General features: G+C 34.0%; 83 protein-coding genes and 5 pseudogenes (2 of these 88 running past the window's edge). 21 read left to right on the top strand and 67 right to left on the bottom strand.

The window, feature by feature from the left end; all coding sequences use genetic code 11:
• The 7 genes and pseudogenes from ACU8YW_RS12155 to ACU8YW_RS12125 form a co-directional block, all read right to left on the bottom strand.
• Nucleotides 1-1,319 carry the 5' portion of an IS4 family transposase gene (locus ACU8YW_RS12155; RefSeq protein WP_446894068.1) on the bottom strand. The gene continues 112 nt to the left of window position 1, outside the view, so only the first 1,319 of its 1,431 coding nucleotides appear in the window; the start codon lies at nt 1,317-1,319; its stop codon lies beyond the left edge, outside the window.
• A 196-nt stretch (nt 1,320-1,515) separates the two neighbouring features.
• Nucleotides 1,516-2,160, bottom strand: a complete 645-nt coding sequence (locus ACU8YW_RS12150; RefSeq protein ID WP_088063403.1) for an HXXEE domain-containing protein — start codon at nt 2,158-2,160, stop codon at nt 1,516-1,518.
• An 8-nt stretch (nt 2,161-2,168) separates the two neighbouring features.
• Nucleotides 2,169-2,750 (bottom strand): TetR/AcrR family transcriptional regulator, encoded by a 582-nt coding sequence (locus ACU8YW_RS12145; protein ID WP_088063432.1) that lies wholly within the window; start codon nt 2,748-2,750, stop codon nt 2,169-2,171.
• Nucleotides 2,751-2,789: 39 nt separating this feature from the next.
• Complete coding sequence (locus ACU8YW_RS12140) at nt 2,790-3,992, bottom strand: MFS transporter (protein ID WP_060488895.1); 1,203 nt, start codon at nt 3,990-3,992, stop codon at nt 2,790-2,792.
• Between the two features lie 74 nt (nt 3,993-4,066).
• Nucleotides 4,067-5,116 (bottom strand): Gfo/Idh/MocA family protein, encoded by a 1,050-nt coding sequence (locus ACU8YW_RS12135; protein WP_088063402.1) that lies wholly within the window; start codon nt 5,114-5,116, stop codon nt 4,067-4,069.
• 17 nt (nt 5,117-5,133) lie between these two features.
• Nucleotides 5,134-5,994 (bottom strand): HAD-IIB family hydrolase, encoded by an 861-nt coding sequence (locus ACU8YW_RS12130; protein WP_088063401.1) that lies wholly within the window; start codon nt 5,992-5,994, stop codon nt 5,134-5,136.
• Nucleotides 5,981-7,305: pseudogene (locus ACU8YW_RS12125) on the bottom strand (DegT/DnrJ/EryC1/StrS aminotransferase family protein). Before ACU8YW_RS12125 ends, ACU8YW_RS12130 begins: the two are co-directional and overlap by 14 nt.
• Nucleotides 7,306-7,403: 98 nt before the next feature.
• Between ACU8YW_RS12125 and ACU8YW_RS12120 the strand changes: the two are divergent.
• Nucleotides 7,404-8,393 (top strand): LacI family DNA-binding transcriptional regulator, encoded by a 990-nt coding sequence (locus ACU8YW_RS12120; protein ID WP_088063399.1) that lies wholly within the window; start codon nt 7,404-7,406, stop codon nt 8,391-8,393.
• A 174-nt stretch (nt 8,394-8,567) separates the two neighbouring features.
• Here the strand turns inward: ACU8YW_RS12120 and bla are convergent, their stop codons facing one another.
• Nucleotides 8,568-9,515, bottom strand: a complete 948-nt coding sequence (gene bla / locus ACU8YW_RS12115) for a class A beta-lactamase Bla1 (RefSeq protein ID WP_370513124.1) — start codon at nt 9,513-9,515, stop codon at nt 8,568-8,570.
• Between the two features lie 207 nt (nt 9,516-9,722).
• On the bottom strand, nt 9,723-11,858 hold the full coding sequence (locus tag ACU8YW_RS12110; protein WP_088609771.1) for a peptidoglycan D,D-transpeptidase FtsI family protein: 2,136 nt from the start codon (nt 11,856-11,858) through the stop codon (nt 9,723-9,725).
• 349 nt (nt 11,859-12,207) lie between these two features.
• Here ACU8YW_RS12110 and ACU8YW_RS12105 point away from each other — a divergent pair, with 349 nt between their 5' ends.
• Nucleotides 12,208-13,929 (top strand): peptidoglycan D,D-transpeptidase FtsI family protein, encoded by a 1,722-nt coding sequence (locus ACU8YW_RS12105; RefSeq protein ID WP_088063396.1) that lies wholly within the window; start codon nt 12,208-12,210, stop codon nt 13,927-13,929.
• A 46-nt stretch (nt 13,930-13,975) separates the two neighbouring features.
• Here the strand turns inward: ACU8YW_RS12105 and ACU8YW_RS12100 are convergent, their stop codons facing one another.
• The 13 genes from ACU8YW_RS12100 to ACU8YW_RS12040 all read right to left on the bottom strand — a co-directional run bounded on the left by ACU8YW_RS12100 (nt 13,976) and on the right by ACU8YW_RS12040 (nt 53,535).
• Nucleotides 13,976-14,803 carry an anti-sigma factor gene (locus tag ACU8YW_RS12100; protein ID WP_088063395.1) on the bottom strand — a complete coding sequence of 276 codons (828 nt, stop codon included), beginning with the start codon at nt 14,801-14,803 and terminating at the stop codon, nt 13,976-13,978.
• The gene (locus ACU8YW_RS12095) at nt 14,793-15,326 is read right to left on the bottom strand and encodes an RNA polymerase sigma factor (RefSeq protein ID WP_060488847.1); all 534 of its coding nucleotides are present in this window, start codon (nt 15,324-15,326) and stop codon (nt 14,793-14,795) included. The genes ACU8YW_RS12100 and ACU8YW_RS12095 overlap by 11 nt, the downstream gene beginning before the upstream one ends.
• Before the next feature lie 601 nt (nt 15,327-15,927).
• Nucleotides 15,928-17,895, bottom strand: coding sequence for a penicillin-binding transpeptidase domain-containing protein (locus ACU8YW_RS12090; protein ID WP_088609772.1), 1,968 nt, complete (start codon nt 17,893-17,895; stop codon nt 15,928-15,930).
• A gap of 655 nt (nt 17,896-18,550) precedes the next feature.
• A complete protein-coding gene (locus ACU8YW_RS12085; protein WP_426934576.1) occupies nt 18,551-19,273 on the bottom strand; it encodes a thioesterase II family protein in 723 nt (240 codons plus the stop codon).
• Entirely contained in the window at nt 19,260-19,964 is a 705-nt protein-coding gene (locus tag ACU8YW_RS12080) for a 4'-phosphopantetheinyl transferase family protein (RefSeq protein ID WP_088609773.1), read from the bottom strand. Before ACU8YW_RS12080 ends, ACU8YW_RS12085 begins: the two co-directional genes overlap by 14 nt.
• A gap of 362 nt (nt 19,965-20,326) precedes the next feature.
• A complete protein-coding gene (locus ACU8YW_RS12075; protein ID WP_426934577.1) occupies nt 20,327-35,209 on the bottom strand; it encodes a non-ribosomal peptide synthetase in 14,883 nt (4,960 codons plus the stop codon).
• On the bottom strand, nt 35,206-41,676 hold the full coding sequence (locus tag ACU8YW_RS12070; protein ID WP_088063390.1) for a non-ribosomal peptide synthetase: 6,471 nt from the start codon (nt 41,674-41,676) through the stop codon (nt 35,206-35,208). The genes ACU8YW_RS12075 and ACU8YW_RS12070 overlap by 4 nt, the downstream gene beginning before the upstream one ends.
• Before the next feature lie 2 nt (nt 41,677-41,678).
• Nucleotides 41,679-46,235 (bottom strand): non-ribosomal peptide synthetase, encoded by a 4,557-nt coding sequence (locus ACU8YW_RS12065; protein WP_426934578.1) that lies wholly within the window; start codon nt 46,233-46,235, stop codon nt 41,679-41,681.
• A gap of 13 nt (nt 46,236-46,248) precedes the next feature.
• Nucleotides 46,249-47,502, bottom strand: a complete 1,254-nt coding sequence (locus ACU8YW_RS12060) for an MFS transporter (RefSeq protein ID WP_000848289.1) — start codon at nt 47,500-47,502, stop codon at nt 46,249-46,251.
• Nucleotides 47,503-48,587: 1,085 nt separating this feature from the next.
• The gene (locus ACU8YW_RS12055; RefSeq protein ID WP_088063388.1) at nt 48,588-49,178 is read right to left on the bottom strand and encodes an SGNH/GDSL hydrolase family protein; all 591 of its coding nucleotides are present in this window, start codon (nt 49,176-49,178) and stop codon (nt 48,588-48,590) included.
• 355 nt (nt 49,179-49,533) lie between these two features.
• A complete protein-coding gene (locus ACU8YW_RS12050; protein ID WP_088063387.1) occupies nt 49,534-50,682 on the bottom strand; it encodes an acyltransferase family protein in 1,149 nt (382 codons plus the stop codon).
• Between the two features lie 552 nt (nt 50,683-51,234).
• Nucleotides 51,235-52,548, bottom strand: a complete 1,314-nt coding sequence (locus tag ACU8YW_RS12045; protein ID WP_098134232.1) for a D-alanyl-D-alanine carboxypeptidase family protein — start codon at nt 52,546-52,548, stop codon at nt 51,235-51,237.
• 327 nt (nt 52,549-52,875) lie between these two features.
• Nucleotides 52,876-53,535 (bottom strand): CatB-related O-acetyltransferase, encoded by a 660-nt coding sequence (locus tag ACU8YW_RS12040; RefSeq protein WP_088063385.1) that lies wholly within the window; start codon nt 53,533-53,535, stop codon nt 52,876-52,878.
• Between the two features lie 453 nt (nt 53,536-53,988).
• Between ACU8YW_RS12040 and ACU8YW_RS12035 the strand changes: the two genes are divergently transcribed.
• A complete protein-coding gene (locus ACU8YW_RS12035) occupies nt 53,989-54,459 on the top strand; it encodes a DUF5065 family protein (protein ID WP_088063384.1) in 471 nt (156 codons plus the stop codon).
• Between the two features lie 589 nt (nt 54,460-55,048).
• On the opposite strand, the gene pepD is transcribed toward ACU8YW_RS12035, so the two are convergent.
• Nucleotides 55,049-56,518 carry a beta-Ala-His dipeptidase gene (gene pepD, locus ACU8YW_RS12030; RefSeq protein ID WP_426934579.1) on the bottom strand — a complete coding sequence of 490 codons (1,470 nt, stop codon included), beginning with the start codon at nt 56,516-56,518 and terminating at the stop codon, nt 55,049-55,051.
• A gap of 216 nt (nt 56,519-56,734) precedes the next feature.
• Between pepD and ACU8YW_RS12025 the strand changes: the two genes are divergently transcribed.
• Entirely contained in the window at nt 56,735-57,124 is a 390-nt protein-coding gene (locus ACU8YW_RS12025; protein ID WP_060488821.1) for a YxeA family protein, read from the top strand.
• A gap of 18 nt (nt 57,125-57,142) precedes the next feature.
• Here the strand turns inward: ACU8YW_RS12025 and spoIISB (ACU8YW_RS12020) are convergent, their stop codons facing one another.
• On the bottom strand, nt 57,143-57,319 hold the full coding sequence (spoIISB, locus tag ACU8YW_RS12020) for a stage II sporulation protein SB (RefSeq protein WP_046959435.1): 177 nt from the start codon (nt 57,317-57,319) through the stop codon (nt 57,143-57,145).
• Nucleotides 57,320-57,650: 331 nt separating this feature from the next.
• Here spoIISB (ACU8YW_RS12020) and ACU8YW_RS12015 point away from each other — a divergent pair, with 331 nt between their 5' ends.
• The 3 genes from ACU8YW_RS12015 to ACU8YW_RS12005 are packed head-to-tail and all read left to right on the top strand — an operon-like array spanning nt 57,651 to nt 59,788.
• The gene (locus tag ACU8YW_RS12015) at nt 57,651-58,631 is read left to right on the top strand and encodes a WXG100 family type VII secretion target (RefSeq protein WP_327961386.1); all 981 of its coding nucleotides are present in this window, start codon (nt 57,651-57,653) and stop codon (nt 58,629-58,631) included.
• Between the two features lie 60 nt (nt 58,632-58,691).
• Nucleotides 58,692-59,486 carry a hypothetical protein gene (locus tag ACU8YW_RS12010; RefSeq protein WP_162937119.1) on the top strand — a complete coding sequence of 265 codons (795 nt, stop codon included), beginning with the start codon at nt 58,692-58,694 and terminating at the stop codon, nt 59,484-59,486.
• Between the two features lie 26 nt (nt 59,487-59,512).
• On the top strand, nt 59,513-59,788 hold the full coding sequence (locus tag ACU8YW_RS12005; protein ID WP_001041557.1) for a hypothetical protein: 276 nt from the start codon (nt 59,513-59,515) through the stop codon (nt 59,786-59,788).
• A 44-nt stretch (nt 59,789-59,832) separates the two neighbouring features.
• Here ACU8YW_RS12005 and spoIISB (ACU8YW_RS12000) read toward each other — a convergent pair whose 3' ends face one another.
• The 5 genes from spoIISB (ACU8YW_RS12000) to ACU8YW_RS11980 all read right to left on the bottom strand — a co-directional run bounded on the left by spoIISB (ACU8YW_RS12000) (nt 59,833) and on the right by ACU8YW_RS11980 (nt 62,621).
• The gene (gene spoIISB / locus ACU8YW_RS12000) at nt 59,833-59,994 is read right to left on the bottom strand and encodes a stage II sporulation protein SB (RefSeq protein WP_000852624.1); all 162 of its coding nucleotides are present in this window, start codon (nt 59,992-59,994) and stop codon (nt 59,833-59,835) included.
• Between the two features lie 75 nt (nt 59,995-60,069).
• Entirely contained in the window at nt 60,070-60,195 is a 126-nt protein-coding gene (locus tag ACU8YW_RS11995; RefSeq protein ID WP_000588712.1) for a hypothetical protein, read from the bottom strand.
• A 112-nt stretch (nt 60,196-60,307) separates the two neighbouring features.
• A complete protein-coding gene (locus ACU8YW_RS11990) occupies nt 60,308-61,045 on the bottom strand; it encodes a type II toxin-antitoxin system SpoIISA family toxin (protein ID WP_142291738.1) in 738 nt (245 codons plus the stop codon).
• A 188-nt stretch (nt 61,046-61,233) separates the two neighbouring features.
• Nucleotides 61,234-61,971, bottom strand: coding sequence for a 2,3-diphosphoglycerate-dependent phosphoglycerate mutase (gene gpmA, locus ACU8YW_RS11985; protein ID WP_088063381.1), 738 nt, complete (start codon nt 61,969-61,971; stop codon nt 61,234-61,236).
• Between the two features lie 167 nt (nt 61,972-62,138).
• Nucleotides 62,139-62,621: a MarR family winged helix-turn-helix transcriptional regulator gene (locus ACU8YW_RS11980; RefSeq protein WP_088063380.1), complete on the bottom strand. Its 483-nt coding sequence runs from the start codon at nt 62,619-62,621 to the stop codon at nt 62,139-62,141.
• Nucleotides 62,622-62,728: 107 nt separating this feature from the next.
• Between ACU8YW_RS11980 and ACU8YW_RS11975 the strand changes: the two genes are divergently transcribed.
• Nucleotides 62,729-64,414, top strand: coding sequence for an alpha-keto acid decarboxylase family protein (locus ACU8YW_RS11975; RefSeq protein ID WP_088063379.1), 1,686 nt, complete (start codon nt 62,729-62,731; stop codon nt 64,412-64,414).
• Between the two features lie 176 nt (nt 64,415-64,590).
• Here ACU8YW_RS11975 and ACU8YW_RS11970 read toward each other — a convergent pair whose 3' ends face one another.
• The 7 genes from ACU8YW_RS11970 to ACU8YW_RS11940 all read right to left on the bottom strand — a co-directional run bounded on the left by ACU8YW_RS11970 (nt 64,591) and on the right by ACU8YW_RS11940 (nt 72,078).
• Nucleotides 64,591-65,373 carry a class I SAM-dependent methyltransferase gene (locus tag ACU8YW_RS11970; protein ID WP_088063378.1) on the bottom strand — a complete coding sequence of 261 codons (783 nt, stop codon included), beginning with the start codon at nt 65,371-65,373 and terminating at the stop codon, nt 64,591-64,593.
• 302 nt (nt 65,374-65,675) lie between these two features.
• Nucleotides 65,676-66,083: a VOC family protein gene (locus tag ACU8YW_RS11965; RefSeq protein WP_088063377.1), complete on the bottom strand. Its 408-nt coding sequence runs from the start codon at nt 66,081-66,083 to the stop codon at nt 65,676-65,678.
• Nucleotides 66,084-66,203: 120 nt separating this feature from the next.
• Nucleotides 66,204-66,914 (bottom strand): class I SAM-dependent methyltransferase, encoded by a 711-nt coding sequence (locus ACU8YW_RS11960; RefSeq protein ID WP_088063376.1) that lies wholly within the window; start codon nt 66,912-66,914, stop codon nt 66,204-66,206.
• Nucleotides 66,915-67,014: 100 nt separating this feature from the next.
• A complete protein-coding gene (locus ACU8YW_RS11955) occupies nt 67,015-67,776 on the bottom strand; it encodes an ABC transporter ATP-binding protein (RefSeq protein WP_142291731.1) in 762 nt (253 codons plus the stop codon).
• An 11-nt stretch (nt 67,777-67,787) separates the two neighbouring features.
• Nucleotides 67,788-70,127 (bottom strand): ABC transporter permease, encoded by a 2,340-nt coding sequence (locus ACU8YW_RS11950; RefSeq protein ID WP_088063374.1) that lies wholly within the window; start codon nt 70,125-70,127, stop codon nt 67,788-67,790.
• A gap of 6 nt (nt 70,128-70,133) precedes the next feature.
• On the bottom strand, nt 70,134-71,381 hold the full coding sequence (locus tag ACU8YW_RS11945; protein WP_088063373.1) for an MFS transporter: 1,248 nt from the start codon (nt 71,379-71,381) through the stop codon (nt 70,134-70,136).
• 61 nt (nt 71,382-71,442) lie between these two features.
• Complete coding sequence (locus tag ACU8YW_RS11940) at nt 71,443-72,078, bottom strand: TetR/AcrR family transcriptional regulator (protein WP_088063372.1); 636 nt, start codon at nt 72,076-72,078, stop codon at nt 71,443-71,445.
• A gap of 482 nt (nt 72,079-72,560) precedes the next feature.
• Between ACU8YW_RS11940 and ACU8YW_RS11935 the strand changes: the two genes are divergently transcribed.
• The gene (locus tag ACU8YW_RS11935) at nt 72,561-72,758 is read left to right on the top strand and encodes a hypothetical protein (protein WP_088063371.1); all 198 of its coding nucleotides are present in this window, start codon (nt 72,561-72,563) and stop codon (nt 72,756-72,758) included.
• Nucleotides 72,759-73,348: 590 nt separating this feature from the next.
• Nucleotides 73,349-73,852 (top strand): annotated as a pseudogene (gene exsF, locus ACU8YW_RS11930) (exosporium protein ExsF).
• A gap of 1,252 nt (nt 73,853-75,104) precedes the next feature.
• On the opposite strand, the gene ACU8YW_RS11925 reads toward exsF, so the two are convergent.
• The 3 genes from ACU8YW_RS11925 to ACU8YW_RS11915 all read right to left on the bottom strand — a co-directional run bounded on the left by ACU8YW_RS11925 (nt 75,105) and on the right by ACU8YW_RS11915 (nt 77,351).
• The gene (locus tag ACU8YW_RS11925) at nt 75,105-75,491 is read right to left on the bottom strand and encodes a hypothetical protein (protein WP_176551468.1); all 387 of its coding nucleotides are present in this window, start codon (nt 75,489-75,491) and stop codon (nt 75,105-75,107) included.
• A gap of 164 nt (nt 75,492-75,655) precedes the next feature.
• Nucleotides 75,656-77,008 (bottom strand): DEAD/DEAH box helicase, encoded by a 1,353-nt coding sequence (locus ACU8YW_RS11920; protein ID WP_088063370.1) that lies wholly within the window; start codon nt 77,006-77,008, stop codon nt 75,656-75,658.
• 73 nt (nt 77,009-77,081) lie between these two features.
• On the bottom strand, nt 77,082-77,351 hold the full coding sequence (locus ACU8YW_RS11915; protein WP_088063369.1) for a hypothetical protein: 270 nt from the start codon (nt 77,349-77,351) through the stop codon (nt 77,082-77,084).
• A 50-nt stretch (nt 77,352-77,401) separates the two neighbouring features.
• On the opposite strand from ACU8YW_RS11915, the pseudogene ACU8YW_RS11910 reads away from it, so the two are divergent.
• A pseudogene (locus tag ACU8YW_RS11910) lies at nt 77,402-78,173 on the top strand (hypothetical protein).
• A gap of 45 nt (nt 78,174-78,218) precedes the next feature.
• On the opposite strand, the gene ACU8YW_RS11905 reads toward ACU8YW_RS11910, so the two are convergent.
• On the bottom strand, nt 78,219-78,905 hold the full coding sequence (locus ACU8YW_RS11905) for an MBL fold metallo-hydrolase (protein WP_097906631.1): 687 nt from the start codon (nt 78,903-78,905) through the stop codon (nt 78,219-78,221).
• Between the two features lie 241 nt (nt 78,906-79,146).
• Between ACU8YW_RS11905 and ACU8YW_RS11900 the strand changes: the two genes are divergently transcribed.
• Nucleotides 79,147-79,476, top strand: a complete 330-nt coding sequence (locus ACU8YW_RS11900; RefSeq protein ID WP_088063366.1) for a YkvA family protein — start codon at nt 79,147-79,149, stop codon at nt 79,474-79,476.
• 273 nt (nt 79,477-79,749) lie between these two features.
• Here ACU8YW_RS11900 and ACU8YW_RS11895 read toward each other — a convergent pair whose 3' ends face one another.
• The 10 genes and pseudogenes from ACU8YW_RS11895 to ACU8YW_RS11850 all read right to left on the bottom strand — a co-directional run bounded on the left by ACU8YW_RS11895 (nt 79,750) and on the right by ACU8YW_RS11850 (nt 89,363).
• The gene (locus ACU8YW_RS11895; protein WP_426934580.1) at nt 79,750-80,985 is read right to left on the bottom strand and encodes an MFS transporter; all 1,236 of its coding nucleotides are present in this window, start codon (nt 80,983-80,985) and stop codon (nt 79,750-79,752) included.
• 208 nt (nt 80,986-81,193) lie between these two features.
• Complete coding sequence (locus tag ACU8YW_RS11890) at nt 81,194-81,664, bottom strand: MarR family transcriptional regulator (RefSeq protein WP_088063364.1); 471 nt, start codon at nt 81,662-81,664, stop codon at nt 81,194-81,196.
• A 241-nt stretch (nt 81,665-81,905) separates the two neighbouring features.
• Nucleotides 81,906-82,907 carry a bifunctional threonine ammonia-lyase/L-serine ammonia-lyase TdcB gene (gene tdcB, locus ACU8YW_RS11885; RefSeq protein ID WP_088063363.1) on the bottom strand — a complete coding sequence of 334 codons (1,002 nt, stop codon included), beginning with the start codon at nt 82,905-82,907 and terminating at the stop codon, nt 81,906-81,908.
• Between the two features lie 86 nt (nt 82,908-82,993).
• Nucleotides 82,994-84,576: pseudogene (locus ACU8YW_RS11880) on the bottom strand (aminotransferase class V-fold PLP-dependent enzyme).
• A 69-nt stretch (nt 84,577-84,645) separates the two neighbouring features.
• Nucleotides 84,646-85,194 carry a glycerol-3-phosphate 1-O-acyltransferase PlsY gene (plsY, locus tag ACU8YW_RS11875; protein ID WP_088063361.1) on the bottom strand — a complete coding sequence of 183 codons (549 nt, stop codon included), beginning with the start codon at nt 85,192-85,194 and terminating at the stop codon, nt 84,646-84,648.
• 134 nt (nt 85,195-85,328) lie between these two features.
• On the bottom strand, nt 85,329-86,228 hold the full coding sequence (locus tag ACU8YW_RS11870; protein ID WP_060488788.1) for a BadF/BadG/BcrA/BcrD ATPase family protein: 900 nt from the start codon (nt 86,226-86,228) through the stop codon (nt 85,329-85,331).
• 18 nt (nt 86,229-86,246) lie between these two features.
• The gene (anmK, locus tag ACU8YW_RS11865) at nt 86,247-87,395 is read right to left on the bottom strand and encodes an anhydro-N-acetylmuramic acid kinase AnmK (RefSeq protein WP_088063360.1); all 1,149 of its coding nucleotides are present in this window, start codon (nt 87,393-87,395) and stop codon (nt 86,247-86,249) included.
• 22 nt (nt 87,396-87,417) lie between these two features.
• The gene (locus ACU8YW_RS11860; protein WP_060488784.1) at nt 87,418-87,684 is read right to left on the bottom strand and encodes a hypothetical protein; all 267 of its coding nucleotides are present in this window, start codon (nt 87,682-87,684) and stop codon (nt 87,418-87,420) included.
• A 78-nt stretch (nt 87,685-87,762) separates the two neighbouring features.
• On the bottom strand, nt 87,763-89,046 hold the full coding sequence (locus ACU8YW_RS11855; RefSeq protein WP_426934581.1) for a PTS sugar transporter subunit IIC: 1,284 nt from the start codon (nt 89,044-89,046) through the stop codon (nt 87,763-87,765).
• An 11-nt stretch (nt 89,047-89,057) separates the two neighbouring features.
• Complete coding sequence (locus ACU8YW_RS11850; RefSeq protein WP_000865895.1) at nt 89,058-89,363, bottom strand: PTS sugar transporter subunit IIB; 306 nt, start codon at nt 89,361-89,363, stop codon at nt 89,058-89,060.
• Nucleotides 89,364-89,589: 226 nt separating this feature from the next.
• Here ACU8YW_RS11850 and ACU8YW_RS11845 point away from each other — a divergent pair, with 226 nt between their 5' ends.
• Complete coding sequence (locus ACU8YW_RS11845) at nt 89,590-91,149, top strand: glycoside hydrolase family 10-like protein (RefSeq protein ID WP_088063359.1); 1,560 nt, start codon at nt 89,590-89,592, stop codon at nt 91,147-91,149.
• Between the two features lie 61 nt (nt 91,150-91,210).
• Here ACU8YW_RS11845 and ACU8YW_RS11840 read toward each other — a convergent pair whose 3' ends face one another.
• From ACU8YW_RS11840 to ACU8YW_RS11830, 3 genes are all read right to left on the bottom strand, one after another.
• Complete coding sequence (locus tag ACU8YW_RS11840; RefSeq protein WP_000008384.1) at nt 91,211-92,044, bottom strand: DUF3974 domain-containing protein; 834 nt, start codon at nt 92,042-92,044, stop codon at nt 91,211-91,213.
• Between the two features lie 24 nt (nt 92,045-92,068).
• Complete coding sequence (locus ACU8YW_RS11835; protein WP_000137411.1) at nt 92,069-93,181, bottom strand: toxic anion resistance protein; 1,113 nt, start codon at nt 93,179-93,181, stop codon at nt 92,069-92,071.
• Between the two features lie 314 nt (nt 93,182-93,495).
• The gene (locus tag ACU8YW_RS11830) at nt 93,496-94,089 is read right to left on the bottom strand and encodes an O-methyltransferase (RefSeq protein WP_088063428.1); all 594 of its coding nucleotides are present in this window, start codon (nt 94,087-94,089) and stop codon (nt 93,496-93,498) included.
• Nucleotides 94,090-94,391: 302 nt separating this feature from the next.
• On the opposite strand from ACU8YW_RS11830, the gene ACU8YW_RS11825 reads away from it, so the two are divergent.
• Nucleotides 94,392-94,550 carry a hypothetical protein gene (locus ACU8YW_RS11825; RefSeq protein WP_001100983.1) on the top strand — a complete coding sequence of 53 codons (159 nt, stop codon included), beginning with the start codon at nt 94,392-94,394 and terminating at the stop codon, nt 94,548-94,550.
• A gap of 35 nt (nt 94,551-94,585) precedes the next feature.
• On the opposite strand, the gene ACU8YW_RS11820 is transcribed toward ACU8YW_RS11825, so the two are convergent.
• The 3 genes from ACU8YW_RS11820 to ACU8YW_RS11810 form a co-directional block, all read right to left on the bottom strand.
• On the bottom strand, nt 94,586-95,455 hold the full coding sequence (locus ACU8YW_RS11820) for a sigma-70 family RNA polymerase sigma factor (protein WP_426934582.1): 870 nt from the start codon (nt 95,453-95,455) through the stop codon (nt 94,586-94,588).
• The gene (locus ACU8YW_RS11815) at nt 95,433-96,743 is read right to left on the bottom strand and encodes a phytoene desaturase family protein (protein WP_088063356.1); all 1,311 of its coding nucleotides are present in this window, start codon (nt 96,741-96,743) and stop codon (nt 95,433-95,435) included. Before ACU8YW_RS11815 ends, ACU8YW_RS11820 begins: the two co-directional genes overlap by 23 nt.
• Nucleotides 96,744-96,908: 165 nt before the next feature.
• Nucleotides 96,909-98,441 (bottom strand): SMI1/KNR4 family protein, encoded by a 1,533-nt coding sequence (locus tag ACU8YW_RS11810; RefSeq protein WP_088063355.1) that lies wholly within the window; start codon nt 98,439-98,441, stop codon nt 96,909-96,911.
• A 225-nt stretch (nt 98,442-98,666) separates the two neighbouring features.
• Here ACU8YW_RS11810 and ACU8YW_RS11805 point away from each other — a divergent pair, with 225 nt between their 5' ends.
• Entirely contained in the window at nt 98,667-99,299 is a 633-nt protein-coding gene (locus ACU8YW_RS11805; RefSeq protein WP_046955871.1) for a cupin domain-containing protein, read from the top strand.
• Nucleotides 99,300-99,941: 642 nt separating this feature from the next.
• On the opposite strand, the gene exsJ is transcribed toward ACU8YW_RS11805, so the two are convergent.
• Nucleotides 99,942-101,234: an exosporium protein ExsJ gene (gene exsJ, locus ACU8YW_RS11800; RefSeq protein ID WP_426934584.1), complete on the bottom strand. Its 1,293-nt coding sequence runs from the start codon at nt 101,232-101,234 to the stop codon at nt 99,942-99,944.
• A 478-nt stretch (nt 101,235-101,712) separates the two neighbouring features.
• On the opposite strand from exsJ, the gene ACU8YW_RS11795 reads away from it, so the two are divergent.
• A complete protein-coding gene (locus ACU8YW_RS11795) occupies nt 101,713-101,997 on the top strand; it encodes a DUF4183 domain-containing protein (RefSeq protein ID WP_088063353.1) in 285 nt (94 codons plus the stop codon).
• A gap of 60 nt (nt 101,998-102,057) precedes the next feature.
• On the opposite strand, the gene ACU8YW_RS11790 is transcribed toward ACU8YW_RS11795, so the two are convergent.
• Nucleotides 102,058-103,275, bottom strand: a complete 1,218-nt coding sequence (locus ACU8YW_RS11790; protein ID WP_446894067.1) for a DUF4183 domain-containing protein — start codon at nt 103,273-103,275, stop codon at nt 102,058-102,060.
• A gap of 239 nt (nt 103,276-103,514) precedes the next feature.
• Between ACU8YW_RS11790 and ACU8YW_RS11785 the strand changes: the two genes are divergently transcribed.
• Nucleotides 103,515-104,036 (top strand): BclA C-terminal domain-containing protein, encoded by a 522-nt coding sequence (locus ACU8YW_RS11785; RefSeq protein ID WP_426933674.1) that lies wholly within the window; start codon nt 103,515-103,517, stop codon nt 104,034-104,036.
• A gap of 407 nt (nt 104,037-104,443) precedes the next feature.
• On the opposite strand, the gene ACU8YW_RS11780 is transcribed toward ACU8YW_RS11785, so the two are convergent.
• Nucleotides 104,444-105,058 (bottom strand): helix-turn-helix domain-containing protein, encoded by a 615-nt coding sequence (locus tag ACU8YW_RS11780; RefSeq protein ID WP_097908792.1) that lies wholly within the window; start codon nt 105,056-105,058, stop codon nt 104,444-104,446.
• Between the two features lie 58 nt (nt 105,059-105,116).
• Here ACU8YW_RS11780 and ACU8YW_RS11775 point away from each other — a divergent pair, with 58 nt between their 5' ends.
• Nucleotides 105,117-105,701, top strand: a complete 585-nt coding sequence (locus tag ACU8YW_RS11775; protein ID WP_088063349.1) for a LysE family transporter — start codon at nt 105,117-105,119, stop codon at nt 105,699-105,701.
• Between the two features lie 228 nt (nt 105,702-105,929).
• On the opposite strand, the gene ACU8YW_RS11770 is transcribed toward ACU8YW_RS11775, so the two are convergent.
• Nucleotides 105,930-106,667 (bottom strand): N-acetylmuramoyl-L-alanine amidase, encoded by a 738-nt coding sequence (locus tag ACU8YW_RS11770; RefSeq protein ID WP_426933675.1) that lies wholly within the window; start codon nt 106,665-106,667, stop codon nt 105,930-105,932.
• A 283-nt stretch (nt 106,668-106,950) separates the two neighbouring features.
• On the opposite strand from ACU8YW_RS11770, the pseudogene ACU8YW_RS11765 reads away from it, so the two are divergent.
• A pseudogene (locus tag ACU8YW_RS11765) lies at nt 106,951-107,207 on the top strand (hypothetical protein).
• A 305-nt stretch (nt 107,208-107,512) separates the two neighbouring features.
• On the opposite strand, the gene ACU8YW_RS11760 reads toward ACU8YW_RS11765, so the two are convergent.
• Both ACU8YW_RS11760 and ACU8YW_RS11755 read right to left on the bottom strand, forming a co-directional pair.
• Nucleotides 107,513-107,638: a hypothetical protein gene (locus ACU8YW_RS11760; protein WP_255294011.1), complete on the bottom strand. Its 126-nt coding sequence runs from the start codon at nt 107,636-107,638 to the stop codon at nt 107,513-107,515.
• Nucleotides 107,639-107,679: 41 nt separating this feature from the next.
• On the bottom strand, nt 107,680-107,853 hold the full coding sequence (locus ACU8YW_RS11755) for a hypothetical protein (protein WP_262719999.1): 174 nt from the start codon (nt 107,851-107,853) through the stop codon (nt 107,680-107,682).
• A gap of 145 nt (nt 107,854-107,998) precedes the next feature.
• Here ACU8YW_RS11755 and ACU8YW_RS11750 point away from each other — a divergent pair, with 145 nt between their 5' ends.
• Both ACU8YW_RS11750 and ACU8YW_RS11745 read left to right on the top strand, forming a co-directional pair.
• Nucleotides 107,999-108,214 carry a spore germination protein gene (locus tag ACU8YW_RS11750; RefSeq protein WP_088063347.1) on the top strand — a complete coding sequence of 72 codons (216 nt, stop codon included), beginning with the start codon at nt 107,999-108,001 and terminating at the stop codon, nt 108,212-108,214.
• 456 nt (nt 108,215-108,670) lie between these two features.
• On the top strand, nt 108,671-109,456 hold the full coding sequence (locus ACU8YW_RS11745; RefSeq protein WP_262720000.1) for a sulfotransferase family 2 domain-containing protein: 786 nt from the start codon (nt 108,671-108,673) through the stop codon (nt 109,454-109,456).
• A gap of 324 nt (nt 109,457-109,780) precedes the next feature.
• On the opposite strand, the gene ACU8YW_RS11740 is transcribed toward ACU8YW_RS11745, so the two are convergent.
• The 5 genes from ACU8YW_RS11740 to ACU8YW_RS11720 all read right to left on the bottom strand — a co-directional run.
• Nucleotides 109,781-111,577 carry an ABC transporter ATP-binding protein gene (locus ACU8YW_RS11740; protein WP_088063345.1) on the bottom strand — a complete coding sequence of 599 codons (1,797 nt, stop codon included), beginning with the start codon at nt 111,575-111,577 and terminating at the stop codon, nt 109,781-109,783.
• Nucleotides 111,570-113,324 (bottom strand): ABC transporter ATP-binding protein, encoded by a 1,755-nt coding sequence (locus ACU8YW_RS11735; protein WP_097906923.1) that lies wholly within the window; start codon nt 113,322-113,324, stop codon nt 111,570-111,572. The genes ACU8YW_RS11740 and ACU8YW_RS11735 overlap by 8 nt, the downstream gene beginning before the upstream one ends.
• Before the next feature lie 222 nt (nt 113,325-113,546).
• Entirely contained in the window at nt 113,547-114,143 is a 597-nt protein-coding gene (locus ACU8YW_RS11730; protein ID WP_001027689.1) for a DUF1349 domain-containing protein, read from the bottom strand.
• A gap of 33 nt (nt 114,144-114,176) precedes the next feature.
• Nucleotides 114,177-115,061, bottom strand: coding sequence for a GNAT family N-acetyltransferase (locus tag ACU8YW_RS11725; RefSeq protein WP_088063343.1), 885 nt, complete (start codon nt 115,059-115,061; stop codon nt 114,177-114,179).
• Between the two features lie 261 nt (nt 115,062-115,322).
• Nucleotides 115,323-115,343: the 3' portion of an MOSC domain-containing protein gene (locus ACU8YW_RS11720; protein ID WP_001045580.1), read on the bottom strand. Its footprint extends 666 nt past the window's final position; only the last 21 of its 687 coding nucleotides appear in the window; its start codon lies off the right edge, out of view; its stop codon occupies nt 115,323-115,325.

The following is a 115,343-nucleotide window of genomic DNA, read 5'->3' as shown; positions in this document are numbered from 1 at the left end:
AACAGGCGAAGTAACACCTTTGATAGCTCTTGGGTGTTTTTTTGTATAGTTTGGAATAGAAGAAGAAAATGGTCTTTAATCATATACATGGCTTTATACTCACTAAGCTCTCGTTTTTTCTTCATGAGGAGCAATTGTCGCATTTGAAACATGATAGAAGAACAGAGTAGAATGGCAATCAATTGACCATATAAATGGCACTCCAATCGTTCTGGTTTTATCCTTTTACAATGATGAATTTGAAAGAATGACTTCCACGTTTTAAATAAAATTTCGATTTGCCAACGCAAAGAATACCAGTCATGTACCTGTCCCATCGGGACAATATCTGTAGGGGTGTTTGTCATATATACATTGATACCACTGAGTCGTTTACTACGAGGAGAATACTTCATTCCTTTCTTTTTTTCTCTTACAGCTTGATCTTGTAATCGTTTTTGTTGCTGTTGTTTTGTTAATCGATGAACAATTACACGAGCTGGCACTTTATCAATCATTCCTACATAAGCATCAGCTATTTCACATGTTTGTCCTGGTTGAAGGGAGTTCATTAACGTCTCCATATCTATCTGTATATACTCTGTACCTTTCTTAATTCTTCCATCTTGAAAATAATCAGGGCTAGGATTTTTTTGATACATACGTGTATTCGACTTGATACGAGAGATATAGTAGGCCTCTTTATCTTGTATATATTGAAGGTCTTTTAAATGAAAATAACCTAAATCTCGGATACATAAATCATTCGCTGTCACAGTTGGGGCACACAGAGAGCCGTAAGTGCGATCATGTTGTTTACCTGGACCTGTATGAATATGTAGGAACTGTCCACTTAACAAATCATACTCAAGTTGAATTTTTATCCCAGCTGTATGGCTGCATCCTCCTGCACCTGGATAAACCGATGAAAATACATCCGGGAGTTGAAATGCAGTTGAATCTAAAATACGAATACGCTTGAAAACAGAAGTGTATGGAGAAGAAATCGGCATAGATGCGGCCAATTTTTTGCTTAGTAGTTCGGCTAGTAGGTGTTGTAAAAGTTGGACGGCCGCCTTATTAAACCGTTGATTCAGTCCTTCAGGACTGATGAGTACTTCCGTTGATGCTTCTAAACAGCTAGATAACTGAGTTAAAGAAGTCATAGCTACATTTTGGCTCACCCATACACATAAAGCGACTAAATCTTTTGCTTGGTACTTACTAGTTCGTTGTACAAAACCAACATCTCTAGCAAGATCCCGTAAGGTATTTGGAGATAAAAAACTTTGAATCTCTTGAGCAAATAGTTGTAATTCATCAGACACAGAAACAGACATAAAAAACGCCACCCTTTCCTATGATTCTACAGAAAGAATAGCGTATTTTTTCATTTTAGGGGGGATTTTGTTTTATTAGCTTGATAGTGATGTGGCGCTAACCCAAAACACAAAAATCTCTATCAAAAAAAGAAAGGCGACTAAGCACCTTTCTTTTGTAATTCACTTGTACTCTCTTCAGCATCCAAAATCTGAATCACTTTAACGTAGCATTGTACGGACCTAATTGCTTTTTAGAAAAATAATGAATTGTCTCCTTATTTTTCAGTAACATATTTCCTTTTATAATTAAAAAATAGGTAGCTACTAGAAAATAGATTATCCCTAATATCCAATCCAAATTTGTAGCTAAATTGTGTAAAAGAACATATCTCATATATGCATAACCAATCGGAACATGTAGTAATACAACAGCACCTAATCCTGGGTTGTATATTGTTTTAGCTTTTATATTCGCAAAAATACCATGCCATATGAATTGAAAAAATCCCATTAAAATAGGTGCCAACCCAAGCCATATAATATTTGGAAAGAAAACCGGAAGTAAATAAAAAACATACGCAATCAAAATATTTATTACCATAGCAGATTGCGTATTTAATGGATAGCGATCTGGTATATCACTTTTAAATATAACTACATTAAATAGACCAGCGAAATAACCTGGCCAACGATACTCTTCAAATTGATGCACTAAAATGGCTACAAAGCTTAACGCTAACAGTACCTTTATTTCACTCATTTTCCCAAAATTCGCGACTAAATAACCTAAGACAACAATAGCCATAACTAACCCTACATCACACCAGTGCTTTCTAAAGAAACTAATCATCTCTATCACCCACTCTCTCAATTTTTATAAAAATAGCGTTCAAATAGAAAATCAATTTGCTTTTCTACAGGCTGTATTCTTATATCTGCCCCTGATTCAAGAATTGGCATCATTAATGCTGGAAGAAAAATGGATCCGAATATTTGCACCGTCATCATCATTAAAATTTCCTGATCCGTTTCATTTGTTATTTCACTCAAAATATTCTTCACTTTACTAAAACCGAGCCTCTTCAAAAAATCTCCATATTCGTATTGAGATGTAAATACCGTAGTTCCCATTGCAATAATTTTCCTAACTAACTCAGGGTATTGCCGAATTACCAGTACATAATCAAGTAAAAATATTTTTAATCTTTCTTTTGCTGGCACTTTAATATCATCTAAAATAGAAAAGGTGTCTTGAAAGCTAATTAATAAGATTTTAATTGTTTCACTAATCAATTTTTCTTTTGAGCCAAAATGGTAATTTACAAGCGCAATATTTGTATCCGACAATGCCACAATTTTTCTTATTGTTACACTTTCGAAGCCTTCGTCTTTAATGAACTCCAATGTTGTATTTACAGAATTTTTAACTTCATCAATCTTTTTGGAAATTCCAAATATAATTATCTTTTTCACATTTTAAAAATTTTTCTATAAATTTTTCATATTTTCTACTTTTTTGGCACTTTCATTACTGTAAGTGGAAATTTTTCTCATTTTTAAAATAATACAACCTAAACTAAATGCGAAAAGTGAAAATATCCCAAAAGTAACCTTTATAGTATTTAAGGACAGACTCCAGCTAATTAGAAAAGATACTAGTGCCCCCCCTAAACTGGCCGATGCAATAAATAAACTAGTCACTTCATCAATATTATTTTCCATAATACGGGAAGCTAAGATTAATGTTATTGGAAAAACACCCGCTATAACTAAACCAATAATGAAGATGATAAACAAATACATACCTGTACCTTGAACAAAGGGGAATAGAAATAATAGAATCACTAATGTAAAGCAACTAGATGTAATGTATGTCCAATAATTAAATTTATGAGCAAACTTACCTACAAGTATTCTTCCTATAACTATGGCTAGCCAAAAACAAGATATACTTACTGAACTGATTAATTCATTATTGGTAAGAATCATTATTGTAGATAAAAAATTTGCAAGATTGGTTTCTATGCCTGCATATAAGAATGCAAAAAGTGAAATAAATACTATAACTTTCATCTTTTCACTTTTAAATTTAAGAGTGAATGAGGAAAGGGATGCTCCTCCCTTTTCATTTTTTTGAGGAGAAAAATTTAGAAATTTTGTACGTCCAAGCATGTACCAAACAAATAGTGTAAAAATAAAGAATAGTAATATCCCATAAAGAATAAAATACCATTCATAAAATTTTGTAATATAATTAACTAGTAACGGAAATCCTAGCGCCCCAACCCCAAACCATACTTCGAGAATACTAAATTTAGCAGCACTATTCCTTTCTGCTGAAATAATAAAGGAACCCACCGTAGTTTCTAACAAACCTGCTCCATAGCCTAATACAAAGCAAATAACGGCTAAATATGCCCATTCTTTAATATATATAAAACCTCCTAGGACGATGGACATTACTAAAACACCTAATGTTATTGTTTTAAAATAATGATACTTTCTTACTAGTATGGGTGAACTTAGAACACCAAATAAAAAACCCGTAAATTGAAAAAATATTAAAACACCTAATTGATCAGGAGTTCTTCCATAATATTGTATTAATGAAGGAATTAAACTACCTATGCAAACATGTATTATTCCTACAATAAAATAAAACAAGCAACCATAATAAAATATTAACCGCACCTTTTCTCAACTCCAATCCAAAATAAAAACAGGGATTTAAGTAAAAGTTTTAAACCCCTGTTTTTACCATGAAACTAAATAGTTGCTACAGATCGTTCTTTATTACTACTGCTTTTATCAAAAAACATATCCAATATTACTTGTGAACGAAATCCATCTTCAAATGTTGCTACAGACTTATTTTGCCCACCTTCCGCAGCCTTAGCCCATTCTATAATTTCACTTCTAAAAGAATCAGACCATTCAAAAATCTCGTTTTCTGGATCGACTAGTAAAGGTAATGGTAACGGGATTTCATGTTTTTCCAATCCATCAAAGAGTATATATTTATTTGGCTCTTTAGAAGAATACTTATATTCTTTCTTCGTACCTATTACCTCTATACTAAAACCACAATCGTCAAGAAATGAACTTTTAGATGTTGTAATATTAACAAAAACCTTATTTTTCAATTGGCCATAAACCTCAGCATAGTCATCAACAAAAACTGGTTTACTTTCTTTTTCCTTAACATTTGTTTTAATTTTAGTTCGAACAGTATCCTCTCTGAAATCACTCTCAAATAAAAACCATAATAAATCTATTAGATGAATTCCTAAATCTCCCAAGGCCCCGCTAGTTCTATTACTTTGAAAATCATCTCGCCAAGTAAACGAAGTTCTCCTAAAAGCGCTATTCTTTTTAAAATGCAATCTTACCACTACTATTTCCCCTAATTCTTCATTTTGAATTAATTGTTTTAAAGCCTTAACATAAGAAAGGTGGCGATAGTTAAACCCCATTGAAGCGACTAAATTAGTATTTTTTGCTATTGTCATCATGTATTTTGCTTCTTCACAAGAAATTGCCATTGGCTTTTCACATAACACATGTTTGTTTTTTAATAACGCTTGAACAGCTTGAGATCTATGACAAAAATTCGGTGAAGATATTATTACCCCATCAACTACTTCAAGTAACTCTTCATAGCTATTAAAAACCTTCCCACCAAAATTCCCTACCAACTTTTGGGCATTCTCATTATTAACATCATACACTCCAACTAATTTACAACTATCAACAGTTGATAATGCTCTAGAATGAGCTCTTGCAATACTTCCTGCACCTATAATCCCAATATTCATTATATGAACATCCCCTTTTAATTAATAATGTGCTTTAGAGTATTTAAAATTCCAATCGAGTATTCACCTTCAGCTAACATTGAGTGTGTGTTTTTGGCTTCTTCTGTTGCATTTTCTACTAAATAACCATGTCTTACAGCTTGTAGCATTCTTAAATCATTCCCACTATCTCCAAAAGCAATGGCATTTGTTTTATCTAGTTCGTACTTGTCTAAAATAAACTTCACTATCTCATCTTTACCTGTTCCAAGTGGAATAAAATCTACATCATAGCAATTTTCTGGATCACCAGCTAGTGGATTACATTTGTTAATATTAACTCCCACTTGGAATATTTCTCCGATTTCTTCTATCTTTTCTAAATTCTTTGCATCAATAAATTCATTTTGCTCTTCATAATAAAAATTAAATTTGTACTTAGAACTTCCTAATTGTGTCTGAGGTCTTAAAAAAATTTCATATTTTGATTCTAGCAATTTAAGAATTCTTTCAATCTTTGAAGAATCAAAACCACCCCCTATAATTCTCTCCTCCCAAATTTGATCATCTATAGTAGTCCCATTACTATCAAAGTACGTTATTTCTGTACCTAACCCACTCGCCACAAAATGAGGGAAATACTGAATACCACCCTTTTTCATTTTTTCAACAATTGATTCTAAACTACTTCCCGTTACCCAACCAATTACTAGATCCCCTTTACTTCCTTGTTCATACAAATACTTTTCTAACAATTTCATATTGCTTCTTTTAGAATCATCCATGTTATGAGGATAATAAGTTTCATCAAAATCACAGAACACTACATATTTAGGCTTTTTAACCTGTGGTAGTCTTTCAAAATTTAAAGACTTTAAAACTTCATTACTTATTGACATTGAATAATCCCTCCAAAACGAAATTTTGCTCTTCTAACATCATATTTGGGTGTAAAGGTAAATGTAATATTCCTTTATGAACTTGCTCTGTATTTAATATATTGTTTTGCAAATCATTTTCCTTTATCCACTTAGTATTTTGTTTATGAGATAATACCGGATAATAAATATCTGTTTCAATGTTATACATTTGGTACAATTTATTTTTCAACTCGTCTCTTCTTCCATTTTCAACTCTAATCGGAAAAAGGTGCCAGACATTATCTTCTGTCATCATAGGTAGCTTAATTAATTCTCTATCCTCTAATTCCTTTAAATCACGTATATATCGTTGAGCTAAATACGCTCTTTTTAAATTGTTATATGATAAGTACTTAATTCTTTCCAAACCAATAGCTGCTTGCAAATTATCAATTTTAGAATTGAATCCAAAGTCTAATACCTTTTTATTTTTTTATCAATCTCAAATCCATGATAACTATATTGATTGCAACGAATTGCAAGAGTTTCATTATTAGTAACTATTGCACCTGCCTTACCACATACACCAAAATTCTTATATGGATTAAAACTAAGGACAATTATATCTCCATATTCTCCAAGATTTGAAGAACCAATAGCTTGACATGCATCTTCAATAACTGTTAATTGATATAGATCCGCAATTTCACGAATTTTTTTCATTTCACATTGTTTACCATACAAATGTACAGGTAAAATGCATTTAGTTTTTTTGGTTATAGCTTCTTCTATTTTAGATGGATCAATACAATAACTCTGCTGATCTATATCTACAAATATAGGTTTTGCTCCGACTGCTAACACGGCATTTTCAGTAGCAGCAAAACTATTAGCTGGCATAATTACTTCATCTCCCGGCTGAATACCAATAGATAACAATGACACCATAAGGGCATCTGTACCACTACTTGTTGCAATTACAAACTTTTTATTTAAATAATTTCCGATTACTTCTTCTAGCTTTTTTGAAAATGGTCCACTTGTAAATTGACCTGTCGGTAAGACATCTTTTAAAACTCCTATAATTTTTTCAACCTCATCTTGAGAAATCAACCGATTAACTGGCATAAATTCTATTTTCTGTATATTTTTTCTGCTATAATTGAAAATATCTTTTTCTATATCAATATCTATTTTCAATTTATTTTCCCTAAATAATTTCTCTTTCATCTTGTGATTCGGCAATATATTACTAATTTCAAATTCTTTTTCTTTTGTTTCCCCCTGTAGGCACTTTAATAAAGCTAAATTGTCTTTACTATATCCAGAAATTGTAGTAAGAGTTTTCACGTTAAATCACCTCTAAGAAATTATTTTGAAAATCATGAGTAGACTATATTTTATGTTATCGATTACATGTCAACATTTTTTTTACGGAGGGTTTCTCTATGGTAACAATTAACGAAATAGCTAAATTATGTAATGTATCAAATGCTACGGTTTCAAGAGTTCTAAATAATCATCCATATGTAAATTCAGAAAAACGTGAGAAAATAATAAAAGTAATGCAAGAATTCAACTATACTCCTAGTTCTATTGCTAGGAATCTTAGGATAAATAAGACACAAACCATTGCTCTATCAATTCCAAATATAGATCATCCTTTTTTCGGAAAATTAGCTAGAGAAATTTCTAAAGAATTATTAAAACACAATTACAAATTGCTAATTTATCAGACTTTTTATGAGAAAAAAATAGAGCTAGAATTACTTTCATTACTAAAGAATAAAGCTGTAGATGGTGTAATTCTCGCATCCCTAGAAAATAGTTGGGAAAATATAGAGCATTATTTAGCATATGGGCCCATATTACTTTGTAATGAGTATGAGGAAAATGCACCTATTCCAATAATTTGTTACGATGAATTTGAGGCTGGATACAAAGCTGTTAAACATTTAATAAACAAAGATCATAAAAAAATTGGCTTTTGTTTTGATTCTCTTAATAGTCAAGCACAATTAAAACGCCAACAAGGATATTTGCATGCCTTAAAAGAAAAGCAATTACCATTCAATAAAAATTGGCTGTTTGGAGATGCAATTACTATTGAAGATGGATTTAGAATTTTTGAGAAATTAGATAAATTAAAAGATAGACCTACTGCATTATTTACTGGAAATGATCAAGTTGCTGCTGGAGTCATTAAAGGAGCTACTATAAAAGGATATTCTATTCCAACTGACTTAGCTGTTTGTGGTTATGATAATCAATTAATTTGTACAGTTACAACTCCAACAATTAGTACCATCGATATTCCAATTGTTGAACTGAGTAAACGTACCGTTAACGAGATTCTACTATATATAAATACAGATGAATCTATTAAACGTAAAATTATTGAATATCCTACAAACTTAATTATCCGTGAATCGACATAATTAAAACAAAAGTTTCTGCTTAAACTTATCTAATAAATAAAAATAAAAAGAGGACGTAAATAATAATGCGTCCTCTTTTTATATCAAATTAAATTAATCCATCAAAATGCTTTTCACATTAAAAAGAATCACTTTCCAAGTTCATATTTTATTACATAATGAATTGAGAGATTATCACTTAAGAGCCTTAACTATAACTTCAGTTGCCTCTGCAATGAGTTGATTATCATAAGTAGCTTCTTTCTCATCTTTACTAGATAAAATTGCGATAATAATTGGTGCTCTATTTGGCGGGCAAACGATAGCAATATCATTTCGTGTCCCATAACTTCCAGCACCGGATTTATCTGCAACTATCCAGTCAGTTGGTACGCCTGCACGAATAAGTTTGTCTCCTGTAGCATTTCCTTTCATCCACCCTGTAAAAATGTTACGTTTATGAACCGGAAGCACATTTCCGACCGTAAAGGCTTTCAGATTCGTAGCAATTGCTTTCGCTGTACTAGTATCACGAATGTCTCCTGGAATAGCCTCGTTTAATTCTGTTTCAAAGCGATCAGACATAGTAACCCGATCACCCATCTGTCTAAGCGCTTTTTCATATCCTTTTGGTCCGCCTATTTTGTTAAATAAAATGTTCCCTGCAGTATTATCACTGTTACGAACAGCAGCCTCAGCAATTTCTCCTAGTTTCATTCCAGTATCTACATGTTTCTCGGTAACAGGTGAATAATCCACTAAGTCTTCTTTCGTATAAGTAATAACTTCATTTAATTTCTCAGTAGAGTTTTGCTGTAGTAATACCCCTGCCGCTAACGCCTTGTAGGTTGATGCAAAGGCAAACCTTTCGTTAGGTCGATAAGAGATTGTTTGATTTGTACCAGTATCAATCGCATATACACCTAATCGTGCATCGAATTTTTTCTCAAGTTGAGAGAACTCTTTATACGTCGCCTGATGTTTATGCTTCACTTGTCCTGTCTTTTCTTTCGCCTCAACTTGCAATGGCCCTCCTTTAAAAGCTTCTAAGCTTGTAAGACTTAAACCTAATATACCAACGCATATACCTATTTTTAGCATCCTCTTGTTTTTCAAGATCATCATTCCTTTCAAATTCTTAATACCTTTTTATACGTACACATAATAGACAATCACCGAAACAAATCTGTTCCATAAACTTAAAAAACTTTATAACTAGTATCAGAGGTATTAACAAAATAAGTGATAGCAACTATGATCGCCACTATCGCTTATTTCACATCTCATCTTTTTACTTATTAGTGCCTTTATATATACAAGGGCTCTTCACCTGAGAAAAGTGCACAAATTTTACTCGTTTTGATTCGAAGCATCTATACCAGCAACTTCACCATTTATACGCTGCTGTTTCAAATCAAAGTATACATCTAAAACTTCTTTTCCAATTATAGAATTAATTCCACTTTTATCGTTATGAAGCCATGGAACTACTACAGAAAATGCTACTTCTGGATTATCATATGGAGCATATCCAACTAACGTTAAGTTGTAGCATTCCATACGTTCTCCTTTTGCATTTCTACCAATTGGATCATCTCCACCATATACAGTTTGAGCTGTCCCTGTCTTTCCTGCTGGTTTATATGGCGCGTTTTTGAAATACTTCACGCCAGTTCCATCACCTTCTTGGAATACCCATCTAAACCCTTCTTTTATCCGATCAATATGTTCTGTCTTCATATCAATTCGATTTAATACGACAGGCTCTATAGAGCGTATAACTTTGCCAACCTCTTCTTCTTTTATTGATTGCTCTCGTATTTCTTGTACAATTTGAGGTTGCATTCTATACCCCCCATTAGCAATCGTTGAAATATATTGCGCCAATTGCAACGGTGTATACGTATCATACTGCCCGATAGAAAAATCTAGTAAAAAACCAGGCTGACTATCTACTTTTCTAGTTTGTCCAATTATTTCATTCGGTAAATCAATACCTGTTGGAACTCCTAATCCAAATTGTTTAAAATAATAGCGCATCGTATCAAATGCTCCTTGTTTTATATCCAACGAACCATTTGGTACGTAATTAACTCCCGCAATTTTTAAAGCTGTCTGGAACATGTATACATTCGAAGATACTTGTAGCGCTCGTAAATCATTAATATTACCAAATCCGGATACATTCCACGATTTCTTAGCTTGTGTACCTTTAAATTTCATGGGTGCATCATAAAATTGATCTCCTGGCTGTATTGCCCCTGTCTCATATCCAGTTAATAAAGTTGCACCTTTTACAGCTGACCCTAGCTCATACGAAGTTGTCATGTTACCTAATGCCAAATCCTCAATCTCTAATTTCCCTTCTTTTTCTACAATCTTTTTGCCTGCCATAGATAGAATCTGTCCGTTATTTGGATTCGTCATGACGACAAAAGCTCGGTCCAACAGTGGCTCTGAACTCTTAAACGCTCTCAAATTTTTCTCTATACTTTCTTCCACTTTCTTTTGTAATTCCATATCAATCGTTAATGTTAAACTATTACCACTTTTTCCTTTAGAGATTATTTCTGTGTTTATAATGTTTCCTGATTTATCAGTAATGTTTTTCACTTCTTCTTTTGCACCGTGCAAGACATCTTCATATCGTTGTTCAATATAACTTTTTCCTACACGATCATTTCGGTTATATCCACGTACCAAATAAGAATCTAAGTTTTCTTTCGGTAATCCTTCTTCACTACTCGTAATATTACCTAACACGGAACGAAATAAATTACCATTTACATAATTACGTTCCCAATCAACTGTTGCATCTACTCCTGGAAACTCAGCAAGGTTTTCACTTATTCGCGCATACTCTTGATCTGTTACATCTTTTTTTATAATTTGTGGTGTTAGTTGATAACCTGAACTCATTTTGCTTTTAATAGCTAACACCTTTAAATCTTGTGCTGTTAATTCTGCCAATTCTAATTCTGTAACACGACTTCGTCTTAAGTCTTCTATTTTTTTATCTAACTCTTTTCCCTCTATTCCCTTATCTTTTAACTTTTTTATATCTTTTTTAGTAATCATTGTCTCCGCACGTTTCGTATTCAACTGCATCCAAAAATCTTTTTTATCGATATCTGTTAATTTATTTATATCTTGTTCAGACATTTCAAGCACTTTCGCTAAGTCTGTTGCTGTTTTTAAAATATCTTCATTAGTAATTCCCTTTACCCTTGTATACGTAATTGTGCGAAGAGATTTATTATTAACAACTGTTTTCCCTTCTCGATCTAGTATTTGTCCACGTGGAACTGGAATGCTAGTTGTTGCATTTTGACTGCTTTCTATTTGATTCTTATAAGCCTCTCCCTCTACGATTTGCACCTTTCCTAGCTGAACAATAATAGCTGAGAATAGTAAAAATATGCAAAGGAACATTATATTTAATCGAATAGATATATACGTCTTGTTCTTTCCTTTTTGATTCCCCATAAATCCTCCATTTAATTCCTTATATGTTACATACCGATGGCCGGTTATAAATATCGTTTCGACTTTTTTGCTAAATCCTTGTTAGCATTCATACCTTTTCGTTTAGCTACGTAATTCATAACTCTCCTTTCCTATTTTCTCTCTATTTTTTGTCGCTAGCATTAGAAATGCTAAACTATATACTGGCCCATATAAAACTTACACATAGATTTGCTAAAAACTTTTCATACTGATTATTCCTTTCTTCATGCTGTAATACTTAATAGACAATCTAAATAATAAAGTTGTTCCACATTTACAAAAAAAATAATTAACTATAAGATGAAATAAGCTAAAAAGGGAGGGTTTTATGTTACATACAAAAATAAAAAGATGGAGATTTATAGCGATTCTTTCTATTGTAGGTTTGATATTAATAATTTTGTTAAAAAGCCATTTCTTTTCAATTACTATCGAAACTTCTTCGGCCGAAAGAGGACAAATACTTGATCGAAATGGTGTAATACTAGCTACAAATAAGAAAGTTAAGTCTTTATATTGCACTTTTAATGATGAGAAGCTATCGAAACAAGATACAGCAAACACATTAGCTTTTTTCAATCAATTTTCAAGCGAATTTCAACATGACATTTCTACAGAGGACATAAAATCTCAATTACAACAATCTTGTAAAAAGCAGACTATGAATGATATACCGTTATACTCTGACATAACTGAGAATGAACTTGCATTCATAAACAAAAACAAACCCAATAATGTAATAATCAAAGATGAAGTGATTCGATATTATCCTAAACGTGAAATTGGTTCACAGGTAATTGGGTATGTAGAAAATGACCTTAATGTACCCGTTGGAAAAAGCGGGATTGAGCTGCAATATGAAAATGATTTAAAAGGAAAACCCGGAAAAACTCTTATTTTTAAAATGAATAATAAAAAGTTCTTATGGAACATTCAAAAAGTACAAAAAGGAAAAGATATCTGGCTAGCTTTAGACTCTAAGTTGCAGCAAAAAACAGAGGAAGCATTAAGATCTCAAATCAAGAAAATAACTGATGTTAATGCTGGTTATGTTGTGGTAACCGATGTGAAAACTGGCGCAATTTTAACTATGGCCAACTCAACAGTGTTTGATCCAAATACATTATATGAACAAGTATCATCTAAAAAAGAAAACATCAAATCACTTTCGCAAAATAAAGCAATTCAAAAATTAAAGTATGGTGAATCTTATGTAAATATGGCCTCAACTATAAAGCCACTTACTATTTTAATTGGATTAAACGAAAAGCTTTTTCAACCTGAAGATACTTATTTAGATAAAGGTACTTTTCAATATGATAATCAAAATAACATTACGAATGCACCTGGAACGCCAACAGGTGAGATTACACCGAGGCAGGCTATCATTAATTCATCTAACACATTTATGACAGCAAAAGTAGCTCTACCCTTATTCAACCAAAATAATGGGAATATAGAAAAAGTTGCACATATATGGACAGAGTATTTAAAGCAATTCGGCCTTCGTTCTAAAACTGGGATTGATTTACCTTTTGAAGAAGACGGACAATATGAATTTCATCCAACAAACAAGTTTGAAAATGGTATCTCCGCCTTATTAAATGCCTCTTGGGGAGGAAATGAAGTACACACTCCTCTTCAACTTGCTCAATATGCAGCAACTTTAGCAAGTAAAGGTGATAAATATAAACCTCAAATCGTAAGTGCTATTATTGATCAAAATGGTAAGGAAACAAAAAAGTTTAAACCAATTTTAGAAAGTTCAAATTGTTACCCGGTGAAATTTTGGAGTGTCGTGCAAGGTGGGATGAGCCAAAATATAGAGGAAATTAAAAACTTACCCTTTCATGTCGCAGGTAAAACAGGCATAACAGGTGCTCCGAATGAGCAAGAAAGAATGATAAACCATTCTCTTTTCATTGCATATGCTCCTACCGAAGATCCACAAATTGCCGTTTCTGTCGTTATTCCTGGTAGTAATTCAGAAAAAAACATTGCTGCTCTCGTTACATCAGAAATTTTAGAGTACTGGAATACTCTTCAATAAGAGAATAAAAACATAGAGGAAGGTTCATTAAAGTGAACCTTCCTCTTTACCATATAGAATCTATATTCGTTATTTTCCATTTACCTTCATGATCCCTTTCGAACATGAAAGAATATTTAATATCAGTTAAAACATACTCTTTTTGTACATATCCAGTATTACCGCTAATTGTCGATACTTTTATATATCCATTATTCTGCACTTTTTCTGGAATCCAAGCTTTTACCATTTCATTAGATACTTCATATAAAACTTGTGATTCTCGCTTTGGTTCAGCTAAAATTTTCGTTTTATTTCCAGTAACAGTTGCATATACATAATGCGCTTGCTTTGGTTCGTTACTTTCTGTCAATCCACTTGGTACTTTGTATGCTTGCTTTGAATCATTTGTAAATTCTCCCCCCATGGTAAGAGCAACTTGCAACTCATGAAAAATATCTTCATCAAATTTCAATTCATCCTTCTTATAACTCTTCCCTTTAAATAGAACTTCATCATTTAACGCTCTATACAAGTCATTTTCATTTTTTGAATTTGTACTTTGATATAATTCATTCATAAATTGTTTTAATGTTGGATCTTGAGCAGACTCATCTTTAGTTTTAGGCTTAATTTGTGTACTACTTTGGACCGGTGATTTATTATCATCAAGCCATGGTTGTTGAACGATAACAAATAACATTGTACAAACAAAAACAACTATAATTGGCAGAGCTTTTTTACGAAACGGTCTTTTATGTTTTACAGAATTCACTTCATTATTTTCATATATAGACTGCTTTATTTTAAAAATAAATTCTTCTTCATCTTTACGATTCTCCATTGGACCTTTTTTTAATTTACTATACCAGTCAGGATTTTTTTTATTGTTCATCACTACTACCCTCCCCTATTAATTTTGAAACCTTACTTCTCGCTCGGCTTAATCTAGATTTAACAGTTCCAATGGATACTCCCAGTGTTTCAGCCATTTCTTCATAAGATAATTCATATTTCGCGTCTAAAATTATTATTTCACGGTGTTTTTTAGGTAGTTTTAAGACAACATCCCACACTTCATTCATTTCCTCTTGCTTGAAAAACTCTCGTTCTGCCGATGGAGATTGCTTATCGTCACTAAAAAAACCTACTAATGATATCCTTTTAAAATAGGAGGATTTCAAATAGTTTATTGCTGTATTTCTTGTAATTTTTAATATCCACGTTTTAATAGATGACTCCTTTCGAAATGAATTCCAATTTTTAAATACCTTTATAAACACATCTTGCGTGATATCATCTGATAAGTGTGGATCTTTCGTAATAATAAATGAATAATTCCATACATCTTGCCAATAGTCTTTTATAACATAGTCAAGCTCATCATGAATACACTTTTCAATAAACGTCTCTTCCATTTCCACACCTCGAACTTATTTGAATAAAGATAAAACTACCCTCACTTTTATTATGGTTTCAATATATAGACAAGATACAAGTTTCATTTGTTCCATTGTTTATCTTTTTTTGATAGAAAAATCCTCCTAAAAATGTAAAGGTGTGCGATTACTTTCATAAAATAATCATCTATACATTCTTTTACATGACAGGCTCCTAAAAACAAGTAAAGCATACAATGTTAAAAATACACTCATAAAAAATCTGATTATTATTTGTGCATTTCACGCAACACTCCACTTGTATCACCTTTTTTCTTAGAGCATACTTATTTGTGTGCTCTATTTATGCTTTACTAAATAACCGTTTTGTTAAAGTTTAAAATCCCCCTCACTTGTCCCTTTCAATTTGTTTTACTCTTCTATTTACTATTAGCAATACCAACCTTTCAAAAATGAAAACAAAGATAAGTTATCATCTTTATTCAGCCACAACAAAAAAGCATTCTCGATTAAGGAGAATGCTTTTTCGAAACTTAATTGTTCTTTGTATTGCTCAATTTATACGCTCGTGTGAAGCAAACAATGAATGTAGTAAAAGATTTTACCTTATAGTTACTTATTATTTCTGAAAAACATGTTTTACTTTTTCGCCTGGAACGTTACTCCCCCCTCTTCCTTTTACATCTTCGATCATCATGGTAACGATCATGTCGGACGCATTTGCATCAAAAGCTGCAAACCATCCAAGTTCTTTTCCGTCTGCTTCCTTCGACTCCTTCAGTTCTGCTGTACCGGTTTTACCAGCAAGAGTTATACCATCAACCTTAGCAATTCTCCCCGCGCCATCAGGGTCATTAATGACTTTTATTAATGCGCTCTTTAATATCTCTTGATTCTTTTTAGAAACCACATTTTCTTTCCAATTCCCCGCTACTTTTGCTTCTTTTAAAAGATGAGGCGACGGAATATTCCCTTCATTCACAATCGGTGCATATGTTAATGCTAAATGAAGTGGTGTCATTAATACTTGACCTTGTCCATATCCCGTGTCTGCTAGTTGAATATCATTTTTTATCCCATCTCTTGCAATGATTGAAATAGGAAATTCGTATTCGATTGGTAATTTTTCATGAAATCCGTATTTCTTAAATTCATTTACATACTGATCTTTTCCCATTTTCAAAGCTTGTTGAGCAAAATAAATATTATCAGAGTACTTCATTGCCTTATCAAAATCAATTGGACTAGCTTCCTTCACACGTGTTACATAATAATTTCCCCAAGATGAATCTTTTGCCCACTTTAATCCTTGAATTTTAAATTCTTCCTTCGGGTTTATAGTGTTTGTTTCCAAACCAATTGCACCAGTAATCGTTTTAAATACGGAACCTGGTACAAATGCTTGTGTGAAACGATTCATCATTGGTAGTTTCGAGTCGTTATTCCATGCTTCTCGTTGGGCTTTTGATGCTCCTCTAACTATTGTATTTGGATTATAAGCAGGGCTACTTACAAGTGCAATAGTTTCACCTGTTTTAGGATTGACCGCTGCACTAGATCCTGCTTCATTTTTCATCTCATTAAAGATTTTTTCTTGAATTGCAGCATCAATTGTTAACGTAACGTTTTCCCCTTCTTTTGCTTCTTTTTTTGCTACATTTTTAATCTCTTTTCCATTCTCATCTTCTATAAATACGCGTCCACCTTTTTCGCCACGCAATTTATTCTCTAATACTTTCTCTAAACCTGTCTTACCTACTAAATCATCTGCTTGATACCCTTTTTTTTGAAGCGATTTTAACTCCTCTGCATTCACCTTTCCTATATAACCAGTTAAGTGTGCCGCCGCTTCTCCTAATGGATACGTCCGAATATTTACTGGGCGAGATGCAACTCCTTCTAATTCAATATAATCATTCTGTCTAGTTCCCTCTTTTAAAATACCAATTGGTACAAAGGAGTCTGGTTTTATCCATTTCGCTGTAAGCTTCTGATCGACCTCTTCTATAGACATATCAAGTAATTGTGCTACTATTTCTTTTGTTTGCGCTGCCGTTTCGCCTAGTTTCTCTGGAATAATTCCAACCTCAGTCGCTTTACCATTCGTTGCAAGAGCTTTCCCATTTCGATCATATATTTCTCCGCGTTTTCCTTGTTCTATTTGCATACGTACTTTGTAATCTTTTTTCATAGCTGGAAAAATGAAATCTGGTGTCCAATCTATTTTCCAAGATTCCTTTTCTCTCACGAGTTTTGCTTCATGGATAAATGAAACTGTTCCTCCATCCGTATCCATCTTAACTTCAAAAAGAAAAAGCTCTTTATCTTTAGCATTCTCTCCTTTCGTTTTAATTTTTAAATTCTTAACTCCAATTCCCTCATAGATTTTTTGATATTTCTCTGTGAAATCCTTTTTAGAAATCGTTTTTTTGGCACGCTCTGATAAATGATCATACATATTTGCAAATTTTTTATCATTCCATAAATTGATATATTCTTCAAATGTTTGTTTTGGCGGTTCGTTTTTATTACACCCTACCAACATAACTGCAAAACAAAAGAAAACCAGCATCCATAATTTTTTCAATTCAATCTTCTCCCTTTGTTAAAAATATTTATTCCTTTCTTGATATATTAAATAAAAAATGTTGTAACGCTTAATAGACAGTGTAAGTAATGAGATTGTTCCACATTTACAAAAAATTTCATTTACGCTTAAGTTGCATTGGAAGAGGAAAGTTTGTAAGCTTCTTGCAAACATAAGGAGCGAATATATTTAGCGAACGTTATAAGTATTAGTGTTGTTTTAAAAAATTCATTTAAAATACCTTTTAATTCGTTTTCGTCGATATTATCTTTATAGATTTTTGATACAAAAAATAGAATCCTTATAGTAAGGATTCTACAGTAGAAAATGATAGATTTATTTTTCTTAGCCTGATGATTTGGGCTTTTAAAGTACATAGTACTTACAATTAGCATTATAAGCAAGATCCGCTACTTGCATCGATTAACTCATCAGTTATCCAATGACTGTCTGATGAAGAAAGAAAACTTCACCTTCAGGTAAAGTCAACTTAAACTAAAGTTACTTCATATATTTCACTTAAAATTCCATCAACACCTACCTTTAAATAGTTCGTTTAAACTGCCCTGCCTTTGTTCAAAGATATTTCAGCAATGCCTGTATTTTTCATCTTTAATATTTTTGTTTCTTAGCCATGAGTATAGTTAGAAAATCTCTAAAAACTATTTGATAATCTTTTAGAATCTAACTTTCTTATAATACTATTTGCTATTTCTTCAATATTTTCATTTAGAAAGAAATGATTACCTTCAAAAGAATGAAAAGTACACGTTTTACTTGTGTATTGCTTCCATTTTATTACTTGATCATATGTAGTAAACTCATCCTTTTCCGCATTAAATATAAGAAAATCAATATCACATGGTTGTGTATTATTGTCATGAATATATGTCTCGACAATTTTAAAATCTGCTCTTAGAATAGGTAGAAAAATCTCTATTAATTCTTCTGATTCAAGTACCTCAGATGGTGTACCTCCCATTGCAATAACTTCTCTTTTAAATTGTTCATTAGAAAGATTATGTCGAATATTTTTTATTTTACTATTTGGATGATTTCTACCGGACAAAACAAGAAATTTAGGCAACACATTTTTAGAATCTTGTATTTTTCTAGCTACTTCATAGGCAATCAAACTTCCCATACTATGCCCAAATAAAATATATGGCGAATCATCTATCTGCATAACGATATTATTATAGACATCATTCACCACCTCTTCCATACTTTGGTGCAAACTTTCTTCAATTCTATATCCTCTACCAGCTAACTCTATCGGGACTACCTCAATATATGGATTAAAGTAATTTTTCCATTTTGCGTAACTAAACGCAGATCCCCCAGCATGTGGAAAGCAAAAAAGTTTAGTCTTTTGCATTGATTTTCTCCTTACTTTCAAATTTGTATATATTTTGGCAAATTGTATAAATGTCTTTAATTATTATCTCTTGCGGAAATTCATTCCTTGTTGCACAAGCAGATATCTTATAATTTGGATCAATGTTATATTGTTTAAAGTAAAAGTTTTTAGGTATATTCTTGTATGTAATTAAAGTTCGTGACTCTTTTTTTATAGAGAATGAATTTAACGGGGTATAAAGCCCTTTTCCAATCGTTTTTATATAACTTTCTTTTAATGTCCATAAATCATAAAAATAATTAATTTGTTCATCAGAATTCATATTAGATATTTCATAAAATTCTTCCTCTGAAAAAAATTCATGTGCTAATTTAAAAGCCTCTATTTCTGAAACTTTTTCTATATCAATACCCACATGAAAATTAGCAGTAGTACAAACCACCCATTCTCCTGAATGTGACAAATTAAAATGAAAGTCAGAAAAATTTTCAACAAAAGGTTTTCCATACTCATTATATATAAATCTAATTTCTTCATTATTAATTTTATACTTTTGGCAGATTAGAGATCGGATTAGTAAATCTCCTATCAGGGTCCTATTAATGTCGCATGAATTTAATAAACGCTTCATTCGTTCTTTCTTCTCATTTGAAACTAAGTTACTAAGTTGCTTAAACAAATGACTTTCAATATTCTTTGGTATTTTCACAGCTTGAATTTGTATGATAAATCACTTCCTTTTTTTAAGAATTACTTCATATATGAACGTTACAGAAATTCAAATTCACTTTATTAAATTGCATATACAATAGGAAAGGTGCATATTTACATATCAATGAAAATATGCACCTTTCCTCAGTAATATCATCAGGTATTCGCTTCTATTACAAAGATTTCAGAGCATTTACATCTTACTATGGGTAACTCATTAAGATTTCTATGTCTCTACCAATTTCTTTTTACATTATCCCCTTAAAAAGTAATGCTCTTAATATATTCATTATTCCCTACACTTGATATGCAGGTATTGGGCTGCCCTTTTCGTTCATAGCCTTGCATCTTTTGTACTCTCTAATTTTCCGTTAATAAAATGGATCTCTCTTTTATTCCTTCAAATTCCTTTAATAGATACATAGCTATTTTTTCAACTGCAGGGGAACCCACTATTTCTTCATGTAATCCAGGGACTGAATATCTATTTACTCTTCCTTTTAATAAAGGTCCCCAATCTGTAAACAACTCTTTTCCTTCCTCAGCACTAAAGTAGAGAAGTTCTCCAGAGTATGGTATTAAATCATGCTCTGCCATTATGTTCAGGCATTTCCTATGTGCATTGATAACTTGCTTCAAATTGATAAGATCTGCATCAGGCGGGAGTACTCCTTCCATAATTAATTGCTCCACAAGCATATCTTGTTTATGGACAAGGTCTCCTTCCTGCTCAGTAAGATCTCTAGGAATGAAATGCTCATATATATATGAGAGCATATCCTCACTCGTTTTATAGTCCTGCTTTGAAGGTACTTTTGTATCCATGAGTACCAACAACTCAACTTCCTCACCTTGATTCTTTAGTACAGTTGCGATTTCATAAGCAATTGCACCGCCTAAAGACCATCCTCCAAGACGATATGGGCCTTCTGGCTGAACATGTTTTATTTCTTCAATGTAAAGTTGAATTAGTTCCGGCAAGGTCAACTCGTCAATTTCTCCCTTTTCTATAAGAGGATTCTGTAAACCGTAAAATGAACAATGGTTCTTAAGTAATCTTGCTAGTTGAATGTAACAGAATACATTCCCCATAAACGGATGAACGCAGAAGAAAGGTCTTTTTTCTGATTCTTGTAGTGGAACTAGCGCTGCTACTGATTTCGTCATATCATGCTTATCACGAATAAGGCATGCGATTCCTTCCACTGTTGGATTCTTAATCAATGTAGACACCTTAATTTCTTTTCCAAACTTCTCCCTAATTTTTGAAACTAATTTAATTACAAGGAGAGAGTGTCCTCCTCTATTAAAGAAATCATCATTTACATAGACATCTTCTATCTGTAAGACATCCTGCCAGATTTTAATCAACTGATATTCAATTTCATCCCTTGGAATGATTGGTGTAGAGAAGTTATTTTCTCTTTGAATAGTTAAATTGTTCAATGCCTTTCGATCAACTTTGCCATTCGTTGTAAGAGGAATCTCGTCTACCTTAATAAAGTGTGCGGGAACCATATAATTCGGTACTTGTGTCTTGAGATATTCACGCCAATCATGCATACTACCATCTCCAACTACATAAGCAACCAATCTCTGCTCTCCTAATTTATCCTCTGTTACCAAAACTACTGCTTCTTTTACCAATGGATGCCTCTTTAGATTCGCTTCAATCTCTTCAAGTTCAATACGAAAGCCCCTAATTTTCACTTGATTATCAATTCTTCTCAAGTAATCTAAATTACCATCAGGTAAATAACGAACCAAATCTCCCGTACGATATAAACGCTCTTCTTCATTAAATGGATGACGGATGAATCGCTCTGCTGTTAATTCTGGGCGATTCAAGTATCCTCTCGCTATACCTGCACCACCAATATATAGCTCACCTGTTACACCAACTGGAACAGGTAACAAATTTTTATCCAATACATAAGTTTGAACGTTCGGCAACGGACGTCCAATTGTAACTCTCTTACTATCTGTTTGAATATGATAACACGTTGCATCAACTGTACATTCTGTAGGACCGTATACGTTATAAAAATCAATTTTTCCGGTCTCTACTAGCTGTTCCCATAATGACGGCATGATTGCTTCACCACCGACTAATATCTTACTTGGTACATGAACATCAGCACTTATTTCTAGCAATCCTCCATCTATAAGTAATTGAAGTAATGAAGGTGTCATATCAAACATTTCCAATTTATTCTCCCTAATATAGGACACAAATTGTTCCGGATTAGTGCGAACTTCACTTGGGATAATATATAAACTTGAACCATAAAGCAACATTTGTAATTGCTGAATAGATACATCAAAGGCAATTGACGCATTCAAACCGACGCGCATATTACTAGGTATCTCATGTGAGAAAACTTCTTTTTGTAAACCATATGATAGGTTTATTACAGAATGGTGCTGTACTAAAGCCCCCTTTGGATTCCCTGTCGAACCAGAAGTATAGATAACATACGCTAAGTTTTCCCCTGTTACCTCACATATTGGTGAAAGTTTGCTTTCTTGAGAAAGCATTGCTTGGTCCCTATCTAGGCAAACTGTCTTGATTTCTTTAGGTATCCATCCTAGTAATACCTCATTCGTAACTAACACTTTAATTCCTGTGTCTTCTAAAATATATTGCAGGCGGCTTTCCGGATTCGATGGATCCAACGGAACATAGGCTGCTCCAGCCTTCCAAATTCCCATGAGACCAACAACCATCTCAACTGATCGATCAAAGCAGAGGCCAACTAATGACTCTGTCCTAATTCCACATTTCTGTAAATGATGGGCTAATTGATTAGCTCTTTCATTCAGCTCTCGATACGTTAGTTGCTGTTTTTCATCTACCACTGCCAACGCGTCAGGTGTACGATTTACTTGCTCTTCGAATAGTTGATGAATTACATTCTCACGTGGATAGGATATAGCATTATTATTCCATTCTTCCAATAGCTTTCTTTGTTCAGCTTCCGTAATATATACTAGCTCCGATAGATTTTGATCAATGTTTTTGAGCATTTGCATTAACACTTGTTGTAAATGACCCAGCATTCGTTCAATGGTTACTCTATTAAACTTACTACGGTCATACATTAACTTTAACGATAACTGGATTCCTGGAACTACAGCCAACCCTAATGGGTAGTGGGTTTGTTCTACTCCTTCCAATTCACCAATTTCCAGATTTTCTGAAGCCTCTTCTTTCACTGGATAATTTTCAAACACATATAAACTATTGAACAGAGGTGTTCCTCTAGGAACTTCACTCCACCCCTGAATTTCTGTCAAAGAAGCATACTCATATTGTCTTCTTTCTATCTCTTCCTCTTGTATCTTCTGCAACCAATCCATTACTTTTATATCATCCATCAATTGAATTCGCGTCGGTGACGTTGTAATAAAAGGACCTACGATGTTTTCAACATCAATAATCTCCGTAGAACGCCCTGAGCTTGTTACACCAAAGACAATGTCATTTTCTCCACTATATCGGCTCATGAGATATGCCCATGCACCTTGAATTACTGTGCTCAAAGTAAGTTTATTGCGTTTCGCCCAACCTTGTAACGCTTGAGTCTGCTCTTCTGATAAATACGTAACCTTCTCTGTGTAACCTTTTTCTTCCTCTTTACTTTCTAAGCCCAGCAAAGTTGGTGCAGTAAAACCTTTTAGCTTCTCCCTCCAGAATTGTTCCGCCTGCTCCTTATCTTGCTCTCTTAACCATTGGATATATTTCTTATATGGTGAAGACTTAGGTAACTTCACAGCTTCTCCATTCATTCTCTTCTGATAAACTGTAAGTAATTCATTAAATACTAATGGTAAACTCCATCCATCCAGTAAAATATGGTGATGGGTCCAAACAATCCGATATTCTTCCTCACCTTCTTGAATGACTGTTACCCGCATCAATGGCGCTTCATCAAATTGGAAGGCTTGTTTTCGATCTAATGCCAAAAAGACTTTTCTTTTTCCCTCTATCTCTTCACTTGTCATTGTACGCCAGTCTTCTTTGTTCACTTTAAATGGGATATTTTCATACACCACTTGTACAGGTTCTTCAATTTCGTCCCATACAAATGCTGTACGAAAAATTTCATGTCGCTGAATTACAGATTTCCACGCCTGCTCAAAAGTAGGAATATTCATTTTTCCTCGAATCATAAAACTCAATTGCACTATATACGGTGCAACATGTTCATCCCCTTGGTCATGCAATGTGTGGAAAATCATACCTTCTTGCAAAGGTGATAGTGGATATAAATCAGTAATCTGATTGTTCTTTCCGCGATGCATTTTGTTTAGTACATTTATCAAACCTTCTTGGCTAAGATTAGTCATTGCAAAATCCGAAATGGTCAATGCAGATTCTCTATCTGAAGATTGAATCAATGTACTCAGTTGATAAAGCATATTCTGTGCAATACTTTGAATCGTTGATTTGGCAAATTGCCCAACATTGTATACCCAAGTGAACTGAAGTTTTCCATCCGTTACAACCCCAATTACATCAATTACATGCGAGCGCTTGGAACCGGCAGCATGATCTAAACGCTTAAATTTGTTCTCTGGAATAAACATTGCATCGCTAGAAAACATTTGATCAAATTGTCCAAGATAGTTAAAACTAATAGACGGTGTATATTGCGAGCTTAATTGCTCACACATTGTTGCGTTCATGTAACGCAACACCCCATAATCAACACCCTTATTAGGAATTTTGCGAATTTGTTCTTTAACTGCTTTTAATGCTGCAATTGGCGTATGAGCACTAGTAATATTTAAATGAACTGGGTAAATGCTTGTAAACCATCCCACGGTTCTCGATAAATCAACATCTTCAATAATCTCTTCTCGACCATGTCCCTCTAAATCTACGCTCAATATCGGCTGCCCCGTACATGCTGCCGTAGCTTGTACCAATGCTGCTAATAATACTTCATTGATTTGGACACGGTGAGTGCTTAAAGTCTCTTGCAATAACATACGGGTTTCATTCTCATTTAACACCACAGTAATTTCCTCAGTTACTGCGCTTACTGGATTACTTATAGTACCATCTACCGGCAGTATAACTACGTCTTGTTCCGCCTGCTCCTCCCAGTAATGCAGCACTTCTTGTGATATTCCAGATTCAGCGTAATGATGTAATCTCTCCGACCACTCTTTAAAGGATGTACTTTTCATAGGTAATTGAATTTTCTGCCCTTGGACTGCTTGTGTATACGCTGTTTGCAAATCTTCCAATAAAATTCGCCAAGAAACACCATCAACGGCTAAATGATGAATTGTCCAAAATAATCGGCCAGCGTGCTCACCTTCATCAAAATACACCATTCTCATTAACGGACCATCATGTAAATTCAAACTTTCTTGTGCAATATTAATCTCTTTTTGAATAACCTGATGCCAATCAGCTTCCGGCACTTCGTCTAATGAAATGACAGTAAGCATCAATTGCTCTTCTATTCCTTCATTCCACTGTTTCCAAACCCCATTAGGTAAACGTTCATATCTTAAACGCAGGGCATCATGATGAAGTAGAAGGTTACCCGCTGCCTTTTCAAGTGATCCTATGTCCAATTTCTCTTTCGTTCTAAAGAACATGGATTGATTCCAATGATGTGGGTTAGGATGATTTTGTGCAAAAAACCTTTGCTGAATAGGTGTAAGTATCGTCTCTCCAGTTATAATTCCCTGTTCAGCTTGTACACCTTGTTCTTCTTTGACTACTTGCGCCAACTCAGCAATCGTTTGGTGTTCAAATATTTGTTTTGGTGTCAATTGTAAACCAACTTGCTTCGCACGAGAGACAATCTGAATGCTAAGAATTGAATCTCCACCAATTTCAAAGAAGTTATCATTCATACCAATACGTTTTGAACCCAGCACACGTTCCCAAATGATAGAAAGCTTACGTTCATGTTCATTTCTTGGGGCCACGTATCCTTCTTGTGTTCCTTGATAATCTGATATAGGTAACGATTTCCGATCAATCTTTCCATTTATGGTTAGCGGTAATTCTTTCATTTCGACAAAGTAGGAAGGTATCATATGGATTGGCAGTTTTGTTTTAAGATACTCTCGCCATTCTTCTAAACTGCCTTCGCCCACTACATAAGCTACCAGCCTCTTATCTCCCGACTGATTTTCCCTAACTATTACAACTGCCTCTTTTACCAAGTAATGCTCCTGTAAGGTGGACTCAATCTCTCCAAGTTCAATTCGAAATCCTCTAATCTTCACTTGGTTATCTATTCTTCCTAAATAGTCTATATTACCGTCAGGAAGATATCTCACGAGGTCTCCTGTTCTATATAACCTCTCGCCTTCTTTGAATGGATTTGAAATAAATCGCTCGGACGTTAATTCTGGACGATTCAAGTATCCCCTTGCTAGACCTGCTCCTCCGATATAAAGTTCCCCCATCACACCAACTGGAACTGGCAACCTATTTCTATCTAATACATAAGTTTGGACGTTAGGCAATGGACGCCCAATTGTTACTCTCTTGCTATCTTTTTTGATATGATAGCATGTTGCATCAACCGTACATTCTGTAGGACCATATACATTATAAAACTGTATTTTATCAGTCTCTACTAGCTGTTCCCATAATGACGGCATAATCGCTTCACCACCAACCAGTACCTTACTTGGAACATGAACGCCATCGCACGTTTCTAACAATCCGACATCTATAAGTAATTGAAGCAATGAAGGTGTTATATCAAAGATTTCTAACTTGTTCTCCCTAATATAAGCTACAAACTGCTCCGGATCACTTCGTACTTCATTCGGAATAATATACAAACTTGAACCATAAAGCAGCATTTGTAATTGCTGAATAGATGCATCAAAGGCAATTGACGCATTTAAACCGACATGCATGTTAGATGGTATCTCATGTTCGAAAACCTCTTTTTGTAAACCATGCGACAAGTTTAGTACAGAATGATGCTGTATCAAGACACCCTTTGGATTCCCCGTTGATCCTGAAGTATAGATAACATACGCTAAGTTTTCTCCTGTTACTTCACATTTTGGTGAAAGAATGCTTTCTTGTGAAATCATTGCTTGATCCCGATCTAGACAAACTATCTTGATTTCTTTAGGTATCCAGTCTTCCGATGACTCGTTCGTAACTAATACTTGAATTCCAGTGTCCTCCAAAATATATCGTAGGCGACTTTCTGGATATGATGGGTCTAATGGAACATAGGCTGCTCCAGCCTTCCAAGCTCCCATAATACTAACAATCATCTCAACTGAACGCTCAAAGCAAAGTCCAACCAATGATTCATTCCCAATTCCGCATTGCTGAAGATAGTGGGCCAATTGATTAGCTTTTTCATTCAGCTCTCGATACGTTAACTGCTGTTTTTCATCTACCACTGCTACCGCATCAGGTGTACGATTTACTTGCTCTTCAAACAGCTGATGAATCGTACTTTCCTGTAGATATGCTACAGCATCATTATTCCACTCTTCCAACTGTTTTTGCTGTAATCCTGATAATATAGGCAATTTAGCTAATGATTTATCCGGATTTTTCACGATTACATTCAACCAGTTTCCAAAATGTTCGGCCATAGATTCAATAGTTAAACTGTCAAATAAATCAGTCCTATAAACAAAAGTAAGTAATAAACCCTCTCCCACTTCTGCAGCAGTTAAACTTAAATCAAACTTAGCGATTGGAGCGTTACTTTCCATTACTTCTATATTTCTTCCATGTAGTTCTGGTAGCTCTTGTCCCATATTTTGCAAAGTAAACATAGTTTGGAAAATTGGAGAATAGCTTGTATTTCGTTCAGGTTGGATAACCTCTACAATTTTCTCAAACGGAACATCTTGATACTCATACGCCTTCAATGCTTTTATTCGCACTTGGGACAACAACTCTTGAAATGCCGGTGCATTACTTAAATCAGCTCGATAAACCAAGGTGTTGACAAAGAAACCAATCAGCCCCTCAATTTCTCGATAATTTCGATTTGCAATTGGGCTGCCAACAATAATATCCGTTTGTCCCGTATAACGAGCAAGGAAACTTTGATACGATGCCAATAAGGTCATGAAAAGTGTGGCCCCTTCTTGACGACTTAGTTCGTTTAATTTATCCAGTAATGAGCGTGACAACAAAACACTATGAGTTAATCCATGGTGGGTTTGCACTGGCGGACGCGGACGATCCATTGGCAACATTAAGACTGGTAACTCACCAGATAATTCTTCCTTCCAATATGCAAGCTGTTGATTTAGTACTTCATCTTTCAACCCTTCTCTTTGCCACTGAGCAAAATCAGCATATTGAACTGGTAGTGGTTCCAGCTCTGCTTGTTTCTCACCAATCGCATTCTCATAAAATACCATCCATTCTTGAAGCAAGATTTCCATCGACCATCCATCCGAGATAATATGATGCATATTACACAGAAGAACCCATTCTTCTTCTGAAATTCTTATGAGTTTCCCACGGAATAACGGCCCTTGTTCTAAATCAAATGGAGATTCTACTTCAGTTTGAATCCATTGCTCCAACCTTCTTTCTCGCTCCTCTAATGAAAGCTTAGTTAAGTCCATTTGCAGAAGCGGACGGAAAATATACGGTTGAATCTGCTGCACAGGATGGCCATCCTCTTCATAAAATACAGTCCGCAAAGATTCATGACGCTCTATCAACTGATTCCATCCCAACTCCAATGCCTCAGGTAACCAACTCCCTGTAAGGCGGCATGCCATTGGCATATTATAAAGTGCACTATTAGGCGCAAATTGATCAATAAACCATAAGCGCTGTTGGGCATAAGATAGTGGAATATTATTTCCTCGTTCCATCGGCACCAGTGGTGGAATTTCTCGTTTTTCGCTCCCCTTACGTAACTGATCGATTCGTTTCGATAATGCCTCGACCGTTGAATATTCGAACAGTTCACGTACTGGCAATTTGATTTGAAAGACTTCCTGTAAGCGTGAGACCACTTGTGTAGCAAGTAGAGAGTGACCACCAAGCTCAAAGAAAGAATCCTGAACACCAATGTCTCCTATTCCTAGCACCTGACTCCACACTGAAGCGATAAGTTCTTCCAGCGGAGTTCGTGGATAGACAGTATTTTTGGCAGATTGTTCACTAAGTATAGGCAATGCCTTCAAATCAAGTTTCCCATTCGGTGTAAGTGGTAAAAATTCCATTTCAATAAAGTTAGTTGGAACCATGTAATTAGGTAAATGTGTTTGTAGATATTCTCGCCATTCACGGACACTACCTTCACCAACTACATAAGCTACTAATCTCTTATCACCTTGATAATCCTCTCGTACCAATACAACTGCTTCTTTCACAGAAGAATGCGCCTGCAAAACAGCTTCTATTTCTCCCAATTCAATTCGGAAACCACGAATTTTCACTTGGTCATCTATACGTCCATGGAACTGGAGATTACCATCAGAAAGATAACTTGCTTTGTCTCCTGTGTAATAGAGACGTTCTCCTGACTTGAAAGGATGTGGAATAAATTTTTCCTTTGTAAGATCCGGACGATTAGCATATCCACGTGCAAGACTCTTCCCTCCAATATAGAGATCTCCAATTACACCAATTGGTACTAGCTGAAGATGAGAATCTAATACATAAACTTCTGTATTCGCAATCGGTCGACCAATCGATGGCGTACCTGTTGTCACTCCTACAGGTACATAACAATCTGTGGTAACGACTGTATTTTCCGATGGACCATACTGATTAATTACCGCAAAAGGAATATCGTTAGATGGATACTGCGTTAATTGATCCCCACCAGTAATGATAAAACGAAGATCCGTTTTATCTGGCCAAGATAATTTCAAGAGTCTTTCCAGAATAGGCGTAGGTGCAAAGCTAGCTGTTATTCGTGAATCAATGAGCCAGTCCCTTAGTGCTTCTGGATTAATTCTCAGTTCCTCTGTTGACAAGTAGAGTGCTGCACCAGCAGTTAGATACGGCCAAATCTCCTGAACAGCCGAATCAAAAGCAACACCTGCAATCTGAGTCGCACGATCCTCTGCTGAAATACGATAAACTTCTTGATGCCAAGAAACCATATTTATTAATGAGCGATGTTCAACCATGACACCCTTCGGTTTTCCTGTAGAACCAGAGGTATAGACAATATAGGCTAAGTTCTCTGGATTTATTTGACGTGTAGGTGCGATTACGCTTTCCACCGTTAATTCTTCTAACCTCACCATTTCGACGTGTGCAAAATGTCCTTCTTGTCCATCCGCCGTCACTACAAATTGAATTCCTGCATCTTCAATCATGTATTCTAACCTTGATTTTGGATACAACGGATCTAAAACAACATAAGCTCCACCAGCTTTTAAAATGCCTAGTAAACTTGCCATTAGCTCAGCTGACCTCGGAAGATAAACTCCCACCACTGACTCTGGGGCTACTCCCTTTCGCTGTAAAACATTTGCCAACTGATTTGCTTGTGTATCCAGCTCACCATAAGTCCACTGTTTTGTTTGATCGACTACCGCAATCGCATCAGGACGCCTCGCTACTTGCTCCTCAAATCTGTCGCAAATAAGACCCTGATGAGACATTTCCATTACAGTGTCATTCCATGTTTCTAATAACAATGTACGTTCGTGTTCCGATAGCATGCTCAGGCCATGCAACGGATTTTGTGGGCGATGAGAAACTTCATGTAGCCATTTCTCAAAGTGTCCTGCCATCCGTTCAATAGTAGTAGCATTGAATAAATCCTTATTATACTCAAAAGTAAAAAGTAATCCCTCTTCTGTCTCAACTGCCATCACACTTAAATCAAACTTTGCAATTGGACTATGGCTTTCTATCATTTCAATACTTCTACTAGATAACACCGGAAACTCTTGTTTCATATTTTGCAAGATGAACATAGTCTGGAAGATTGGCGAATGACTTGTACTTCGCTCCGGTTGCACAACTTCTACAATTTTTTCAAATGGGATATCTTGATATTCATACGCCTTCAATGCCTTTTGACGAACCTGATACAGTACATCTTGAAATGTCGGTCCACCACTCAAATTAGCTCGATAAACTAGCGTGTTAACAAAGAAACCAATTAGTCCTTCAATTTCTCTATAATTCCGATTCGCAATTGGGCTTCCGACCAAAATATCTTCTTGTCCCGTATAACGAGATAGAAAACTTTGATATGCAGCCAACAGCGTCATGAAGAGTGTAGCCCCTTCTTTTCGGCTAAGTTCATTCAATTTATCATGTAGCGTGCTTGGCAGAACCAGAGTGTATGTCGACCCGTGATGAGTTTGTATTGCAGGACGCGGGCGATCCATAGGAAGTTGGAGTACAGGAAGCTCCCCAGACAATTCTTCCCTCCAATATTGGAGTTGTTGATCAAGCACTTCCTCCTTTAGCCATCCTTTTTGCCACTGAGCGAAGTCGGCGTATTGAACCGGTAATGGTTCAAGTTCCGCTACCTTTCCATCCGTTGCTTCCTCATAAAATGCCATCCATTCTTCAAGTAGGATTCCCATTGACCATCCATCTGAAATGATATGATGTAAAGTACAAAGGAGTATCCATTCTTCCTCTCCCACGTGCAAAATACTTGTCCTGATTAACGGCCCCTCTGTTAAATCAAATGGCACTTCTGTTTCTTGTTGAATGAAACGTTTAACCTCTTCTTCTCGGTCTTCAGAAGAAAGCATAGTTAAATCCGTTTTCGGAATTGATTGAAAAGCATACGGTTTAATTTGCTGTACGGGTTGACCGTTCACTTCGTGAAAGACCGTCCGCAGTGATTCATGACGTTCTATTAGTTGATTCCATCCCATTTCCAATGCTTCAAGTAGCCAATTCCCTGTAAGGCGACATACCATTGGCATATTGTAAAGGGCACTATTAGGTGTAAATTGATCAATAAACCATAAGCGTTGTTGAGCATAAGATAGTGGAATAGTTTCTCCTCGTTCCATCGGTATTAGTGGCGGAATCTCTCGTTTTCTATCTCCTTTACGTAACTGATCTACTCGCTTTGCCAGTGACTCCACCGTCGTACATTCAAATAGTTCACGTACTGGTAATTCGATTTGAAAGATTTCCTGTAAACGTGAAACTACTTGAGTAGCTAATAGTGAGTGACCACCGATTTCAAAAAAGGAATCCTGTACACTAATATTTTTTATTCCTAACACTTGGCTCCATACGGAAACGATGAGCTCCTCCACTGGTGTTCGTGATGAAGTAATATCTTCACTTATGAACTGTTCTTCCAATTCCAATAAGGCTTTCCGATTCACTTTACCATTTGGAGTGAGTGGCATCCCTTCAATTTTGAAGAAGTATGCTGGAACCATATAATGTGGCAATTGCTTCTTGAGATATTTACGCCACTCTCCAGTATCTCCTTCACCCACTACATACGCTACTAACTGCTTATCTCCTGGTCGATCTTCCCTCACCAACACAACAGCCTCTTTTACAGATGGGTGATCATGTAAAGCTGCTTCAATTTCCCCCAATTCAATTCGGAATCCTCTAATTTTGACTTGATTATCTATTCTTCCAATATATTCTAAGTTACGATCATTCATATATCTCACCAGGTCACCCGTTCGATATAATCGTTCCCCATTCTTAAAGGGGTGCGAAATAAAACGTTCAGTAGTTAAATCTGGTCGATTGAAGTAGCCACGTGCCAATCCTACTCCCCCAAGGTAAAGTTCCCCTGCCACACCAATCGGGACCACTTGTTGATATTGATCTAACACATACAACTCTGTATTATCAATCGGACGACCAATCGGAATAAGCATTGGTTCTTTTTCTAAATCACAATCATAATAAGTCACATCCACAGTCGCTTCAGTAGGACCATACAAGTTAATTAACTTTGTTTGTTGAACATTGTAAAAGATCCCCTTAAATCGTCGAACCTGCTCAGTGTTTAACGCTTCTCCACTAGTAAAAACTTGAATTAAAGACGATAGATCCCTTTTCGAATTATATAGTTTCATATAATCTAAGAAAGTAGATAACATCGACGGAACAAAGTGCATGGTGGACACACGATATCGTTCAATGTATTCCTCAATCACCGCAGGATCTTTCTCTCCTCCTGGTGGAAGCAAACAAACCTGCGCCCCTACAAATGACCACCAAAACAATTCCCAGACAGAAACATCAAACGAAAACGGTGTCTTTTGTAGGATTGTATCCTCCTCGGATAATGGATATTTTTTCTGCATCCACTGTAAGCGGTTTATAACGGAATGATGTTCAATCATTACTCCCTTTGGATTTCCCGTCGAACCCGAAGTGTATATGATATAAGCTAAGTTATTTGCTGTCACTCCACTCACTGGAGCTAAATTACTCTCTTTAGAAATCATTACTCGATCCCGGTCTAAACAAATTGCTTGAATACCTTTAGGTAACCAGTCCTGTAGTGCCTCTTTTGTTAACAGCACTTGAATTTGTGAATTCTCCAAAATGTATCTCAGGCGGTTTTCGGGGTAACTTGGGTCCAGTGGGACATAAGCCCCACCTGCTTTCAAAATCCCAAAGAGACCAATAATCATATCAGGAGAACGTTCAATACATATACCGACTAATGATTCAGGTCCGATACCTCGTTTTTGTAGAAAATGTGCCAATTGGTTCGATTTTTCATCGAGTTCTTGATACGTTAGCTTTCCACCCTCATAAACTACCGCCACTGCATCAGGTGTCCGTGAAACTTGCTGCTCAAATAGCTCATGAATCATACAATCATGACCATAAACTACGTCCGTATCATTCCATTCTTCTAGGAGTTGTTTTTGCTCAGTGTCCGATAACATTGACAGCTTTGTATATGATTCATCTGGATGATACGTGATTTCATTTAGCCAGTTCTCAAAATGGCCTGCCATACGTGCAATGGTACTACTATCAAATAAATCCGTATTGTATTCAAATGAGACAAATAGACCTTCTTCCACTTCATAGGCAGTTAAGCTCAAATCAAATTTAGCAATAGACATATTACTTTCTACCATTTCAATACTTTTACCAGACAAATCTAGTCGTTCTTGTTTTATATTCTGTAGCGTAAACATGGTCTGAAAGATAGGCGAATGACTCATGCTTCGTTCAGGTTGCACAGCTTCTACCACTTTTTCAAATGGTATATCTTGATATTCGTAAGCTTTTAACGCCTTTTTCTTTGTTTGGCTCAAAATCTCCCGAAAAGTAGGGGTGCCACTCAAATCTGATCGGTAAACCAACGTATTAACAAAGAAACCAATTAATCCTTCTACTCCCTTGTGGTTCCGATTTGCAATCGGACTACCAACTAGAATATCTTTTTGTCCCGTATAACGAGCAAGAAAGCTCTGGTATGCAGCCATTAAAGTCATAAATAAAGTAGATCCTTCTTGTCGGCTTATATCCTTCAATTGACTAAGCAATTTATAAGGGAAAATTACGTGATGCGTAGCCCCAGAGTAAGTCTGCTTAACCGGTCGAGGTCGATCCACTGGCAGTTGTAAGATAGGAAGCTCACCAGACAATTCTTCCTGCCAATACGTAAGCTGACGATTTAGCACATCACCTTGCAACCACTCCTTTTGCCACTTCGCAAAGTCTGCATATTGAATGGATAATGAGCTTAATTTAGCAGGATTTCCGCCCGTTTCTTCTTCATAGAAAGCAAGTAATTCATTCATGAATATACCAATGGACCAAGCATCAGAAATAATATGATGCATCGTACACAGTAATAACCATTCATCCTTCTCTAATTGAACAAGCTGATTACGAATTAAAGGACCATTCATTAAATCAAATGGTTCTTGCGCTTCTCTCGCAATTAAACTATCTACCTCTTTTTCTTTTACTTCTAGAGGAAGTTGAGAGTAATCTCTTACAGGTAATGCTCTAGGAAGGAATTCGACAATTTGTTGCACAGGTTGTTCTCCTACTTCTTTAAAAACAGTTCGTAATGATTCATGGCGTTCAATGAGTCGATTGAATCCCTTTTCTAATGCTTCAGGTATCCAATTTCCTTTTAGATGCCATACCGTTGGAATATTATATAAAGAACTGTTTGGATTAAATCTGTCCATAAACCACAAACGTTGTTGCGCATAAGACAACGGGAATGCTTCTTTATTCTCCTTTTTTTGCATTTGCTTCTGAAGCCATGCTCTCTTCTCAGGAGAAAGTGAACTCAGCTTTGCAAGTAAATCACTTCTCATTTTTTTACCCCTTCCTCAATCAAATTACTCTCGAATATCCCTTGTGCTTCTTCCTCTGATAACTCTTCTAATTGCTTAAGCAGTTCCAGTAATTCTTCATCATTACTCACTTCTGCTTCTTTTTGAATATAGTCTTGAAGACTTACATTCTCCTTACTATCATTCTGCATTTCTTGATTTTTGTTATCGAGCAATTGATCAATCTGTTCTGCCAATTGCTGCACCGTATGAAACATAAATAAATCATGCAATGGTATCTCGATTCCAAAAGCCTCTTTAAGATTAGAAACGGCTTGCGTAGCAAGTAATGAATGTCCACCAATTTCAAAAAACGAATCCTGAATTCCGATGTTTTCCATACCTAAAACTTCATGCCATATCGAAACAATTGTTTTTTCCGTAGACGTACGAGGAGCAATATAACCACTTGCTATCTCCTGTTTCTCTGGTGTTGGTAAAACCTTCCTATCAATTTTCCCATTAGGAGTGAGTGGAAATGCATTTAATCCAACAAAATAGGATGGAATCATATAATTTGGTAGTTGGTCCTTGAGATAATCACGCCACTTTTGAGCATCCCCGTCTCCTACAACATAGGCAATCAAATGTGGATCGCCAGGATAATCTTCCCGCACCATCACAATAGCTTCGTTAACTAATGTATGCTTTTGTAATACCGCTTCAATTTCTCCTAGTTCAATCCGGAACCCACGAATTTTCACCTGATGATCAATTCGTCCAACATACTCCAAATTTCCATCTGGCAAATACCTTACTAGATCTCCAGTCCGGTATACTCGCTCGTTTTCTTTAAACGGATGCGGTATAAATCGATTTTTCGTTAAGTCAGGGCGTTTTAAATATCCACGTGCTAACCCTGATCCACCAATGTACAGCTCACCAACTACACCAATTGGAACCATTTTTTGTTCAGCACTCAGTACATATACTTCTGTATTGAAGATTGGTTTACCAATTGGTGGTACCCTATGCATGACACCCTTTTCTAATTCCATATACGTGGAATACGTAGTATCTTCAGACGGTCCATATAAGTTGTATACCTTCTCAATCGTACTTCTCTCGTATAAATCTTGAACAAGCGGATATGGTAACGGTTCTCCAGCCAAATTCATTACCTTTACTGAAGAAGGAATTGTCTTTGCTCGAACCAGTTCCTTTGCTGCCGATGGCACAGTATTAACCAAAGTCACACCTTTGGTAGACAACTTGTCTAGATGTAGAGCATTTTCAGCGACAATCACCTTCCCCCCCATCGTTAAGGGAACAAATACTTCAAAAACGGATAAATCAAAAGATAGTGAAGTTGAAGCTAATACTCCCGCTAATGCCTTTCGGGAATACGTGTGATGCGCCCAATGAATCATTGTTACTGTATTCCTGTGCTCAATCATTACTCCCTTTGGATTTCCAGTGGAACCTGAAGTATAGATAATATAGGCTAAGTTATCGCCCGTCACTTCACTCGTGCATACCGTAGTAACTTCTTGTTCTATTTCTGATCGATTACGATCAATACAAATGACGTTGACGAATGTAGGTATAACCATTTTTTGTTGTAACTTTTCCTGTGTCACCAGTACCTTTATTTGAGCATCTTCTAAAATGTACTGCAGTCGACTTTCCGGATATGCTGGATCAATTGGGACATATGCTCCTCCTGCCTTCATAATTCCTAAGAGACCGACAATCATCTCGGATGAACGTGTAACACAAATCCCAACTAATGATTCGCATGTAACACCATTTTTTTGTAAATAATGTGCCAACTGATTCGAGCGTTCGTCCAACTCTCGATATGTTAGTTCTTCATCTTCGCACACTACTGCAATTGCTTCTGGTGTTTTTTCCACTTGTTCTTCAAACATTGTATGAATCATGCTATCTTCTATATCAATAACAGCTAATTCATTCCATTCCTCTAGTAGTTGCTTATATTCTATTTTCGATAACATATTCAATTCTGATAATAAACATTTTGGATAAGAGGCAATTTGATTTAGCCAATGTTCAAAATGACTTACCATACGTTCAATGGTTGTATCATTAAACAAATCAGTATTATATTCAAAGGTTAGTGATAATCCTTCTTCCGTCTCAGAAGCAAATAAACTCAAATCAAATTTTGCAACAGAAACATGGCTTTCCATGAGTTCCATTTGTCTTTCAGATAGCTGAAGAAACTCTTGTTTCGTATTCTGTAAAGTAAACATGGTTTGGAATATTGGTGAATGACTTGTATTCCGTTCCGGCTTTACGGATTCTACCACTTTCTCAAATGGAATATCCTGATACTCGTATGCTTTTAGTGCTTTTTTTCTTACCTGCGACAAAAGTTCTTGGAACGTCGGGTTTTCACTGAAATCAGCTCGATAAACTAACGTATTTGCAAAGAGACCTATTAATCCCTCAATCTCTTTCACATTTCGATTAGCAATCGGGCTTCCAACTATGATGTCGTCCTGTCCTGTATAACGAGAAAGGAAGCTTTGATACGCTGCCATCAATGTCATAAATAAAGTGCATCCTTCTTGCAGACTTAAATCTTTGAGCTTTTCCTGTAGGGAATTCACCACTATTAAAGACTGACTTGCACCACGATGGGTTTGAACTGCAGGTCGAGGACGATCCATCGGTAATTGTAAAACCGGTAGTTCCCCAGACAATTCTTCCTTCCAATATTGAAGGTGCTGATTCAAATTCTCTTCTTTTTGCCATTCCTTCTGCCACATGACAAAATCTGCATATTGGATAGATAACTCCTTCAATTCCACCGGTTTGCCGCTTAATGCTCCTTCATAAAAAGCCATCCATTCTTCAAGTAAGATTCCCATTGACCATCCATCTGAAATAATATGATGCATCGTACAAATGAGAATCCACTCTTCACTGTCCACTTTCAATATGCGTGTTCGAATTAGAGGACCTTGTCCAAAATAAAATGGTTCCTCAGCTTCGTTTTGAATGAGCCGTTTCATTTCTCTTTCCCTATCTTCCAAAGAGAGATCTGTTAGATTCGTTTGAGGGATATGCCCGAATACATGAGATTGAACCTGTTGAAAAGGTTCACCCTCTTGTTCTAGAATTATCGTTCGTAATGATTCATGACGCTCCAACAATTGATTCCATCCGGCCTCCAATGCTTCAATTGACCATTTACCTGTTAAGCGACACGCTGCATGAATATTGTACATAGCACTATTTGGCATTAATTGATCAATAAACCATAGACGTTTCTGCGCATAGGAAAGTGGAATAGCTTCTTCCCGTTTCATAGGTACAAGAGGGGCAATCTCTCGTTTTTTATCTTCTTTTCGTAACTGATCTACTCGTTTCGCCAACGCTGCCACTGTATCGTGCTTGAAAAGTTCACGTAAGGGAATTTTGATTTGGAACAATTCTTGCAATCGAGAGACAATTTGAGTAGCAAGTAGTGAGTGTCCACCACGTTCAAAAAAGGAATCCTGAATACCAATATTCCCCACCCCTAACACTTGACCCCAAACCGAGGCAATAAGCTCTTCCGATGGCGTCCGAGGTAGAACATTTAAATCTCCAATAGCTTGATCATCAGGTGCTGGCAAGGCCTTTCGATCAATTTTCCCATTCGGAGTAAGCGGGAAGTGTTCTAGCTCTACAAAGTGTGCTGGAATCATATGATTTGGTAATTGGTTTTGTAAATACTCTCTCCACTCCTCGGTATTTCCATCGCTTATTACATATGCAACCAATCGTTGATCACCTGGACGATCTTCTCTAACTAATACAACAGCCTCTTTAATAAACGAACATTTTTCTAAAGTCGCTTCAATTTCTCCTAATTCAATCCTAAAACCACGCATTTTGACTTGATGGTCCATTCGACCTATAAATTCTATATTTCCATCAGTTAAATATCTTACTGAATCTCCTGTTCGATATAGTCGTTCCCCCAATCGAAATGGATGTGAAACGAATTTTTCAGCAGTAAGATTCGGACGATTTAAGTATCCACGCGCTAAACCAGCACCACCAATATATAACTCACCCTCAATTCCTATTGATTGCAGGCGTTGATTTTGGTCTAATACATATAATTGCGTGTTCTGTATTGGCCGCCCAATAGAAACAAATTCTTGATTAGGCTGAATATCAAATGCATTCACATAAATAGTGGCTTCAGTTGGTCCATAAAAGTTGGTTAATTTCACTTGTCCACTATAATTCCATTTTTGCTGAAATCGTCTAACTAACCCTGAACTTAGTTCTTCCCCACCAGAAAATACATGGCGTATGGACGAACAATTCATGTTCAATTCGATACGATTGAAGTGATCTAAGAAAACTGATAACATCGAAGGTACAAATTGAACTATAGTAACCTGATGTTTTTTAATCACTTCAGCTATAATAGAAGGATCTTTTTCTCCACCTGGAGGTAGGAAAGATACACTTGCACCAACGTGAATACCCCAAAACAACTCCCAAACAGAGACATCAAATGAGAATGGCGTTTTCTGCAAGACCACATCCTTTTCAGAAAGTGGATATTTATGTTGCATCCATTCTAGATAATTGATTACTGAATGGTGCTCAATCATTACTCCCTTTGGATTCCCTGTAGATCCTGAAGTATACATAACATACGCTAAACTTTCTCCTGTTACACCACTTATACATGGGGTTGATTTTTCTTTTTCAATTGCAGTGTAATCTTTATTCATACAAATCGTTTCAATATTTTCAGATATAAACGAATTTTTAGAATCATCTTCCATCACTAGTACTTCGATCCCAGCATCCTCTAATATATATCGAAGCCGACTCTCTGGATAAGTAGGGTCAAGTGGAACATACGCTGCTCCTGATTTTAGAATCCCTAATAACGCTATCATCATTTGTAATGAACGTTCCATATATACCCCAACTAGAGACTCTGGGCCTACACCATGCTTTTGTAAATAATGAGCTAGTTGATTCGCACGCTTCTCTAACTCTTTATAGGTAATTTGTTCATTTTCGTAAATAGCCGCGATTGCTTCCGGTGTTTTTTTTACTTGCGCCTCAAATATCGTATGAATCATGCCTTCAGCCGAATAATTTACTTGAGTATGATTCCATTCCTCTAGTAACAGTATCTGTTCTTCCGCTGTTAAATGAATAATTTCAAAGAGTTTTGAATCTAGGTTCTTCGTCATCTGAATTAGTATTTGCAATAAGTGATTCTGAATCCGATTTATTGTTCCTTCATTAAAATAGCTTCGATCATACATTAACTTTAAAGTAATTTTCTTACCGGGCATTACAATGAGTGTTAAAGGATAATTGGTTTGTTCCGCGCTTTTAATATCTAATAATCTTAAATCTTCATTTCTCTCACCTTGAATTGGATAATTTTCAAACACATACAAGGTATGAAACAAGGAACTATTTCGTGGAACCTCACTCCATCCTTGAATATCTATCAACGAATTATACTCATATTGTCTTCGTTCCATTTCTTTCATTTGTATTTTACGAAGCCAATCTACTACTGATGTATTATCCGTTAATCGAATTCTAGTAGGTAAGGTGTTAATAAATAACCCCACCATATTCTCTGCTCCCATTAAATCAGTAGGACGTCCAGAGCTAGTTACGCCAAATACGATGTCACTTTCACCGCTATACCTACTCATCAAATAAGCCCATGCACCTTGTACTAACGTATTCAACGTTAATCGACTATTTCGTACCCACTCTTGTAAATTCTCAGTAAGTTCCTCAGATACTTGATAAACACACTCTCCATAGCCCTTCTCTTGTCCTTGGTTCTTTCTTTCCATTGCTAATGGCGTAGGTGCATAGAACCCTTTTAATTCTTCTTTCCAAAATTCCTCTGCTTGACTTTGATCTTGTTTATTTATCCACTGGATATATTTTTTATAAGGAAGAGATTTAGGAAGATTCAATAATTCTCCCCTTATCATCTTGAGATAAACTTCCATCACTTCACTAAAGACCAATGACACACTCCATCCATCTAGCAAAATATGATGATGTGTCCAAATAATCCTCGTTTCCTCATTTGCCTCTTTAATCGCAGTGACTCTCATCAATGGTGCTTCATCTAATAAAAATCCTTTTCTACGATCTGCATTTAAAAACTGTTGTAATTTCTTCGCCCTTTCCTTGTGTGAATGGGCGCTCCAATCCTCTTGATGAATAGTAAAAGGAAGACGTTGGTAAACCGCTTGTAGTGGTTTTTCTACTTCCTCCCACACAAATACTGAACGTAAAACCTCATGTCGATGAATAACATATTCCCAGGCCTTTTCAAAAGTAGCAATATCCAATTGCCCCCCGAGCAAGAAACCTACTTGTACAATATAGGAAAATGAATGTTCATCATCTTGATCGTATAAAGTATGAAACAGTATTCCTTTTTGCAAAGGTGATAAACCATATATATCAATAACGTCTCCCATTTTTACACCCTCTTCTTTGTTAATTTAAGTAATACTTTGCTCAAGCTTTCTTCCGTAAGATCCTCTGCATCAGCAAAATCTGATACCGTAAAAGCAGACTCTGTTGTTGGTTTATTTATAAGTTGACGAAGATGCCTCAACATACCATCTGCTATCAATTGAATTTTTAATTTAGAAAACTGTTCTCTACTATACATCCAAACAAAATGTAACTTTTCATCTTTCACCATTCCGATAACATCAATTAGATGAGATGGTTTGGAATCTGGATCATGATCTAAAAATGTAAATCCTGTCTCTTGCATAAACAAAGATTCCCTTGAGAAAACCTGATCAAATTGGCCCAAATAGTTAAAACTTATTGAAGGCTTTTGCTGATAAAACGGAAGTAATCCTTTATTCAAGTAACGTAAAATACCATAGTCAACTCCACGATTCGGAATTCGACGCAATTGTTCTTTGACAGCCTTTAACCCTTCAATAGGTGTTTGAGTTCCTTGAAAATTGAGATGAACGGGATAAATACTCGTGAACCAGCCCACTGTCCTTGATAAATCAATACCTTCAATTACCTCTTCTCTTCCGTGTCCTTCTAGATGAATAGAAACCGTTTGCTGATTTGTACAATCGACGATAGCTTGTCCTAATGCCGTTAATAGTACCTCATCAATCCTTGTCTTATGAGTTACTGGGACTTCGTGTAACAATTCATATGTTTCTTCTATTCCTAAAGTCCCTGTCACTTGATCAATCGATTCTTCTGTTGTTTCTTGTATTGGATAGTCCATTGGAATTTTCATCGTTTCTTTTTCTACTTGTTCATTCCAATAATCTTGTACTTCTTTCGAAATACCCGAATCACTGTACGTCTGGAGTCGTTCAGACCAATCTTTAAAAGATGTACTTTTCGCAGGTAAGCGAACTTCTTGACCTTGTTTCATCTGGTTATATACCGTCTGTAAATCTTCCAATAGAATCCTCCATGATACTCCATCTACTACTAAATGATGAATCACCCAGAATATTCGATCATTTCCAGTCAAGTTATCCTCAAAGTACACTATCCTCATTAACGGACCAGTAACTAGATTGAAACTAGCTTGATTAATGTTCATCTCTTCTTGTATTATTGTATTCCACTCTTTTTCATTAACTTGATTCCGTTTTACAACATGGAGTACTGACAGCTCATCAGTCCCTTCATTTCTCTGCCTCCACGTTCCGTTTGGTAACTGTTTGTACCGGAAACGTAAAGCATCATGATGTTTGAGTAAAGTTACTATCGCTCCCTCTAGTAACTTCACATCGAATCTTTCTTTTACTCTTAATAGCATTGATTGATTCCAATGCTCCAGATGTGGATGTTCTTGCTCGAAGAACCAACACTGAATTGGAGTAAGAGACACATCACCTATCACAATTCCCTGCTCCGCTTGTACTCCCTGCGTTTTTATAGCCACTTGTGCCAGCTCAGCGATAGTTGGGCATTCAAACATTTGCTTTGGAGTAAGTTTTAACCCCACTTGACTTGCTTGAGATATGATTTGAATACTGAGAATCGAGTCGCCACCAATTTCAAAGAAATTATCATAGATTCCCACCTTTTTAACACCTAATACTTGCTTCCAAATGGTAGTCAGTATCTGTTCGTTACTATTCCGAGGGCCAACAGATTCACTATTAATCTGCTTTTCCTCCGGCATAGGTAAGGCCTCACGATCAACTTTACCGTTAGCTGTAAGTGGAATAGCTTCCATCACCACAAATCCCGAAGGAACCATATAACTTGGTAGTTTCGCTTTAAGATACTCTCTCCACGCATCTACATTTCCATCTCCTACAACATATGCTACTAATCTTTTATCGCCTGGCTGATCTTCTCTTACAATTACAACTGCCTCTTTTACAGATGCATATGTATGTAAAGTAGACTCAATCTCCCCAATCTCAATTCGGAAACCACGTATTTTAACCTGATGATCAATTCTTCCACGATAATCCAGATTTCCATCTGGCAAATACCTCGCTAAGTCTCCTGTCCGGTATAATCTCGCTTTCGGATCACTACTAAATGGATGAGATATAAAACGCTCTGCTGTTAATTCAGGTCTCTTTAAATACCCACGTGCCAGTCCTGCCCCACCAATATAAAGTTCACCATCAACACCTATAGGAACAGGTTGTTGATAAGCGTCCAGTATATACACTTCTAAATCGGGAATCCGCTTGCCAATATTACTTCTTGAAGCATGCTGCACATCTTCTAGAGTAATTGGATAATATGTAACATGAACGGTAGTTTCTGTAATTCCATACATATTAATTAACTGTGGTTTTTTCTCCCCATACATTTGAAACCACGGTAACAAGCTAGTAGGTTCTAACGCTTCTCCGCCAAATATGACATAACGCAGTTGCAAATTTTTATTCATATCTTCTTGTTCACACACTTGTATTAATTGTCGAAATGCGGAAGGTGTCTGATTTAGAACTGTGACTTCTTCCTCCACCAATAATTGATAAAAATCCTTAGGTGATCGACTAATCCAGTACGGAACAACAACTAATTTCCCACCATATAATAATGCTCCCCAAATTTCCCATACTGAGAAATCAAATGCATAAGAATGAAAAAGCGTCCAAGTATCTTTTTCATTAAACTGATACCAACAATCCGTTGATTTAAATAACCGAATGACATTGTGATGCTCTATCATAACACCCTTTGGATTCCCCGTTGATCCCGAAGTATAGATCACGTATGCTAAATTTTGGGAACTGACATCAGAAACCGGTAAAGTCTTACTTTCTTTCCCAATCTCATCTTGATCACGATCCAGGCAAATCGACTCAACATTTTCTGGTAAACATTTCAATTCTTTTAAACTTTCTTGCGTTACGAATAACTGAATGCTAGCATCTTCTAAAATATATTGAAGTCGCTGCTCTGGATATGTTGAATCAAGTGGAACATAAGCCCCACCAGCCTTCAAAATCCCTAAAATACCTACAATCATTTCGAGGGAACGTTCAACGCACAGTCCCACTAAAGTATCAGGTCTTACTCCCTTTTTCTGCAAATAATGAGCTAACTGATTTGCGCGTTCATTAAGCTCTCTATAAGTAACTTTTTCTTTTCCATACGTAACTGCAATATCGCGTGGATAGTTCAACGCTTGCTGTTCGAACAATTCATGAATAGTTACTTGAGATGGGAAATCCAGCTTAGGATTGTTGAACTCAACTAAACTTCTTCTTTTATCTTCATCAGAAATGATTTCGATTTCAGCTACCTTCTGCTTTGGTTTTTCAAAAGTGTTTTCCATTATCGCTAACATCACGTTAAAAAAACGTTTTATCTCTTCCTTAGAAAATAGCTCCTCACGATAATCAATATGTACATGTAAAGAGTCAATATCAATTAGATTTTCAATATGCACTGCAAAATCTTGCACCTCTTCATGGTTTGGAATCCATAGTGAGTCACCACTTTCATCACGATCCCTATAATCAATCGTAGTTCCGAAAAGTCTCACATTACTATTATTCTCTTTATTAATCTGCTTTAATAACAAATCAAATGGATATTTCTGGTGTCTCAATAATTTGCTTTGTTTTCTGGATACCCTACTAATAAATGAAAGTACTTCTTCTTCCGGATCAATATCCATTCTTAAAGGAACTGTACTCACCATCATTCCAATCAATTTTCGCTCCATTTTAGTCATACGATTGCCGTAAGCCATTCCTAAACCAATATCAAGCGATGAGGTCCACCGATACATGGATAACGAGAAAGCAGCAACAAAAAAAGTGTATAAACTAATTTTGTAATCTTCAGAAAATTTTCCTATCTTTCTCTTCAAATACTCCGTTAATATAAATGTCTCACGTGATGCTTTGGTACTAACTTGGTACGTATTATAGGGCTTCAATCCGGTCACAGATGGCAGTGTTTTAAATTCCTCTAACCAGAATTTTTGATCTTTTTGAAAGCGACTACTATTCAAGTATGTTTGTTCATTAGTCAGAAATTGAACATATGAATTTTCACTTTCGCCTTCCTCATTCTCGTTATACATTTCATAATAATATTTTGCAATCTGCTCAGTAAATATTTGAATTGATAAACCATCCATAATAATATGATGAACATTTCCAAAGACTGCACATTCATTATCGTTTAATTTTATTAAAGCGAAATAGTATAAATTTGAATTAAATAATGTAAACGTTTCTTTTGTTTTCTGCTCAATCCATTCCTCAAGCAAATTTGTATTCTCCACATTACTGAAATCAAAAAACTCAAATTCTTGTTCTTCATGTTTAATAAAATATTGTTTCGGTTCCTGATGCCCATTTTCTTTTAACCTAATGCACAGACCGTCATTTTCACTAATGACGCGATTCACAACTTGGTTTAATTTTGAATAATTCATTTTTCGATGAAGTTTAAATAAAAATCTTAAATTACATATTCCTTTATCAGAATGAATAACTTCTGTATACCATATTCTTCGCTGCGGATGGCTTAATGGATAACATTCCTCATTGGTCATAAAAATCTTCCCTTCAAAAATTATTTGCTCTTATAGGTTCGTGTTTATGTTTAGCCCATAAATATTTCTGCAGTGAAACTCCAATTACTCCAATGATAACAAGCCCAATCCCTCCATAAACATAAAGTTGAGTTACTCCGAACAAATGCACTAATGGGCCACTCATAGCAGGAGAAATAATTAAAACTGCGTTTGTTAAACTGCTTTGAATACCAAATACTCTTCCTACTTGATCTTGATCCGATTCTATTTGTAAAATGACTTGATTAGATACAAGCATCAGCCCACTTCCAATACCAGCGATAAAACTAATTAAATAGGCCAAAACGAAGACCGTACCGGGCGTTATCAAACCAATCCCCCCAAAACCAATTCCCATTAAAACCATACCTCCACATACTACCCAGCCATATTGAAATTGTTTTAATTTCTGAGTTAGTAATGCACCAAGTATTCCGCCAAGACCAATAATAGAAATGATATATCCCATTTTACTTTTATCATGTGGGAATAAGCTCTTAAATAAAGTTGGGAATTGTGAGTCTACTAATTGTAATACTGCCATGGCTATTGTAACAAAAATCATAGTTGATAATATTATCCGATTAGATAACACATAACCCCACCCTTGTACCCAAGCGGTCCAGGTACTTTGTTTTTGCTTTTCAACAAATTCTTTCGATATAGTTTCTTTAAATTTTATTGTGGGTATCAGAACTAAGGTAGCTAATAAGCAACTTATAGCTCTTATAATGAGGCAGAACTCTGGTTGAAACCAGCTCAGCAACATGCCCCCTATAAGTGGGCCTACTATCTTGGTACCCTGCTCTACTATTCCGTTGATACTTACTGCTTTAGTAAGCAAATCCGGGGAGACAATCTGTCTTGTTAGTGTTTGCTGTGCAGGATAATAGAAAACAATAAAAATGGAACGAATCATTAATGCCACTAAGAGCCAGTGGATATCTTGTACAAATAAAAGAGCAATCGTTATTAGACCAACCATTAGATTACAGAACATCATAATTGGAATTTTTCTAAAACGATCTGCAATAACACCCGCCCATGAGCCAAAAATAATTCCTGGAAGTGCATATGCAACAGGAATCAATCCAATCATAGTAGGATCTACTTCCCATTCAAACCCAACTATAGTCATAATCGCTAACATATCAATAAAAACACCAAGCATAAGCAATGAATAGGCAGAGAAAACTTGTAAATAAACCCTATTTCCTAATAGGCCTTTTGAATCAATAGTTTTCATAAAAGCAAGCTCCTTAGGTTACTAATATAAACGCTTTTGCGTATAAGTTACCCCTTTATTAAACCTAATTAATCATTATAAAGATTTCACCTAGAATTTAACTTCGTCAAAACCTAGACTAATCTCAAGGTTCAGCGTATTTTAAATAGTCAGATAAATTTGAGTACACCTATTTCTTTGTCTTTATATCAACTGTTACAAAATAGACCTTTACCTTACACTAAAAACAGTTAAACATTAACTTAATATAACCATTTACAGTTGTTGCACATTCAATTCACATCCTTTTTAAAATTGGCTTTTTTCTATCTCAAATACTATCACACAAATATTTCACCTACTATATTCATAAAGTTGAAATATTTGAATCAGAAAATTCGGATAAAAAACCAAATCCACAAATCATAACAAACTATTATTTAGTTATATTTTCATTTTATAGATAGCTTTAACCATAAGAATATTAAGAATTAAGTTTTTTAATTTTATTAACATAATAGTTTATAGAGACTATAAATCCTACTAAATAAAAAGGTACATATACAATAAAGTAAATGTACCTTTCCCTATCCTACATATTTTCTATTCAAATTAATTCCAATAACTAAAATAGATATTAAAAATATAATACTAACAATTACTAATGCACTCATAACAAAGATTGAATAATATATAGTATTGATTTTTTTACATTTACTACCTACTTAACTTATTGGACATTACTGCTTCAAAAAAATTACACATTATACGCAATCGGGATAAATCCCCAAAATATGATTTGACTATGTTATTATATAATATTGTTATGAATATATTTTAAGGTAATGTAACATCAGTTTTTCTATAAAAGAACTTAATTTTTATGTAGTACGAATTTATTTAGTAATATAATATATTAATTTAGGTATAAGAATGTTTAAAGATCACCTATTTCCGTAGGTGATCTTTTCTTGTGATACTGTATTTGTGCACTACTGTAGAAATATATCGTAGATACACTTTATTTGCTAAATTTTTAGTTCTTTCCATTTATTAAAAAACATAGCTTAATACAATTAATATCATATTTGTTAAATTGCAAACTATTATTTTGTCTTCTGTACAGGCAAACTACTAAAAATCAATTCAGCAACTTTTACATATCCTTTTGAGTTTGGATGAATTAAATCCTTAGACCAAAGCGTATTGTCATTAACTAAATGATGATTCCAAAAATCAACATGATGAAGCTTATACTCTCTGCTCAGTGAATGTATAACTTCATTTGCCTCTAATAATTGTTCTTTTATTACTTGTTTTTTTTCAGAAGCAAAAGGAAGCCTAACTGTAAAATCGGGAAGGTTTGCTATAATAATATCCGCCCCTGCTTTACTTAATGTATCTATCATAAATTCCATATCGTTCTTATATGCATCATGATTCCAACGTCCTTTTAAAACATCGTTTGCCCCTGCAATGAGACTAACCAAATCTGGATTAAAAGTTAATGCCTTTTCCAATTGCTGCGAGCGAATTTCTTTAGTTACTAACCCACGCTTTGCAAAATTGGCATATTCTATATCTTTTTCACACAGTTGAACCAAATGATCTACCCAGCTTTTTAATGCAATTCCCTCAACTTCATCCCCTATCCCCTCTGTAAAACTATCACCAATCGAGACAAATCGCTTCCACATATCTATTCCCCCTTTTTATTATTCATATCTATACTATACATTAGCTCACAATGTAATTGTTCTTTCTAAATGTTTTTGATTTCAATTATATTCCACTTTATTATATTTACATTTAGAATCCAAAATTGACCGATTCCTAAGTATACTTAGGAATCGGTCATATTCATATATTTACTAAAGAAATGAAGTTAAACTTTAATCAGTAGAGGTTTTCTTCATCCCTCACTGATTATTAGTTGAACCAATTGGGCTTTTACGGACAGTTAATTTCCCACCTAACTTCTTTGCTCTCGCTGAATTTTGAAGTGAGGGATCTTACTGTCCGGCAAATAGCGGGATATAATCCCTCTAGGTATTATACTTTTTTCAATAAATTTGTTGTTCTTTGTTTTGCCCAGTTGATACATTTCTTTTCGATTAAATGATACGAAACTATAGAAAAAAGTAGTGTCATTGTAATGCACAAAGTAAGAAGGAAAAAGATAGGTATCTTTGTATACAAAAGTTTAAATAGTACCATCATGATTGGAAAATGACACAAATAGATACTGTATGAAATTTCTCCTAAGTATACAAACACACTCTTATTTAAAAGTATTTTTACTTTTAGGTTACTCATAGCCATTATAATAAATATACTAACCCCCATTACGACACCCCAATCTTTTAATAAGAAAGTAGTATCATTACGGGAAAAACCATAAATTAAAATGGAATATAAATATAGAATAATTCCTAAGGCAATAAGAAATCCTTTTTTAAATTTTTTCATATTCCTATATGAGTAGATAAGTTTTTCCTGATGCTTAAAAAGTAACATTCCAACCATAAACATAGATGTAAAATGCAGTGTATCGGCATAACCATTATAAAATCCTTCAGCTTTCCCAATATGCAACATATTAAGAAAAACACTAATTAAAGAAAAGCTCAAAGCAAATAGTATCGTTTTCTTCCAATTCAGTTTATAAAAAAGAAGGAATAACAAAGGAAACACAATAGATATACGCATTTCTTGAGCCAATGACCAAATAACTGGATTATAATTTTCCGTAAAAAAGTTATTAAGAAGCACAAAGTGGTTTATAATATCTAATTTTGTTATAGACCCTTGCCACCTATCATAGAACCAATCCCGTAGTCCTACCACTTCATATGGCGAAAATAAAATAAATAAAACAAAGGTAACGATTATCCAAAAATAATAAGGAATATAGATTCTTACAAATCTCTTAATTAAATATCCCCAATAATTTGTTTTTGAATAATAAAGTGCCATAGATAACACAAAACCACTTAGTACATAAAAAACGATAACAGCTTCCCCACCCGCCCATAAAAACCTAAGCGGGGAAAATTTAATAGAATTAGGCAACGATGGTAGCATTAAACAAAAATGTCCAAATACCACAGTAAGTGCCGCTAACCCTCGTATGGAATCTAATTCTTTTATTCTCTTACTCATAAAATGTTCTCCTTGTAAATTGTAGATTTTGCTTTTCATAAAGGCCACTATGCAAATGTAGTGGGAGAATTGTACATATTGTTTCTTTAAATTCCTAATATAAGCAGTACAAAGTTAATTTGACCTCCATTTCTTTATATACATAATTTAAAACAAAATATTTAATACAAAGAAAAGATTTTATTAAATTTTTATAAAGTGAAACTTTAATCAGTGGGGGTCTTACTGCCCGTTAATGCGGGATAAAATCTAATTACAGAAATACTTACCGGATATTATTTTTTTATTGTCATTTGATGGAATAATGGGTGGTTTTTCATCATGTAACTTTATTAAACTAACCTTGCACCAGAATCCTTCAAATCGAAAGATTCATAATAAACGCCATCCTTTCTGTATATTTCTACAAAAAGAATAGCGTTTTTGGGGTATATGGATACAAATTTATTTTAGCTTGATAGAAATACAAAAAGTTCCGAAGGACCAAATTTGAAATGTAATACAATCTTTCATTCCAAACTATCCACATAAGAATCTATAATACTTTGAAACGTTTTGTTTCAGACTAATATTTAGTTGTATCCTATAAAATTAGCTTTTTACTATATCAACCGTACTATCCCACATACCGCTAAAAAAAGATCCTGTTTTACGTATAAAACGTGTAAACCAATTTGCTTGTTCCACATCAGATTTTGTTACAAGGTCTATTTGTAATGATTTACCTGATAAGAACCCAGAATCTGTATTATCTTTAGGAGAGATAATCATTTTACTAATAGTTACACCTTCTTTAATAGGCGCTTCTTGTTCCGTATTCAATACTTTAAATTCTTTTTTATAAATGTCTTTGTTGCCCTTCGGCATTGGAAGTGAAACAGCTTGCTTCGTTTGAACTACTACATCTTTGTCTTTTGCATTTGCCACTCGAACTGTTTCATGTCCTTTTACTACTGAATCTTTTCCATAGACATTCTTCACTTCAAAATTCGCAAATCCATAATCGTATAATTTCTTTGTTTCATCAAAACGTGCCGTATGAGATTTTGCTTTTATCACTACAGAAATTAGGCGCATACCGTTTCTTTCTACTGTACCAGTGAAACAATCTCCCGCTTCTGGAGTCGTTCCTGTTTTCAAACCATCTACACCTTCATATTGCTTAATTAAACCTTTTAACATCCAGTTAAAGTTCGCCATATCAATTGGATATTTACCACCCTCTTGGAATGTTTTTTTAGGAATTTTTGCTGTATTTAATATTTGGGGAAAATCTTGAATAAGACGTTGTGCTAAAATTGCACAATCCCTTGCAGACATTTTATTTTTCTCGTCTAGAGTCGTCCCTTCTAGGTGATATCCTTTTAAATCTTGATTTGTTAAGCCTGTAGAGTTTACAAACTTATAATCTTTCATTCCAAACTCTTTCGACTTATCGTTCATCATTTTTACAAAATTGATCTCTTTACCAGCAATCTGTTCAACTAAAGCAATTGTTGCACCATTTGCAGAGTAAATCGCCATTGCCTCATATAACTCTTTTACCGTATAAGAGCCACCATTTTCTAATGGAACATTTGATAATGAACGATCTTGCGAAATCTTATGTGCATATTCAGAGATTTTAACTTTTTGATCCCATTTAAGTTTTCCTTTATCCACCGCTTCATGAACTAAGTATTCGCTCATCATTTTTGTCATACTAGCAATTGCCAATGATTCATCTGCATTTTTTTCATATAAAATTTTTCCGGAATTTGCTTCTATTAAAATTGCTGATCCTGCTTCAACGTCTATAGCAGGAATTGTTTCCGCTGATGTTCTTCCAAATGTAACGACCATGCTACAAAATAGTGTAAGCACTGTTACTATTGCAATAAATCCCTTGCAAAACATATCTTTCACTTCTGTTACCTCCAATATTTTTGTACTCAAAAAACGTTGTTCTAACATAACCCTTCAAAAAATAGACAGCGTTATCAAATTCTATATACATATAAGACATTAGGACCACTTTCATATAGAACATCTCATCCCACCCTTTTAGACAGACTGACACTTAGTATTCCCACACATATCCCTCTTTTTAATACCTTTGTATTTTTCAAAATGATTCGTACTTTCATATTTTTTAGGATTACACTTAATAGACAATATAAGTAATACATTTGTTCCACATTTACAAAAAATAAAAAACTACATCCTATACTGGATGTAGTTTTTCTAACTGATTTATTTATTTTTCACTTGATTTTTATAAAAAGCAAATAATGGTTCGATGGATGGACTAGATAACAGCGGGATTGCCTTCTCAATCAATTTCCTATCCCAATCAAACCAACGCATTTCCATTAATATATTTATCTCTATATCAGTGAATCGTTTCTTTATTTCCTTAGCAGGATTTCCACCAACTATTGTATACGGCGGAACATCTTTACTTACGACAGATCCTGCAGCAACAATTGCTCCTTCACCAATAGTAACGCCAGGCATTATTATTGCATTCATTCCAATCCAAGCATCACTTTTAATGACTGTATCACCCTTCGGTTCATATGAATGTTCAATTTGCTCAGCGAATGGATATACTGTAATCCATTCTGCGTGATGATTATGATTACCGCCCATTAAAATGACTACTCCACTAGCAATACAAACATATTTCCCAATAATAAGTCTATCAAGATGCCATCCCATCTGTTCAATTGGATTGAAAAGTGCACGGGACTTAGCATCCCCCCACAAATACCTTACACAGCCATCTTCAAAATTTTGATGACTATAATACCCTGAATAATAGGAGTACTCTCCTACTTCAATGAGTGGATTTGTTACTATATCTTTTAAATACTTCGTTTCTGACCAATGATTAAATAATGGATGCTTCATAACTTTATTCCTCGCTTCTAAGTATTGTAGATTTTTGTAATTCACTTAGAAGCTTAATACGACTGCTACATTTTTTAGCTTTCTCAAACGACGAACCATTAAATTCAAGCCTTTCTTTTATAATAAAAAATCATAACTTGATAATTTACATAAGTCAAATTGTAAAATTATATACCCAAACTTAAGATGTGCATTGAAATTTCAGTTTTAAAATAATCATGTTTTCAATTAATAAATCGCAATTACATATAATAAAGGTTTATTAGCTATATCTCTAACTTCTTTCTTAAATTACCCTTCACTTCCTCGATATAATTTTATTATTCATTAATTTGTCTGATAAATCAATAAATGTTAATATAATTATAGAAGATATTATCATCCATTAGATTTCACAGCTAGTTTTTCACAAAAACGATTTCTGAATCCTTAAGTAAATAGGAGGTTTAGAACATGAAACTTTTAAGGCAATCAACAATTATTGGTGCATTGACTGTTGGAGGATTTTTATTTTCGAATACAATTGGTACAATCACACCTGTGTCTGCTGAATCGCAACTTACACAAAAAGAATCACGATTTTTAGATAATTGGCAGTGGCAAAGCTATTTTTTATTACATCATAATGCAGATTTTATAGAAGAGTTAGCAGTTGGTGACTTAAAGCATGGAGATACATTCGATGTTACTATATATACTGGTGGTAAGGATACTGGTATTGTAAAAATATATCAATTGAGTGAAAATGAAAATAATGAAATAAACTTGCATAGATATAAAACCATTTATGACTCAGGTCTAAAACATAATTATGGTAGATTTGTAACACCTATTACTAAGGTTTATAATCCAGGAACATATGTAGCCGTTATGAAACTTGGAGAAAATTATTATTATGGGGGCAGCTTTAAAATCTCAAAATAATTTACGTTTATCTCACCAATAAACATTGGATACCATTGTTATTAGACAAAAACTATTTTAAAAGCTCTCTGCCTTATATAAGGTAGAGAGCTTTTTGATTGTCCGCCCTTTTTAAGGTTAGAAAAAATCCTTACTTTCTTTATAAATTAGCATTTTTATTCACGAACTGTTTTCACTTCTTTATGCCCTACAATTCGATATGCAATATTGCATATTCTATATGTTCATTCTTTAAACATGCGATAATTTATTTATATAAAGGTCTAAAATTAATATTGGAAGGAGAATATTACATGTCTTTCTTTTCTTGGTCTCCTCTTATTTTCTTAATAGTTGTCGCAATTATCATTTCTATTCAAAAGGCTAAGAAACAATAATTTATTATTTGGAGGTGTAATAATGTCATTTGCAGCATGGAGTGCAATTTTTATGACTTTAATCGGAGCAGTATCCGGAGCAATCTTTGGTACAATATCCTCTAGAAATAAAAGTAAAAATTAAATACTAACGTAAAAAAGAATTTCTAATAAAACTCTATACAAAAAAGTAGCCTATAAAGTTTTATTGGCTACTTTTCATTTCATTACTATTATTTAGCCAATTCCTTCGTACCCTTCATTACATCAATGAAGAACCCCCAGTTATTCACAACAGAAGAAATACTAATATGTTCATCTGGAGTGTGAACATTGAATATATCTGGACCGAATGAAATTGCATCTAATTCAGGCATCTTTTGAACGAATGCACTACATTCAATACCTGCATGCACTGCAAAGATTTCAATCTCTTTATTGTATTTTTCTTGATGCACTTTTTCAAACAAATTACGAATTTGTGAATTCGGATTGTATGGCCATTCTGGATACTCTGACTCTATTTCAAATGTTGCACCAACTAATTCGGCAATACATTTAATCTCATCTGCAACATGTTGTTTTAAACTACTGACAGAACTTCTCACTTCGTTACGTAATTTAATTTCATCTTGCAACGTTTCAATAACGCCTAAATTTGTTGAACTTTCTACTAGACCTTTAATATCCATGCTCATACTTTGAATGCCATTCGGAATTAAGAATAATGATGAAATAAGTTGCTTTTGTGTCTCTTTAGCAAATACTTTTTCTGCTTTCTCATCCAATTTTGTAAGTGTTACATGAACATCTGGATCAACAGCACGCATTTCTTCTTGTAATACTCTTGTCCATGATTCTAGTTTTTCTTCTACTTTCTCTACATCTTCTGTAGCTAATACAATTGTAGCTACACTTTCACGCGGAATTGCATTTGTTTTTAATCCGCCGTGAACTTCACTTATTTCAAATTGAATATTTGCTAATAAATCACGTAATACTCGTCCTAATACTTTGTTCGCATTACCACGTTGTTTATCAATTTCCATACCAGAATGTCCGCCTTTTAAACCACCAACATATAGACGGTATGCATCCGTATTAGCTGGCGCTTCATCCCATATTACTGGAATTGTTTCTACAGCTTTCGCACCACCTGCGCTACTTACAAGTAATTTATGATCTTCTTCAGAATCGATATTTATAAAAATCTTTCCTTCAAAGTGATTTGCATCAACAGCGAAAGCCCCGCCCATTGTAGTTTCTTCTTCAGTAGTAATAACTACTTCAAGTGCTGGATGCGAAATGTTTGATGCATCTAATAAAGCCATTGCATACGCAACTGCAATACCATTATCCGCTCCTAAAGTCGTTTGATTTGCATATAACATGTCCCCAATGATTCGTAATTCAATTGGATCTTTTTCAAAATCATGTACGGTTGCTTGATTTTTTTCACATACCATATCCATATGACCTTGAATGATAATAGCTGGTACATTTTCATAGCCAGCAGTTGCTTCTTTTTTAATAATGACATTCATTGCTTCATCTTGAATCACTTCTAAATTACGCTCTTTTGCAAAGCCAACTAAATAATCACTAATTTCTTTTTCATTACCCGATCCTCTAGGAATCTTTGAAATTTCTGCAAAATGATAAAATACAGGGTGCTTTGTTAATTGTTCTAAAGTAGAATACATTTTTAAGCTCCTCTCAAAATGACAAAATAATATGTAAGTCTTTTATCATTATACCATGATTCATTATTTTACCTTTCTTTTAACTTTTTAATATATTGTTCATTTTATGGACAACACTCTTACAACATTGTAAGGGGGTTGTAATCTAAATCGATTTTTCTCATTTCATAATAGCCGTATACTGTGTAAAGAAACAAATTGAAGGAGATAAAGAAAATGAAAAGGTTTTTAGCGATTATTACACTATGTTTATTATTTTCTAGTTTTACTATTGGATGTGAAAGAGCATCATTAAATCGAATTGGTAAAGATGTATATTACGTACAGATACAAGGCGAAGGAACTATCGAAAAAGTTGAAGGTAAAAACTTAAGAAACTACACACTGCCTGCTTATGACGAAGACGGAGTAAAAAAACAAATTACATTTAGAAGTAAGAAAGCATCAAACGAACATAAATTAAATGAAAATGCATTTTTATGTCTTTATGTAGATCAAGATGATAAGAGTAAAAATGAAATATCATCAATTGAAGTGAAGTCATATGAAGAGGTTCAGGAAGCTGACTTACCTGCAAAAGTAAAAGAAAAGTTAAATGCTAAATAAAAAACAAAAGAAAATGCACTATGCATTTTCTTTTGTTTTTTTCACTCGTATATATTTTGAACCGCTATTATTCATCAGTTTCTCTAAACGATTTATATTTTCTGTTAATGCACCTTTCACAAGAGAGAAATCTGTATTTGGTTCTTCTTTTTTTTCTTTAAAAAATGAAGACTTTTGTACATTTATTTCAGCCATCTCTTCTCCCCCTTTTCAAAAAGATACAATCTTCTATTTATATTATATCGCAAATGTACGCAGCATGTACACGTATCATTTTCTTTTTAATTCTTCTTCTAACTCTTCTACTTGCTGTAATGTATCTCCTTTTATTAACGAGAAATCTGATATACCTTTAACTCCTACCTGGCATTCTCTCTTTTTTATTTTTGTTAATTATCATAAAATTACCAATATTAATCTACTATTTAATAATAATATTTGATATTATAAAAAGTAGATTTTATTGGAATTATAATCTAATATATTTTTGGTTAAAATAATTTTTCACACAAGGAGGTTAACCATATTGAATATTATCGTGACTCCAGAATTATTAGAAGCTTCTGCTAACAAGTTTAAAAGTGCTCAAGAGCAAGCACAATTACAATTTACTAACCTTCGACAAGATATCTTATATCTTGAATCAATTTGGTATGGTTCTACCAAAGAAAAGTTTTATTATGATTTTCAACAATCTAGCCAAGTAATGAATAAATATATTCATTGCCTTCAACAGATTGAAATTCAACTAAAAAGAGCGGCCGAAAAATTCAGAAAAGTAGATAGTGAAACAGGAGCTGAGTTATCTACAAATGAGGGGAGTTTGCTTGAATCTCTCAAAAAGGGATTGATGACCTCATTATCTCCCACCGTTAAATTAGGTATAATGGCAGGTGTATTAAATGTTATTCCTAACAAAAAAAGAAATGATTTAGTAGATATCGTCACTCGTAAATGGGTTAATGGTAAGGCAGGAGAAATATGGAATAAATTAATTCCCTTAAAAGACTTTTCAACATTAGAAAAAACCGCTGCATCATTAGGGAAATTAGATAAATCTCTTCCTAAAAATAGTATTAAAGAATCTAATATTTCTAAGCATATTATAAAAAATATGAAACCCTTTGGTATAGCTTCCATTTCCCTTACTGCATTAGGGGAAGTAAATTCATTAACATCCGCCATACAAGGTGATTTTAAAAAATATGATGGCTCTCAAGCTGGTGTTAATATTGCTATGGATACAGTTTATTCTACAGGAAAGGTAGTTGGAAATTTAGCTTCAACTTATGCAGGTGGAGTAGCGGGTGCTGAAGCCGGTGCATTAGCTGGCTCATTAATTTTCCCTCCAGTTGGTACAGCTGTTGGTGCAATTGCAGGTGGCATTATTGGTTCTACTGTAGGTGGAACCGCATTCAATGAATTAGCAGATAAATTTGTACCTCGTCAAAAGTTTAAAGAGAGTATTTCAAGTTTTACAGATAGCTTCACTAATTTTTTAAAATAAATTAAAAATCAATTGAAGAAATGAGGTAAAAAAAGTCTCTAATTAGACTTTTTAAGAGCTATGAATAAAAAACAAATTGTTTCTATAGAGGAATTAGCATTTCTAATGAATTCCAAAGAAAATCAAACTTATGCAAAAGAATTACTAAGTCTTATTTATGATGAACTAGAGAAAGCAGATGTCGAAAAAATATTATTGACTGCAGCGCATTCCCTATATACTAGAGGATTATTAAACTTTAATCAACAAACTAAAGAAATGCAATTACAACCGAGTATAGAGAAATTATTCAACACTATGTGTAACCCGCAACTTTCATTATTACTTCAAAAAGTCGATTTTATAAACGAAACAACGATTACTGCTAACATTTATATTGATAACACTTCAAACGTTACATATCAGAGTTTAGATGGGATTGCACATAAAATCGAAGAAATTTCAGACGATAGATTATTTTTAGAATCTAAAAATTTATTACAGCTAGTATTTCAGCAAGAGGAAAAAGGAAGTAACATTGTAGGGACTCTTCCAAATCATATCGTACAAAATATCGAAAAGTTATTCCCTCTGTCTATTCAAGAAGGGAAAACAATATTAATAGAGAATGGATTTAATTCCTTATATGCTGAAAATTTTATAAAGGATTTAAAATCAACGCAGTCTATTTACACTATTATGCGTCTGGATTTAACAGAAAAGAATGAGGTTATTTCTGACAATGGATTCTTTGTTATTGAATCACCAAACATCCAATGGCTATTAACTCGAAATATAATAAATGATTCCTTTGATATAACCTATTTAACCAAAAATCTTTTCGAAAATGAAATAGCAAAACTAGTAAAACATTAATCCTTTAAGACGGGAGTATATCTATATTGAATAAACAACAGCATTCTAGCAAAAAAAAGGAAGGTTTTTTCGAAAATAGGATATTACCTATCCTCACTGTTCTTTCAGGTGTAATACTATTAGTATACAAAGGGTTAGAATTCATTTCAAAGTATGTATTACTTTTAATCTTATTTGCCCTACTTATTGCTTCGTTATACTTATTGTTTATGAAAGAAGTAGTTGGTGCTGCTATTGGATTCCTTTTTGCAGCCCTTGGGTATTATATGTATAAAATCATTTTTAAACAAAAAAAGAAATAGCAGATAAGCAAATCATAAAGAGTGTAATACAAAAGAGAATGCTTTTACGCATTCTCTTTTGTATACTTATATGGAGTCGCCTCTATAAATTTTTCTAATCGATCTACATTTTGAGTCAATGCACCTTTCACAAGAGAGAAATCTGTATTTGGTTCTTCTTTTTTTTCTTTAAAAAACGAAGACTTTTGTACATTTACTTCAGCCATCTCTTCTCCCCCTTTTCAAAAAGATACAATCTTCTATTTATATTATATCGCAAATGTAGACAGCATGTACACGTATCATTTTCTTTTTAATTCTTCTTCTAACTCTTCTACTTGCTGTAATGTATCTCCTTTTATTAACGAGAAATCTGTTGTATCTTCATTATCTTCTTTAAAAAAATCATTGTCATAATCTTTTATCACTACAATCACCTCTACGTGCTAGTGTAGGAATGATTGTCCGATTTTATACAAGTTTGTCTAAATTCGCTTTACCTTTATGTATAAGTGAAAAGGACAGAAGAAAATCCTGTCCTTATTTACTAAAATAACTATGATGTATTGTTAAATTATATACATTTTCAAAATCTCGATCTTGCAGATTATTTTTCTTCCCATCAATAACAATGAAAACATCACTCACAATTTTTGCTGGTATAATGCCGACATTTTCTACTTGTACCGCTTTCTGCTCATTCAACTGCTCAATGTGTTCAAACGGAACGATAATACTAAATTGAGAACGGATACCGCGAAAGTTAGTATTTAATTCCTTTGCCGCTTCAAATACGACAATTTTCGCACCAATCTTTTCCCCATACGAATCTAAAAATGCGTTTAAGCTTTTTGTATACTCTTCTTCCGTATGCCATTCCATTGTACCGAACATTGCTGGATTGACATTTTGAATAATTGTTGTATATATTTCCCCTCTTGCTTTAGAAGCAATTAAAGACCGTTTTATCGATTGAACAGTCTTGCCGATATCGCTAAATTTCGCTCCCCATATTTCGGAAATATTAGGTGTTAAAATAAATGCGATATCAACGAAAATAACCATTGCAGTGAACATTAATAGGTTTTTCCAGAGGGTTAAATCAATTCCTTTTATCATGAAATACACAGTGACTGATATTATAAACAACCCATACCAAGTCTTTCTAATACGTTGCTTTTTCTCCTCGTACAACTCTTCGTTTCTCCAGTAAAAGAACACAAGAACGAGAAAAACGATTGCTAAAATAAATAAGCCGATTCGAATGTTAGAGATCACCAATGACATCACCCTCCATTCAAAAACTACTCACGATATCATTACATGCACAAGCAGCCCTCTTTATGACAAAAGACGTGGACAAGCTTCTAAATTTAGCAATATCGCATATACATTAGAAGGTACCACGTCTTTTATCATGAATCTACATTGTATATGTAGACAAGCATGCGTTTCAAATTTTCATGTTAAAAAGAAATATGTTTCGGAATTTTCCCTTTTGGTACTTCTCCGTCCATACTTAAGTAATAATGACGAATCGGACGTAAATCATCGTCTAATTCATAAACGAGTGGAATGCTCGTTGGAATATTTAATGAAACAACACCATCGCTTGAAAGGTTATCTAAGTATTTCACTAGCGAACGAATCGTATTACCGTGTGATGAAATAATTACCTTTTCACCACTTTTTAATGATGGCGCGATTTCTGAATGCCAATAATCAAGTACTCTTTTCTCCGTATCCACTAAACATTCAGTCAATGGAAACTCACCTTTTTTAAGTGTTTTATATTTTGGATCATTCATTTCATATCTAGGATCATCCTCAGTAAGAGCAGGTGGTCTTACATCAATACTTCTTCTCCAAATATGAACTTGCTCCTCACCATACTTTTTCGCAGTTTCATCTTTATTCAACCCTTGCAATGCACCGTAATGTCTTTCATTTAGCTTCCAAGATTTATGTACTGGTACCCAAGCAAGATCCATCTCATGAAGTACAATCCATAACGTCCGGATTGCTCGTTTTAATACAGATGTATACGCGACATCAAAAGTATATCCATTTTTCTTTAAAATCCCTCCTGCTTCTCTCGCTTCACTTAATCCATTCTCTGATAAATCTACATCTGTCCATCCTGTAAAGCGATTTTCAAGATTCCATAAACTTTGTCCGTGACGAATAAGTACAAGTTTTATCATAATAATTCCCCTCTCGGAAATGTGAATTTTATTGTTCCATTGCGTACACGTATAAAGTATCTAGTAATGTATCTTTTTATCCATTCACTCTATGACCAATCCATAGTTGCCAAATGTATGGATAAAATTTGTTCTTTTTCAAACTATAAAAACAGATATATTTCTTATTATTTCTGATCGATTACAACTGCTCGTTTTGATATCCAAGCATCAAAACCTGATCGACTATTTGCCATTTCATTCATAACTTGATGCCAATTTTCTTCACATGATTCACCAAATTTTGAAAAAATAGCACTCATCTGTTGTCTTTGAACATCGCTCAATTTTTTCTCTAAATCTACACCTATTTCTGTTAAAGATAACTGTTTCACACGGCGATCATGTGTAGCTTCATTACTCTCAATTAAGCCTTTTTCCACAAGTTGTCGTAGTGGTCCGTGAAGAGCTTGTTTACTTATTTCTAACAGTGATAATAACTCATTTACACTTATCCCTGGAAATCGTGCGATAAAAAATAAAATTCGGTGATGTACTCGTTGTATGCCATACTCTTTTATAATTTCATCTGGCTTTTCAGTAAATGTTTTATATGCAAAGTAAAATAATGCTAATGCTTCATTCATCTGTTCTTCTTTATGTTGTGTCATCTGCGTTCCCCCTGTATATAAATTATACCACAATCCAGTAATCAATATTTTAATCAACGTATTAGAACTTCTTTAATTTATTGAAATATACATTGCACAATTAGGAGATGATTCATTTGAAATCGCAATATACTGTAAGTACATATTTATTAGATCGACTAAGCGAATTAGGAATTGAGCATATATTTGGTGTTCCTGGTGATTATAATTTGGCTTTTTTAGATGACGTACTAGCACATGAAAAGCTAAAGTGGATTGGTAATTGTAATGAATTAAATGCGGCATATACCGCTGATGGATATGCTCGTATAAAAGGAATTGCAGCTCTTATTACGACCTTTGGCGTTGGAGAATTAAGCGCCCTTAACGGTGTTGCTGGGTCATACGCAGAAAACGTACCTGTTATAAAAATCACGGGGACACCACCAACAACAGTAATGGAAAATGGAGCACTCGTTCATCATACGTTAGGTGATGGAAAGTTCGATCATTTTTCCAATATGTATAGAGAAATCACGGTGGCACAATCAAAATTAACACCTGAGCATGCCGCTGAAGAAATCGATCGTGTGTTACGTGCATGTTGGAGTGAGAAACGCCCTGTTCATATTCAATTACCGATTGATGTGTATAATAAACCAATTAATAAACCTACAGAACCAATTTTACATAGACCAGTTCTAAGTAATAAAGATGCGTTGGATAAAATGCTTCTACATGCTACTTCAAAAATAAACAGTGCCAAAAAACCAGTTATTTTAGCTGATTTTGAAGTAGCTCGTTTTCATGCGGAAGAATATTTGCATCAATTCGTAGAAAAAACTGGGTTTCCTATCGCAACATTAAGTATGGGAAAAGGAATATTCCCTGAACAACACCCTCAATTTATAGGAATTTATACTGGTGATGTTAGTTCTCCATACTTACGAAAAAGAATTGATGAATCTGACTGTATTATTAGTATTGGCGTGAAATTAACTGATACTATTACTGGTGGCTTTACACAAGGCTTTATGAAAGAGCAAGTTATAGAACTCCATCCCTATACTGTGAAAATTATAGATAAAAAATATGGACCCGTTGTAATGAAAGATGTTTTACAACAGTTAAGTGATTTAATCGAACATCGCAACGAGGAAACACTTGAAATTAAGCCCTTTATTTCAGAATTACTATCTATGACAGAAGAGTTCAATCCAAAAGCTCAAATGGTTACACAAAAACGTTTTTGGCAACAAATATACCATTTCTTACAAGAAAACGATGTTTTAATTGCTGAGCAAGGAACACCTTTCTTCGGTAGTGCTGCTATCCCTTTACCAAATAACACTACATATGTAGCACAACCATTATGGGGATCAATTGGTTATACATTACCTGCTCTACTCGGTACACAGCTCGCTGATTTATCGCGACGTAATATTTTAATTATTGGTGATGGTTCTTTCCAATTAACTGTTCAAGAGTTATCGACTATACTTCGTCAAAATTTAAAACCGATTATATTTTTAATTAATAACAATGGATACACTGTTGAACGTGCAATTCACGGCGAAAATCAACCGTATAATGACATACAAATGTGGGATTACACGAAACTAGCAAACGTATTTGGATCAGAAGAAAAAAGTCTAACATATAAAGTGGAAAATGAAATAGAGTTAGCAGAAGTCTTAACTAATATAACTTTAAATAAGAATCAACTTATCTTTATTGAAGTTGTAATGAGTCAAGGGGATCAGCCTGAATTGTTAGCTAAACTCGGTGAAAGATTCGGCATGCAAAATTCTTAAAAAGAAAAGAGTAACTATAAATAATGACAACTTCAACTAAGAGATATGAAACTTGTTTATATACTCAAAATACACAAGGAAAAGGATGGCAAGTGCCATCCTTTTTGATATATATTGAACTTTCCCTATTTTTAAGACCATTCTTCAACTAACCCCAGTATAACAAGCAAAAACTTTCAATCTAGCTTTAACTTTACAGCTCTTGTAGCAATAAAAGTTTTAATATACTTATCTAATATTCTAGTTCCACCAAAATCATCCTCAAAAAAACCAGTTATAACTAAACCAGCTTCAACTTGACCTTGAATTTGGTCTTCAAGAGTATGTGCATATTCTATTGTTTGATTAGAATTTACATAATCTTGAACTTCATTCTCTGGTAAATAATCTAGTGTTGATGATGGTATTGAATGTTTAACATCTAGAATACCCTTTTGCTCTTGATTGTCATCAAAAATCCATAGTAATGGATTTGTAAATCCAGAAATAAGAATACCTCTATTCTTTAGTACCCTTGATACCTCATTCCATACAAGATGAACATCTTTTACAAACAAATTAGAAACGGGATTTACGACAATATCAAAATATTCATCTTCAAAATCACTAAGGTCTGACATATCTCCTTGCACTGTTTTTAAAGTTAACCCATCCCGTTCTGCCACCTTTTTATCTTGTTCCAACTGCTTTCTTGATATATCAGTAACTGTTACATCCGCCCCAGCAGCAGCTAGAACTGGTGCTTGTTGCCCTCCACCTGATGCTAAGCACAGTATTTTTAATCCTTCTAATGACTTTGGAAACCAATCTCTAGGAACTGATTTTTCTGTGGTAACTGTGATTTCCCATTCACCTGATTTACTTCTTTCAATAACCTCGCTACTTACAGGTTGCGTATATCTAGAACCTTCTTCAACCTTTTTATCCCATGCATTACTGTTTTGTTGAGTTGTATCCATTATAACTATTCCCCCTAGCTATCTTGTTACATTTTAAGTGTAAGATCATTTACTATTTATGCTTTCCTTTTTCTATTAACCTAACCAATAATTAATACATATTTTTCTATATTTATATTAACAGATAAAAAAGTAGTAAGAAAAATAAAATATTCTGAATAGAAAAAATATAAATTCATTTAAGCAAATCAATTACATATAAAAAGGCATTCCAAACCTGTTGACGGTTGGAACACCTTTTTATATATTATTTAAATTTTCATCCTCTGAACTAAACCCATTAAACAAATAAATTACATTTTTTATTCCGCAAGCGTTAACTGCCAAGACACACCATATTTATCATTTAACCAGCCAAATTTTTTACTAAATGGATAAGAACCTAAAGGCATTAGTACAGATCCATCCTGCGCTAACTTATGAAAGACCGCTTCAATTTCTTCTTCTGTCTCACAATTTACATAAAGAGACATAGATGGTGTAAATGTAAAACCATGCTTTACATAACTATCAATGCACATGAATTCTTGACCATTTAACGTAAAAGTTGCATGAATGACAGAACCCTCTTTACCTGGTCCGTTTTCATCGTAGCGAGAGATACTTACAATTTCTGATTGATCGAATAGCGACGTGTAAAAGTTCATTGCTTCCTCAGCTTTACCTTCGAACATTAAAAACGTAGTGATTTTTTGATTTGTGTTACTCATATAGAGACCGCCCCTTGTTATGTATTTATGTAAAACATACATCGGCCAGCCAGAACCGAACGTACATTCTTATAAATGTATTGTCTATAAAAAAGATGAGTTTGTCAATTAAATCCCTGTTTATTTCTTCTTAAATAATGCTGTCCAAAGAAATGATTCTCCAAACATAGTATTTGGTTGGTCAATTTGCTTCATCTTTCTAATTTCAATCACTTCAAATTCTTTAAATATCTCTCTTAATTTTTCTTCAGAATATGCAAGTCCACCTTGTAAACTCCACCCTCTATATACGTCCCAATCCGTTATTTCTGATCCATTTCGCTCATCTAAATCGCCTGCTGCAAAACATGTTAATCCAAAATAACCACCCGGTTTCAATGATTTTTTAATTAAATCCACATAATGTAGCCTTCTATGTGGTGGAATATGATGTAAACAGCCTGAATCGTACACAAAATCAAAATCATTTTGACAATCTAAATTAAAAATCGAATCACAAATAAAATCGATTTCTATTCCTTTTGCTAACGCTCTCTCTTTCGCCCAATTAATACCCTCTATCGATAAATCCACTGCTGTTACTTCAAATCCTTCATTCGCTAAATAAATTGCATTTCTTCCTGGACCGCATCCAAGTTCCAGCACTTTCCCTCTGGAAATCCATCCTGTTTCTATATATGAAACTAGATTTTCATCTGGAACATTTGCAAAAAACGGAACATCCTTTTCCCTATTCTCATAAAATTCATTCCAAAATGGTTCTGCTGGTCTTAATAATGAATCAAGCATTTTAATAATATCTTCTTGCGTGTGCAACGTTTCATTTTTCATTTGTACTCCTCCATTTTTAAATAATCAGAAAATTATTATATATCTTTTTAAGCTTTCAGACAAAGAAAAAAACTCCTACATTTAATAGGAGTTTTTTTCTTTAAAATCCAAGTACAGCTAACCATTTTAACAGCTTCTCTTCTCGCACTTTCAACTCATTATTCCTAAGCTTACCTAACTGAATTTCGCTAACAATTTCTCCATCCACCATAAAAAGAACTCTTTCTGTTTTCGCTGCTACTTTTACATCATGAGTCACTAACATAATGGTCGTTCCATCACGGTTAATATTTAATAATATTTGCATTACCTCTTCTGTTGATTTTAAATTTAGAGCACCAGTTGGCTCATCAGCAAAAATAACATTTGGATTATTGATGAGCGCTCTACAAATAGAAACTCTTTGTAATTGCCCTCCAGATGCTTCGGTTATATAATGAGATGCTATATCACTAATCCCCATTTTCCCCATTAGCTCCAGGGCACGTTGATTTACTATTTTCTTACTCTCACATTTCGCTAAATATGCTGACAAGATGATATTATCAAATAGATTCAAGTTTCTAAGAAGGTTGCTCTGCTGAAAAATAAATCCTATTTCAGTAAGGCGCAATTTGGCTAACGCTTCTTCTTTCATACATGATATTTCTTTACTATCAACTTTCACACTTCCTGATGACATTTGATCCATTCCACTAATATTATATAGTAACGTCGATTTCCCAGAACCAGAAGGCCCCATGACCGATACAAACTCTCCCTCATAAATATCTAAATCTATATTTTTTAGTACTTGATAAATTGTATTTCCATCTATTGAATATTTTTTGTTTAATTGTTTAACTTCTAAAATTTTGTTCAAGTTACACACCCCTACTCTCCATTTGGCTTTACATCGTTTGTTTGTTTCATAGTAAAACTACTGAAAAGTGTTGTTGCGGCCACAGATATAAATAATATAGCTGGACATATTACATAAGAAACGATAGGATTCACGACAAACTTTATATGAGCTGCTCCCATAAATGAGCCTAACCAACTTACTAACATTTCACCAAACGTAGCAGCTAGTAATGTCCCTGTTACAATGCCTATTAATACAATGACAATAGAACGAGTTATATACTGTATACGAATATCTTTGTTAGAAAAACCAATACTTTTCATAATTAATATTTGTGAAGAGTCTTTTGCCAATAACATTTTAAAAAACATCGCAGTAATTAAAACTGATATCAATATAGCAATCAAAATTGCCACTTGCGTCACGAGTCTTAATTGTTTAATTGTCTCTCCTAAAGTTTGCGTTAAATAATCATCTGTATCTGTTATTTTTGCAGAACTAAAATTATGTTTATACTTCTTCACTTTTTCTTGTAAATTCACAGTAGGCTTCATATCTACGTTTACTACATACCATAATATATTTTCGCTATTATAAGAGAAGCTCGCTTTAGCTGTTTTCCCACCATTCGTTACATCTTGATATATCCCACTAATAGTTAGTGCTTTTTCTTTTCCTTCTACAAATAAAACGATTTCATCCCCTACATTCTTTTTTAATTCATTTGCATTCATATAAGATAGAGCAATCTCTTTTTCATTTTTTGGTGCTATTCCTTGAACGTAATCTAATGGAAATTGAGTGAAGTCTCCTACTTCTACATTTAAGTTTTCATGTGTACCTTCAGCGTTCACCATTTTAAATGTACTCGTTACAAATGCTGCATATTTTTCTACGTCTTCATCATTTCGTATATATGAAATTACGTCCTTAAATCGTTTCTCTATATTTTCAGATTGCTGTAAATCTATTCGAATATCACTTTTTCCTGTTCCCATGTAATTTACAAACTTCGGTGACTGAATCGTATACAAAAAGTTAACAGGTACAACAATCATGAACACGGCTATGATTAAAACGATACTTAATACGCGATATAACTTAAAGCGTTTTACGACATCTTGTATACCAATAAATATATTTACATTTGTAATTTTAGTTTGAGAGAGAGAAAAAGAACTTTTCACCTTTCCCTTTCCTAGATTACCTCTTGATCGTAAAGCATCTATTGCTGTAATTCTCCTGAAATTCCGCAAAATAATACGACAGAAAAGGATAACGGCTAGAAATAACAGAGTTGTGACTATTAATGGTACAATAAAATGTAAAACACTTGTATTTGCTGTTCCCATATAAAGTGAGATATTAGAGGTAAATATTTTTGTAACAAATAACGAAAGAATATATCCACATATACACCCGCTAGCAGCAATAACAACATATTTTGTTACATATAATTTTTGGATCTCTTTGCTTGTAATGCCGATAGCTTTCATAACACCAATTTCCCGATAATCTTCTTCCATAGAAGTCATAATCGTAAATCTTATACATAAAATTGCGATTAACATTAATAATGCACTTATTATGATAAGTACTGCAGCTATTATTCCATCTGTTAATGAATTGAGTGTTTTAAAGAGTGAATACGTAATAGAGGGACCTTTTTGAGGTAAATTCGATGACTGGTATAGATTTTCAAATTCTTTTATTTTATTTACATCTGTTAGCTGGAATTCAATAAGATATTCACTTTCTCCAAAATTCCCCTTTATTCTTTCGAAGTCTTCATCGCTTATTACAAATCGTTTTGAACTAACAAGTGATGGGTTCATTTGAACATCACGAACAAATGCCGAAATAGCCAATGCTAGTTCATTATTATTTTTAACAACCCATATTTTATCTCCAATTCGCAAATTATATTTTTGCATATAATAAATTGGTACACCTATTTCCCCTTTCCTAACATCGATCACTTCATTATTTAAATCTAATAAAAAGTCAAAATTACTATTTTGTTTAACGAAGCTAATGTCCATTACACTATTATGTTCCGCTTGATTTTTCTTCTTTATAAAAATGTTAGACCCGCCTATTTGAACCATCTCAGCCGTTTGCTGTTTTTTTACAAAAGGAGTTTTCGCTACAAATGAATCGATTGACTTTTGATTTATTTCTCCGGCATGCATTTGTACGAAGTGCGGTGCGTTTGATACTTTAAACAATTGATCCATCGAGTTCAATAGATTTATAACGTTACTTGAAGCACTTGCCATTAAAAGGCTTGATAACATGATAAACATAAATAAGATGGTAATCATCATTTTATTTTGAGAGAAATCTCTTTTTAACATTCTCCTAATCATATTAAGCTAGTTCCCCTCATTCCATAATATTTTCTTCGTCACTATCGCTATTATTATCATTATGAAACTAATAGCTAATATAGGTAAATAAATTTTCATATTGAATTCTTCAAACATAAAACCATAAATGACTTGCCCAATTGGTGCCATACATTGAGATACCGCTGTTATAATTGCCATTACTTTCCCTAGGTTTTCATTCGGTGTTTTCTTTTGGACTACAGTAATTACATAAATAGATACAATTGTCATGATCATTGCAATTAGAATAGAAGAGAGTATAAAGAGGATAAATGGTGGATAGTATCCTAAATTAAGAATAACTGGCGTAACTGATAGTGCCATCGGTATTACTAATAAAGCTATTAACAGCATCCAATAATACAATGTTTTCATCTGTAGCTTTTTCGCAAAAAAACCTATTGATAATGCACCTAAAATAGTAGCAAAATCGATCAATCCCATTCCAATTCCGTATAACGTGTCGCTACTTTCCATCGTTACTCGTATAATAATTGGAGCACCAACTACAAATAGCGGTGTTAGTATTAAATTTAGTAATGCAGCTAAAAGCATAGATTTCAAAATAAATGGTTGTTTTAAAACGAATACGAAGCCATCTTTCATATCCTTTACAATTGTCGGTATAATATGGTTTTCTTTTGCTCTTTTTATAAAAGGTATTGTAATAAACATTTCTAAAATCGCAGATAAAAAGAAAGCAAGGCAACTTATTATTACAAGTATTTTCAAACCAATTATGCCGTACAACATTCCTCCTAATACAGGAGCTACTATATTAGATAATGCTTGCACACCATTTACGATACCGTTCGCTTGTTCTAACTTTTTCTCTGGAACTAATTGAGGAATACTCGCCATTACAACTGGTGAGTACATTGCACTAATGACTGCAAGTAAAAACATAATAGTTCCAATCAATATAATAGATACAGATCCAGTAAATAATAAAACTATAAAGCTTAATACAATCACAGCGTTTATAAAATCAAAAATAACCATTAAATTACGACGATTGAAACGATCTGCTATCGCTCCGCCAACAGGAGCTAACAAAAACGGAATACTCGTAACCGCATATAATCCTGCGAATATATCAGCACGCCCTGTTATATCTAGCACATATAACGACAGAGCAAAACGTAAAAGTGTTGAACCTAAAATAGTAATAATTTGCCCACTCACCATTAAATAAAAATCTTTCATCGAAGGTTTTATACTAATAGACATCATAATCACACCCTTCCTTTAATATAGACCGACTGTCGGTCTATAATAAACAAACAGAAAAACATTATTTCTGTTTCATTAAAACCTCAACCATATAATCAAAAGATCCTTCTTTCGCTCCAACAGATACTTCCATCATTTTAATATACGCTTTAGCTCTTCTAATCATTTCTTCCGGCTTCCACTGGAATAAACCTTCATCAAATATGACTTGTGCTGAAGAGAGTAATAATTCAATCGTTTCTTGTGGGTATGGTGTAGAAAATATGCCTTCATCGATTCCTTGTTCTAAAATCTCTGCTAAAACAGGAGATAAATGAATAATGGATTGCACTATACTTTTTTGATGCATTTCCGCATTATTTGGCTGATGAAATTGTTCAATCATTTTATCTTTAACATCTCCTGATTTTGGTGATTGCGCCATTAAAACTCGAAATAACTTTTCTAAAACTGGGATATTTGGATTAGAGACGATTGCTTTCGCTTGAGCAACATCATCTTTAATGATCCTCATAATGATTTCATCCATCACTTCTTCTTTCGACTTAAAATAATGATAAAACGTCCCCTTTGCTATCCCTATCTCTTTTAAAATGTCATTTACTGTTGTTTTCGTATAACCTTTCGTAACAAATAATCGTTCAGCCGTTTCTAAAATTTCTTTTCTACGCTCCTCATACTCCTTAATTATTCGCATTCACGTTCTCCTTCCCACCAGACCGACTATCGGTCTATTTTAATTATATGTTTAATTAGTAAAAAGTTTCCTATTATTGTATATACAACATCCTACTTTCTATTTCCTTTATAAATTTTTATTTTTTAACGTCCGCTCAATTTGTTTAAAACGTATCTCATGTTTCTTATCGTCACCTTTCATTTTAGGAAAAGAACGATGCCCTCCGCTTGATCCTATTTTCTCGATTCTTCATCCAGACGCACAATACTTTGTAGTTTTTCAGCTCCTTCACCACAAGTCAGCGCATCTCCTTTACATCGATGATTTCAAAAAATGAAAATTGGTTCATACGATACGGTTCCCCCTGTTCGATCTATGTACTTATGAATGGATTATTTTTTTGAGTTCCAATATGTAATATTGCATATTTTGTACGTTTAATTTTTGCACATGCGATAATTTATTTGTAAAAATATAAATTATTAATAAGGGTGATTTATATGAGCAAGTTCCGAAAGAAGATGATTAAATATTTGCAAATATTTTGGGGATGCTTAGCATTTGGTGTATTAATGTTTGCTATCTTCTTAATTATGGATTTAACAGATGCATCTTTAAATACATTAGGCTGGAGAGACTGGCTAGGTTCTGCAGCAGGCGCAGCCATTTTATCTGTTGGGATGATAAATTGGATTTAAAATAAATATTTGGTCCATATTGAATGTAGGCTGTATGCCAACATTCATTTAAAGTGGTCTTCTCTGTATCTCCTTGTATTGAGCAGTTAGCTTTTGCTAGCTGCTCTTTTATTTCGTTCCTGCTCTTACTTCTTTAAGAATTCTTTAACTGCGTTTTCCCAATAAGTACAAATATCCATTCCCCTTTTTTACAAAATGAAATTTTTATTTTGTTATACGCTTCAATTTGTTCCATATTCATTCTCCCTTTCTCAACTATTAACCGGACAAGCATATATTATTGTATGGAGGAATCCACTCATAAAAATCTACCTTTCTTGCCAAAGAGCATGCTTATATGCGTGCTCTTTTTTATTTTTTTCCTTTCATTTCTGAATAACATTTTTAACCCTGTTCATACTATTTTTCAACTTTAGGTTACAAACTATTTCTGTAAGCATAGTGTTTCCTTTTGTACAACAGACAGTTAGTTTTATTCATAACAGTACACGTCTGCACTATTCATTATAAATTTTCATATATTGTATTGTGCTTGTCCAAAACGTGAGGTTATTACTCACGCAATCTAAATGAAAGAAAGGAGTGAAAATATGCGTTCATCTTGTCGTAAGCACACAAACTTTAATTGTGGAGCACAAGCCCCTAGTACGCTACCAGCTCTCGGTTTTGCTTTCAATGCTACTTCACCTCAATTTGCAACACTATTCACGCCATTACTATTACCTAGTACGGGCCCAAACCCTAATATTACTGTCCCTGTAATAAATGATACAATTAGTACTGGAACTGGAATTAGAATTCAAGTAGCTGGTATTTATCAAATCAGTTATACATTAACAATCAGCCTCGATAACGTTCCAGTAGCCCCGGAAGCAGCGCGCTTTTTCTTGACACTAAACTCATCAACTAATATTATTGCAGGATCTGGAACCGCAGTCCGTTCTAATATCATTGGCACTGGTCAAGTAGATGTATCCAGCGGTGTCATTCTAATAAACTAAAACCCTGGTGATTTAATTCAAATTGTACCGGTTGAAGTAATTGGTACAGTAGATATTCGTTCTGCCACTTTAACAGTTGCACAAATTCGTTAATAAAAACAATATGCTTGGCAAATTAACATTTAATATTCCTTATACACCCCAAAATATATGTTATAGATTTAACACACATTTATATCAAACAAGCATATTTTATTGTATGGTGACTATCTAGTCATACTAATCTAAAGCGTTCATAAGAGCACACTTATATGCGTGCTTTATTTTTCATGAAAATCATGCTTTAATATAACTATTTTGTTTTACTTTATACTCATCGCTCTTTTGAACATTTATCCTTTTATTGTTATATTTGCTCATTGTTTTTCTCTTTTGTTTTACTAATTAGCTGATTAATTTCACAAACCCCTTTTATTAAACATCCCATGTTTCTTCACCCCTTGAATATTTTTGAAATAAAAATACATACTATTTTCAAGCCGCCGTGTCCACGGCTAATACTTCTTTCTTTTGTTACAGCAGAAGCAGGTAGGTTCTTCACTTATCTGCTTTCTCTGTATATTTTTTATGAAATCGATAATAATACCAACAAGCTGTTTGAACTAGCAGCTTCACTCTTCTCATAATGGGGATGCAAATTATCACAATTAGCTAACTCATTGAACACATTGGCAGACAACCAAAATTGTTGTCTGCTTTTTGTATAAGATTTTTCATTTTACATATACTAGTTTTGAGCCTGTTACCAATGCAAGCCATTTTGGTGTTTTGAATTCCGACTAAGCTTTTTGTTGCATAGATTATTACATCTTTGACAACACTGATTTAAAGCGCGTTTTCTGGTTATTCGTAGTTCTAATCCAGAATAATTTTTCTCCTATTAAAGGACAGCAGATACGACTGCTAGTCCTTTTTTCTTATACCGCATAATTCCCCTTCTGGTAGCTTCGAACCACATTACCCTTATCATCGTAATAAGTAATTTCTCCATCGAACAAAACGAACAAATGAGTTTTCCAGTTCCCGATGATCGTACCCCACATGTCAGCTACATTTGCTCGCATACCCGTGTAGGCGAAATGGAGGTTACGATAATTTTACATTTTCTTGAAACCCTGCTCTGTACATACGCTTGATGTCAAAAACATCTTCATTCTCGCACTTTACAAACTTCATAAATTCCGCTATCAACATTGTTATACATTTTTGTTCTGAACTTGCTGCCAATACAGATAACTTGCTTTACTTTCCATTTCAGCAACAATAATTTTCTCGTTCGGCCAATGTTCGAAAATGGTTGTTAATTTAAAATTTGTAAATAAGAAAGCTCAATCTTCGCCCGCCCTTATTTTTTCCATCTACCAATATGAGTTAAATCCTTCATAAACTTCTCTTGTTCCATTTCAATAATTGCGGAATGTATAATAAAAATATTCGCTCGCTTCAATACCTTTTCTTTCAACAAAAGTGTTCTACCTAAATAGTAGACATAATAAGTTCCGTTCTCTTTTTGCTGCAGCATAACATTCCCGTACCATTTGGATGTGTTACGAATTTCTTTCACCCCATCGTCCAATTCTTTGTTTGCAAAAGATGTTTTCATATCGTTATACCAATTGATTTTTTCATAATCCGTATCATCATCAGGGGAGCTAGTACGAATTGCTTTCTCTCGATTTTTTTCGATTAAATATTGTTCATATGTAAGTTGCACTTGTTCTTGAATTGCCACATGGTAGTAATCCCCTTGCTCTACTGGTCTTGGACTATAAAATTTCCTTTATCACTTTTAAATACGGTGAATGAAATTTTTGTTTTTTTCTTGCCATCATCCTTGTTGTATACAAACAAAAAAAGAGCCGCAATATTTTGCGACTCTTTTACAATTATAAACATTTAACGGCCAAGTCTTTGCTGACCTTGTTTTGTACTACCTTTTTTATTACTTGGCTTATTAAATGATCGATTATTTTCATTTCTCGAACTATTTCTTGAATCACTTCTTGAGCTATTTCTCGAATCACGTCTTGAACCTTCACGGCTATCTCTTTGACGATTTTGACCTGATTTCTTCGGAGCCGGCTTTGGTACCGGTTTTCCATTTTCATCTACACGTTTTATCTTTGGTTGTTCGATTATTTCTCTTTGTATTGGTGCACCAAGCGTTTTTTCAATTTCTTCTAAATGTTTTTCATCTTTCGCTGCAACGAACGTAATTGCAAGACCTGATCCACCTGCACGTCCTGTTCGGCCAATGCGGTGAATATAACTTTCCACATCTTCAGGAATATCAAAGTTAAATACGTGCGTTACACCATCTACATCAAGTCCACGAGCTGCTACATCAGTCGCAATTAAGTACTGAATTTTAGCTTCGCGGAAACTCTTCATGACTCTTTCACGTTTCGCTTGAGGTATATCACCATGAAGTTCAGCACAATTATAACCTAGTCCTTTTAAATTATCATAAAGCTTACTTGCTCTAACCTTTGTACGACAGAAAATAACAGCTAAAAATGGCTGATCACGATCCATAACAAAACGAAGTGCATCTGGCTTTGCACGATCTGTCGTCTCAATGACACGCTGCTCAATTGTATTTACCGTTACTTCTTCACTTTGTACTTGAATCATTTGCGGCTCATCCATATAACGTTTCGCCAATTTTTTAATATCTTTTGGCATCGTTGCTGAGAATAACATCGTTTGTTTACTATCAGGTGTCTCATCTAAAATATCTTCAATATCGTATAAGAAACCGAAATAAAGCATTTGATCCGCTTCATCTAGTACAATTGTTGAAAGATTACTTAAATCAATTGTTTCACGACGTATATGATCTAATAATCGTCCTGGTGTCGCAACAACAATATGTGTATTGCCTTTTAATTTTCTCAATTGTTGTGCTACATCTTGCCCGCCATAAATCGCTAGTACATTAATATCTTCTCTTTGAACAAGCATTTTTTTAATTTCAGTTGTAATTTGCAGTGCTAGTTCCCTTGTTGGTGCAACAATTAAAGCTTGAACATCACTAGACTCTGGATCGATTTTTTCTAAAATCGGTAACACGAATGCTAACGTTTTACCTGTTCCTGTTTTCGCCTGCCCAATAATATCTTTACCTGACATAATAACTGGAATTGCCTGCTCTTGAATTGGTGTTGCTTCTGTAATTCCATTTTCACGTAATGTATGATTAAAAGTTTCACTAATTCCTAATTCTAAAAAGTTTTTCAAATAGACCACTTCTTTTCCTTATTTTTCACATTAGCTTTCATTGTACCATTTGTTTCGCCAAATATGAAAAATAAAAAAATTCTTATCTTCTTTTTTTATATTCATCGTGTACTAGTTGGACAAATTCTTTTTGTTTTTTCTCTGATTTTATTAATGCTTCCATGTTAGTAGTAGACAAAATGAACTTTTTAATTTTTCTATTACTCCAAATTAATCTTGTATACTTCGGATCTTCATGTAGATTTCGAAACCACTCAAATTCACTTAATTTAGCAATATGATGCTTTAATTTCATGTCATTTCGAGGGTAAAATAAAATTATATCCGTTATTAAATCAAGCAATAAACTCATATTCTCTCCTCCTATACATATACATTTCAAATTTATGGAAAGATAGTTATATGATAATAAAATTAACTACTACATTCATAAAAAATTTTTTGCTTATTTTTCTTACTATATTTTCAATCCACCACAATTATAATGGCGAAATCTCAAACAGATGTAATAAGTGAATTCAAACAAGCTTTACTCAAAAATGATAAAAAATTAATGCGGTCATATGTAACAGAAGGGATTGAACTACCTACTTTCCAAACAAATAAACATATTCATGAAATTAAAATAGTACCGTCTCCAAAAGAAGATACTACAATTCTTATTTCTTATTTCAAAGACACTGATGATGGATTTACTCTCGGTTACATTTTAGAAATTGTAACAAAAAACAATAAAATATCTCAAATTAATCAAATTTATGATGGAACGAATCCTCTTATGAAAGAAGCTACTATTGTAAAAGAATATGAAATCAAGTGTAAGGAACATATACTTACTCCTACAAAATTCCCGTTCGAAATTCACGAATTTCAAGGGTACATCTATAACGATTACTTAAACCTCCAATACTACAATGAAGATATTAATGGGATTTTTAAAATCACTGTTTCACCAGTTCAAAACAAATTATACTTCTATTCACTTAGGGGAGCTAAGTTCTACAGCTTAAAAAATAATATAAAAGCATTATATAATCCTCATTTTGATTCAGCATATGAGCTTATCTTTCAGCAGAATGGTTTTCAATATACAATTGCAATTGGTAACAAACGCTATATAAAAGGAAAATATAACGTAAAGGATTTAATTCAAATTGCAGAATCTATGAATTAAAAAAACCGATCTTTTCGATATAGGAAAGATCGGTTTTTTATTATTTTATACAGTAAGCTTTCCTCCATGATAACAATAATACGTTGCTGCTTTAAGGTTTTTTATTCTCTTTAAAGATTCTTCCGCTTTTTCTATATTTAAACAAAAATTCGGATTAGCTATTACTAATTCACAATTATCTTGAACTGCCGCATCCCCTGTGATTACACACTCTAAGTCCGGAAAATATAATGAAATATGCCCCGAAGTATGTCCTGGCGTCGCTACTATTTGACATTCATCATTTAAAATCATTTGACCATCACTTACTTTTTCATCGACGCAAATATGTCTTATATTTTTTAATTGCTGTATAAACCATTTACCAAATTCTTTCTCTTCAATTGGCATATGTTCTAACATTTCTTCAGCTTGAACTAGTCTCTCCGATTTTATTTCACCACTAATGTAGTTAGATTCTATTTCACTAGCAATAATATTAATGTGAGGATATTTCACTTTGAAATCATATAAAGATCCTATATGATCGTCATCATAATGAGTAATAATTATATTTTTTAAGTTTTTCATCTCATACCCATGTTTTACAATTGCATCTTCAATTAAAGGTAAAAAGTTTATATAACCTGTATCTACTAAAGTTAATCCCTTGTTTAATATAAGTAAGCTCGGATATATACATTGTTTTGCCCCATTAAATTCAAATTCAATTGGTAGTTCTATTATCTTCACCTTTTTTCCCCCATACCCTTTATTAGATGTTTGCTAATAAATCATCCACATACATTTTACTGTACATACTTATGTAACGAAACACTATGAGTCGTTACATAACAAACATTCTATTATTTTGAACAGGTAATTCCTTATTTTTATGGAAATATACAATAAGATAAATAATAAAATTGATTACTTCTTCACTTTTTTGTCTATCCTTTTAAAAAGTCTATGTTTTTGTAAAAGGAGTGTTTATATGGAGAAACAGACACTTTGGAAAAAATTCAAAAAAAGCTCAGCAAACCTTGGGAAATCAAGCGTATATGAAAGCATTATTTTATACTACACAATGAGAAAAAAAGGGTTACCTACTAAAGCAAAATTCATAATATTAGCCGCTTTATCCTATTACGTATTAACAATCGACTTCATTCCAGATATAGCTGCTATTATTGGGATTGGTTTATTAGATGATGTTTTAGCAATTGCTATAGCGCATAAATTTGTAATGCGCCATGCGGACGCTGAAATTCGAGAGAAGAGCAAAGTAAAAATGGAGTCATTATTTACTTCAGCACGAGCATAATGAAACTATCTAGTCATTTACCTAGCTTTTTACTTTCAAAAAAGCTAACTTTAATTATTGATAGTTCTATTTAACCTTCATCATGAGAGCATTACAGAATAAATTCTTAATTTCTCGTAGCTCTCAAGCCGTAAACAAATAGGGGCCAGTACTTGTTCCTAAGTTCTGACACCCTATTATTTGTTCTTATATTTATCTGTTATTCAATTCATTCAGGAAAGATTCCCCTAGAGACATCCTTATATAAAGAAAGACCATATTAGTGCATGTAGTTTATACAGTTACATGCGTCCCCCTATACAAAACTGCTATTGCCACTACTATAAGAATCATCCCCATAAAAGCAGGTGCAGCATGACCAAGTGATACATAGATTTGCCCTCCAATAATTGGACCAATCATTCTTGCCAAAGCTTGAATAGATTGGCTACCGCCTTGAATCCTTCCTTGTTCACTAGAATCGACAGACTTTGAAAGCATCCCAGTGAATGAAGGCCCGAAAATTGAGTCACCAAAACCAAACAGTAACATCCCAACGATTAGAAGAGGAAATAGGGAAAATAAAGCAGATGCTGCAATAAAACTATAGCCAATAATTTCCGAAACCATTCCAAGTATAGCTATTTGTTTATCAGTAAGCTTGATTAATAGCTTTGGCATTATAAAAGCTTGTGAAATGATATCTTGAAATCCCATAATTGAAAACATAAGTCCGATTAGTGCAGGTTTCCAGCTAAAAGTATCCATCGTAAATTGTGTAAAAATTGCTTGTAAAGATCCGTTAGGTATCCAAAGTAAAAACGCTGAGACAAGTAACCATTTTAAGTTTTTCATGGAAAGTATGTTTGCCAGCTGAGCAAAAGGATTTAACCTTACAAAAGTAATTTCTTTTAACCTATTATTTTTGTCAAGACTCTCAGGCATATATTTCATCCCATATAAGACATTTAATAAAGTTATGAACGCTCCGAAATATAAAGGTACAGAATGACCAAAATTTGCAAGCAATCCCCCAAGAGTTGGTCCGATAATGGTTCCTGCACCTACCACTGCACTCACCCACCCAAAATACTTCGTTCTCTGTTCTGGAGGAATGATATCTGCAAAATATGCAAAAATTGTACTTATACTCCCGCCTGTTATACCTTCAATTATGCGTCCAGCAAATAGTACCCATAAAGCACCTCCTACACCAAAAACTAAGTACCCAATTGCAGAACCGAAAAGGCATATTAAAAGTAATGGACGACGGCCATATTTATCGCTTAAAGCTCCGAGTGCAGGAGCAGCGAAAAATACGCAAACCGCATAAACAGAGGTCAGTAGGGTAACAACTAGAGCTTGTTCTTCTGTACTACTTATATAAGGCTGCAATAAGAATGGAACAACAGGCAGTATGATACTGAAACCTATTCCACAAAGAAATACAGAAATAAGGCCGAATATTAAAGCATGTTTATCAATATTTTTTTCAGTTTCACTTTCATTTTGTGATCTAAATATAGACATTTAACTTCTCCTCTTAAAATATTTTGTTGCTTTGTCAACAAAATAATAACTCCATTTTGTTGATTAGTCAACAAAAATACAATAATAAAAAGGTAGCCTTACTGTGAGCAGGCTACCTTTTTATTATTTGAATGTATCCCGGATTAACGAGCAATTAAGTTCGTTTTCGGGATTAACTACCCGTTAATGCCCGAATGCTTCAACTTTATTACGACTTAATATGTATACCTTGTTTCTTTATTTCTGCATCCAAATGCCTACTATACTTTTCCACGAAGCTAATTATACTGTCGAATTCTGACTCGGTTACTTGCTCAAATACAGCTTTATCCCGCTCTTGAAACTCCTTGTGCAACTCTTCGTGAATTTTATATATTTCTTTCCCTTGTTCAGTAAGCCTAAAATAGATTTCTTTTTTATTCTCTGATTTCTGGTAACTTTCGATAAGGCCTTTTTTTATGAGCTTCTTAGTCATTCTACTTATTGCACCGCGAGTCACATAAAAAGCCTCTGCAAGTTGTGTCACGTTAGAATCTGCATTGTTTTCAATATATTCAATGCAATGTACTTCAGAAGACTTAAAACCTTTAAGACCTTCTTCCATCTTATCCTTATTAAGCCAAACCATCTTATTATATAATTCCCTGAAACCGTTCATGACCTGTTCTTCCTTATTCATGGTCTATCCTCCTAACCGCTCATTCATACGTTAAGACCATTATATTAAATTTCTGTTTCCGTTTCGACAATATTGATATAATTATTTGAGTTATCAATGAAAATAGACGCTTAAATAAAATAATTCACTTTACGGAAAATAAGGCATGTGTATTAAAACTTGTACTACACATTAGACAAAAAGTAAGAGCTAAGACTAGTTTTCTTAGCTCTTCTTTCATAAAATTTATGTTTTTTAAAGATTATTTCACTTCATTAGCTACAAAAAATTGCTCACAAACACTGGAAATGCGCTGCAAGTCTACGTTTCCACCAGATATAACCGCGACTACCTTTTTCCCTTTAATATATGGATCCACTTTCCCTGCAAGTAGAGCAGCAGTAGCTAATGCGCCAGCCCCTTCTACAACAGCTTTACCACGTTGTAATAAGTCTTTCATCGCTACTTCTAATTCACCTTCTGATACAGTTACAATATCATCTACTAATTCTTTTACTACTTCAAAAGTTAAATCGCCTGGTATTTTAACTGCGCAACCATCTGCTATAGTAGGTGCCTCATAATGTTCTACAATCGTACCTTTGTCATAAGATGCTTTCATCCCATGAACATTATCTGCTTGGACACCAATTATATTAATGGATGGATTAAAAGATTTTAATGCAACAGCAATTCCAGAAATAATTCCACCTCCGCCAATTGGTACAATGACAGTATCAACATCCCACATATCATCAAGAATGTCCAAACCAATTGTACCTTGACCAGCCATTACTTCTATATCGTCATATGGATGTAAGTATGTTTCACCTGTTTTCTTAATAATCTCCTCACATTTTGCCTTCGCATCATCAAAAGTTTCACCATATAAAATCACTTCTGATCCATAGCCTCTAGTTGCTTCAACTTTCGCCTGAGGTGCAGAAATTGGCATCACAATTTTACTCTTAATACCAAGTAAATGAGCTGATAAAGCAATTCCTTGTGCATGATTACCAGCGGAACAAGCAATTACTCCTCTCTCTTTTTCCTGATCTGTTAGCTGTGACATTTTATTAAATGCACCTCGAAATTTAAAAGAACCCGTTAATTGCATATTTTCTAATTTCAAGTGAATTTCTCCACCTGTTTTACTAGTCAAATAAAATGATTTTACTAAAGGCGTTTTACGAGCATTTCTGTCTAAAATGTTTTGAGCTTTTTTAATATCATCTATATGTAACGGTAGTTTTTTAGTTATCATACTAACACCTCTTCCAATGATCTATTCCTAAGTTTTCGTATGTAGCAACTCCTTTATACGAAACCAACTATATTAAGAAAAAGTCTTTATATATGTACCTCACTCTGTAATACACACAGTTGTAAACAATTCAACATCCTCTTCATATCACGTTCTTTGTAATGATTCAGGCATGCAATTTGGATCCAATTATTCTTTTGTAAATAAGATGACTCATAATGAACAATGTATCCTTGTAACGCTAACGCATCGCCAATCACCTTAGAAGACTGATTTTCATTTAATTGAATGGTAACTATAATTGGCGCGGCATGTTCTTTAGGTGAAACAAGATTTAAACCCATATTAGTAATAGCTTGTTCAATATATGCATACGTCTCGTTTATTTTTTCAAATGCTTTTGCATCTTCAAATCTCTTTAATGCTTCTTGCAGTGCATAAATTAAATTCCATGAATGAGAATATGGAATACTTTCATTTTCTTCGTACATACCAACGTCCATATAGGCCGGTAATGTCTCGTTTACTTTCACATTATGATTATAAAAAACGAAAGATAATCCAGTAAACGATTTAATTGCCTTTCCGCTAACACCGCTTGCAAAATATACATCCTTCAAGTCTATCGGTATTGCTCCAATCGAACTGATACAATCTACACATAGCTTCACATTATACTTTTTACTTAAAACATTTAGCTTGTCTAAATCATTTAACATTCCAGTTGATGTTTCATGGTGAACAAACCAAAGCCATTCATAATTTCCAGTTCCCATTATTTTTTCTAATTCGGTATAAATAAACGGTTCTCCCATTTCTTTTTTATACATATCAAAATGTAATTGCGCGCGTGATGCATGTCCAACTAATCTATTACCAAATTCCCCATTTGTTAATACTAGTCCTTTCCCTTTTAAAGAACGTAACTGTAAAGCAATGGCATCATTTGCTAACGTCCCTGTTCCTAACATAAGTTGTACATGCTTTGCTTTTGTCATGTGAAGTAACCGTTTTTCACATTGTCCATCGTCACTTGAAATAACTTAGAACGATGCGAAATAGGCTTAGTAGAAAATGCCTTTCGAACATTTTCTTCAATATCTACTGGACCAGGTAAAAACGTATATTCTTTCGTCATAATTCCCCCAACACTCGATGCTTCAAACATAGCAGGGGTAACATACATTGGTTGGAAGGCTGCTTCTTCTGTACCAACTAACGTATGGAAAGATTTGAATCCCATTTGCTCATATAAAGGTAGTTCACGTGTTGTAGCAGAAATGAGTGCCAATTCATATCCATTTAGAAGCAAATAACGATGTAAAAAGCGAATTAAACCTAACAACGCTCTTCCATTTCTATATTCACGTTCTACTGAAAGTAAACGAATTTCATATACGTTTTCTCCATGTTCTTGCAAATAATAATCTAGATTTGGAATTTTATTGTCTAACGAGAATGGTCGTTTTCCTCGCAAAGTAACCATACCTACTAACTTATCGTCATCTAAACAAATTAAATATGTATTTTCTTCATGGAAACGATCTATACGAACACGCTCTTTCGTTTCTTCATGTTGCGGAATTTCTTCTACAAATGTTTTATAATTCAACTTATGTATACTTTCAAATTCCAAAGCTTGATCAGCAACTTTATAAATTAACCCCATGCCTTCTCTCCTTTATGTATTTAATAAAAATTATAAGTGGAGATTAACTCCACTTATAAAAAGTTCATTTCATTCTCGATTTACATATAAAATAAGTACAATGATAAGTGCACTTAAAATAGTCGTAACAATAGAGTAAGAATACAAAATCATGCACACTGGTAAACAAGCGATTGTAATTAGTCCTGGCTTAGTAAATCCTTTAAAGATTAAATAAAATATAATGAAAACAGCAACAAGGGTAAGCGCTATCAAATAATCAAATGCAATTAATCCTCCAATAAATGTTGAAATCCCTTTTCCACCCTTGCCTTTAAATACAATCGGGTAAATATGTCCAAGTAAAACAGCCAGTAAAGCTAACATTACAAATGTAGAATCTTCAAAAAGGTATTTTGCAATAGAAACTACGATTGCCCCTTTGATCGCATCACCTAAAAATGTAGCGACGAAATAACCTTTTCCATATACGCGCCCCATATTTCTTGCGCCAGGATTGCCGCTTCCTTCCTGCCGAATATCAACATTATGTTTCCATTTCGTCACTATATAAGCGGTCAATATGTTTCCCAATAAATAAGAAGCCACCAAATACAAAAATTGTATACTATTAATCATGTAATCATTCACTTTCTACATGGGAGTACTTATACAATATTCAATGACTATGTATATTGTACTTTTCTTACTTTACATCCCTTTATACATTTTAACATCATATTTTTACAAATCATACAAAAATTCTCATACCGCTATTTATTAAAATATAAATTCTTCATTAAGTAATAGGTTCCTTTCACTGCTAGTTCTGATGGTGATACAAATATAACTTCTCCCATACTTTTCTCGCAGCATTTCTTAAATTCAGCATATATTTCAGGAACGAAACGTAATATACTGCCACTTACTGCAATTGAAGTTGATAAATCAAACTGCATCTTATTGTAAATATTCACCGTAATTCTCGTTAATTCCGTAGCCGCTTGCACCATAATTTCATGTGCATCATCATTCCCATTTCTCGCTTCCTCAATAATGAATGGTGTGATTGCTGCAACTTTATCTTTTGAAAAACTATATACTAGTCTTTTTATATGAGACGATGTCAAAAGTTGAAACTCTTCTTGAATTCTTAAGCTTAATGGGCAAAGTGGAACTCCTTGATCAAATTGATTTGCCATTCTCTTTAAACCTTGTAACGCAATCCAATATCCGCTTCCTTCATCTCCTAAAATATGTCCCCATCCACCGCTATACTCGTACACTTCTCCTTTCTTTCCTAAACAAATCGCCCCTGTACCGCCAATTGTTAAAATTCCATCCTTTCCTTTTAAAGCAGCTGCATGAGCAATCATTGCGTCATTAAAAACTTCAATTTGTGTTCCGTACTTCTTTTTTAGACGTAATGTTAATTCATTCGTATTTGCTCCACTTACACCCGCTAATCCTAAACAAATACAAACGCAATTCCCATTTAATAACCCTCTCTGGCATTGATCAATCGCTTCCATTATATGAAAAAGTGCTTCTTCAAAATCTATTAATATATTTCCAAAACCACTCGTAGCCCTTTCAAGTTCACTTCCGTCTTGATTAAATGCAATTGCTTCTGTCTTTGTTCCCCCGCCGTCTACTCCAATCATATATTTCATATGTTCGCCTCATTCTCTTCAAATTGGAGGGAATGTTATATTCCCTAAAACAACAGATTGCTTTGCACCTGTTGCACTTGGCACATTACTCGGATTACGATGATACGTTTCGTTTGCTAAAATGGCAAAGGCGATTGCTTCTTTCGCCTCTGAAGAATAGCCTATATCTTCTTGAATGAATATGGCGCATTTTTCATCCTTCAATCCATACCGTATCATTTCAACAAGTGTACGATTATAACTGCCACCACCGCCTAAAATCACCTCATCGATTTCATAATACGGCAGAATAAACTCCTTATACTGATGAACGATTGAACTTGCTGTAAACATCGTGACAGTCGTCAATATATTTTCTTTACTATGCTTTTCATACTGCTTCAACAACTCACTTACAAATTCTTCTCCAAACTGTTCTCTACCAGTTGATTTCGGTGGATTCATTTTTAAAAATGGATGATTCATACAATATGTCAAAATTTCATCTACAACTACTCCCTGTTTTGCAATCTTACCATTTTGATCATATGACAACTGAAATAGCCTTTGACATACTTCATCCATTACCATATTACCTGGACCAGTATCAAAAGCTATAACGCTTTTATCACTTAGGTGACTTGGTATTACGGTAACATTACCGATCCCGCCAATATTTTGTAGTAGTCTATTTTTAGTTTGATGACGATACAAAATGATTTCCGAATATGGTACAAGTGGTGCACCTTGTCCCCCTGCTGCGATATCCATCGTTCGAAAATTAGAAATAACCGTCGTATTCGTTTCATATGCTATAACTGCTGGTTCTCCAATTTGCAATGTGGAAGGAATCATATTACCATCTTGCTTTGGCTGATGATAAATCGTTTGTCCATGAGAACCTATTAAATCTAATTGTTTCAAAGGAAAATTGACCTCTTTACAAACTTCCTTTACAACACCTGCGAAGCATAAACCGAGTTTGAAATTTAAACTGCATATGAGTTGTACATTTGAATTTTCTATTGATAACGCCTGCTGGATCTCATTTTTCATATCATTATAAAATTGAACTGTAGTAAAATGGATGAGTTCAACTTTAGAATCTACACCGCTTCCTTCTATATGAACGAGTGCTACATCTATTCCGTCTAACGAAGTACCGGACATTATCCCTGCAATATACATAATATGCATGACCTCCTATTTACTAAAAAACAATCATGTAAGTTACAAACGTACAACCGATCGAAAATAATATAAATCTATAAAACAACTGAGCTTTCGATGCGAACGATCCATCAATGAAAGAAACAACTACTGTAAGCAAAATACTTGCCGCAATGCTTGTAACGAGCCATATACTATGCATTTGTGATAAATCTAGCATTCTTAATAAAGGTACAAAAAGTAAATTTGCACATATCACTCCAAATAATAATAAAAATACACCTTTATAACTAAATTTTATATTCATTCCATTTCACCCTCTCTGGACTTCATGTGAAAGAAGTGATAGACAAAATGCCTATCACTCAAAAATAAAATATAAAACTTACGGATTAACAGATTCCCCATCACCATTTTTCTCAATTTCAAGCATGTTTTTGTCGTACATTTTAAAGAATGGTAAATAAATAAGGAATGATATTGTTATGTTTATAAATACGAGTACAATCGCTCTCCAATCCCCACCTGTTGCTAAATATGCACCAATTGGAGCTGGTAATGTCCATGGAGGCATTATATGTGTTGGTGTAACAAACCCCATCGCAGTTGCTGAGTATGCAATAGTTGCTGTTACTAGTGGTGTAATGATAAATGGGATAATTAATATTGGGTTTAGTACGATTGGCAATCCAAAAATAACAGGTTCATTAATATTAAAAATACCAGGTACAATACAACTTCTCGATAATGCTTTCGAATATTTCGATCTACCAAATACGATCATGGCTAATACAAGTCCTAGCGTTGCGCCCGAACCACCAATCCATATAAACCATTGGTATAATGGTTCTGGTGAAATGAATGGTAACTGATTTGCGCCACTAGCAACTGCTTCACCATTTTTCCCTAAATATACTTCCCATAATGGCCGGGCAACAGTTCCAACAACCGACACACCATGGATTCCGAATGACCAAAAAAATGTAATTAAAAATACTGGAATGATTACACCGAAGTAACTATCACCAGCTTTTACTAACGGTGCCGCTAATTTATCAACTACATGATGTAAATCAATACTAAAAACGACAGTTACTAAACTCATTAAAATAATAACGAATGCAGCAGGTATAAGTGCTTCAAACGAACGTGAAACAGACGGCGGTACTTGTTCTGGCATTTTAATCATTACATTTTTCGTCTTACAAAATTTTAATATCTCAACTGATAAAATAGAAACAATCATTGTCACGAATAATCCATGACCCCCGAGATTTGTCATCGGAAGCATAAACCCTTTTTTATCAATTAATTCAGGCGTTAATGTTAATAGTAATGAACATACTGCAAGCTGTGCTCCTGATAAAGCATCTAGCTTATAACTTTTCGCTAAATTATATCCTATTCCAAATGCTATATATAAAGACATAATAAACATCGTTAAACGATATGGTATTAATATACTTGTTTGATTTTTTAATGCCCAAACAGATATGAAACTATCTTTCGGTAATGGTGGAAATGCTACGATTAAAAAGAAACTTCCTACAATAATAAATGGTAACGCTGAAATAACTCCATCACGGATTGCTTGTAAATGCCTCTGTTCAGAAAGCCTTGCCATCGGTCCAGATAAGTTTCTATCAAGAAACGTGACAAATTTATTCATAACGCTTCCCCCTAACTAATTAAATCATTTACAGTTTTTAATAAAGTCGGTCCGCCAAGCGGCGTGTATGCTTGTGGCGGTATGATACCGCACGGGATAGATTCCTCTTCTGCGAATTTTTTAACAGAGTCAAATCTATGTCTTACTTGAGGTGCAACCATTACAACGTCCCAGCCATTCTTTACTTCTTCCTCTATCTCACTTGTTCCAATGGCATGGACTTCCATGTTTACACCTTTTTTCTCCGCCTCTTTTTTTAAAGCGTTTACAACAATTGCACTGGACATCCCTCCAGAACAAACGAATAAAACCTTCATTTATTAATCCTCCTATACTTATAAATTATCCCCTTCGGATGAAAGGGAGTTTCACTTTACTAACAAGCATATGAAGAAGTAAAAGAATTTAGTTATATTGAAAGTAAATTTCAGTAAAAATATTTTTCCTATTAAATTAATGTTTCAATATTTATTTTTCTCAATTGTAAGTACAACCTCACCTCGGATATCATATTAGCTAACCATATAATAGGGAGGCGTATAAATAATCATGAAACGTTTATTAGTGATATGTTGTATCGTCATCTTTTTTATTCCTTTCTCTTTTATTTCTCCTCACTCTACTTATGCTGAAGTAAATACTACGTATAAAAAACATGAATTACGTGCTGTATGGATCGCATCTGTTCTTAATATTGATTGGCCCTCAAAAACTGGCTTACCCATCGGAAATCAGAAGCAAGAATTTATTAGATTATTAGACGATGTAAAAAACACTGGTATGAATGCAGTTGTTGTACAAATTAAACCAACTGCTGATGCTTTTTATCCTTCAAATTACGGTCCTTGGTCTGAATACATTACGGGGACACAAGGAAAAGACCCTGGATATGATCCACTCGCATTTATGATTGAAGAAGCACATAAAAGAAATATAGAATTCCACGCATGGATTAATCCATATCGAATAACGATGAATCACACTGATATAAATCGATTAACGAATAATCACCCTGCAAAACAGCATCCGGATTGGGTTGTACCTTATGGCGGGAAATTATATTACAACCCTGGTATTCCAGAAGTGAAAAAATTTATAACAGAAGGTGCTTTAGAAATTGTACAAAATTACGATGTTGATGCACTACATATGGATGATTATTTTTATCCATATAAAGTAGCGGGTGAACAATTCCCCGATCAAAAAACGTACGAAACATATAATAACGGTAGATTTACAAATATAGAGGATTGGCGACGTGACAATGTAAATGAACTTGTAAAAGATTTAAATACTGCTATAAAACAAGAAAAATCATACGTAAAGTTTGGCATAAGTCCGTTCGGCGTATGGCGAAATATAGCTGACGATCCAACTGGCTCTAACACAACTGCAGGCCAAAGAAACTATGATGACCTTTATGCTGATACACGTGAATGGATACAAAAAGGTTATATTGATTACATTACACCGCAAATATATTGGAATATTGGTTTCACACCAGCTGCATATGACATATTAGTAGATTGGTGGGTAAAAGAAACACATAATAAACCGATTCACCTATACATCGGTCAGGCAGCCTATAAAATTAATAATAATTCTGTCCCCGCTTGGTCTGATCCTGAAGAATATCCAAGACAAATTACATTAAACCGGTTATCCCCTGAGATAAAAGGTAGTATGCATTTCAGCTTAAAAGATATTAATAACAATCCTCTAGGCATTAAAGATAGACTCACAAACGACATATATAAACATCCTGCATTAATCCCGCCTATGCCTTGGCTTGATCATGATCCACCAAAACAACCGACTTTAAAAGGTGCTATTCCAAGAGATGAAGGTATTGCAGTAGGTATCATTGATAATAGAGAGAATGACTCTGCTTATTACGCCATTTACCGTGTGAATGGAAAAAATGAAGTGGATATACAAAATCCAAAACATTTACTTACTACTGTAAGAAAAACAAAACTTGGAGAGATTTATGTAGATAAAACAGCTATTTCTGGAGAAACCTACACGTATGTAGTAACTGCAGTTGATCGATTGCATAATGAAAGTGTTGCTTCTAGTCATACAACCGTTAAAGCAAAATAACAACTAATAAAAAAACGCCTTAAAAGCTAAGAACTATAGCTTTAAGGCGCTTTTCATTTATTTATTTATTTTTAAACTTCTCAGTCGCTGCTCTCATCTTCACATTCAAATCGTGATCAATCGAGTCACGAATATCTCGCTCGACTACTTCCATTTCTTTTTGGAAATTTTGCAAGTAGATTTTTAATTCTTCTTCTTTTTCTGGTCGTTGTGAAGGTGGTAATTGTACGACTAACGATAGCATCGCTGTTAAATCTTTCATTAAGAACGTTTCAAGTTTATGTTGTTGTTCAAACATACGTTGCTCCTGATAATACGGCAAGGCATTTAATACTGAAATTGTAATTTCATCAACCGTTCTTTGTAATGAAGGGTTTATTGAGCGTTTATACGTTTGAATTGTATTTAATGCATCTGGATATCGATCATAAAAATACAATTTATAAAACGAAAGGTCTGATGGTTTTACTGTTTGCTGCGTTTCTTGTCTTAAAAAATCTTTTACTTTCATCGCCGCTACATCAATATCTTCATTTGTAAGTTTTTTCGTTGTTTTTGCCATTACATGTACTTTTTTCTGTTTTTCTTTCGGTAACATTGAGAATACTTGCTCTCTCGTACGTTGACCCGATGCACAAAAAAGAGTGTTTAATGTATATTGTTCTTTCTTTCCTTCCGTACGAATCCAGCGATAAAAGAGTGGGTGTTGTGTAAATTCTTGTAGAAACGGTAATGATTTATTCGATAACTTATCTAAAGAATCATGTGCTCTTTTATATGGTTTCGTCCATGAAAAATACAGTTTACGTCCGAAATATACAACTAAAACAACGACAGTAAATGCGATTAATAGCAATGTACCCAATAGTACTAATACTGTTTGAATGAAACTCATTTTTTCACCTCCTCTAAAAGTCTGTTATTTCCTTGGACGCTGAATGAGTTTTTGTTTCATTTCATCATTAAATGTGTCTAATTCAACTACAAACTTCTTACTTGACTCGATAATACGTTCTGATGATTTCTCAGAAGCTTCAATCGCAGCAAATACATTTTGGAATGATTCACGTAATTTATCCATGCTAATAGCAGGATTTTCAAGAAGTTTTGTTGTCTCTTCTGTATTTTGTTTTAATGCTTGTGAGTTACTTAATACCATTGATTCAATTGCTTCATTTGTCGCATTCACTGCATCAATTGTTTTACGCTGATTTGTTAACGCTAGCTGGATAGCAGCTGAAACTGTTACAACGTTTTGCGTCATCGTAATTGCATTACGAATTGCCTCTGTTAACTTTTCATTATTTTTCTTAATAATGTCTACAGATGCGATAGATTGTAATAGTACACTTTTCGCTTGCTGCATATTTCGTGTACGTACTAGAATTTTTTCTAATGCATCGTTAATTAATGGAATATCTCTTTGGCGTTCTGGATTTTGTTTCTCAGCTTCCAGCATACCAGCGAGTTTTCTGCCTAAGTATACTTGTTTATCAAGAGCGTGAATTTTATCATGCGATTGTTCTTTAAGCATTTCAAGACCCACTGTATCTTCTTGTAAGTTGTCACGACCAATTAGAAGGGATCTTATAATCTCTTCAATTTGTTTATCTATAGATTGATATTTATGCACGTATGTTTCAAGTGGATTTTTCTTGAATACTTTAAACATAATTTTCTTCATACCACTTGCTTTTAATGAATTCGGATCAAGCTCTGATACCACTTTGCGTAATTCTAACAATGTATTTGGAATTTCTTCATTCTTTCCATTCATCATCGCTGTTACAGGACGTTTTAATGCTGATAACGTTTGTCCTGCTGCTTGTTGCTCTTTATCCCCTAAATCTCCTAGCTGTGACAATACTTTTGATAAATCCGTATTTTGCTCGCTATTTAATTTTTGTACATAAAGATCAGCTTCTTTATTCAGTTCCTCTAATTCTTGATCTTTTATAACTGTATCTACTACTACTTCTACATTATTATCTTTCACAATGGATACAGGTTCTTTTTTCTCGAGTTCAGTCAACAAAATCGCTCCTTTATTTATATGTGCGAATTTATATGCACTATATTTCATCTATTATATCGTATTTCATATACATTCTAACTGCTTGAAATCGATTTTTTTAGAAATGCCTGTTTATGCAGTCATTCCCTGTTTCTTAGTATAAGTATACCTGTTCTCAACATTATTTTCCTCAGACTTAAGACCTAGAGAACAACATGCTGAAGGCGGATTCTTCGTATGTTACGTATATAAATTACGTCCTTCCCATCCTACTGTACTCAATCTTTTGACATACACCCTTTTTCAATGTGATAATTATATTACGCTCAATCCTAACTCTTCTTAAGCGCTACAAATGCTCCATTTTGAAATGTCAATAAGACCGTTTCAAACATTTCATCTTCTTCAATCATTTTTCTAAACTCGGCTAACTCACTTGCATGAGAGGTTGCGTTATCAACAACAAGAAAACCCTTTGGTTGTAAAATGCGTTTTATATGCTCAAGCCACCACATGTATTGCGTCCGTTCTGAATCTAGGAAAATAAAATCAAATGAATGATCTAGTTGCACATCTAAAAATGCCCCTGCTTCTTGATTATGAACATCAATCCTTTGTAAAAGGTTTGCCTTTTCAAAATTGACTAGTGCCTCTCCAACTCGTTCTGAAGAAAGCTCTACAGTTGTTACATTTCCATTTGTTTCTTCTACCGCGCTAGCTAACCACAATGTAGAATAACCATTAGAAGTTCCAATTTCTAAAATGCTTTTTGCGCTACATCCTTTTACTAAAATTGATAAAAATTGCCCCATCTCACGAGAAATATTCCGTAATTTTTCTTCCCGTGTTTTTTTATTTCGATCATGCTCTTCTCCATATTGTTCAAGTTGAAATAATAATGAATCTAACGTATCCATTCTTTTCATCGCCTTTCCAAGCAATATGATGAAAAAGCTCTTGCTGCCCGTCTACTTTCATTATATGCGAAACGAAATCCTTTTTCTCGTTATATGACAAAGATTTGAATTTTTTTATAGCATATTGTTTCGTTTTTTGGTAAAGTTAATTTCTACGTGCAATTATTCCATTCATACTATTTTTAATTCAATTGCAGTTGTTAAATCATATAAACCCCAATTAAATGAATCGGTATTTCAAATTCAATTAAGCGCCCTTTCCGGACGCATTTTCTTTTGTTTATATATTTCTAGAAGAAAGGATGCTTACAATGAACGTGATTAGCTTAGATGCTGCTCGAAAACGAAAACAGCATAAAAAATTAATGATTACTATACCGATTATTTCACGTATTTATGAAGAAGATGGAGAAATTAAATTTGAGGTAGCAGGCGAAAAAGATGTACCTCTTGAAATGTTAGAGAAATAAAAAAAAGACGCACTTCTAAAGAAATGCGTCTTTTTTTATACCGTTACATTTAAGTGCATAAGTTTTTTAGGATTAACCATCATATAAATGTTTGAGATTTTCTCATTCTCAAATGTAAATGAAAGCACATAAGTCACTTTATTATTTACTTTAACAATAACACCTGGGGCTCCATTTACCATCTTATAATCAACATTGTACTCTTCCGGGAACTTCTTCCCAATTCCAAAGAATAAACGTATAATTCTATCTGCAGAATAGATTGGATGGATTGCAGTTGTAGCTTTACCACCACCATCAGCTTTTAATATCGCATCTGTTTTTAATACTTCTAACATGCCTTGTGCATCCCCACACTGCAAAGATGATACAAATTTCTCCACATAGGCAGCCATCTTCTTAGTACTTAATGTTGACTGCTTCGGCTTACCCAAAATACTTTTCCTTGCACGTTGAAAGATTTTTCGGCAGTTCGCACTACTCTTATCTACAATTGAAGCGATTTCTTCGTATTCATAGCTGAAAACCTCTCTTAATATGAAAACAACTCTCTCTACCTCAGACAATTGTTGTAAAAGTAATAAATATGCCGTAGAAATTGATTCTTTCATTACAAATGACTCTGATGGATCATCAACCTCTTCCACAAATGGCTCTGGCAACCACATTCCGACATATACGTTCCGTTTATGTGCTGCCGAACGTAATTTATCAATTGAGCGATTTGTTACCATTTTACATAAATAGGCTCTCATATTTTCTATAGTTTGAACGTCCTCCATATTATTAATTGATATAAATACGTCATGGACGATATCTTCAGCATCCATAACACTCCCAAGGATTCTATATGCTAACGAAAATAATAATGATTGATACGTTTCATATAATTGCTCCGTTTCCATGATGAACTGCCTCACTTTCGGATTGCTTTAATATGTGTAACGCTGCACGTTTTCCGCTTGCCACCGCAGCATCAGCTAATATTTCATCATGCCCAGCCCAATCTCCTGCAACATAAACACCTGGCATTCCAGGTATGTTAGGGCCTGGTTTTTCAACACGGTCAATATGAGGAAAATCATATACTACCGTTATTTTCGGTAAATATTGCTGTGCAACAACTTCTCTTTTCCAATTCGGATGTAACAATTCCATCATATTTTCTAACTGTTCTTTCTCTTCTTGAATATGATTCAGTTCTAGTACAGGGTTATGGTATTTAATTAGACTCACTACAATTGATCCATCTTCACTTAATTTCGCTGCTCTCGATTGATTCGTGAAAAATATAGGTTGATCTAATCCCAATGCAAAATGATGTAAAGGATTCGGTAATTGTTTTAAACCAATATCTAACGCTTCCACGGTCACTTGTATAGATTGTTCACTCCATTTTTGCAAACTTGTTCCTTCTGTACCTTTTATAATTTTACATGCCTCTTTCGGTGGAGTTGTTACAATGACTGCACCTGCTTCAAATACTTCATCGTCAAAACATTGTATTCTTTGTTTTCCTTCACAATGCTCTATTTTTAAAACATGCTTTTTAGCCAGAAATTGTACACCACTAGTATTCGCTATTCCTCTTAAATTTGTTATTATCGTCTCCCAACCACCATCTACATAAAGTACTCCTTCTTTCATAGAAAGCTGTATTTGCTTTAGTACGGAAGATGCTAATTGTATTGTAGGAGCATACGTATATGTTGTTGTTCGGCATAATGCATAAAATATATTTCGAACCATTGGATCTTTAATTTCATTTTCTGCCCATGTAGTTAGGCTCATTTTCGGAACTTTTCCTACATCTAAGTTTCCTAAATGAATCATAAGACGAGCGAACTGTACTTTTGCAGACCATGAAAGTAACGGTGTTGATAAAATGGAGCGAAAATCTGTTGGAATGGTATAAATATCCCCTTTCCATATTCCATGTGCTTTTGTAGATGGGATTCCACCTGGAAGGTTTACTCCTAGCTCATTAAAAGTTATAAACGCTTCTCCACCTCTATATAAAGCATGTGCACCAAGATTCATACAAATGCCGTTTTTATTTATAGTCATCCCTCGGCCGCCGAAGTGACTGGACTTTTCTAATACAATAACTTTCCTTCCAGCTTTCGCTAAATATATAGATGCTGTTAATCCAGCAAGCCCACCACCAACAATTGCTACATCAAAATTTTTCATAATAAAATCCCTCCTTATACGTTCTACATACAAGACGAACGATTAAGGGGGGATGTGACATTCAGTTACACATAATTTATTTCACCTAACCACTTTATTGCAGTATCAACTGTCAAACAGTTTCACCTTCTACAAACAAACTTATTTACATAATAATGTTATTTTCTAATCAATTACATGCTGGTGCCAAATTTCACTTTCTTCTTCACTCATTCCTCCAATTATTTTTGAAAAATCTATATTTCTATCAAACGAGTCTTTTAACATAAAAAATTGTTCAAACGTTCCTGTAAATATTTCTAATGAATGCGAACAACAAATCGTTTCAAGGTTATCAATTGTTGCGCCATCTAATTCTAATTCCTTTAGCCCATTCATTTTACCTAATGCCGCTCCATCCTTTACCTTTGTATCTGTCAATTTTATATTTTGAATTGACGCATTGTGTTGAAAACAATTTAAATTAGCAATGATGCTATTTTCAAATTCAATTGTGATTAACTTATTTAAATTTTGCAAAACAAGCAAATCCAATTCACTAACATTCTCTAAACCTAAAATATATAAATGCTTTAAATTATCTACTTTCGAAATCGCATAGAGCTGCTCACGATTTGAAATATGTACAGAAAGCGATTCTAATTTTTGAAACTGCGGTAGCAACGAAAAATCTTGAATACTAGTATGTGTAATATTTAATTTTTTTAATGATGACATTTCTACAAGTTCCGATAAATTATTTATCTTCGTATTCTTTATATTCATTTCTTGTAAGTGTTTTAGATGTATGATTGGCGTTAAATCTTGAACCGGATTATTAACTAAATATAACTTCTTTAAAGAATTCATTCGTTCTAATCCTGCTAAATCTCGAATTTCATTTCCGGATAAAATTAGTTCTCTCACTTCTGTACACATCTGTAATGGACTAATATCTACTAACCCTTTTCCACCTAAATATAATCTCTTCTCTCTAATAAACCTGTCTGCACGTTCAGATGCACCCACTATACATCTCCAATTCTCATCTAAACTATCGTACCAATCATTAACGTTATTTTCAGATTGAAATATAAATTGGGGCTGTAAAACAGGTAATTCAATATTAAATAAAGCGTCTAAAAAATGTATATTATCATTAGCACCATAACTCCAATATAAATAATCTTCCTCTTGATGAATGGTGAAATTTTTATTTTTTAGCGTTTGTAAAATAAATAGTAACAAATCTGAAATTCTATTTGCAATTACATATTTCACTTCTTCATCTCGTCCAAAATTAATAACTTGTCCCACTTTCCCCTTTTCATCTGGATCAACATCTATTCCTAAATTGTTACCGCCATAATCTTTACTAATAGGTATCCAATTGTGATTCACATATCTTTCCTTAATATATTCTGTTGGTATTGAAAATGCATCAAAATTAAAAAAATCATCCTCTTCAATTCTTTTCCATATTCTCCACTCATCCAAAACTTCATCTAACGAGAGAAATGGCAAACCAAAAAACAACCCTGGTCCTGATTTATCCTCACCGTTATGTGCAAGATAAAGATTACGTAATTCATCTGGAAACGCAATTCCCATTTCACTTTCGGCATATTGAATTTCTTCTATTGTTGCAGGTGCATTCAAAAACGGTTGAAAGTAATTTTTTAATTCAACTTCCAACTCTTTTAAAATAGTATGGTTCATTTTCTGCACTCCCCTTGTACTCCAAATTAAAAAAGCGCTATCTTTTACATTAATTGTAATTAATAGCACCTTTTTTCGCAATGCAACTCTTGTAATTATAGTGCATTCAAATGAACATTTTTATCACTTTACAAACCAAGGGCAGCAACGCTTTCACATTTCAATAACTAGACTCATATCCTAAATTCAAATTGCATGAAAATATAAGAAAGGCGGGTAATACAAATGACTTCTAATATCGACTACACTTCCCCCTCAACCAATTTCACCCATGATTTAAATAAAAGTAATTTTTTTAAGAAAGATGCCCAAAATTATATAAACGTACTTGGCATAAAACAATTAAATACTTTAGAAAATACTTCTTTATTAGATATCTATTTAAGTACAGGAAATGTTGTAGAGCCACATATTCATCAAAATGCAGCTGAACTTGTTTACTGTATTTCAGGATCTGCTGTTGTTTCCTTACTTAATCCTTTTACAAACCAAATATTAAACTTACCGATAAAACCAGGGCAAGTTGCCAACATTCCACAAGCGTGGTGGCATTATGAAATTGCTACAGCAGATGGTACTCACTTATTAGCTATTTTCAATGCCCCAACCCCAGAAGTTATTTTTGGTTCTGATATTTTAAGATTAACTCCCGCTAATATGATGGCTCATACTTACTGTCTCGATGAACAACAATGGAAACAAGCGATATCCCCTATTCAATCCACTACAGTAATTGGTCCTCCAGCAAACTGTAATCAGAACCGCGGCACGATAACCCCAACAACTCAGCCTCCTAACCAACAACAAAATTTATATTACCAAGATTCATACTATTTCCCTCTTTACTGGGGATATTAATTTATTTCATTAATAGACAATTATTGATCTCCTCGGAAAATACGTAGGAGATTTTTTATTGTATATCTACCATTCCTATTTTTTTCGTAACAATTAATAGAGTACATACATATACTATTTATATATTTAATTGGAGGTGATAGTACTATGAGTAATTATAACTATCGAAAAAACTACTCTAATAATAAAAATAGTAGTTCATCAGCATCCTCTCAGTCTTCGAATTCTCAATCTTCCAATTCCCAATCACAAAGAGATTTAGCCGAACAAGGCTATGTAAAGAAAAAAGGATGTAACTGTAATAAAAACAAATAGTTTATTACTAATTTGAACTATAACATTTCAACGCTCACGATAAATAACTTTCTTCCCTTGTATACCGTTTATGAAATGGATGAATTCTATTTTTAATAGAATTCATCTTTTTTATTTATAGGTAATTTTTTCAAATCATTTAACTTATTCCATAAATAATAAAGTATAAATCATGCATTCTGATTTTTCTTATATACTAACTTCACAAAGAGTAATTTCTCAATTAATTTATCACCTATCTTCCCATAAAATATAGCCCCTCCTAATAAACTTAGGAAGGGCTATATACAAATGCCAATTTAAATTTCAAACAGACATTGTAACAAATTAAACGATATTAATACCTGCACTTACAAATCCAGCAACTGCAGCTATTGGACTTGCTGCTGTTAACGAAACATATAACAGTATTTTATCCCCAGCTGCTACTGGAATAGCTTCAGCTATGATCCCTGATGCTGTAGAACCAATCGCTATTGCGGCAAATGCTGGTGTTAATAATAGAGGTGCGCCTTGTACTGTAAACGTATTACTTGCTGCTGGTGCAGTTAATATTTGTATCTGTACTTGCACAGGTGATATTGGAGCTAATGCAGCTGTTGCACTAAAGAAACCTGCTAATGACGTAATAGTTCCTGCACGTGGTGCTACAAATGCATAATCACCTACACCTAACGCTAAAGTGATACTAGTTCCACCAGTTAAAGCTACGCCAGGCTGACTAAATCCAAATCCAAGAAGAGTTCCTGTATTAGCTACTAATGCGTTAACTAACGCAGATGGTGTTGTACCTGAAGCGAATGGAATAATAGCTCCGCCACCTGTTGCTCCTGTTAAGCCTGTTGCTCCTGTTAAGCCTGTTGCACCAGTTAAACCTGTTGCTCCTGTTGGACCTGTTGGACCTGTTGGACCTGTTGGACCTGTCGCTCCTGTTGGACCTGTCGCTCCTGTTAAGCCTGTTGCTCCTGTTACTCCTGTTGCTCCCGTTGGGCCAGTTGCTCCTGTTACTCCTGTTGCTCCACCAGTACCTGCTGGACCTGTCGCTCCTGTTGGGCCTGTTGGACCTGTTGCTCCTGTTGCTCCCGTTGGACCTGCTCCGGTTCCTGCTGGACCTGTTGGACCTGTTGGACCTGTTGGACCTGTCGCCCCTGGAGTAGCATTGATTAATTGAATTAATAAATTAAAAAGAAGTTGTAAAGTTGCAGAATCAACATTTGAGTTGCAGGATATAGGGATAAGATCTAAAGCGAAGAAGAATTGTGCAAGGGCGCTATAAAATTGTTGCAATAATGTTGACAATTGTCCTAAATTAGGTGCTGGAGATTGTAATAAAACTATAATACTTTGAGTTAATTGTTTCAAAAAATTAACTTCTGGAGAAGGTAATAAGGAATTTAAGAAAATTAAAAATTGATTAAATAAATCGAGTAACACTAATCTGTTTGCATTACTTGGATTTGCAAAAAATGCTGAAATAGCTGATACTAATGAGTTTAGTAAAGTAATTAATTGACTTAATTGTTCCCTAGTAATAGGAACTGACTGTGGATTTTTACAACAATCTGCTGAAAAAACAATCGGATTGCAGTTATTATGATCAAAACAATCATTATGTTTCATTTATTTCCTCCTTACTTTTCTTATAGTTGAGTGTTTTCCTATTCTAAGTACTATAAAAGATGCGATTGAAAAAAGTAGTTGAGTTATATGTTTCTCTTAAAATAGGAAACATGAATGATAATCAAACTTGAAAACGTTATTTAATTATGTTCATGACTCACATATTAATTATATGTTTTTAATAATTGACTGCTTAGATTAAACACCTAAACTTAAGAGTTTATTTTATTTTTCCACGTTTATCCCTTAGAGCCAAAGACACATTTTAAGTTGAATACAAAACTCGAATTTACGATTAATATACATTCCGCAAGTAACAACATCATTTTTTCATATAAGTAAAGAACATTTCTTTACTAAAATTGGGCTCACCTTATAAAGGGGAAGCCGTTTCTATTATAAAAAACTCTCATACAATATAGTGGACAAGTTATTTTATACTTCGTTCTAATAAAATATTGTAAGGAGTGAGAATTAATTGCCAATCATCCAACCATTTATGGCATCTAGAAGATTTACATCTACACTAGGAGCTGGAACAGGTGCAGCTTTTGCAATTGCTGCTACAGCTTGTTTAAACGATGCTGGTACTACTGCAACTGCTTTTCCGACTTTTACGTATTACAACTTTTATGTAAACGGCATTCTTCAACCTAGTGTGAACTCCAGTATTACTACTGGACCTACTGGTGCTATTACAATTCCTGGCGGAGATGCATTAGACGGCGGAATTCCAATTACAATCGAATTTATCGTCACTTAGTTTATCTACTTTAATGTAGAACAAAAAGACAGATTCTTTTTATTTAAGAATCTGTCTTTTTTAATTAATAATGATGAATTGCAAAATAATTGAAGAACCTTGCGTTGGTGGTTGATTATCCAATAAAGTTAGCTGACCATTACTAACCTGATATAATGGTTGTGGTTGAAGTATTCCATTAATAAACAAATTAATATAGGAAACCTCATCAGGAGGTAATATGTGTGTTGTACCATATTGAGCTATCCCATCTGAATCTGTATATATAAGTTTTTCTCCATCTGAAAAAGTGTAAAATAATAAATTAGTTGTTGTTATTGGTCCAATAACTCCAGTTGGACCCGTTGCCCCTGTTAAACCAGTCGCACCTGTTAAACCGGTCGGGCCTGTTACTCCCGGTGATCCCGTTAAACCAGTCGCACCTGTTACTCCCGGTGATCCTGTTAAACCAGTTGGACCTGTTACTCCCGGTGATCCCGTTAAACCAGTCGCACCTGTTACTCCCGGTGATCCCGTTAAACCGGTTGGACCTGTTACTCCCGGTGATCCTGTTAAACCAGTTGGACCTGTTACTCCTGTTACTCCCGGTGATCCTGTTAAACCAGTTGGACCTGTTACTCCCGGTGATCCCGTTAAACCGGTCGGGCCTGTTACTCCCGGTGATCCCGTTAAACCGGTCGGGCCTGTTACTCCCGGTGATCCCGTTAAACCGGTTGGACCTGTTACTCCCGGTGATCCTGTTAAACCGGTCGGGCCTGTTACTCCCGGTGATCCCGTTAAACCAGTTGGACCTGTTACTCCCGGTGATCCCGTTAAACCAGTCGCACCTGTTACTCCCGGTGATCCTGTTAAACCAGTTGGACCTGTTACTCCCGGTGATCCCGTTAAACCGGTCGGGCCTGTTACTCCCGGTGATCCCGTTAAACCGGTCGGGCCTGTTACTCCCGGTGATCCCGTTAAACCAGTCGCACCTGTTACTCCCGGTGATCCCGTTAAACCGGTTGGACCTGTTACTCCCGGTGATCCCGTTAAACCGGTCGGGCCTGTTACTCCCGGTGATCCCGTTAAACCGGTCGGGCCTGTTACTCCCGGTGATCCCGTTAAACCGGTCGGGCCTGTTACTCCCGGTGATCCCGTTAAACCAGTTGGACCCGTCGGACCGGTCATTCCCGTTGGGCCCGTTGGAATATAAATTGGGGGAAGAACTGGAAACGTAGGTCCAATGTTTTCAGGTTCTATCATAGCTTTATTTATTGATAATTTATTTTCTCGCTTCACTTTAATACCTCGTTCCACATTTTTGTTTACTACTTAACAAAATAATACATCTATCATTTTAGAAGAATTTCATAACTACTTTTTTCATTCTCAAATGATTTTTACATATAGTAAACTTTTTACCGTTGCTATAACTAGTAGTATTAATATAATAAAATGATAGTTCCATTTCAAAATACTAAATCGGTTACATTCTAATTTAAAAATGAGGTGATTTATATTCAAGATAAGAATGAAAAATGAAAAAAGAACTATTATCACTGGCTCTTGAAATTATTCTTCCATACAGACTGACAGGTCCTACTGGGCCCACAGGTAATACCGGTCCTACAGGCATTACTGGACCCATTATTACAATAAACTCTATGTTCGCTAATAATACATTAGGTGGTCCCATCTCAGTCATATTAGGTGGAACTAATATTCCACTTTCTAATAACCAAAGTCTCGGTAATTTTACAGTGAACGCTACAAATGATATATATACAATTCCTGTTACTGGAAGATATTATTTAACCTATCAAATTAATACAACAACTTCTCTACTTGCTGGTACAAGGCTACTATTAAACTCTTCGACTCCACTTCCCGGATCTATTTTTTCACCCGCAATATCAACTTCAAACTATAATAATAATTTAATAACCAATTTAATTGCTGGTAATACAATTTCCCTTCAAATATTCGGCGTATTATCCATAGTTAATTTAGTTGGAGGTGGTTCAACAGGTGCCTCTTTAACAATTATACGAATCGATTAATAAATGATTCATTCTTTTTTATAATAAACATTCTTAGCTGCTAAAGTAGTAACTATTACGTCATTCCTAAAGCTAATAATATTTCAATAATTTCACGACAGTGATTAAGCAATAAAAACAATTTGTACTATACTCATAGTAATAACCATCTATACTAAATTTTCCGTATATACATTATCAATTTACACTTCTCCCTGCCAATGTTACATTGAATAAGAAGACAGTTTCCCAAAATGCGAACCATCTCAAAACGTATTTGAGAAACATACTCCAATCCTATACGCGAGAGCAATACTATGTCGACACTCAAACGAGTGTCTTTTTTTATGAATTTAAAAAAATAAAACCATCTCTTATAGATGGTTTATCAACACACATTTCTTTATATTCTTGATGCAATTGTAAGTTTATGCAGCTGGATAATAAATGGTCATACTTAACCGAGTTAGCGTACTTCCGGAATTATGATAAGAGTGCGGTCTATCCGCCTTAAAGCAAATTGCATCTCCGCTATTTAATGTATATTGACAATCATTTATTTCAATTATCAATTCCCCTTCAAACACCGTTATAAATTCTTCGGTCCCTTCTTTATGGCCTTCCGAACTTAATTTTCCTTCTGTTTCAATTTCAACCGTATAGATTTCAAAGTTCCTATCATCTTGAAAAGGAAAAGAAGGATACACTTTATATCTCCCATTGTCTTCTGATAATACTTGAACATCATTTCGTAAAACAACTTTCGTATCTGGTTGCGGATTATTGATTAAAGAAGTAAAAGACACTTTCAAACCATTAGCAATTTTCCATATCGTTGTTAATGTTGGACTTGACTCCCCTCGTTCAATTTGTCCAATCATCGTTTTACTCACACCTGTTAATTGCGAGACCTTTTCCAAACTCATTTTTTCTTTCTCTCGTATTGTTTTTAAATTTTTCGCCAAAATAAGTTGAATTTCTTCCATAAGAAACACCCCTACACTATATACAATATAACGACCGTTATGTATAATAAAGAGCACACGTTATATTGTTCTTTTCGGTCATTATAACATACACAAATAATTAGGGGGTTTTGAAATGCCTATATTTTCTTTTTTGTTATTTGTTTTTATAAGTAGCTTCACACCCGGTCCTAACAATTTTTTAGCTATGACATACGCTAATCAACATGGTTTAAAAAGGAGTATGCAATTTTGTTTTGGAGTAGCTTTCGGTTTTTTCATCCTCACCTCCTTATGTAGCTTCTTTAATATTGTACTAATTAATATCCTACCCATAATCGAATTCCCTTTAAAAATTTTAGGTGTAGCATATATGCTATATTTAGCTTTTAAAATACTCACTAGTAAAACTAGTACAGATTCCGATGAAAAACATAATAAAAACTTATTTACAGTGGGGATTTTTCTTCAGTTTGTTAACCCTAAAGGGATACTATTCGGCCTGACTGTAGTGTCAACTTTTATTCTCCCTTACTATAATTCATATTCAAGTTTTCTACTCTTCTCATTATTTCTAGGTGTAGTCGGGTTAATGAGTACATTTAGTTGGAGCTTATTTGGTTCCATGTTCCAAAAACTTTTATTAAAACATACTAAATCTTTTAACATCATTATGGCCGTTTTATTAGTTTTTAGTGCTTTTTCAATTGTAATCAATTAAATTCAAACTCTAAATTTTATTTCTGTTTAAAAGTATGATTTACAAATATAGCTGATATACCAAATGAACCTCCCGCTTACATGCATTACTTATTTAGTTTTAAGGCGGTAATCTTCTATATCTACTCTTATTCATACGAGATAAAATAAAAAGAGGATTACTCATTATAAGTAATCCTCTTTTTTGACTATTGATTTTTAAATATTCTGTTCCACTAAACTAAAATCTTTACTTAACTTCATACCACCAGCCTTTACGATCAAGGTAATCCGTCATTCCTTTAAGTTGCGCATCTGAAGTTGGTTCAGAGATAAAATATGTTAGACCATCCGATTGTAAGATGAAGTTAGCTGTCATTTTTAGTGACGTTAATGCTCCCATTACATCGGGGGTTTCATGCGGTGAAAAAGCTCCTGATTGAATGATATTTTTTTTCGATGGCGGAGTTGTCCCGCCAGATTGCCCCGTTAACGCATAAACAATTGAATTTGCAATCTTATCTGGATTCCATTTTGACATATCTGCTTCATTATCGATAAATCCAAGTTCAATTAAGATTGCAGGTGCTTTCGTATTCGCTAATACATAAAGGTCTTTTCGCTCCTTCGCGCCACGAGTTGACCAGCCAATATCTTTTGAAAGTTGCGCTGCTATCTTTGCTGATAAAGCTTGTTGGTCATAATACAGTACTTCAACACCATTAGCATTCGTATCATATGAGTTTAAATGAAATGAAACTACTAAGTCTACATCATGTGAGTTTGTTTTATATACAATGTTATTTAAATTTTGCGCTTGTGTTGTCCCTACTTCATCAGTATCATCATAAACTGTATGCCCTACTGCTCTTAATTTAGCAACAACTGCATCCTTAACTTGGCGATCCATAATATGTTCTTTCCGATTCCCATAATTTGCACCCTGTACAATACTATTGTGACCTCCATGTAAACTATATCTAGCCATTGTTCAACATCCCCTTTTTTATTAATATATTCAAAGCTCGTCTTATTGTCCGGTCAAATATCCAGTAAAGCTCCAGCAAACAATAATAAGGGCACTAATCTATTTTTAAATTTTCAATTCTAGATTATCTATTTTCTAAAACAAAGAACTCATAAATAAAAACCACAACTAATATTTTTTAGTTGTGGTTTTTACGCATTTAAACTGTTTATTTTGAAATCTTTTTATTATAATACATAAAAATACGTTATAATATAAGCTACTGTTCTTTAGGAGGGGTTTAATGGCTGATAAATATAAATTTTTGATTCTCTTTGTTACAGCATTTGTTTCTTTTCCTTAATAAAAGATTTCCGTAACATTTCAAAAAGTTTCTTTTGGGGGAGCTTTGCAATCCTAACAAGCTTTATATTATTATTAACTCACGCTTTAGAATTAACTCCAATACTTCTCTATTCAGCTCAGATGGCTCTTGAGATTATTACAATACCACGTAAATTATTTCTTCCACCTGTCACTGAAGTTGCTAGTTTTTGCTAACAATTCGTATATATATATAAGTTTCAACTCTACATTTCTAATTATCTTTACAAATATAATAGTGCGGTTTCTCCTTTCTAGAGAAACCGCACTATATTAAATTTTAAACTGACTAGTATAAAAATCTCATACATCGCTGTTTTTTTCATTGAGTTCGTTTGTTTTGTGTAAAAGAAAAAGCACCCAACTGGTTGCTTTTTACAGAATCATCTTTTTCTTCTGCTTCTTTTTACTTCCTTTATTTCTCCTTGCTTAACTAGTTTTTCAATATATAAATGTACTAACTTATAAACACATTCTCTTCGCTAATTTTCCTGATCTTCTTGATTTTTCATCCAGACGCACAATGCTTTGTAGTTTTTCAGCTCCTTCACCACCAGTCTTCGCATTTCCTTTTCATCGATGTCCTCAAAAAATGACAATTGATTCATACGATACGGTCCCCCTCCGTTCGATTTACTCTATTGAACTTTTACTTCATTTCCTTTTTACATTCTTCAAGAAAATCGATATCCTCTTGAAGCCGTTCTTTTGTTGAAAGTAATTCCATCACATTACCTTCTGTGCTATAAATACGTATCGTTCTTTCCTTAAACTCCATACCCAATATCCCATCATCATTTAAAAACTTTACATTACCTCCCATTCTTTTAACCTCGCTTTCTATTCAAAGGATTATTTTATTGGTTTTTCAATTAAACTTCATTTCAAAATTCTCCGTTTTATATGAACCACTAGACACATATACCATATACTAATTTAAATACTTCCTAGGAAAGAAGGTGAAAGTTATGCCATCTATTGTCGGAAATATGGTTGTACAAAATAGTAACGGTTCTTTCAACTTAGGTGATTTTTATAATGTTTCTCCAAAAGAAAATACAAAAGCTTATAATGGTTCGGGTGCATCTAATGTTGCTTTTGTGCTTAATACATTTAACGGTGTTAGTGCAACCAACACATTTGATTCTGATGTTGCCGACCAAAGCCAAGTTGGAACCGCCTAAACTTATTTATTTCTTCTACTTCCGAATAAAAGCCAATATCCCGTTAATAATGTATATATAGTTTTTGTTTCCCCTTCATACCCGAAGGCTTATCAGTTAGCTTTTGCTAGCTGTCCTTTTTAAATACGGGCTGAACACGTATTCAGCTTATAAATTAGGCCTTGTGAGCTGCCACCTTTTAAAGGAGCACATTTAAATATATGCTCCTTTTATTCAATGTTATTTTCACGATCATGTAGAATAAAACATAAGGTATATGGTAATTCAGTGCTCATAAAACCTATTTTTTCTAAGAGTTTATCCATTTGTAAGCTCTTTTTTTCTTTTCAAATAACTCTTTTATTTTTAAATTTATATTATTTTAAATTATCTATTCTACTGCTCTTTTCTTGTTCATATGCCAAGTTTTTTATTCATAAACTAAAAGTACTTGACATAACTGAATGGAGGCTAATAATGTCTTTTTCAAATATTATTAAATACGGACGCGTTCCCCTCTTTAATTCTAACTTCCCTTTGATTTTATTTTGGAGTCAAAAAAGTGGCTGTACCTCTCTTGCACATTGGTTTTTTTATCAAATAAATTTATTTAAAGAAGCCATAAAATACGATTCTTTCATCCATAATTATGAAAATGAAATATACAAAAACTCCTCGGACTACTTTATTGAACTAGCTGCAGCTTTATATACAAACGGAAAAGATACCTATAAATTAGTGAGAAACCCCTATACAAGAGCTGTAAGTTCATTTTTTTCACTAATTGCCCCCCCTTACATAGAAAACCCAGCATGGAATCCTATTCGGAATTTTTATTATGGTAATGAATTTTGTAATAAACCTATTTCATTTAAAATCTTTCTCTACTACTTAAAAGAACAAATGATAGATTTAGAACAAGTAGATCCACATTTAATGCAGCAATATGAACCAGGTGAGGAAGAGTTTGTTACAAAGTATATCTACCTTGAAAATTTCTCTACTGAAATTGAGCGCTTAGAACAAACATATCAATTAAAAACTTCTCCTTTACACATACTAACCAAATCATGGCATCATCAGAAAGACAGGGCGATTTTTAGAGGTAATTTTGCAGATGCTGATATTACCGATCCTTTATTCCCACGCCTCCCAACATACGATAGCTTTTATGACCATGAAACTATCCAATTAGTACAGGATATTTTTAATAAAGATTTTAGCACGTACAATTACCTATTAACTCCTTTAAAAAATATGTGATTTTCTAATTGTAGTTTCATATATTATAGAGAAACTTAGATTCACCTATTTAAGTTTCCTCATAAAACTCTCGTAGTAAGTTGGGGCACTGGAAACAGTGTCTTTTTTTAATAAAATTCAAATTGTATTATCTAATAAATCATTAAAACATTTAAATAGAACGTGAAATACTCATTAAGGTTGCCACCATTCGTATGTTTTACTTTGTATGCAAGAAAGACGCAGTTAAAACATTTAGTGAATAAATATTTAAATAGTAATGTTTACAAATATAAAAATGCGGTTGCTCCTTCCTGGAGAAACCGCACCTTATTAAAGTTTTTATTAAATTTTAAACTGACTCGTATACAGATCAAAGTAAAACCCTCTATCTTCCATAAGAGATTCATGATTCCCTCTTTCCAAAATACTTCCATCTTTTATAACAAGGATTTGATCTGCTTTCTCAATCGTTTTCAGTCGATGAGCGATTACAAAACTTGTTCGACCTTTCATTAAATTATTTAGTCCTTCTTGAATTTGCAATTCTGTTCTCGTATCAATATTTGATGTTGCTTCGTCGAGAATTAATATATCTGCATCTGCTAAAATCGCCCGCGCAATCGCAAGAAGTTGTTTTTGTCCTTGACTTAAATTCGATCCTTCTGAAGCAATTTTTGTTTCATATTGATTCGGTAAATGTTTAATAAAAGAATGTGCAGATGCTGCCTTAGCTGCATTGATTACTTCATCATCACTAGCATCTAATCGACCATAACGAATATTATCCATAATCGTCCCAGCAAATAAGTACGTATCTTGTAAAACTACTCCTATTTTACTTCGCAACGAATTAATATCATAATCTTTTATATCTTTTCCATCGATATGAATTTGCCCTTGCTGTATATCGTAAAAGCGAGTTAGCAAATTAATGATTGTTGTTTTGCCCGATCCAGTTGGACCAACTAAAGCAATTGTCTCCCCTGGCTGTGCCTTAAGACTCACTTCTTTTAAAATCGTTTTATTTTCCTCATAACCGAATGTAACATTCTCAAGTGCAACATGTCCTTGTAAATTTTGTACCATGAACGCATCTTTTTTATTTTGGATTTCTGGTACTTCATCCATAATTTCAAAGACACGTTCTCCACCAGCAACTGCCGATTGAATCGTATTCATTAAAGTTGCGAATTGACTAAGTGGTCTTGAGAATTGACGAGAATAATTAATAAAAGCTGCAATGACACCTACTGTTGTCATTCCATTTAAAACCATTACTGATCCAGTCCCAATTACAAGCCCCATACCTAAGTTATTTATAAAGTTCATACTTGGAAAAATAAAAGCTGAAAATGTATCCGCCTTCGTAGCTGAAACTCTTAATTGTTCATTAATTTTATTGAAAGTTTGTACGGTTTCTTTTTCTTTCCCATATAACGTTGTAACATCCGCTCCTGTTATAGCTTCCTCAATAAAACCATTTAATTCTCCTAAATCTCGTTGACGCTTTGCAAAGTTTTTACCACTATAAGCAACTAATTTTTTTGTAACGAAAAACATAATAGGTACTGTAATTAATGTAACAATTGCTAAAATCCAATCTAATGCGAACATCGCAATCGTTACACCTATAAAGGTTAATGCTGATGAAATAATTTGTACAACACTTTGTGTTAACGCTTGATTCAAATTATCTATATCATTTGTCACACGACTCATTAAATCCCCTTGAGAACGTACATCAAAGAACCGTAAAGAAAGCGTTTGGATTTTCTCGAAAATATCTTGTCGTATTTTTTGTATTGTTTTTAATGCAACGTTAACCATGACAAATGTTTGTAGCCAAGTTAACAATACTGTTACACCGTAAATCGCGATAAGTAACAAACACATTCTCGCCGTACCGTTTAAATCTTTCGGTACAATATATTGATCTATAATTACTCCCATTAAATAAGGACCTAATAACCCAAGTAACGTCGTAACAAATACTAAAAATATAACGAACGTAAGAGCAGCCTTTTGATACCCCATATAGTTCCATACTCGCAATACAGTTCCTTTAGTGTTTCTAGCTTCACCCATTTTAGGCGCGTTACGCCCACCTTTATTAGCAAATTGCCCTTGAAAATTACGCATGTTCTTTCCCACCTTCTTTATGTAAATTGCCACCTTGGGAAAGATAAATTTCTTGATATACCTCACATTGTTCTAACAATTCTTCATGTGTACCATCACCTACTAATTCACCGTTATCTAAAACGAGAATTTTATCAGCATCTATTATAGATGAAATTTTAGAGGCGATTAATAATGTTGTTGTTCCTTTATATTCTGTTCTTAATGCCGATTGAATGTTAGATTCTGATTTCGCATCAACTGCTGATGTAGAATCATCTAATATAAGAATGGATGGCTTTCTCACAAGTGCCCTTGCAATTGATACACGTTGTTTTTGTCCACCTGATAAATTCGTCGCCCCTTGTGTTAAATGATATTGATATGAATCTTCCAACTTGTTAATAAACTCAGTCGCACAAGCTGATGAAGCCGCTACTTCCAGTTCGTCATTCGTTGCATCTTCTTTACCATAACGTAAGTTCTCTTCTATGCTACCTGAAAACAATAATGCCTTTTGAGGTACAAACCCGATTGAAGCACGAAGTTTTTGTAAATCGTATGCTCTAACATTTATTCCATCAATGCATACTTCCCCTTGATCAACATCGTATAAACGCGGTAACAGTTTTGCTAAAGTAGATTTACCACTTCCTGTAGAACCGATAATTCCTACTTTTTCACCTTTACATATGTTAAATGAAATATCTTTTAAAACATATTCATTATTTTTCGTGTAACTATAACTAACATTTTTAAAGTCAATTTGTCCCTCGATTTGCTTAGGTGCAACCGCATTTGTTTCCGTCGTAATATCAACCTCAGTATTTAAAACTTGCTGTACACGATCCGCAGATGGAAATGCTCGCGCGATTTGCATAAATACCATACTTATAGACATAAGTGACATTAAAATAATATTCAAATAGTTTATAAACGCTAAAATAGCTCCTACTTGAAGCGTTCCATCAAATACTTTTTCTCCACCAATCCATAATGTTGCGACAATCCCGCCGCTTACAACTAACATAATGATTGGCATCATTATGGAAATAAGCTGCACCGCTCGAATATTTATCTTCGTTAAATTTGTATTAACATTTCCAAACTGAGTAATTTCATATTTTTGTCTTACATACGCTTTAATAACACGTACTCCAGATAAATTTTCTTGTAGCTTTGTATTCACTTTATCTAATGCTTCTTGCACTTTTTTGAACGTTCCGCTCGCTTTACTTGCAATGAATATAATCGCAAGTAATAAAATTGGAACAACCACAAGTAATATAGGAAATAACTCGCGTGCTGTTACAAAAACAATTATTATACTTCCGATAAATAACAAAGGACCACGAACAAGTACACGTAATGTCATCGTCATCGCCGATTGAATAGAAGTAATATCATTTGTCACAATCGTTAATAATTTCCCAGTTCCAAATGAATCACGATTTTCACTAGAAAATGTTTCTACTTTCGCAAATACATCTTTTCGTATGTCTGTAGCGAAATTAACAGCTGCTTTTGTAGAATACATCATACACCCAAGTCCTCCAACTAAACCGAGTGCTGCAGCTCCTATCATAAGAAGCCCCATTTTTATTACATAATTCAAATCACGATTTGCTATCCCTACATCAATAATATGTTGCATAATAGTCGGTTGAATTAAGTCCATCGCAACCTCAAGTACCATAAATAGTGGTCCAATAATCGCGAAGAACATGTATGGTTTTAAATAATGTAATAATTTGCGAAATGATTTCATACTTAATCTCCTTTTTCCTATGAAATTACCATTTAATAATTCATACCCTCCTTACTTAAGCCATATAATTTTTGATTTTTCCAGTACTTCTATTATATTATGCAAATTAATATTTAACATTATTAAATGATAAGCATTAATGACTTTCCGGTCAATAAATGTGCTTTATATTACGCAAATAGAAAAACCGTATTCTTAAGTAGAAAGAATACGGTTTTTCATCTATATCTCTTCAATTGTAAAATCTAAAAACTCAGTCTCAAATCCATTGTTTTTAGAAGGACTACACGTGTAAAAACCTATTTTAACAGGCGCATTCCCTATATCCTCCATCAAATGAGCAATTCTTATTTGTTCCCATTGACAGCTATTTTTTACATATATTATATAATCGCCACGTTTACGAACAATTCGAAAATGAAGTTGTTGGGTAGCTAATTCTGTTGGAAAGTCTTGTGTTGACCAATCAGAATATCCATTATTCGTTACGACAGCTCCTAAATGAGAAGGGCCATCTGGAATATACTCTAATGAAGTTTTCAACCAACACTTTTCCGAAATCATAACAAAAAGACCTGCTTGATCGTATTTTGAATTTGGATCCATACACAATTGAACTTCAGCTTGAAAGTCTGTCATCATTTCATTATAAAATACATGACCATTCATTACTTCAAAACCATAATGTGTTTTAAGCCAGAAATCTGTTTCTGCTTTCGAACGGACGATAAACGACCGGTTGTCATTAATTTTATAATATTCAGGGACATTCATTATAGTGAGCTGCTCAACATGTTTAGGTATATACGATATATTCATAGTTCCTCCATAATAAAGCCTTTATACAAACATTTAAAACTCCGCTAATACAGGGAATTTATAACCTTTAAAATCTAACTCTTTATTACTTCGAACCATTAAATACTTATTAGACTGTAATTCTGTAAATTGTACATCCTCAATCCCTAATTGATCTGGTGAGAAGTAAAATTCGATTTCTGTAAATCTTTCAGCGATTTCTCCGCATATTTCATCTAAAACTGGAATTACTGGTGCAAATACTCCATATAATTTCAACTTTTCATTATCTACTTCATACACAATTAGAGCATCTAGTTTCTCTGAATAATACAATTTCTCATTCCATCCCGAATCATACATATTCAAATAAAACGAAGGACGGAAGTTTAATGTTGAAAAATTATTTGAAAGTCTTTGGCTACTATCAATAGTTTCATGTATTAACTTTCTATCCTCTTCCATATAATAATCTAATTTTCTAAGTAAGGAGTCATTATTATTCTTTTTATCATATAGAATAGTCATCAAATACTCCTGCACAACTTTAAACCCAAATGATGCATATAGTTCAGGTTTTTCCGTAAATAATAAGGTACATTCACATTTCTTATCAATTTCTTCTATCATTTTACTTATTAATTGTGTCATGAGTCCTTGTCTACGAAAATCAGGGTGAGTCATTACCGTTTGAATGCCGGCTGCATTTATTCTTTCACCATTTACTAGCAATGGTAGCGAAAATACCGCAACATTTGCAATCGCTTTATCGTCATGTAAAAATGATAAAGCTTTGTATGTATCATCCCAATAACCTCTCTCTGAAAAATCATTCAATGTTTGAATTGTAATTCCAAACACTTCTTCAAATAAAGGAAATAACTGCTCTCTTTTTGGTTCTTCTAAAAGAAATTTTTCAAAAATTTCAACATTCCCCATGTTGTCCCTCCATACGTTAATTCCATCAAATTAGATTTAGTTATATAACCTGCTCTTAATGTAATAGGTCTTACCAATCAATATACTATCATAAAATATAAAAAAAGAGTCTAATTAATTTTATGTTTTGACTATTCGAAAATAAGTCGAATAAAACAATATTAAGATTTTTGAATATTAATAAGTTTATTATATAAAAATAGTGCTTTCTACTTCGTTTTTACTCATAGAAATGCACCATTTATAAAAAAATATTTTTTATTATTTTTTTCCTTCTAGTCT

Source organism: Bacillus pretiosus (assembly GCF_052947655.1).
Note: the sequence above shows the minus strand (reverse complement) of the source record. Positions and strands in the feature narration are given on the sequence as shown.

Bases quoted from the DNA above. Each gene is read 5' to 3' on its own strand.
- ACU8YW_RS12135 (WP_088063402.1), bottom strand. From the start codon at position 5,116: ATGAATATTGGGATTATAGGTGCAGGAAGTATTGCAAGAGCTCATTCT.
- ACU8YW_RS12130 (WP_088063401.1), bottom strand. From the start codon at position 5,994: ATGTCAATAAGTAATGAAGTTTTAAAGTCTTTAAATTTTGAAAGACTA.
- ACU8YW_RS12120 (WP_088063399.1), top strand. From the start codon at position 7,404: ATGGTAACAATTAACGAAATAGCTAAATTATGTAATGTATCAAATGCT.
- ACU8YW_RS12110 (WP_088609771.1), bottom strand. From the start codon at position 11,858: ATGGGGAATCAAAAAGGAAAGAACAAGACGTATATATCTATTCGATTA.
- ACU8YW_RS12105 (WP_088063396.1), top strand. From the start codon at position 12,208: ATGTTACATACAAAAATAAAAAGATGGAGATTTATAGCGATTCTTTCT.
- ACU8YW_RS12100 (WP_088063395.1), bottom strand. From the start codon at position 14,803: ATGAACAATAAAAAAAATCCTGACTGGTATAGTAAATTAAAAAAAGGT.
- ACU8YW_RS12095 (WP_060488847.1), bottom strand. From the start codon at position 15,326: ATGGAAGAGACGTTTATTGAAAAGTGTATTCATGATGAGCTTGACTAT.
- ACU8YW_RS12085 (WP_426934576.1), bottom strand. From the start codon at position 19,273: ATGCAAAAGACTAAACTTTTTTGCTTTCCACATGCTGGGGGATCTGCG.
- ACU8YW_RS12075 (WP_426934577.1), bottom strand. From the start codon at position 35,209: ATGAGAAGTGATTTACTTGCAAAGCTGAGTTCACTTTCTCCTGAGAAG.
- ACU8YW_RS12070 (WP_088063390.1), bottom strand. From the start codon at position 41,676: ATGGGAGACGTTATTGATATATATGGTTTATCACCTTTGCAAAAAGGA.
- ACU8YW_RS12065 (WP_426934578.1), bottom strand. From the start codon at position 46,235: ATGACCAATGAGGAATGTTATCCATTAAGCCATCCGCAGCGAAGAATA.
- ACU8YW_RS12060 (WP_000848289.1), bottom strand. From the start codon at position 47,502: ATGAAAACTATTGATTCAAAAGGCCTATTAGGAAATAGGGTTTATTTA.
- ACU8YW_RS12055 (WP_088063388.1), bottom strand. From the start codon at position 49,178: ATGTGGAAGCGATTTGTCTCGATTGGTGATAGTTTTACAGAGGGGATA.
- ACU8YW_RS12050 (WP_088063387.1), bottom strand. From the start codon at position 50,682: ATGAAAAGCAAAATCTACAATTTACAAGGAGAACATTTTATGAGTAAG.
- ACU8YW_RS12040 (WP_088063385.1), bottom strand. From the start codon at position 53,535: ATGAAGCATCCATTATTTAATCATTGGTCAGAAACGAAGTATTTAAAA.
- ACU8YW_RS12035 (WP_088063384.1), top strand. From the start codon at position 53,989: ATGAAACTTTTAAGGCAATCAACAATTATTGGTGCATTGACTGTTGGA.
- pepD (WP_426934579.1), bottom strand. From the start codon at position 56,518: ATGTATTCTACTTTAGAACAATTAACAAAGCACCCTGTATTTTATCAT.
- ACU8YW_RS12025 (WP_060488821.1), top strand. From the start codon at position 56,735: ATGAAAAGGTTTTTAGCGATTATTACACTATGTTTATTATTTTCTAGT.
- spoIISB (WP_046959435.1), bottom strand. From the start codon at position 57,319: ATGGCTGAAATAAATGTACAAAAGTCTTCATTTTTTAAAGAAAAAAAA.
- ACU8YW_RS12010 (WP_162937119.1), top strand. From the start codon at position 58,692: ATGAATAAAAAACAAATTGTTTCTATAGAGGAATTAGCATTTCTAATG.
- spoIISB (WP_000852624.1), bottom strand. From the start codon at position 59,994: ATGGCTGAAGTAAATGTACAAAAGTCTTCGTTTTTTAAAGAAAAAAAA.
- gpmA (WP_088063381.1), bottom strand. From the start codon at position 61,971: ATGATAAAACTTGTACTTATTCGTCACGGACAAAGTTTATGGAATCTT.
- ACU8YW_RS11980 (WP_088063380.1), bottom strand. From the start codon at position 62,621: ATGACACAACATAAAGAAGAACAGATGAATGAAGCATTAGCATTATTT.
- ACU8YW_RS11975 (WP_088063379.1), top strand. From the start codon at position 62,729: ATGATTCATTTGAAATCGCAATATACTGTAAGTACATATTTATTAGAT.
- ACU8YW_RS11970 (WP_088063378.1), bottom strand. From the start codon at position 65,373: ATGGATACAACTCAACAAAACAGTAATGCATGGGATAAAAAGGTTGAA.
- ACU8YW_RS11965 (WP_088063377.1), bottom strand. From the start codon at position 66,083: ATGAGTAACACAAATCAAAAAATCACTACGTTTTTAATGTTCGAAGGT.
- ACU8YW_RS11960 (WP_088063376.1), bottom strand. From the start codon at position 66,914: ATGAAAAATGAAACGTTGCACACGCAAGAAGATATTATTAAAATGCTT.
- ACU8YW_RS11950 (WP_088063374.1), bottom strand. From the start codon at position 70,127: ATGATTAGGAGAATGTTAAAAAGAGATTTCTCTCAAAATAAAATGATG.
- ACU8YW_RS11945 (WP_088063373.1), bottom strand. From the start codon at position 71,381: ATGATGTCTATTAGTATAAAACCTTCGATGAAAGATTTTTATTTAATG.
- ACU8YW_RS11940 (WP_088063372.1), bottom strand. From the start codon at position 72,078: ATGCGAATAATTAAGGAGTATGAGGAGCGTAGAAAAGAAATTTTAGAA.
- ACU8YW_RS11935 (WP_088063371.1), top strand. From the start codon at position 72,561: ATGAGCAAGTTCCGAAAGAAGATGATTAAATATTTGCAAATATTTTGG.
- ACU8YW_RS11915 (WP_088063369.1), bottom strand. From the start codon at position 77,351: ATGAGTTTATTGCTTGATTTAATAACGGATATAATTTTATTTTACCCT.
- ACU8YW_RS11900 (WP_088063366.1), top strand. From the start codon at position 79,147: ATGGAGAAACAGACACTTTGGAAAAAATTCAAAAAAAGCTCAGCAAAC.
- ACU8YW_RS11895 (WP_426934580.1), bottom strand. From the start codon at position 80,985: ATGTCTATATTTAGATCACAAAATGAAAGTGAAACTGAAAAAAATATT.
- ACU8YW_RS11890 (WP_088063364.1), bottom strand. From the start codon at position 81,664: ATGAATAAGGAAGAACAGGTCATGAACGGTTTCAGGGAATTATATAAT.
- tdcB (WP_088063363.1), bottom strand. From the start codon at position 82,907: ATGATAACTAAAAAACTACCGTTACATATAGATGATATTAAAAAAGCT.
- plsY (WP_088063361.1), bottom strand. From the start codon at position 85,194: ATGATTAATAGTATACAATTTTTGTATTTGGTGGCTTCTTATTTATTG.
- ACU8YW_RS11870 (WP_060488788.1), bottom strand. From the start codon at position 86,228: ATGAAATATATGATTGGAGTAGACGGCGGGGGAACAAAGACAGAAGCA.
- anmK (WP_088063360.1), bottom strand. From the start codon at position 87,395: ATGTATATTGCAGGGATAATGTCCGGTACTTCGTTAGACGGAATAGAT.
- ACU8YW_RS11860 (WP_060488784.1), bottom strand. From the start codon at position 87,684: ATGAATATAAAATTTAGTTATAAAGGTGTATTTTTATTATTATTTGGA.
- ACU8YW_RS11855 (WP_426934581.1), bottom strand. From the start codon at position 89,046: ATGAATAAATTTGTCACGTTTCTTGATAGAAACTTATCTGGACCGATG.
- ACU8YW_RS11850 (WP_000865895.1), bottom strand. From the start codon at position 89,363: ATGAAGGTTTTATTCGTTTGTTCTGGAGGGATGTCCAGTGCAATTGTT.
- ACU8YW_RS11840 (WP_000008384.1), bottom strand. From the start codon at position 92,044: ATGAGTTTCATTCAAACAGTATTAGTACTATTGGGTACATTGCTATTA.
- ACU8YW_RS11830 (WP_088063428.1), bottom strand. From the start codon at position 94,089: ATGAAAAGAATGGATACGTTAGATTCATTATTATTTCAACTTGAACAA.
- ACU8YW_RS11825 (WP_001100983.1), top strand. From the start codon at position 94,392: ATGAACGTGATTAGCTTAGATGCTGCTCGAAAACGAAAACAGCATAAA.
- ACU8YW_RS11820 (WP_426934582.1), bottom strand. From the start codon at position 95,455: ATGGAAACGGAGCAATTATATGAAACGTATCAATCATTATTATTTTCG.
- ACU8YW_RS11815 (WP_088063356.1), bottom strand. From the start codon at position 96,743: ATGAAAAATTTTGATGTAGCAATTGTTGGTGGTGGGCTTGCTGGATTA.
- ACU8YW_RS11810 (WP_088063355.1), bottom strand. From the start codon at position 98,441: ATGAACCATACTATTTTAAAAGAGTTGGAAGTTGAATTAAAAAATTAC.
- ACU8YW_RS11805 (WP_046955871.1), top strand. From the start codon at position 98,667: ATGACTTCTAATATCGACTACACTTCCCCCTCAACCAATTTCACCCAT.
- exsJ (WP_426934584.1), bottom strand. From the start codon at position 101,234: ATGAAACATAATGATTGTTTTGATCATAATAACTGCAATCCGATTGTT.
- ACU8YW_RS11785 (WP_426933674.1), top strand. From the start codon at position 103,515: ATGAAAAAAGAACTATTATCACTGGCTCTTGAAATTATTCTTCCATAC.
- ACU8YW_RS11775 (WP_088063349.1), top strand. From the start codon at position 105,117: ATGCCTATATTTTCTTTTTTGTTATTTGTTTTTATAAGTAGCTTCACA.
- ACU8YW_RS11770 (WP_426933675.1), bottom strand. From the start codon at position 106,667: ATGGCTAGATATAGTTTACATGGAGGTCACAATAGTATTGTACAGGGT.
- ACU8YW_RS11760 (WP_255294011.1), bottom strand. From the start codon at position 107,638: ATGAATCAATTGTCATTTTTTGAGGACATCGATGAAAAGGAAATGCGA.
- ACU8YW_RS11755 (WP_262719999.1), bottom strand. From the start codon at position 107,853: ATGGGAGGTAATGTAAAGTTTTTAAATGATGATGGGATATTGGGTATG.
- ACU8YW_RS11750 (WP_088063347.1), top strand. From the start codon at position 107,999: ATGCCATCTATTGTCGGAAATATGGTTGTACAAAATAGTAACGGTTCT.
- ACU8YW_RS11745 (WP_262720000.1), top strand. From the start codon at position 108,671: ATGTCTTTTTCAAATATTATTAAATACGGACGCGTTCCCCTCTTTAAT.
- ACU8YW_RS11740 (WP_088063345.1), bottom strand. From the start codon at position 111,577: ATGCGTAATTTTCAAGGGCAATTTGCTAATAAAGGTGGGCGTAACGCG.
- ACU8YW_RS11735 (WP_097906923.1), bottom strand. From the start codon at position 113,324: ATGAAATCATTTCGCAAATTATTACATTATTTAAAACCATACATGTTC.
- ACU8YW_RS11730 (WP_001027689.1), bottom strand. From the start codon at position 114,143: ATGAATATATCGTATATACCTAAACATGTTGAGCAGCTCACTATAATG.
- ACU8YW_RS11725 (WP_088063343.1), bottom strand. From the start codon at position 115,061: ATGGGGAATGTTGAAATTTTTGAAAAATTTCTTTTAGAAGAACCAAAA.